The organism is Enterococcus alcedinis (genome assembly GCF_014635985.1).
GTDB classification, from domain to species: Bacteria; Bacillota; Bacilli; order Lactobacillales; family Enterococcaceae; genus Enterococcus_I; species Enterococcus_I alcedinis.
Map to the genome: position 1 here is coordinate 1 of NZ_BMDT01000006.1, position 115,343 is coordinate 115,343.

Annotated in this window: 121 protein-coding genes, 1 tRNA gene and 4 other annotated features (1 of these 126 running past the window's edge); of the genes, 96 read left to right on the top strand and 26 right to left on the bottom strand. The window is 38.1% G+C overall.

Going from position 1 to position 115,343, the window contains the following annotated elements; translation table 11 throughout:
* Window positions 1-100: 100 nt before the first annotated feature.
* Window positions 101-736: a copper homeostasis protein CutC gene (locus tag IEV09_RS07230; protein ID WP_188367617.1), complete on the bottom strand. Its 636-nt coding sequence runs from the start codon at window positions 734-736 to the stop codon at window positions 101-103.
* A 92-nt stretch (window positions 737-828) separates the two neighbouring features.
* Here IEV09_RS07230 and IEV09_RS07235 point away from each other — a divergent pair, with 92 nt between their 5' ends.
* The 4 genes from IEV09_RS07235 to IEV09_RS07250 all read left to right on the top strand — a co-directional run bounded on the left by IEV09_RS07235 (window position 829) and on the right by IEV09_RS07250 (window position 6,764).
* On the top strand, window positions 829-1,668 hold the full coding sequence (locus IEV09_RS07235) for a methyltransferase domain-containing protein (RefSeq protein ID WP_188367618.1): 840 nt from the start codon (window positions 829-831) through the stop codon (window positions 1,666-1,668).
* A gap of 237 nt (window positions 1,669-1,905) precedes the next feature.
* Window positions 1,906-2,409, top strand: a complete 504-nt coding sequence (gene trmL, locus IEV09_RS07240) for a tRNA (uridine(34)/cytosine(34)/5-carboxymethylaminomethyluridine(34)-2'-O)-methyltransferase TrmL (protein ID WP_188367619.1) — start codon at window positions 1,906-1,908, stop codon at window positions 2,407-2,409.
* Between the two features lie 30 nt (window positions 2,410-2,439).
* A complete protein-coding gene (recD2, locus tag IEV09_RS07245) occupies window positions 2,440-4,929 on the top strand; it encodes an SF1B family DNA helicase RecD2 (RefSeq protein ID WP_188367620.1) in 2,490 nt (829 codons plus the stop codon).
* 134 nt (window positions 4,930-5,063) lie between these two features.
* The gene (locus IEV09_RS07250) at window positions 5,064-6,764 is read left to right on the top strand and encodes a methyl-accepting chemotaxis protein (protein WP_188367621.1); all 1,701 of its coding nucleotides are present in this window, start codon (window positions 5,064-5,066) and stop codon (window positions 6,762-6,764) included.
* A 58-nt stretch (window positions 6,765-6,822) separates the two neighbouring features.
* Here the strand turns inward: IEV09_RS07250 and IEV09_RS07255 are convergent, their stop codons facing one another.
* A complete protein-coding gene (locus IEV09_RS07255; RefSeq protein ID WP_188367622.1) occupies window positions 6,823-7,317 on the bottom strand; it encodes a QueT transporter family protein in 495 nt (164 codons plus the stop codon).
* Window positions 7,318-7,438: 121 nt separating this feature from the next.
* A complete protein-coding gene (locus tag IEV09_RS07260; RefSeq protein WP_188367623.1) occupies window positions 7,439-7,657 on the bottom strand; it encodes a hypothetical protein in 219 nt (72 codons plus the stop codon).
* A 464-nt stretch (window positions 7,658-8,121) separates the two neighbouring features.
* On the opposite strand from IEV09_RS07260, the gene IEV09_RS07265 reads away from it, so the two are divergent.
* Window positions 8,122-9,114 (top strand): diacylglycerol/lipid kinase family protein, encoded by a 993-nt coding sequence (locus IEV09_RS07265; protein WP_188367624.1) that lies wholly within the window; start codon window positions 8,122-8,124, stop codon window positions 9,112-9,114.
* A 70-nt stretch (window positions 9,115-9,184) separates the two neighbouring features.
* Here IEV09_RS07265 and cbpA read toward each other — a convergent pair whose 3' ends face one another.
* Window positions 9,185-9,814 carry a cyclic di-AMP binding protein CbpA gene (gene cbpA / locus IEV09_RS07270; protein ID WP_188367625.1) on the bottom strand — a complete coding sequence of 210 codons (630 nt, stop codon included), beginning with the start codon at window positions 9,812-9,814 and terminating at the stop codon, window positions 9,185-9,187.
* Between the two features lie 145 nt (window positions 9,815-9,959).
* On the opposite strand from cbpA, the gene rpmG reads away from it, so the two are divergent.
* The 9 genes from rpmG to rplL all read left to right on the top strand — a co-directional run bounded on the left by rpmG (window position 9,960) and on the right by rplL (window position 15,317).
* Window positions 9,960-10,112 (top strand): 50S ribosomal protein L33, encoded by a 153-nt coding sequence (gene rpmG, locus IEV09_RS07275; RefSeq protein WP_188367626.1) that lies wholly within the window; start codon window positions 9,960-9,962, stop codon window positions 10,110-10,112.
* An 11-nt stretch (window positions 10,113-10,123) separates the two neighbouring features.
* Window positions 10,124-10,294, top strand: a complete 171-nt coding sequence (gene secE, locus IEV09_RS07280; RefSeq protein WP_188367627.1) for a preprotein translocase subunit SecE — start codon at window positions 10,124-10,126, stop codon at window positions 10,292-10,294.
* Window positions 10,295-10,416: 122 nt separating this feature from the next.
* Window positions 10,417-10,962 carry a transcription termination/antitermination protein NusG gene (nusG, locus tag IEV09_RS07285; RefSeq protein ID WP_188367628.1) on the top strand — a complete coding sequence of 182 codons (546 nt, stop codon included), beginning with the start codon at window positions 10,417-10,419 and terminating at the stop codon, window positions 10,960-10,962.
* Window positions 10,963-11,264: 302 nt separating this feature from the next.
* Complete coding sequence (gene sdaAB, locus IEV09_RS07290) at window positions 11,265-11,930, top strand: L-serine ammonia-lyase, iron-sulfur-dependent subunit beta (protein WP_188367629.1); 666 nt, start codon at window positions 11,265-11,267, stop codon at window positions 11,928-11,930.
* Window positions 11,931-11,943: 13 nt separating this feature from the next.
* Window positions 11,944-12,810, top strand: coding sequence for an L-serine ammonia-lyase, iron-sulfur-dependent, subunit alpha (sdaAA, locus tag IEV09_RS07295; RefSeq protein WP_188367630.1), 867 nt, complete (start codon window positions 11,944-11,946; stop codon window positions 12,808-12,810).
* Between the two features lie 137 nt (window positions 12,811-12,947).
* A complete protein-coding gene (gene rplK / locus IEV09_RS07300; RefSeq protein ID WP_188367631.1) occupies window positions 12,948-13,370 on the top strand; it encodes a 50S ribosomal protein L11 in 423 nt (140 codons plus the stop codon).
* 106 nt (window positions 13,371-13,476) lie between these two features.
* Complete coding sequence (gene rplA / locus IEV09_RS07305) at window positions 13,477-14,166, top strand: 50S ribosomal protein L1 (protein ID WP_188367632.1); 690 nt, start codon at window positions 13,477-13,479, stop codon at window positions 14,164-14,166.
* A 52-nt stretch (window positions 14,167-14,218) separates the two neighbouring features.
* Window positions 14,219-14,348: a sequence feature (ribosomal protein L10 leader region), on the top strand.
* Between the two features lie 36 nt (window positions 14,349-14,384).
* Window positions 14,385-14,888, top strand: coding sequence for a 50S ribosomal protein L10 (rplJ, locus tag IEV09_RS07310; protein ID WP_188367633.1), 504 nt, complete (start codon window positions 14,385-14,387; stop codon window positions 14,886-14,888).
* Window positions 14,889-14,951: 63 nt separating this feature from the next.
* A complete protein-coding gene (rplL, locus tag IEV09_RS07315) occupies window positions 14,952-15,317 on the top strand; it encodes a 50S ribosomal protein L7/L12 (RefSeq protein ID WP_188367634.1) in 366 nt (121 codons plus the stop codon).
* Between the two features lie 135 nt (window positions 15,318-15,452).
* Here rplL and IEV09_RS07320 read toward each other — a convergent pair whose 3' ends face one another.
* The 4 genes from IEV09_RS07320 to IEV09_RS07335 form a co-directional block, all read right to left on the bottom strand.
* On the bottom strand, window positions 15,453-16,472 hold the full coding sequence (locus tag IEV09_RS07320) for a branched-chain amino acid aminotransferase (protein WP_188367635.1): 1,020 nt from the start codon (window positions 16,470-16,472) through the stop codon (window positions 15,453-15,455).
* A gap of 149 nt (window positions 16,473-16,621) precedes the next feature.
* Window positions 16,622-17,431, bottom strand: a complete 810-nt coding sequence (locus IEV09_RS07325; RefSeq protein WP_188367636.1) for a TPM domain-containing protein — start codon at window positions 17,429-17,431, stop codon at window positions 16,622-16,624.
* Window positions 17,428-18,504, bottom strand: a complete 1,077-nt coding sequence (locus IEV09_RS07330; protein ID WP_188367637.1) for a TFIIB-type zinc ribbon-containing protein — start codon at window positions 18,502-18,504, stop codon at window positions 17,428-17,430. The genes IEV09_RS07325 and IEV09_RS07330 overlap by 4 nt, the downstream gene beginning before the upstream one ends.
* A 16-nt stretch (window positions 18,505-18,520) precedes the next feature.
* Window positions 18,521-19,762 carry an SPFH domain-containing protein gene (locus IEV09_RS07335; RefSeq protein ID WP_188367638.1) on the bottom strand — a complete coding sequence of 414 codons (1,242 nt, stop codon included), beginning with the start codon at window positions 19,760-19,762 and terminating at the stop codon, window positions 18,521-18,523.
* Window positions 19,763-19,945: 183 nt separating this feature from the next.
* Between IEV09_RS07335 and dnaX the strand changes: the two genes are divergently transcribed.
* From dnaX to IEV09_RS07395, 12 genes are all read left to right on the top strand, one after another.
* Window positions 19,946-21,691 (top strand): DNA polymerase III subunit gamma/tau, encoded by a 1,746-nt coding sequence (gene dnaX / locus IEV09_RS07340; protein WP_188367639.1) that lies wholly within the window; start codon window positions 19,946-19,948, stop codon window positions 21,689-21,691.
* 36 nt (window positions 21,692-21,727) lie between these two features.
* On the top strand, window positions 21,728-22,042 hold the full coding sequence (locus IEV09_RS07345; RefSeq protein WP_188367640.1) for a YbaB/EbfC family nucleoid-associated protein: 315 nt from the start codon (window positions 21,728-21,730) through the stop codon (window positions 22,040-22,042).
* A 22-nt stretch (window positions 22,043-22,064) separates the two neighbouring features.
* Window positions 22,065-22,661, top strand: coding sequence for a recombination mediator RecR (recR, locus tag IEV09_RS07350; protein WP_188367641.1), 597 nt, complete (start codon window positions 22,065-22,067; stop codon window positions 22,659-22,661).
* A 35-nt stretch (window positions 22,662-22,696) separates the two neighbouring features.
* Window positions 22,697-23,344 (top strand): dTMP kinase, encoded by a 648-nt coding sequence (tmk, locus tag IEV09_RS07355; protein ID WP_188367642.1) that lies wholly within the window; start codon window positions 22,697-22,699, stop codon window positions 23,342-23,344.
* A gap of 5 nt (window positions 23,345-23,349) precedes the next feature.
* Window positions 23,350-23,679: a cyclic di-AMP receptor DarA gene (gene darA / locus IEV09_RS07360; RefSeq protein ID WP_188367643.1), complete on the top strand. Its 330-nt coding sequence runs from the start codon at window positions 23,350-23,352 to the stop codon at window positions 23,677-23,679.
* Window positions 23,680-23,694: 15 nt separating this feature from the next.
* The gene (gene holB, locus IEV09_RS07365; protein ID WP_188367644.1) at window positions 23,695-24,630 is read left to right on the top strand and encodes a DNA polymerase III subunit delta'; all 936 of its coding nucleotides are present in this window, start codon (window positions 23,695-23,697) and stop codon (window positions 24,628-24,630) included.
* Window positions 24,631-24,657: 27 nt separating this feature from the next.
* On the top strand, window positions 24,658-25,497 hold the full coding sequence (locus IEV09_RS07370) for a PSP1 domain-containing protein (RefSeq protein ID WP_188367645.1): 840 nt from the start codon (window positions 24,658-24,660) through the stop codon (window positions 25,495-25,497).
* Window positions 25,490-25,840, top strand: a complete 351-nt coding sequence (locus IEV09_RS07375) for a DNA replication initiation control protein YabA (protein WP_188367646.1) — start codon at window positions 25,490-25,492, stop codon at window positions 25,838-25,840. The genes IEV09_RS07370 and IEV09_RS07375 overlap by 8 nt, the downstream gene beginning before the upstream one ends.
* Window positions 25,841-26,256: 416 nt before the next feature.
* On the top strand, window positions 26,257-27,120 hold the full coding sequence (gene rsmI, locus IEV09_RS07380) for a 16S rRNA (cytidine(1402)-2'-O)-methyltransferase (RefSeq protein ID WP_188367647.1): 864 nt from the start codon (window positions 26,257-26,259) through the stop codon (window positions 27,118-27,120).
* Window positions 27,121-27,201: 81 nt separating this feature from the next.
* Window positions 27,202-27,618: a GNAT family N-acetyltransferase gene (locus IEV09_RS07385; protein WP_188367648.1), complete on the top strand. Its 417-nt coding sequence runs from the start codon at window positions 27,202-27,204 to the stop codon at window positions 27,616-27,618.
* A gap of 73 nt (window positions 27,619-27,691) precedes the next feature.
* Window positions 27,692-28,801 carry a DNA polymerase IV gene (gene dinB, locus IEV09_RS07390; RefSeq protein ID WP_188367649.1) on the top strand — a complete coding sequence of 370 codons (1,110 nt, stop codon included), beginning with the start codon at window positions 27,692-27,694 and terminating at the stop codon, window positions 28,799-28,801.
* A gap of 24 nt (window positions 28,802-28,825) precedes the next feature.
* Window positions 28,826-29,389, top strand: coding sequence for a D-glycero-alpha-D-manno-heptose-1,7-bisphosphate 7-phosphatase (locus IEV09_RS07395; RefSeq protein ID WP_188367650.1), 564 nt, complete (start codon window positions 28,826-28,828; stop codon window positions 29,387-29,389).
* A 53-nt stretch (window positions 29,390-29,442) separates the two neighbouring features.
* Here IEV09_RS07395 and nrdG read toward each other — a convergent pair whose 3' ends face one another.
* Both nrdG and nrdD read right to left on the bottom strand, forming a co-directional pair.
* Window positions 29,443-30,039, bottom strand: a complete 597-nt coding sequence (gene nrdG, locus IEV09_RS07400; protein ID WP_188367651.1) for an anaerobic ribonucleoside-triphosphate reductase activating protein — start codon at window positions 30,037-30,039, stop codon at window positions 29,443-29,445.
* A gap of 15 nt (window positions 30,040-30,054) precedes the next feature.
* The gene (gene nrdD, locus IEV09_RS07405; RefSeq protein WP_188367652.1) at window positions 30,055-32,247 is read right to left on the bottom strand and encodes an anaerobic ribonucleoside-triphosphate reductase; all 2,193 of its coding nucleotides are present in this window, start codon (window positions 32,245-32,247) and stop codon (window positions 30,055-30,057) included.
* Window positions 32,248-32,536: 289 nt separating this feature from the next.
* Between nrdD and IEV09_RS07410 the strand changes: the two genes are divergently transcribed.
* Complete coding sequence (locus IEV09_RS07410; protein ID WP_188367653.1) at window positions 32,537-33,625, top strand: M42 family metallopeptidase; 1,089 nt, start codon at window positions 32,537-32,539, stop codon at window positions 33,623-33,625.
* Between the two features lie 58 nt (window positions 33,626-33,683).
* On the opposite strand, the gene IEV09_RS07415 is transcribed toward IEV09_RS07410, so the two are convergent.
* Window positions 33,684-35,081, bottom strand: a complete 1,398-nt coding sequence (locus IEV09_RS07415) for a sigma-70 family RNA polymerase sigma factor (RefSeq protein WP_188367654.1) — start codon at window positions 35,079-35,081, stop codon at window positions 33,684-33,686.
* Window positions 35,082-35,258: 177 nt separating this feature from the next.
* Between IEV09_RS07415 and IEV09_RS07420 the strand changes: the two genes are divergently transcribed.
* The 3 genes from IEV09_RS07420 (at window position 35,259) to IEV09_RS07430 (ending at window position 37,434) form a co-directional block, all read left to right on the top strand.
* Window positions 35,259-35,999 carry an MBL fold metallo-hydrolase gene (locus IEV09_RS07420; RefSeq protein WP_188367655.1) on the top strand — a complete coding sequence of 247 codons (741 nt, stop codon included), beginning with the start codon at window positions 35,259-35,261 and terminating at the stop codon, window positions 35,997-35,999.
* Window positions 36,000-36,011: 12 nt separating this feature from the next.
* Window positions 36,012-37,016: a lipoate--protein ligase gene (gene lplA, locus IEV09_RS07425; protein ID WP_188367656.1), complete on the top strand. Its 1,005-nt coding sequence runs from the start codon at window positions 36,012-36,014 to the stop codon at window positions 37,014-37,016.
* Window positions 37,017-37,290: 274 nt separating this feature from the next.
* A complete protein-coding gene (locus IEV09_RS07430) occupies window positions 37,291-37,434 on the top strand; it encodes a hypothetical protein (protein WP_188367657.1) in 144 nt (47 codons plus the stop codon).
* A 248-nt stretch (window positions 37,435-37,682) separates the two neighbouring features.
* Here IEV09_RS07430 and IEV09_RS07435 read toward each other — a convergent pair whose 3' ends face one another.
* Window positions 37,683-38,381, bottom strand: coding sequence for a MurR/RpiR family transcriptional regulator (locus IEV09_RS07435; RefSeq protein WP_188367658.1), 699 nt, complete (start codon window positions 38,379-38,381; stop codon window positions 37,683-37,685).
* A gap of 42 nt (window positions 38,382-38,423) precedes the next feature.
* On the opposite strand from IEV09_RS07435, the gene IEV09_RS07440 reads away from it, so the two are divergent.
* From IEV09_RS07440 to IEV09_RS07455, 4 genes are all read left to right on the top strand, one after another.
* Complete coding sequence (locus IEV09_RS07440; RefSeq protein ID WP_188367659.1) at window positions 38,424-39,041, top strand: AAA family ATPase; 618 nt, start codon at window positions 38,424-38,426, stop codon at window positions 39,039-39,041.
* Between the two features lie 12 nt (window positions 39,042-39,053).
* A complete protein-coding gene (locus IEV09_RS07445) occupies window positions 39,054-40,349 on the top strand; it encodes a PTS sugar transporter subunit IIC (protein WP_188367660.1) in 1,296 nt (431 codons plus the stop codon).
* 174 nt (window positions 40,350-40,523) lie between these two features.
* Window positions 40,524-41,288 carry an ABC transporter ATP-binding protein gene (locus IEV09_RS07450; RefSeq protein WP_188367661.1) on the top strand — a complete coding sequence of 255 codons (765 nt, stop codon included), beginning with the start codon at window positions 40,524-40,526 and terminating at the stop codon, window positions 41,286-41,288.
* Window positions 41,289-41,292: 4 nt separating this feature from the next.
* Window positions 41,293-43,113, top strand: a complete 1,821-nt coding sequence (locus tag IEV09_RS07455) for an FtsX-like permease family protein (RefSeq protein ID WP_188367662.1) — start codon at window positions 41,293-41,295, stop codon at window positions 43,111-43,113.
* Window positions 43,114-43,167: 54 nt separating this feature from the next.
* On the opposite strand, the gene proS is transcribed toward IEV09_RS07455, so the two are convergent.
* A complete protein-coding gene (proS, locus tag IEV09_RS07460; RefSeq protein ID WP_188367663.1) occupies window positions 43,168-44,604 on the bottom strand; it encodes a proline--tRNA ligase in 1,437 nt (478 codons plus the stop codon).
* 50 nt (window positions 44,605-44,654) lie between these two features.
* Window positions 44,655-44,868: a binding site (T-box leader), on the bottom strand.
* A 98-nt stretch (window positions 44,869-44,966) separates the two neighbouring features.
* Here proS and IEV09_RS07465 point away from each other — a divergent pair.
* Window positions 44,967-45,662 (top strand): O-methyltransferase, encoded by a 696-nt coding sequence (locus IEV09_RS07465; RefSeq protein WP_188367664.1) that lies wholly within the window; start codon window positions 44,967-44,969, stop codon window positions 45,660-45,662.
* A 141-nt stretch (window positions 45,663-45,803) separates the two neighbouring features.
* A tRNA-Arg gene (locus IEV09_RS07470) sits at window positions 45,804-45,877 on the top strand.
* A gap of 83 nt (window positions 45,878-45,960) precedes the next feature.
* Here IEV09_RS07470 and IEV09_RS07475 read toward each other — a convergent pair.
* The 3 genes from IEV09_RS07475 to IEV09_RS07485 form a co-directional block, all read right to left on the bottom strand.
* Window positions 45,961-46,743: a helix-turn-helix transcriptional regulator gene (locus IEV09_RS07475; RefSeq protein WP_188367665.1), complete on the bottom strand. Its 783-nt coding sequence runs from the start codon at window positions 46,741-46,743 to the stop codon at window positions 45,961-45,963.
* 145 nt (window positions 46,744-46,888) lie between these two features.
* Entirely contained in the window at window positions 46,889-47,611 is a 723-nt protein-coding gene (locus tag IEV09_RS07480) for a hypothetical protein (protein ID WP_188367666.1), read from the bottom strand.
* Complete coding sequence (locus IEV09_RS07485; RefSeq protein ID WP_188367667.1) at window positions 47,604-48,086, bottom strand: RNA polymerase sigma factor; 483 nt, start codon at window positions 48,084-48,086, stop codon at window positions 47,604-47,606. Before IEV09_RS07485 ends, IEV09_RS07480 begins: the two co-directional genes overlap by 8 nt.
* 134 nt (window positions 48,087-48,220) lie before the next feature.
* Between IEV09_RS07485 and IEV09_RS07490 the strand changes: the two genes are divergently transcribed.
* The 3 genes from IEV09_RS07490 to IEV09_RS07500 all read left to right on the top strand — a co-directional run bounded on the left by IEV09_RS07490 (window position 48,221) and on the right by IEV09_RS07500 (window position 51,450).
* Complete coding sequence (locus IEV09_RS07490) at window positions 48,221-48,658, top strand: GNAT family N-acetyltransferase (RefSeq protein ID WP_188367668.1); 438 nt, start codon at window positions 48,221-48,223, stop codon at window positions 48,656-48,658.
* Window positions 48,659-49,098: 440 nt separating this feature from the next.
* Window positions 49,099-50,010 (top strand): phosphogluconate dehydrogenase (NAD(+)-dependent, decarboxylating), encoded by a 912-nt coding sequence (gnd, locus tag IEV09_RS07495; protein ID WP_188367669.1) that lies wholly within the window; start codon window positions 49,099-49,101, stop codon window positions 50,008-50,010.
* A 3-nt stretch (window positions 50,011-50,013) separates the two neighbouring features.
* Complete coding sequence (locus IEV09_RS07500) at window positions 50,014-51,450, top strand: gluconokinase (RefSeq protein WP_188367670.1); 1,437 nt, start codon at window positions 50,014-50,016, stop codon at window positions 51,448-51,450.
* A gap of 62 nt (window positions 51,451-51,512) precedes the next feature.
* Here the strand turns inward: IEV09_RS07500 and IEV09_RS07505 are convergent, their stop codons facing one another.
* Window positions 51,513-52,286: an HAD-IIB family hydrolase gene (locus IEV09_RS07505; RefSeq protein ID WP_188367671.1), complete on the bottom strand. Its 774-nt coding sequence runs from the start codon at window positions 52,284-52,286 to the stop codon at window positions 51,513-51,515.
* A 260-nt stretch (window positions 52,287-52,546) separates the two neighbouring features.
* Between IEV09_RS07505 and IEV09_RS07510 the strand changes: the two genes are divergently transcribed.
* The 25 genes from IEV09_RS07510 to recN all read left to right on the top strand — a co-directional run bounded on the left by IEV09_RS07510 (window position 52,547) and on the right by recN (window position 75,102).
* Window positions 52,547-53,029, top strand: coding sequence for a DUF3955 domain-containing protein (locus tag IEV09_RS07510; protein WP_188367672.1), 483 nt, complete (start codon window positions 52,547-52,549; stop codon window positions 53,027-53,029).
* A gap of 378 nt (window positions 53,030-53,407) precedes the next feature.
* Window positions 53,408-54,928, top strand: a complete 1,521-nt coding sequence (locus tag IEV09_RS07515) for a 2-isopropylmalate synthase (RefSeq protein ID WP_188367673.1) — start codon at window positions 53,408-53,410, stop codon at window positions 54,926-54,928.
* Entirely contained in the window at window positions 54,929-55,972 is a 1,044-nt protein-coding gene (gene leuB, locus IEV09_RS07520; RefSeq protein WP_188367674.1) for a 3-isopropylmalate dehydrogenase, read from the top strand.
* A 13-nt stretch (window positions 55,973-55,985) separates the two neighbouring features.
* Window positions 55,986-57,368 carry a 3-isopropylmalate dehydratase large subunit gene (gene leuC, locus IEV09_RS07525; protein WP_188367675.1) on the top strand — a complete coding sequence of 461 codons (1,383 nt, stop codon included), beginning with the start codon at window positions 55,986-55,988 and terminating at the stop codon, window positions 57,366-57,368.
* 1 nt (window position 57,369) lies between these two features.
* Window positions 57,370-57,957, top strand: a complete 588-nt coding sequence (leuD, locus tag IEV09_RS07530; RefSeq protein WP_188367676.1) for a 3-isopropylmalate dehydratase small subunit — start codon at window positions 57,370-57,372, stop codon at window positions 57,955-57,957.
* 96 nt (window positions 57,958-58,053) lie between these two features.
* Window positions 58,054-58,124, top strand: a sequence feature (ribosomal protein L21 leader region).
* A gap of 20 nt (window positions 58,125-58,144) precedes the next feature.
* The gene (rplU, locus tag IEV09_RS07535; protein WP_188367677.1) at window positions 58,145-58,453 is read left to right on the top strand and encodes a 50S ribosomal protein L21; all 309 of its coding nucleotides are present in this window, start codon (window positions 58,145-58,147) and stop codon (window positions 58,451-58,453) included.
* A gap of 21 nt (window positions 58,454-58,474) precedes the next feature.
* Window positions 58,475-58,825, top strand: a complete 351-nt coding sequence (locus IEV09_RS07540) for a ribosomal-processing cysteine protease Prp (RefSeq protein ID WP_188367678.1) — start codon at window positions 58,475-58,477, stop codon at window positions 58,823-58,825.
* Window positions 58,826-58,837: 12 nt separating this feature from the next.
* Window positions 58,838-59,131, top strand: coding sequence for a 50S ribosomal protein L27 (gene rpmA, locus IEV09_RS07545; RefSeq protein WP_188367679.1), 294 nt, complete (start codon window positions 58,838-58,840; stop codon window positions 59,129-59,131).
* A 191-nt stretch (window positions 59,132-59,322) separates the two neighbouring features.
* Window positions 59,323-62,154 carry a sigma-54-dependent transcriptional regulator gene (locus IEV09_RS07550; protein WP_229731679.1) on the top strand — a complete coding sequence of 944 codons (2,832 nt, stop codon included), beginning with the start codon at window positions 59,323-59,325 and terminating at the stop codon, window positions 62,152-62,154.
* 156 nt (window positions 62,155-62,310) lie between these two features.
* Window positions 62,311-62,796, top strand: coding sequence for a mannose/fructose/sorbose PTS transporter subunit IIB (locus tag IEV09_RS07555; protein ID WP_188367680.1), 486 nt, complete (start codon window positions 62,311-62,313; stop codon window positions 62,794-62,796).
* A gap of 29 nt (window positions 62,797-62,825) precedes the next feature.
* Window positions 62,826-63,809, top strand: coding sequence for a mannose/fructose/sorbose PTS transporter subunit IIA (locus IEV09_RS07560; RefSeq protein WP_188367681.1), 984 nt, complete (start codon window positions 62,826-62,828; stop codon window positions 63,807-63,809).
* 25 nt (window positions 63,810-63,834) lie between these two features.
* Complete coding sequence (locus IEV09_RS07565) at window positions 63,835-64,644, top strand: PTS mannose/fructose/sorbose transporter subunit IIC (RefSeq protein ID WP_188367682.1); 810 nt, start codon at window positions 63,835-63,837, stop codon at window positions 64,642-64,644.
* A 25-nt stretch (window positions 64,645-64,669) separates the two neighbouring features.
* The gene (locus IEV09_RS07570) at window positions 64,670-65,581 is read left to right on the top strand and encodes a PTS system mannose/fructose/sorbose family transporter subunit IID (protein ID WP_188367683.1); all 912 of its coding nucleotides are present in this window, start codon (window positions 64,670-64,672) and stop codon (window positions 65,579-65,581) included.
* Between the two features lie 57 nt (window positions 65,582-65,638).
* Window positions 65,639-66,028: a DUF956 family protein gene (locus IEV09_RS07575; protein WP_188367684.1), complete on the top strand. Its 390-nt coding sequence runs from the start codon at window positions 65,639-65,641 to the stop codon at window positions 66,026-66,028.
* 187 nt (window positions 66,029-66,215) lie between these two features.
* Window positions 66,216-66,461: a GlsB/YeaQ/YmgE family stress response membrane protein gene (locus IEV09_RS07580; protein WP_188367685.1), complete on the top strand. Its 246-nt coding sequence runs from the start codon at window positions 66,216-66,218 to the stop codon at window positions 66,459-66,461.
* A gap of 33 nt (window positions 66,462-66,494) precedes the next feature.
* Entirely contained in the window at window positions 66,495-67,559 is a 1,065-nt protein-coding gene (locus IEV09_RS07585; protein ID WP_188367686.1) for a M24 family metallopeptidase, read from the top strand.
* Between the two features lie 122 nt (window positions 67,560-67,681).
* Window positions 67,682-68,110: an Asp23/Gls24 family envelope stress response protein gene (locus IEV09_RS07590; RefSeq protein ID WP_188367687.1), complete on the top strand. Its 429-nt coding sequence runs from the start codon at window positions 67,682-67,684 to the stop codon at window positions 68,108-68,110.
* Window positions 68,103-68,552, top strand: a complete 450-nt coding sequence (gene nusB, locus IEV09_RS07595; protein ID WP_188367688.1) for a transcription antitermination factor NusB — start codon at window positions 68,103-68,105, stop codon at window positions 68,550-68,552. The genes IEV09_RS07590 and nusB overlap by 8 nt, the downstream gene beginning before the upstream one ends.
* 78 nt (window positions 68,553-68,630) lie before the next feature.
* A complete protein-coding gene (locus tag IEV09_RS07600; RefSeq protein WP_188367689.1) occupies window positions 68,631-69,479 on the top strand; it encodes a bifunctional methylenetetrahydrofolate dehydrogenase/methenyltetrahydrofolate cyclohydrolase in 849 nt (282 codons plus the stop codon).
* An 8-nt stretch (window positions 69,480-69,487) separates the two neighbouring features.
* Window positions 69,488-70,843, top strand: coding sequence for an exodeoxyribonuclease VII large subunit (gene xseA, locus IEV09_RS07605; protein ID WP_188367690.1), 1,356 nt, complete (start codon window positions 69,488-69,490; stop codon window positions 70,841-70,843).
* Window positions 70,824-71,045 carry an exodeoxyribonuclease VII small subunit gene (locus tag IEV09_RS07610; protein WP_188367691.1) on the top strand — a complete coding sequence of 74 codons (222 nt, stop codon included), beginning with the start codon at window positions 70,824-70,826 and terminating at the stop codon, window positions 71,043-71,045. Before xseA ends, IEV09_RS07610 begins: the two co-directional genes overlap by 20 nt.
* Entirely contained in the window at window positions 71,042-71,947 is a 906-nt protein-coding gene (locus tag IEV09_RS07615; RefSeq protein ID WP_188367692.1) for a polyprenyl synthetase family protein, read from the top strand. The genes IEV09_RS07610 and IEV09_RS07615 overlap by 4 nt, the downstream gene beginning before the upstream one ends.
* Complete coding sequence (locus IEV09_RS07620; RefSeq protein WP_188367693.1) at window positions 71,944-72,765, top strand: TlyA family RNA methyltransferase; 822 nt, start codon at window positions 71,944-71,946, stop codon at window positions 72,763-72,765. The genes IEV09_RS07615 and IEV09_RS07620 overlap by 4 nt, the downstream gene beginning before the upstream one ends.
* Before the next feature lie 181 nt (window positions 72,766-72,946).
* A complete protein-coding gene (locus IEV09_RS07625; RefSeq protein WP_188367694.1) occupies window positions 72,947-73,399 on the top strand; it encodes an arginine repressor in 453 nt (150 codons plus the stop codon).
* An 11-nt stretch (window positions 73,400-73,410) separates the two neighbouring features.
* Window positions 73,411-75,102: a DNA repair protein RecN gene (gene recN / locus IEV09_RS07630; RefSeq protein WP_188367695.1), complete on the top strand. Its 1,692-nt coding sequence runs from the start codon at window positions 73,411-73,413 to the stop codon at window positions 75,100-75,102.
* Window positions 75,103-75,198: 96 nt separating this feature from the next.
* Here the strand turns inward: recN and IEV09_RS07635 are convergent, their stop codons facing one another.
* Window positions 75,199-75,312: a DUF4044 domain-containing protein gene (locus tag IEV09_RS07635; protein WP_188367696.1), complete on the bottom strand. Its 114-nt coding sequence runs from the start codon at window positions 75,310-75,312 to the stop codon at window positions 75,199-75,201.
* 76 nt (window positions 75,313-75,388) lie between these two features.
* Complete coding sequence (locus IEV09_RS07640; RefSeq protein WP_188367697.1) at window positions 75,389-76,345, bottom strand: magnesium transporter CorA family protein; 957 nt, start codon at window positions 76,343-76,345, stop codon at window positions 75,389-75,391.
* 166 nt (window positions 76,346-76,511) lie between these two features.
* Here IEV09_RS07640 and IEV09_RS07645 point away from each other — a divergent pair, with 166 nt between their 5' ends.
* From IEV09_RS07645 to ileS, 17 genes are all read left to right on the top strand, one after another.
* A complete protein-coding gene (locus IEV09_RS07645) occupies window positions 76,512-76,883 on the top strand; it encodes a DUF3397 domain-containing protein (protein WP_188367698.1) in 372 nt (123 codons plus the stop codon).
* Between the two features lie 144 nt (window positions 76,884-77,027).
* Window positions 77,028-77,459: a division/cell wall cluster transcriptional repressor MraZ gene (gene mraZ / locus IEV09_RS07650; protein ID WP_188367699.1), complete on the top strand. Its 432-nt coding sequence runs from the start codon at window positions 77,028-77,030 to the stop codon at window positions 77,457-77,459.
* A 24-nt stretch (window positions 77,460-77,483) separates the two neighbouring features.
* Window positions 77,484-78,431, top strand: coding sequence for a 16S rRNA (cytosine(1402)-N(4))-methyltransferase RsmH (rsmH, locus tag IEV09_RS07655; protein ID WP_188367700.1), 948 nt, complete (start codon window positions 77,484-77,486; stop codon window positions 78,429-78,431).
* Between the two features lie 28 nt (window positions 78,432-78,459).
* Entirely contained in the window at window positions 78,460-78,870 is a 411-nt protein-coding gene (ftsL, locus tag IEV09_RS07660; protein WP_188367701.1) for a cell division protein FtsL, read from the top strand.
* A gap of 3 nt (window positions 78,871-78,873) precedes the next feature.
* Window positions 78,874-81,084, top strand: a complete 2,211-nt coding sequence (locus IEV09_RS07665) for a penicillin-binding transpeptidase domain-containing protein (RefSeq protein ID WP_188367702.1) — start codon at window positions 78,874-78,876, stop codon at window positions 81,082-81,084.
* Window positions 81,085-81,101: 17 nt separating this feature from the next.
* The gene (gene mraY, locus IEV09_RS07670; RefSeq protein WP_188367703.1) at window positions 81,102-82,067 is read left to right on the top strand and encodes a phospho-N-acetylmuramoyl-pentapeptide-transferase; all 966 of its coding nucleotides are present in this window, start codon (window positions 81,102-81,104) and stop codon (window positions 82,065-82,067) included.
* Window positions 82,068-82,096: 29 nt separating this feature from the next.
* Window positions 82,097-83,473: a UDP-N-acetylmuramoyl-L-alanine--D-glutamate ligase gene (gene murD / locus IEV09_RS07675; protein ID WP_188367704.1), complete on the top strand. Its 1,377-nt coding sequence runs from the start codon at window positions 82,097-82,099 to the stop codon at window positions 83,471-83,473.
* Window positions 83,474-83,479: 6 nt separating this feature from the next.
* Window positions 83,480-84,577, top strand: coding sequence for an undecaprenyldiphospho-muramoylpentapeptide beta-N-acetylglucosaminyltransferase (murG, locus tag IEV09_RS07680; RefSeq protein WP_188367705.1), 1,098 nt, complete (start codon window positions 83,480-83,482; stop codon window positions 84,575-84,577).
* A gap of 112 nt (window positions 84,578-84,689) precedes the next feature.
* The gene (locus tag IEV09_RS07685) at window positions 84,690-85,589 is read left to right on the top strand and encodes a cell division protein FtsQ/DivIB (protein ID WP_229731680.1); all 900 of its coding nucleotides are present in this window, start codon (window positions 84,690-84,692) and stop codon (window positions 85,587-85,589) included.
* A gap of 148 nt (window positions 85,590-85,737) precedes the next feature.
* Window positions 85,738-87,057 (top strand): cell division protein FtsA, encoded by a 1,320-nt coding sequence (gene ftsA, locus IEV09_RS07690; protein WP_188367706.1) that lies wholly within the window; start codon window positions 85,738-85,740, stop codon window positions 87,055-87,057.
* A 20-nt stretch (window positions 87,058-87,077) separates the two neighbouring features.
* Window positions 87,078-88,322, top strand: a complete 1,245-nt coding sequence (gene ftsZ, locus IEV09_RS07695) for a cell division protein FtsZ (RefSeq protein ID WP_188367707.1) — start codon at window positions 87,078-87,080, stop codon at window positions 88,320-88,322.
* A gap of 14 nt (window positions 88,323-88,336) precedes the next feature.
* Window positions 88,337-89,014, top strand: coding sequence for a YggS family pyridoxal phosphate-dependent enzyme (locus IEV09_RS07700; RefSeq protein WP_188367708.1), 678 nt, complete (start codon window positions 88,337-88,339; stop codon window positions 89,012-89,014).
* A gap of 41 nt (window positions 89,015-89,055) precedes the next feature.
* Window positions 89,056-89,676 carry a cell division protein SepF gene (locus IEV09_RS07705; RefSeq protein WP_229731681.1) on the top strand — a complete coding sequence of 207 codons (621 nt, stop codon included), beginning with the start codon at window positions 89,056-89,058 and terminating at the stop codon, window positions 89,674-89,676.
* A gap of 18 nt (window positions 89,677-89,694) precedes the next feature.
* The gene (locus tag IEV09_RS07710) at window positions 89,695-89,973 is read left to right on the top strand and encodes a YggT family protein (protein WP_229731682.1); all 279 of its coding nucleotides are present in this window, start codon (window positions 89,695-89,697) and stop codon (window positions 89,971-89,973) included.
* A gap of 27 nt (window positions 89,974-90,000) precedes the next feature.
* Window positions 90,001-90,783, top strand: coding sequence for a YlmH family RNA-binding protein (locus IEV09_RS07715; RefSeq protein ID WP_188367710.1), 783 nt, complete (start codon window positions 90,001-90,003; stop codon window positions 90,781-90,783).
* A gap of 18 nt (window positions 90,784-90,801) precedes the next feature.
* Complete coding sequence (locus tag IEV09_RS07720; RefSeq protein WP_188367711.1) at window positions 90,802-91,506, top strand: DivIVA domain-containing protein; 705 nt, start codon at window positions 90,802-90,804, stop codon at window positions 91,504-91,506.
* Window positions 91,504-91,718: a binding site (T-box leader), on the top strand. Its footprint overlaps the gene before it by 3 nt.
* Window positions 91,719-91,769: 51 nt before the next feature.
* The gene (gene ileS, locus IEV09_RS07725; protein WP_188367712.1) at window positions 91,770-94,565 is read left to right on the top strand and encodes an isoleucine--tRNA ligase; all 2,796 of its coding nucleotides are present in this window, start codon (window positions 91,770-91,772) and stop codon (window positions 94,563-94,565) included.
* Window positions 94,566-94,762: 197 nt separating this feature from the next.
* On the opposite strand, the gene zwf is transcribed toward ileS, so the two are convergent.
* The 3 genes from zwf to IEV09_RS07740 all read right to left on the bottom strand — a co-directional run bounded on the left by zwf (window position 94,763) and on the right by IEV09_RS07740 (window position 98,342).
* Complete coding sequence (gene zwf, locus IEV09_RS07730) at window positions 94,763-96,280, bottom strand: glucose-6-phosphate dehydrogenase (RefSeq protein ID WP_188367713.1); 1,518 nt, start codon at window positions 96,278-96,280, stop codon at window positions 94,763-94,765.
* 14 nt (window positions 96,281-96,294) lie between these two features.
* Window positions 96,295-96,942, bottom strand: coding sequence for a metal-dependent transcriptional regulator (locus tag IEV09_RS07735; protein ID WP_188367714.1), 648 nt, complete (start codon window positions 96,940-96,942; stop codon window positions 96,295-96,297).
* A 164-nt stretch (window positions 96,943-97,106) separates the two neighbouring features.
* Window positions 97,107-98,342, bottom strand: a complete 1,236-nt coding sequence (locus IEV09_RS07740; protein ID WP_188367715.1) for an aminopeptidase — start codon at window positions 98,340-98,342, stop codon at window positions 97,107-97,109.
* 233 nt (window positions 98,343-98,575) lie between these two features.
* Between IEV09_RS07740 and IEV09_RS07745 the strand changes: the two genes are divergently transcribed.
* Window positions 98,576-99,172 (top strand): TetR/AcrR family transcriptional regulator, encoded by a 597-nt coding sequence (locus IEV09_RS07745; RefSeq protein ID WP_188367716.1) that lies wholly within the window; start codon window positions 98,576-98,578, stop codon window positions 99,170-99,172.
* A gap of 78 nt (window positions 99,173-99,250) precedes the next feature.
* Here IEV09_RS07745 and IEV09_RS07750 read toward each other — a convergent pair whose 3' ends face one another.
* Together IEV09_RS07750 and IEV09_RS07755 are read right to left on the bottom strand one after the other, a co-directional pair.
* Window positions 99,251-99,799: a GNAT family N-acetyltransferase gene (locus tag IEV09_RS07750; RefSeq protein WP_188367717.1), complete on the bottom strand. Its 549-nt coding sequence runs from the start codon at window positions 99,797-99,799 to the stop codon at window positions 99,251-99,253.
* Between the two features lie 67 nt (window positions 99,800-99,866).
* Window positions 99,867-100,313 (bottom strand): flavodoxin, encoded by a 447-nt coding sequence (locus IEV09_RS07755; RefSeq protein ID WP_188367718.1) that lies wholly within the window; start codon window positions 100,311-100,313, stop codon window positions 99,867-99,869.
* A 155-nt stretch (window positions 100,314-100,468) separates the two neighbouring features.
* Between IEV09_RS07755 and map the strand changes: the two genes are divergently transcribed.
* From map to IEV09_RS07810, 11 genes are all read left to right on the top strand, one after another.
* Window positions 100,469-101,233, top strand: coding sequence for a type I methionyl aminopeptidase (gene map, locus IEV09_RS07760; protein ID WP_188367719.1), 765 nt, complete (start codon window positions 100,469-100,471; stop codon window positions 101,231-101,233).
* A gap of 33 nt (window positions 101,234-101,266) precedes the next feature.
* The gene (locus tag IEV09_RS07765; RefSeq protein ID WP_188367720.1) at window positions 101,267-102,169 is read left to right on the top strand and encodes a YihY/virulence factor BrkB family protein; all 903 of its coding nucleotides are present in this window, start codon (window positions 101,267-101,269) and stop codon (window positions 102,167-102,169) included.
* A gap of 19 nt (window positions 102,170-102,188) precedes the next feature.
* The gene (locus tag IEV09_RS07770) at window positions 102,189-103,304 is read left to right on the top strand and encodes a glycosyltransferase family 4 protein (RefSeq protein ID WP_188367721.1); all 1,116 of its coding nucleotides are present in this window, start codon (window positions 102,189-102,191) and stop codon (window positions 103,302-103,304) included.
* A 110-nt stretch (window positions 103,305-103,414) separates the two neighbouring features.
* Window positions 103,415-104,374: an ABC transporter substrate-binding protein gene (locus IEV09_RS07775; protein ID WP_188367722.1), complete on the top strand. Its 960-nt coding sequence runs from the start codon at window positions 103,415-103,417 to the stop codon at window positions 104,372-104,374.
* Entirely contained in the window at window positions 104,358-105,113 is a 756-nt protein-coding gene (locus IEV09_RS07780; RefSeq protein ID WP_188367723.1) for an ABC transporter ATP-binding protein, read from the top strand. Before IEV09_RS07775 ends, IEV09_RS07780 begins: the two co-directional genes overlap by 17 nt.
* Window positions 105,110-105,868 carry an ABC transporter permease gene (locus tag IEV09_RS07785; protein WP_188367724.1) on the top strand — a complete coding sequence of 253 codons (759 nt, stop codon included), beginning with the start codon at window positions 105,110-105,112 and terminating at the stop codon, window positions 105,866-105,868. Before IEV09_RS07780 ends, IEV09_RS07785 begins: the two co-directional genes overlap by 4 nt.
* A 202-nt stretch (window positions 105,869-106,070) precedes the next feature.
* Window positions 106,071-106,742, top strand: a complete 672-nt coding sequence (locus IEV09_RS07790) for a Type 1 glutamine amidotransferase-like domain-containing protein (protein ID WP_188367725.1) — start codon at window positions 106,071-106,073, stop codon at window positions 106,740-106,742.
* A gap of 122 nt (window positions 106,743-106,864) precedes the next feature.
* A complete protein-coding gene (locus tag IEV09_RS07795; protein WP_188367726.1) occupies window positions 106,865-107,314 on the top strand; it encodes a CopY/TcrY family copper transport repressor in 450 nt (149 codons plus the stop codon).
* Between the two features lie 61 nt (window positions 107,315-107,375).
* Window positions 107,376-107,942, top strand: a complete 567-nt coding sequence (locus tag IEV09_RS07800; RefSeq protein WP_188367727.1) for a type II toxin-antitoxin system Phd/YefM family antitoxin — start codon at window positions 107,376-107,378, stop codon at window positions 107,940-107,942.
* 133 nt (window positions 107,943-108,075) lie between these two features.
* The gene (locus IEV09_RS07805; RefSeq protein ID WP_188367728.1) at window positions 108,076-109,251 is read left to right on the top strand and encodes a pyridoxal phosphate-dependent aminotransferase; all 1,176 of its coding nucleotides are present in this window, start codon (window positions 108,076-108,078) and stop codon (window positions 109,249-109,251) included.
* A gap of 189 nt (window positions 109,252-109,440) precedes the next feature.
* Window positions 109,441-110,331 (top strand): phosphate ABC transporter substrate-binding protein, encoded by an 891-nt coding sequence (locus IEV09_RS07810; protein WP_188367729.1) that lies wholly within the window; start codon window positions 109,441-109,443, stop codon window positions 110,329-110,331.
* A 556-nt stretch (window positions 110,332-110,887) separates the two neighbouring features.
* On the opposite strand, the gene IEV09_RS07815 is transcribed toward IEV09_RS07810, so the two are convergent.
* A complete protein-coding gene (locus tag IEV09_RS07815; protein WP_188367730.1) occupies window positions 110,888-112,612 on the bottom strand; it encodes a sensor histidine kinase in 1,725 nt (574 codons plus the stop codon).
* The gene (locus IEV09_RS07820; RefSeq protein WP_188367731.1) at window positions 112,605-113,318 is read right to left on the bottom strand and encodes a response regulator transcription factor; all 714 of its coding nucleotides are present in this window, start codon (window positions 113,316-113,318) and stop codon (window positions 112,605-112,607) included. The genes IEV09_RS07815 and IEV09_RS07820 overlap by 8 nt, the downstream gene beginning before the upstream one ends.
* 127 nt (window positions 113,319-113,445) lie before the next feature.
* On the opposite strand from IEV09_RS07820, the gene IEV09_RS07825 reads away from it, so the two are divergent.
* The 3 genes in view from IEV09_RS07825 to ffh are tightly spaced (at most 16 nt apart) and all read left to right on the top strand, a layout consistent with a single transcriptional unit that may run on beyond the window.
* Entirely contained in the window at window positions 113,446-113,919 is a 474-nt protein-coding gene (locus tag IEV09_RS07825) for a 2-thiouracil desulfurase family protein (protein ID WP_188367732.1), read from the top strand.
* Window positions 113,909-114,247 (top strand): putative DNA-binding protein, encoded by a 339-nt coding sequence (locus IEV09_RS07830; RefSeq protein WP_188367733.1) that lies wholly within the window; start codon window positions 113,909-113,911, stop codon window positions 114,245-114,247. The genes IEV09_RS07825 and IEV09_RS07830 overlap by 11 nt, the downstream gene beginning before the upstream one ends.
* 16 nt (window positions 114,248-114,263) lie before the next feature.
* Window positions 114,264-115,343 carry the 5' portion of a signal recognition particle protein gene (gene ffh / locus IEV09_RS07835; RefSeq protein ID WP_188367734.1) on the top strand. It continues 342 nt past the right edge of the window, so only the first 1,080 of its 1,422 coding nucleotides appear in the window; the start codon lies at window positions 114,264-114,266; the stop codon falls past the right edge of the window.

Consider the following 115,343-nt stretch of genomic DNA (forward strand, 5'->3'; position numbering starts at 1 on the left):
TAAGAGAATGCGTAATCTAAAATATTAGTTTTTGTTTTTAACACTGTCTACTTGACAGGGAGCACTTCAATACAAATCGACGTAAGGCAGGCCTTTTTATTTAGATATCGACAATTCGTGTACCGTGAACTTCTGTGACACCTAGCATCTCAGCGACTTCATCGGCATTTTCAAAGTTTACGCCACCACCAGGTAAGATCATCAAACGACCATTTGCATAAGAAATTAGCTCTCTTAAGTGTTGATAGTTATCGCTAATCGGTGTGCCAGCAGGGCCGCCATGTGTTAAGATACGATCCACACCACGTTCTGCTAACCAATCAATTGCTTCATATTGCATTTCAGTAGGCATTGCATCAAAAGCCATATGGAAAGTGATTTGTAGACCAACAGCTCGATCAATTAAGACCTCAAGCGCTTCTTCGTCTAACCAACCGTCTTCTGTCAAGCAACCGATAACGACACCATCCGTACCAAATTTTTTCGCTTCAACTAAATCGGTTTCCATGATTTTTAATTCATAATCATTATAAACAAAGTTGCCTCCACGAGGACGAATAATCGTCATAATTTGTGCACCGTGATCATGCGCATAACTAATGGCATTTTCAATAACACCAGCACTTGGAGTGGTTCCACCAACGGTTAAGTTGTCGCACAATTCAATTCGTTTAACCCCTTTAGCAATTGCTGCAGGAATATCAGTAAAGTTCTCAGCACAAAATTCTTTTAACATTTAATTCGCTCCCTAACTATTCTTTTTAGTTACTTCCATTTTAGCATAAAAATGTGCTAAAGTAAGAACGAAAGTAAAGGAGAGGTGACGTCGTGTTAAAAAAAATTGATCGCGGAGCGGCATTTATACAAAAAGAATCCCAATTGTTTCGTTGTCCGAAGTGTCATCAGCCACTAGCCGGAAAAGAGAAGTCATTGGTTTGTACGAATGGCCACCGCTTTGATTTATCTAAAAAAGGCACGCCCTATTTTTTAGACCATCAAATTCAAACGGATTATAATCAAGTTATGTTTCAGCATCGTCGGAATTTAATTACAAATGGAATGTATCAACCATTGATTGATCTCTTGGCGCTTGAGTGTGAGCAACAAAGGGTGTTAGATGTTGGGTGTGGCGAAGGGAGCTTCCTAGCTCAATTAGCAACGAAGGTAAATTTAAAACCAAGTATTGGTTTTGATATTTCAAAAGAAGGGATTTATTTAGCTTCTGATTATGCGAATCAATTATTTTGGTGTGTGGCAGATTTAACGAACTTGCCTTTTCAATCGGGTAGCTTCACGACTATTTTAAATATATTTTCACCTTCAAATTACCAAGAGTTCAAACGCGTCTTAACACCGGGTGGTAAAGTGATTAAAGTCGTACCAGGAAGTTTGTATCTTAGTGAATTGCGCCAAGCTTTTTATCCGGAAGATGCAGTAAAGCAGCAGTATTCGAACGAAGCTGTTGTTGACAAGTTTCAAGAAACTTTTACGAAAGTCACAACAAAAACATTGAAATACACTTTTGATATTCCTGAAAGTTGTCGCTTATCCTTATTAGAGATGTCGCCGCTTGAGTGGGGTGTTTCGGATGAAATTAAAGCAAAAGTTCAAAAAGATCCATTAAAAAAGATCACAATTGATTTAGAAATTCTAATTGGTGAATATTAAGTGACAAAATTGAAGTTTATGTGAACATTCTAATATTAATTTATTGAATTCCACAGATTCGAATGGTATATTAAGAACAAGTCATTTTTCATTGGTTTTTATCAGCATCCTGTTCTGATAAAAGTTAGTGATAAATACTTCACTAACGTAATAACTCGCCGTGCTAGACACCGAGTTGCTACGTTTTTTTTTTAATATTTTACACAAATGAAAACTTACAGAAAAAGAGGGACAAAGATGAATCATATTGCTTTATTCGAACCACAAATCCCTGCGAATACGGGAAATATCGCACGTACTTGTGCCGCAACTAACACCCCACTACACTTAATCGAACCTTTTGGTTTTTCGATCGATGATAAGCAATTAAAACGCGCAGGACTCGATTATTGGCACGACGTTGAAATTCATTACCATAAAAATTTGGAAGCATTTTTAGCATTTGTTGGCGAACGTCCACTACATTTAATTTCAAAATTTGCCAATCGTGTCTATAGTGAAGTCAATTATGCAGACGGCGCTGATCATTTTTTTATTTTTGGCAAAGAAACAACCGGTCTTCCTGAATCTTTTATGCGCGAAAATTCAGAAAAATGTTTGCGAATTCCAATGAATGATGAGCATGTTCGTTCGTTGAATTTATCAAATACAGCCTGTATGATTGTTTATGAAGCGTTGCGTCAACAAGGATTTCCACAATTAGAATTGAATCATCATTATGATAATGATAAACTAGATTAATCAAATATCATTTAAAAGGAGCGAACAACAATGTCTGAAAGAACTTATATCGTCGGCAAAGTTGTCGCTATTTTTTTTCAAAACCCGTCGAATTTTTATAAAGTGATTTTAGTGAAAACAACAGAGTCCAATGCCGACTCCATTGAAGATGAGATTGTGATTACTGGTAACTTTGGTGACATTCAAGAAGAGGAATTGTATCGTTTTTTTGGTGAGATTGTTGAGCATCCAAAATATGGTAAACAGTTGAAGGTTGAAACGTATCAAAAAGAACAACCGACTTCTGAAAATGGTCTGATTGCTTTTTTGTCGAGTGATAAATTTCCGGGGATTGGTAAGAAAACAGCTGAAAAAATTGTCGAAACCTTTGGTGAAACGGCGATTGATCGAATTTTGGAAGATCCGACGATTTTAGAAGAAATACCACAACTGAATCAAAAAAAACGTGACATGCTTGTTGAAACAATCCGCTTAAACTACGGAATGGATCAAGTTATTATTGGCTTGAATCGTTATGGTTTTACCAGTCATTTTGCTTTTGCCATCTATAAGCTGTATCAAAATGAAGCGCTAGAAATGATTGAGGAAAATCCTTACCGCTTAGTCGAAGATATTGAAGGAATCGGTTTTACAAAAGCCGATCAAATTGCTGAAAATTTAGGAATTGAAGCAACCTCTCCACGTCGATTACGAGCCGCCTTACTTTATCAAATCTTCGCACTTGCCTTACAAAGTGGTAACACATATATTGAGGCGCAACATCTATTAGAAAGTACGATTCAGTTACTTGAAACGAGTCGACGAGTCGAGATCAAGCTAGAAGCTTTGGCTGACTGTGTGATTGAATTAGTTGAAGAGGGTAAGATTAAACAAGAGGGGACACGTTTGTTTGAAAACAGTCTTTATTTTGCAGAAGTAGGCATTGCGACGCAAATTCATCGTTTATTGGATGAGCAAGAGGCTTATGATTATAAAGATTCGATGTTAGAAAGACACTTGCGAAAAATTGAGAAACGATTGGGTATTCAATACGGTGCCTCGCAAGAAATAGCGATTAAAGAAGCGATATCCTCGCCATTGTTTATCTTAACGGGTGGACCAGGAACAGGTAAAACAACTGTAATCAACGGGATTGTCCAAATGTTTGCCGAAATTCACGATATCGATTTAGAGATGAAACCAAATGCTGAAGAAGCTTTTCCGATCCTACTGGCTGCACCAACGGGACGTGCAGCCAAACGAATGAATGAAACGACAGGCTTGCCGAGTGGGACAATCCATCGTTTATTGGGTTTGAACAACCGAGAAAGAGCGCCAGAAGAAGGAACAAAAGAACTAACAGGTGGTCTGCTAATTGTCGATGAGATGTCAATGGTTGATACGTGGTTAGCGAATACTTTGATTAAGGCGATACCTGAAGGGATGCAAGTCATTTTTGTGGGAGATAAAGATCAACTCCCTTCGGTTGGACCAGGGCAAGTCTTGCATGACTTACTTGGAATCACTGCAATCCCTAAACAAGAATTGACTGAAATCTACCGTCAAGGGGATGGATCGAGTATTATTTCTTTGGCACATGACATTAAGAATGGTCAAATGCCAGCAAACCTAACGCAAAATCAAAAAGATCGTTCTTATTTTGCTTGCGAAGCTCATCAAATTGAGCCGATAATTGCGAACATCGTGACGAAGGCTAAAGATAAAGGATTTACGCCGCAAGATATTCAAGTGTTGGCACCGATGTATCGAGGTGTTGCAGGGATTAACGCCTTAAATCAGATGATGCAAGAAATTTTTAATCCAAATGAAAAAGGACAAAAAAAAGAAGTTCATTTTCACGAAGTCGTTTATCGAATTGGCGACAAAGTCTTACAGTTACAAAATATGCCTGAAAAGAATGTCTTCAACGGTGATATGGGACAAATTGTCGGCATTACTTACGCAAAAGATTCAGAAGACAAAGTGGATGAATTACTGATTCGCTTCGATTTAACTGAAGTCAGTTATACCCGGAATGAATGGCAACAAATTACCTTAGCATATTGTTGTTCGATTCATAAGGCGCAGGGAAGTGAATTCAAGATGGTTATTTTACCGATGGTTCATCAATACCGTCGGATGTTACAACGTAATTTACTTTATACTGCTGTGACGCGTAGTAAAGAACTTCTTATTTTATTAGGTGAACCTAGCGCTTACCAACAAAGCATTCAACAAGAATCACATATTCGTCAAACATCACTAAAAGAACGTATTTTTGAAGTACTGCCATCCGAAGAAAATCAACAGTTGGTTGAAGACAAAGGTAAATCTGTTGAACATTCATCAATAGAAAAAACACCTCTTAAAGTAGAAAAAGCTGTTGAACAAGAAGTGAAGACAGCAAGTACCACATCGGATTCGTTTAACGAAGCACAGACCTCTTACCTGACAGTAGAAATGGTGAAACAACAAGTGGTCGATCCGATGATTGGGATGGAATCAATAACACCTTATGATTTTATGCTTGAAAAAAGATGAACCCATTGTGGTTCATCTTTTTTTTGCTTTGGAAAATAAATGTGAAAAAAGAAGCAAGTGCTATTAAATATTTAGAAAACTAGCCGATTAATCGAAAGGAGTGTTTTTATTTAAAGGTGAAAATGGAGGTTAGTATGAAAAATAATATAGCGAATAAAATCACAGGTATTGTTGTTTTTATTGTCTTTTTAAGTGTGTCGATTTTAGGTGGAGCCAATTATTACTTTGGTTATCGACAAACATTAACATCAGCAGGTGTTGAATTAACAGGGTGTGCGAATATCACAACAGGTATTATTGACGCGAAAAATTTAGAAGCGTTACTTGAAGGTGATCAGGAGATGTTGTCTGCAGTCAATCAAGCGATTGAATGGACAGTGGAACACAAACCTATTTTTTCAACCCATTATATCCTCTCAAATGAAGGGAGGGTTGTTGCTAGTGATAGTCATTTACAAAAAATTGGTGTGGCCGTGGGTGATCAAGTACAGTTGACAGCTGAAGCGTTGGATCATTTATCACAAGGACACATGTATTATACGGATATTTATGAGGTAAATGGGCACGAACGTCAAACAGGATATGCGCCGATTTTTCGCGATCACAATCCTAAGAATGAAATGATAGCAATCAATGCCATTGATTTTGATGGCGCTGTCATTCGAGAACGAACGTGGGAAACCAATCAAGCGAGTTTGATTCTAGCGCTCGTTTTACCGATTCTAGCGGCTATTGTAACTTTTTTATTTATCAAAAAAATCATTCGACCACTTGCCAAAATTCAAGAACATGTTGAAAAACTAGCTCAAGGAAACCTTGTTTTAGAGGATTTACCGGTCGAAACAACAGATGAACTGGGGAATTTGGCGCAAGGGTTTAACCAAATGCGTAGCGAGCTAAAAACAATTATTGGGGAAGTTAATCAAGCAGCTGTTCAAACGACTGAGAATTCTTTGCGAGTGTTAAATCATTCCGAAGAGCTACAAGAAACAACTCATACGATTGCACATTCTCTTACTAAAACAAATGGCTTAATGACGAAGCAAAAAACATTAACGGACGATGCGAATCAGCATTTAGCACAAATATCGGATCATGTGCAAACGATGACAGGAAATATTCGTCGTTCGGCTACAACAGCTACCAAAACAGTCGATTTGGCCAATAAAGGCAATCAGTCTGTTAGTCAATCCATCTCTCACATGAAACGAATTCATCACAAAACAGAAGAAGCAAATGCGATTACGCGCAGTTTAAATCAACATGCGAAAGAGATAGATCAAGTCATGACCTTTATTGGTCGGATATCAACACAAACAAATTTGCTTGCATTGAATGCCTCAATTGAAGCGGCTCGTGCGCAAGAACATGGACGCGGCTTTTTAGTCGTCGCAGAAGAAGTTCGTGAATTGTCAGTACAAACCAAGCAAGCGGCTGAGCAAGTATCGACACTGATTCAGCGATTGCAAATCGAGTCGACACAATCCGTTCAAACAGGAGATGACGTACAATCGATCGTGGCGGAAGGGATTGAACAAATTAATGAAACAAAAGAAGCGTTTGCGTTAATTGATTTAGCAGCACGCGAAGCAGCCGATCAAACAACAGTTATTTCATCTGAAACGGAAGAAATTGAAAAATGGACACTTCAACTGGTGTCTGAGATTAAGACTGTGACCGAATTAGGTAAACAAGTCGTTCAAACAAGTCAGGAGACGGGCACCCAAAGTGAAAAACAAATGCAGACAATGTCCGAATTTGTTCAAGTCTCTCGTAATTTAACACAACTTGCCGATCAATTAAAACAACAAGTCGGAAGGTTCCAAATTCATTAAGCAATTAAAAAAGGTTCTTGACGTAAAATGTCAAGAACCTTTTGTTTGGATTTTAAGATTAAACTTGTTCTTCGATGCGAACCGTTTTATTGATCCAATACATGATTGGAGCGGAAATACTCATAATAATGAATTCGCTTAACGCTGTTGTTCCAAAGGTCATCCAAAATGGCAATTCTGCTGTAATGGTTAACATGATAGCGATTAAGAACATGCTGGCTGTAAAAAAGAGCACGTTTAATGCGAGACGCATTTTGATATTAGGGACTACTTTATGCAGACTTGCTGTAAGTGCTAGAGCAAGCAGTGTTTGTCCCCCACCGAATAAGACATCAAGCGGACCAAATCCAAAGAGTAAATTATAGACAATGACACCTCCTAAAACACCCCATAAAAGCTTGCGATTAAATACGACGAGGTGATTTAAGCTCTCAGATAATCGAAATTGAATGGCTCCTGATGAAAATGGTAAAACTAAACTTAATACGATATACAGTGCCATGACAATGGCGTTGGCTGCCAGTGTTTTGACGCCGCTTCTTTTTTGACTCATTCCTATACCTACTTTCTCCAAGTTTTGATGATGCGGGATGGTTGATGAACCGCATTTTGACACAGCGCTTATTCTAGCTTGTTTACATAGGTGTGTCAAATTTATTTTTTAATTAAAAACCTTACTTATTAAGTGTTTGTTGTTTGAGGACCCATTTTTTACGAGTTGATCCAATGAGGTAGATGACAATTGCAAAGCCATAAAAAAACAAAGTGATGCCTTGAAAGAAAACAAAAATCCAGCGGGTAATCATTGCTAATTCAATTTTTAAAAGGACGAGTAGTGTAAATTCAATGGCTAAAAGAACAATAGAAAAGCCAATTAGATGGTAAAATTTCATTTTTTCACTCCTTATTCTTCGATAGTATAACAAAGTTTTAAGAAAAGTTTAAAAAAAGTGCTTAGGCAGTAGGTAAACAATGTAAGCGTTTGCTTTATTTCGAGAATATGCTATATTATAAGTGTAAGGAGTCATAGGAATTCCCGGTAAGGTAGCCGAAACAGGTGCTACATGAAAAGAATTGTTGTGAATCTCTTAAAAATACACGAAGAGGATGTGGGAATTTGAGTCTCTCCTTACTAATTGAATAAGGATCCGATGAATTACGTCATGACGAAGTGGACATAAGAACCTTCTAGCGTAAAAATGTAGACACGTCTAAGAAACAATTAAACTTGAAACGATTCAAGAGACGTTAAAACTACAAATCATCGGATTCTATTTTTTTTATGCTCTTTTTTATTGCCATCAAATGTTTCATGGTATAATATTAAGAAATAATTAAGAGATGAAGAGGTATCCGTTTGAAATTCCATTATCATTTAATTGTCAATCCCGCCTCTGGTGGGGGTAAAGGACAAAGGCATAGCGACATTATTGTTGAGTTATTAAAGAAACACCAACATACGTATACAATGTATTTTACAGAATATCAAGATCATGAAATTGCATTAATTGATAGACTCAGCCAATCGACTTTGATTCCTTGGAAAGAAGATCAAATCGAAGAAGACAAAGTATTTCCTTTGTTAATTGTAATTGGTGGTGATGGTACTTTACATCAAGTAATCGAACGTTTGGATTATTTAAAAAATGAAGCCCCCGTTGCTTATATTCCATCGGGATCTGGGAATGATTTTGCCCGTGGATTTGGTATCTCGCTTGATCCTGTACAAGCTTTTTGGCAAATAATTAAAGCTGGAAAATCAAAAGAAATTAATATTTTTTCTTATGAAGAGCAAATTTCAGGGACACGTGGTGTTGTTGTGAATAGCTTAGGAATCGGGATTGATGGTGCGATAGTTTATCAAACAGTTCAGGCAGAAAAGAAACAGTTGCTTAACCAGTTTTTCTTATCTTCTATTGTTTATATATTGCCTATCTTCAAAGCGATTTTTAAACAACGTGGCTTTCCCGTATTAATCGAAGCAAATGGGCAAACGTTTAATTTCAAAAAAACTTTTTTATGTACGATGACAAACCACCCTTATTTCGGTGGGGGAATTGCGATTGCTCCAATGGCCAATAGTCAATCAGCTGAACTGGAGTGCGTTGTCGTTGAAAAACGTTCGATGCTTAAGATTTTCCATTTGATCTTTTTGTTACTATTTAAAAAACAAGAAAAATCAAAGGCATTTGTTCATTTTTCAACGTCGAAAGTACGAATTGTTTCAACTACGCAACAATATTGTCAAGTGGATGGGGAAGTCATTGAACAAAACGCTTTTGACTTCACTCTACAACCTAAAATCCAAAATGTTTGGTTTCAAAATGTTTGGTTTAATATGAAGGAATGATTGGGATTCACAAAGTAAATAAAAAGCAGAAGAATGACCACCCTAACGTCATTTTTCTGCCTTTTATTATTTAAACTTTTTCTAATCGAGCGATTCGGAACTGTTTCTTTTCTAATCGATTCACAATTTTATCAATCGTTTGTTGATCCGTTTCTGTCGGGAAAGTCATCAGAATGACTTGTTTTCCAGGGGTGTCTAACGCATTCAAAGCAAATAGGTTCGTCAATGACGAAAGCTTTGTTGCAATTTTGGTGATGCTTGCTAAGTCGTTTTGTCGTCCGTTTGTTTCAACGGTTAATAGGCAATGACCAGAGTCCATACCAAAAGCTTGCCAGTACAAGTCGAGTACTTTTTCATGCATTAAGACACCGATAAATGTTTTATTTTGATTTAAAACAGCAATATAAGGTAAGTCACGTAAATTAAATAAGATATTAAAAGGCGAGGCGTTGTCGTAAATAAACTTTGTCGCATTTTTTAATAAGTAAGTAACGGGTAAAGTCATATCGCCACCTTGTGATTTGTGTCGATATAAGTGCATCTTATAAATATTACCTCTAAATAGTTGATTTGTATCATCTAATATTGGGGCACAACGTTTATCTGATGTTTCTAAAAATTCTAACGCTTTAGCTAACGTTTGAGATTCATTCACAAAAGTCAACGAATCTTTCTTTGTAACGGCAGACGCTAACAGCATGTTTACTCCTCCAAATTTCATCTATTTCTAACTTAATTATAATATCACAAAAATAAGGAAAGTCCTAGTTCGAATTGACAGTTTTTCAAAATCATGCTAAATTTAGCATAATGATTATTTGTAAAGCGACAAAGGAGGCCGTAAAATGGCAGTTAGAAAATCAGCCTTAGCTTGTTCGATCTGTGGTTCCCGCAATTACTCTAAAGCAGTAAATGAAGGAAAAAAGGGAGACCGATTAGAAGTTAATAAATTTTGTAAATATTGTAAAAAACATACGATGCATAAAGAAACCAAGTAGGGGGTTAATCGATGAAATTTATCCGCGGTGTTAAAGAGGAAATGAAAAAAGTAACATGGCCTACAGGCAAACAATTACGTCGAGATGCCATGATTGTAATTCAAACATCCATCATCTTTGCTATTCTTTTTTATGTGATGGATACTGGGGTACAAACGGCATTTAGTTGGATATTGAAATAATAATCCAGGGCTATTACTAGTAAAAAAGAGATTCAAGTGCTATAATATGTTTGAGAAAAAACTTCGAATCCTCGAGGTTTTTTTAGTTTGCGTTGAAGAAAATTAGATTAGGAGCCAAAAAAATGGAATCTTTTGAAAAAAGTTGGTACGTACTACATACGTACTCAGGTTATGAAAACCGTGTAAAAGCAAATATCGAATCACGTGCTCAAAGTATGAGAATGGGCGATTATATCTTTAGAGTGGTTGTTCCAGAAGAAACGACAAAAGAAGTTAAAAATGGGAAAGAAAAAGAAGTAATTAACAAAACATTCCCAGGATACGTTTTAGTTGAAATGACAATGACGGATGAGTCTTGGTATGTTGTCAGAAACACTCCAGGGGTAACAGGATTCGTTGGTTCACACGGCGCAGGAAGTAAGCCTGCACCATTATTACCTGAAGAAATCAATTCCATTCTAAAATCATTAGGTATGAATATCCGTAATGTTGAGTTGACTCTTTCTCTAGGTGAAACAATCAAAATTATCGAAGGTGCTTTTGCTGGTCTAGAAGGACAAGTAACAGAAATCGATGATGAGAAGCATAAATTAAAAGTAAACGTTGAAATGTTTGGTCGTGAAACGAGTACTGAGTTAGATTATGACCAAATTGAACAATTAAGCTAATACCAATAAGAAGTAACGAAAGTCCGTCTATTCTCGTAGCGAGAGTAAATTGGAATAAGAAACGATAGAGTGGGGAAAAGCCCTAGTCTATCGTTTTTTTGTTCTTGATGAATGCTAGACAATCAAGTAATCACGCAGTTGAATTAAGGTATTTACAACTCAAAGGCAGCGTTTTCAAAAATCGATTGAAAAAGAGGCGAGTTTGATTAAAAAGTGCTTATTTTACTTGCGTTGTGAAGGGCTTCGCGTTAAAGTAATGTCGGTTAGATTGACGGATTGATTATAAACAAAGAGGTGTTAAAGTGGAACAATTAAAGTACCGCAGTGTTTTTGATATCATTGGACCGATTATGGTCGGTCCGAGTAGTTCGCACACAGCCGGAGCGGCGCGAATTGGCAAAGTTGTACGCCGAATTTTTGGAATGTTGCCGGACACGGTTGATATTTACTTATATGAATCTTTTGCAAAAACTTATCGTGGACACGGCACGGATATTGCCTTAGTTGGTGGTTTGCTAGGAATGGAGCCTGATGATCCACGTCTAGCAGATTCGCTGAAAATCGCTCATGAATCAGGGATGGAAGTCGGGTTTATTCCGAAAAAAGAAAAAGCCGAACACCCGAATATGGTTCAGTTGAGAGTCAGTAAAGGAGCGCATAAATTAACGGTGACAGGAATTTCAATTGGCGGTGGAAATATTCAGATTTCTGAAGTCAATGGATTCAAGCTCTCGTTATCTCTAGGGACGCCAACGTTTATTATTGTACATCAAGATGTTCCCGGAATGATTGCTAAAGTCACTCAATTGTTTTCAGAAGCGGAAGTTAATATTGGCACGATGACCGTGACCCGAGAATCAAAAGGCGAAAAGGCCATTATGATTATAGAAACAGACGAACGTCAAGATTCATTTTTAGAAAAGATAAAACAAATCGATTCGGTCTATAGTGCTTCATATTTTGGATAAAAGGAGCAATAAAATGTTTTACTCAGTGGAAGATTTAATTAAACAAAGCGCCGATTATGAATCGGTCGCAGAATTAATGATTGCAGTTGAAATTGAAATGACGGGCCGTTCAAAGGAAGAAATTCTCGATTTAATGGAACGGAATCTAAAAGTAATGGAACAATCGGTTGAAGAAGGTGTGGCTGGTGTCACATCTGTCACAGGATTAACAGGTGGCGATGCGAAAAGAATGGATGACTACTTAGCCACGGCTGATTTTTTAAGTGGTGATTTAATTTTACGGGCCGTTCGAAACGCAATTGGTGTCAATGAAGTCAATGCCAAAATGGGACTCGTCTGTGCAACACCAACAGCCGGAAGTGCGGGAGTTGTACCAGGAGTGTTGATGGCTTGTCGTGAAAAACTTCAATTGAATCGTCGTCAACAATTAGATTTCTTGTTTTCGGCGGGTGCATTCGGCTTAGTCATGGCAAACAATGCATCGATTTCAGGAGCGGAAGGCGGCTGTCAAGCTGAAATTGGATCGGCAAGCGCGATGGCGGCAGCAGCACTTGTCTTAGCTAAAGGTGGAACTGCCGAACAAGCGGGGCAAGCGATTGCGATGACGCTCAAGAATATGATGGGCTTGATTTGTGACCCTGTTGCCGGCTTAGTTGAGGTACCCTGTGTCAAACGCAATGCCTTGGGATCATCACAAGCATTTATTTCAGCTGACATGGCGCTAGCAGGTATTCAAAGTGTGATTCCTGTTGATGAAGTGATTGAAACGATGTATCGTGTCGGACGACAAATGCCAAGCATCTTTAGAGAGACAGCGGAAGGTGGCTTAGCCGTTAGCCCAACAGCACAACGTTTAACAAGAGAAATTCTAGAAAAGTAAACAAAGTAGTTGCTATTTCAATGCATTCTGCTATAATGTTTGAGTGTGCGTTTAGTCTATGCACATGAAGGATTCACGTGGGAGGAGAAATTTGTATCTCCAATTAACCACATCACGGACTCAAGGAGGTATGTCTCGTGGCAAAAAAAGTAGAAAAAATCGTTAAATTGCAAATTCCTGCAGGTAAAGCAACACCAGCTCCACCAGTAGGTCCAGCATTAGGTCAAGCAGGCGTTAACATTATGGGATTCACTAAAGAATTCAACGCTCGTACAGCAGACCAAGCAGGCTTAATCATTCCGGTAGTAATTTCTGTATACGAAGACCGTTCATTCACATTCGTAACAAAAACACCACCAGCAGCTGTTCTTTTAAAGAAAGCAGCAAACATTCAAAAAGGTTCTGGCGTTCCTAACAAAGAAAAAGTTGCGACAGTAACTGCTGACCAAGTTAGAGAAATTGCTGAGTTGAAAATGGAAGACCTAAACGCAGCGACTGTTGAAGCCGCAATGCGCATGGTTGAAGGAACTGCTCGAAGCATGGGAATCACTGTAGCTTAATTCTACAAAACCCAATGAAGTAGCTTCTCAGTTAGCACTGTAATGAAAAACACAGCATACGTGGGAGGTTCAACCGTTATAACCACATAAGGAGGAAACACAAAAAATGGCTAAAAAAAGCAAAAAAATGCAAGATGCATTAAAAAAAGTTGACGCGACGAAAGCTTACTCATTAGAAGAAGCTGTAGCGTTAGCGAAAGAAACAAATATCGCAAAATTTGACGCAACTGTTGAAGTTGCTTACCGTCTAAACGTAGACCCTAAAAAAGCGGATCAACAAATCCGTGGAGCGGTAGTATTACCTAACGGAACTGGTAAAACACAATCTGTATTAGTATTCGCTAAAGGCGAAAAAGCAAAAGAAGCTGAAGCTGCTGGCGCTGATTACGTTGGCGAAGGCGACTTAGCTAAAAAAATCTTAGGTGGCTGGTTCGACTTTGACGTCGTAGTAGCAACTCCAGATATGATGGCTGAAGTTGGTAAATTAGGTCGTGTCTTAGGTCCTAAAGGTTTAATGCCTAACCCTAAAACTGGAACAGTAACAATGGACGTTACAAAAGCGATTGAAGAAGTTAAAGCTGGTAAAGTAACTTACCGCGTTGACAAAGCTGGAAACGTTCATGTTCCAATCGGTAAAGTTTCATTTGATGATACAAAATTAATTGAAAACTTCCAAACAATCCATGACGTTTTAGTGAAAGCAAAACCTGCTGCAGCTAAAGGTCAATACATGAAGAATATCACAGTAACGACAACATTCGGACCTGGTGTTCATGTGGATCAAAACTCATTTTAATATTTAAATAAAATAGTTGACTTAGCCATCTTATCCATGGTAAGATGGCTAAGGTTAATAGTTAACTGTACCGAAGACAGTAGGTGACGTAAGTCATAATTCCTACCGAGGACGTTTATTGATGGAAAACATTCAATAGTCCCTCTATGTCTACGGTGGCATAGGGTTTTTTGTTTTTCAAAAGACTCTACCATCAAAATCAGGAGGTGAAATTTATAATGAGTGAAGCAATTATCGCTAAAAAAGCCCAAGAGGTTGAAATAGTAACAGAGAAATTCAAAGCAGCAGCTTCTGTAGTTATTGTAGACTACCGTGGTTTAACTGTTGATGAAGTGACTCGTTTACGTAAACAATTACGTGATGCTGGCGTTGAGATCAAAGTTATCAAAAACTCTATCCTTTCACGTGCAGCGAAAGCAGCAGGTTTAGAAGGTTTAGATGAGGTATTTACAGGTCCTACTGCTATTGCTTTTAGTAACGAAGATGTTGTCGCACCTGCGAAAATCATCGACGAATTTGCACAAGAAGCAAAAGCATTAGAAATTAAAGGCGGAGTAATCGAAGGAAAAGTTTCTTCTTTAGAAGAAATGATCGCTTTGGCAAAATTACCAAGCCGCGAAGGTCTTCTATCAATGCTTTTATCTGTATTACAAGCGCCAGTCCGCAACGTGGCTTACGCTGTCAATGCAGTTATCGAAAGCAAAGACGAAGAAGTAGCTTAATCGCTGCCTAACAAATAAACACAAAAAATAAAAAAACATTCATATTAAATGGAGGAAATAAAAATGGCATTGAACATCGAAAACATTGTTGAAGAGCTAAAAGGCGCAACAATCTTAGAATTAAGTGGCTTAGTAAAAGCTATCGAAGAAGAATTTGGCGTATCTGCAGCAGCTCCTGTAGCAGTAGCAGCAGCGGGTGCATCAGCAGCTGAAGAGCAAACAGAATTCACGGTTGAATTAACATCAGCTGGTGACTCAAAAGTTAAAGTTATCAAAGCAGTTCGTGAAGCAACTGGTCTTGGCTTGAAAGAAGCTAAAGGTTTAGTAGATAGCGCTCCTGCAGCAGTTAAAGAAAACATCTCTAAAGAAGATGCTGAAGCATTAAAAGCAGCTTTAGAAGAAGTTGGCGCAGCTGTAACAATCAAATAATTCCTTTGAATTATTCGAGAGTCGAAATCCTTATTTATAAGGGTTTTGGCTCTTTTTTTATTTAATGACACTGTTTAACGGACAAAAAAAGAACCATTGGCTAAAAATCAAGATTTAGTCAATAGTTCTTTTGGTTTAAAGGACGGATAGAATCCAACCTTCGGGTGCTTTGACATCCCCAAATTGAATGCCCGTTAATTCATCATATAATTTTTTAGTGACGGGACCGACTTCGGTTTCGCTAAAGAAAACATGGAAGTCTTCTTTGTTTTGAATCCCACCAATTGGCGAGATAACGGCAGCCGTACCACAAGCGCCGGCTTCAGTAAAGCGATCGAGTTGATCAATAAATACGTCGCCTTCAATCGCAGTCAAGCCTAGATGGTGCTCGGCTAAATACAGAAGCGAGTATTTTGTGATACTTGGTAAAATTGAAGGCGAAATCGGTGTTACGAATTCATTGTCGGCTGTAATACCAAAGAAGTTGGCTGACCCGACCTCTTCAATTTTTGTATGGGTTTGTGGGTCTAAATAAATACAATCTGAAAAATTCTTAGCATGGGCTTCTTTACCAGGTAGTAAACTTGCCGCATAGTTTCCGCCAACTTTAATCGCACCTGTACCATTTGGAGCAGCGCGATCATAATCAGATACGATGAAGTTTGTCGGTGTCAATCCGCCTTTAAAATAAGGACCAACAGGCATACAAAAAACAGTGAAAATAAATTCTGGTGCAGGTTGCACACCAATCATATCACCGACACCAATCAATAATGGGCGAATATAAAGTGTGCCACCCGTACCATATGGTGGTACGAAGGCTTCATTGGCTTTAACGACCGCTGTCACTGCCTCGATAAATAAATCTTCTGGAACTTCAGGCATATAAAGTCGTTGCGCACTTCGATTTAAACGCTGACTATTTTGATCGGGACGGAATAAGTTGACGCCACCGTCTTTTCGGCGATAAGCTTTTAGTCCTTCAAAACATTGTTGACCGTAATGTAAAGCAGTCGATGCTTCACTAATTGTTAATTGATTTTCTTCGGTAAGTACTCCAGGTTGCCAGTGACCATCTGACCATTTTGCAAGGAAGCGCCAAGGCGTTTTGATATAACTAAAGCCTAGCTCATCCCAATTTATTTTATTTTCCATTCTTTCACAACCTTTTTTGATTTTAACTAGTATAGCATTGTTGAAAAAAATTGTCGATATTTTCTGATAATTTTCCTTTTAAAACATCATTTTTTTACAAAAAACAACCTATTCTCAATGAATAGTCATTAAGGATAGGTTGTGAATCATCAAAAACTACGTCCACCACCGCCGAAGGTGCCACCGCCACTGGAATGGGTGGTACTACCTCCGCCACCGCCACCACCTGAATTTGAAGGTGGTTTTGGAATACGTCTAGTGGTCACAAAAGAATTGACTAGACGATCTTCTTTATCAATTAATTTAAAATTTGATTTCTCAGCAAAAGGGTAGGCGTATGTGCCAGATTTTAGCTGATAGCGCGATTTGATGAAGATAAAAAAGCCACCGGCGCATGCTAAGGCAATGCCTAAAGCGATAAAGATTTCAAAACCCGTTAAGACTTTATAACGTGTAATCTTTCCAGTTTCTCGATCGACACGGTAATGACCACCGGGAACACCTTGGGCAACGTATTTTTGTGCCATGGTTAGATAACTAATTGCAGCTTGGCCATAGCTTTCTTGAACCATATAGTCATAAACGCTATCTAATATTTCATCGATTCGACGATCGTTTAAGTAGTCAATCATATTACCAGAAGTAGAGAGATGTATTTCTCGTTGTGCCATATCTAAAAGTAATACTGCACCGTTATTGTCATTCCCAATTTGATTTCTTAAATAGTTATCGGCAAATGTTTCGGGATCGGTTGTATTGTTAGTAGTCGTAACGACGAAAACTTCTCCTTTAATTTCTTGATTGATTTCGCTAGCGATTTGATTCATCGTAGCGATTTCTTCTGGTGTAAAAAGTCCGACTTCATCATTAACAGTCGGTGATGCTGCTTGAACGGGTAGAGCAGTGAAGAGGAAAACCGCGAGTAACAAAAAAGTGAATAAACTTTTACGAAAACTCATAGGAAGTAACCTCCAATCATCAACAAGATCGCAAGGATGGCAAAGATGCCACCAGAAACGAGTCCAAGTTTTTTATAACTAATCGGTAAGACTCCGCTAACTTTTCCAGTTTGTCCATTCATTGCGTAATAAAAGACGTCATCTGAACCATCGTTACGATAAGTGACAAGCCAAACCGGTAAGAGCATATAGTGATTTTCAATTGAATCAAGAGATAAATCACGATTTTTTTCACGGAAAGTCGTATAGCTATTCACTGAGTTCTTCAGTAGTGTTCCTGCGTAATCTTTGAGTTCGGTCTCAACACCTTGTGCGAGCATTTGATATTCAATATCACGTTTTTCTGCTTGAAAGCCGGCCAAGTACTGATTTTTAAAATCGATGGCATTTTCAAGTGGGAAAGGTTGGACACTTTCAACCATTTTTTGTTGGGTATTTTTTGATAAGGCGTTTTTAACGAGGTCTTTAAAACGAAAATCTCCTTTTCGATGGACGGCAAATTGTTTTGTTTCGGTATACTCAATTTCACCAATCCGCCAAATGCGAATCGATGTACCAGAGCCCGAAATTTCACCTTGACCTTTTGCGTCGACGACCCAGTATGGGAAGTAGACGCCCGTTAGTTTTTCAATTTGGTCTTCATTGTAAAAATCAGTTGGAACGAATTTTTTGCTACCAACCCAATCTAAGAATTTTTCTTTTGCTGCTTCTTTTTCAATCTTAAATGGTAAGACTTTATTTGGTAAAAAGTCACCGCTTAAGCGACCGGATAAGACAACGGGGTTATGACAAAAATAACAATACGTTGCAGCAGTCGTTTCGTCTGTGACAATCTCCGCACCGCAACTTGGACAAAGAAAGAGTTGCATTGTTTCTTCTGGTGGTGGATCTGTCGTGCTTGTTTGCGTCAACGTCTCATTGACTAAAGTGGCGTCTTGTTGTTTTGCTTCGAATTCAGAAACTTCTTCTTCAGTAAAAATGCTAAAACAAAAAGGGCAGTGGAACTTTTGATCGCTGGGATCAAAAGTTAATGCGCCACCACAGTTGGGACATTTATGTGTGATAATCTCCATAAAAAATCCTCCTTTTTTAGTCTAGTGGTACTCCTTGGAAAGGTTGTCCACATTCTGGACAGAATTTTGGAACACCGTTTGCTAGCTCAACGGGTTTACCGCAAGCACTGCATTTTAATTTTACGCTGACCGTAGGTGCTGCTTGTGCTTCTGGCTTTGGTGTGCCGCACTGACTACAAAAGTTACCAGTGTTCTTAGTGCCGCATTGCGGACAAGTCCATTCGTTGCTTTGGGCAGCTGCCTGTTGTTGTGCTTGTTGTTGCATTTGTTGTTGATTATTTTGTGAAGCTTGTTGGAAGAAACCACCGGATGCATTCATACCCATACCGACTCCCATAAATCCAGTCGTAGCACCGGCTGCGTTGCTGCCGGCAGCTTCCATCCCTTTGGCAATCGAACCTTGAACAAAACCTTCACGAATCGAAGGGTCGCCAAGCATGGCACCTTGGTTACGCATGTTAATTAGTTTGGTTGAATCATCGGTATAAGAAATACTTGCAACCGCAACGGAAACAATCTCCATCCCTCGCAATTGTCGCCAGCTGTCATCTAGAACAGTCCCCATATATTTACTTAATTCCATGCTTTTTGATGGGACGTAAGAGATTCGTTCACCGTTAGCAGACATTTGATTAATTGTGGCTTGTAATGCAGTCAAAAATTCTGCTAAATATTGCTCGTTGATATCATTGATATCGACTTGTGTTTTATTTTTAGGTATCGCATTTGTATAAAAAAGAATCGGATCAGTAATTTGAATCGAGTAGTTACCATGTGCACGTAGAAATAACTCCGCATTATAAAAATTATCAAAATAGTTTAAAGGTGAAGAAGTCCCAAAGCGAATGCCTTTAATTTCTTGTAAATTGATATAAAAAACTTGTTGTTTTTGTGGTGTTACGCCACCAAATTTGAAACGGCTAAAGGATTCAGAAATCGCATCTTTTAAAGAACCATTAAACATTGAGGGAGCCAGGTTGTTTTTGACAGTGTAGTAGCCTTCTTCGGCAGTGTAATCGATAATTTTTCCGCCATCAACAAGTAACATCATTGTATTTGGATAGACATGGATGACAGAACCATCGGTAATCACATCATCGGTTCCTTTACGATTGGATCCACGTTTACTGTCTTTTCGAACTTTGACGCCTTTTGTTAAAACCGTGGTATCACCCATATTGTCGGGTTCGATAATTTCTAACCATTGATCTGCTAAACCGCCACCTATTGCACTTGTTGCTGCTTTAATTAATCCCATTTTACTTCCTCCAATCGTATATTCATCATAAATTTTGTTGTAATGTAATTATACCATAAGTCTTTTCAAAAAGAGTATGCGACCAAAGATGGAGAAAAGCGTAATACTTTTGGTAAAATGTAGTTTTTTTACGATTAATTTCGTATAATAATAGATAGCGACTTAAAAATGAGGTGGAAAAAGATGGCTTATCAAGCCTTGTATCGTGTTTGGCGTTCTCAGCGATTTGAAGATATTGTCGGGCAAAAGGCCGTAACACAAACGTTAAAAAATGCGATTGTGCAAAATCAAATCTCCCACGCTTATTTATTTACTGGACCTCGTGGAACGGGTAAAACGAGTGCGGCAAAAATATTTGCTAAAGCGATTAACTGCCCGAACAAAGAAGATGGCGAACCGTGTAATCATTGTGCGATTTGTCAAAGTATCACAGCAGGCACGCAAGAAGATGTAATTGAAATTGATGCGGCGAGCAATAATGGTGTGGAAGAAATTCGTTTTATTCGTGAACGAGCGAACTATGCACCGACGCAAGCGATGTATAAAATTTATATTATTGATGAGGTGCACATGCTTTCAACCGGGGCTTTTAACGCCTTGTTAAAAACACTCGAAGAACCAAAGAAAAATGTCATTTTTATCTTAGCGACGACGGAACCGCATAAAATTCCAGCAACAATCATCTCAAGAACTCAACGTTTTGATTTCAAACGTATACAAACACAAGATATTGTTGAACATTTGGCTCACATTCTAGAAACGAATCAAATCGCCTACGAGCAAGCAGCCCTTGAAGTCATTGCGCAAGCTGCTCAAGGAGGGATGCGTGATGCCTTAAGTATCTTAGATCAGGGGATTTCTTTCAGTGATGGAACAATCACGTTAGCGAATGCTTTAGAGGTCACGGGGAGCTTAACTTTTGAATTAATGGATACCTTAGTGTTACATTGGAATCAAGGGGAAGTAGCCCAAAGTTTACAACAGCTAGATGAGATTTTAGCATCGGGTAAGGAAGCACGTCGTTTATTAGAAAACTTACTCTCTTATTGTCGAGATCTATTGATTTATCAACAAGCTCCGCAATTATTGGAAGAGAAATCGAGTACATTAACGTCGAATTTCAAGACGTTAGCTCAAGCTGTACCATCAGCTAAAATTTATCAATGGATTGAACAATTGAGTCAAACACAAAATGATGTCCGACTCACGACAAATCCTAAGATTTATTTAGAAGTGGCGATGGTCAAATTAAGCAGTGCTTCAGCTAAGCAACTGTCCGAAAACGCAGATAGCGCAGCAGCTGTTGATTCGAACGAGTTACAGCAACTAAAGAGTGCGATTCAACAGTTACAACAAGAACTTAAAACACTAAAAACTACAGGTGTTACGGCAGCTAACCCTGCCGCACAAGAAAACACAGCGACTAAGCGAGCAAAACCTGCGGCATTGACCTTCCGTCTACCTAGGGAGCGAGTGTTTGAAGTTTTAAGAGAGGCAACGAGAACCAATTTAGAGCAGGTTAAGATGGCTTGGGAAGAATTGTTGTCTCATTTATCAGCGACACATAAAGCGATGTTACGCTCAAGTGAACCTAAGGCAGCGAGTCCGAGTGGTTTAGTTATTGCGTTTGATTATGAAATTATTTGTCAACGCGCAGCCAATGATGAAGAGTTGAGTTTAGGTATTCATAATCACTTGAGTAATTTAATTCAAGATTATGCCCCAAAAGTTGTTTTCATCCCCCAAGAAAATTGGGGTGAATTACGTAAAGAATTTTTACAAGGCAATCAAGAGCAAAACGATCAATTAGAAGCAACAGAAACGACCAATGAAGAATTGGCGCAAGTCGAAGACCAACAGCAACAAGCATTGGTTGTTGAAAAAGCACAAGAATTATTCGGCGATTTAGCTACAATTATTGAAGATTAAATTAATATGAAATAAAAGAAATGGAGCGATGCACAAATGATGCGCGGAATGGGAAATATGCAAGGTATGATGAAACAAGTTCAAAAAATGCAAAAAGAAATGGTTAAAGCGCAAGAGGCTTTAAATGAAAAAGAATTTATCGGTGAATCAACAAACGGTTATGTAAAAGCTCACGGAACAGGCGATAAAAAAATCACAGAAATTATTATTGATCCGGCAATCATTGATTCAGAGGATCCAGAAATGTTACAAGATTTAGTCGTAATGGCTGTGAATGATGTCATTTCAAAAATTGAAGTTGAAACGGAAGCGGTCATGGGTAAATATACTAAAGGAATGCCAGGATTTTAAGAGAAAAGTAGGGGAATAAATAGTGCATTATCCAGAACCAATTGCAAGATTAATCGCAAGTTATATGAATTTACCAGGAATTGGTCAAAAGACAGCAACACGTTTAGCTTTTCATACGATTGAAATGAAAGATGAAGTCGTTAATGAATTTGCTAAATCATTATTAAGTGCGAAACGTGATCTAAGTTTTTGTCATATTTGTGGGAACTTAACGGAAGAAGATCCTTGTGCGATTTGTCGTGATAAATCACGCGATCAAAGTACGATTTTAGTCGTTGAGGAAGCTAAAGATGTCATGGCGCTTGAGAAAGTTCGTGAATTCCGAGGATTATATCACGTCTTACATGGAGTGTTATCACCTATGGAAGGAACTGGACCAGAAGATATTAACTTAGCTAGCTTGATTAGCCGTTTGCATAATGAGACAGTTAAAGAAATCATTATTGCAACCAATGCAACGACTGAAGGCGAAGCGACAGCTATGTATTTATCGCGTTTAATCAAACCGGCAGGCATTAAAGTAACACGCTTAGCACATGGTTTATCAGTCGGCAGTGATATCGAATATGCGGATGAGGTCACATTGCTAAAAGCGGTGGAAGGTCGCCGTGAATTATAAGTATGAGCAGGATAGATTAGATGGAGGAAATTAAGGTGAGTGGAATTTTCATAACAATTGAAGGACCAGATGGCGCAGGCAAAACGAGTGTCATTAATGAGTTATACCCTCGATTACAATTGCTAGCAAAAAAAGGGATTATCAAAACAAGAGAACCAGGCGGCATTCGAATTGCCGAAAAAATTCGACAAATTATTTTGGATCCGCGTAACGAGGAAATGGATGAGCGAACAGAAGCTTTATTGTATGCAGCAGCTAGACGTCAACACTTGGTTGAAGTCATTTTACCTGCACTGAATGAAGGCAAAATTATTATTTGTGATCGTTTTGTCGATAGTTCACTCGCATACCAAGGAGCAGGTCGTCGAATTGGGATGACAGAAATTGCTCAAATCAATGAATTCGCTACAGAAGGGACTTCACCGAATTTCACTTTGTATCTAGATGTTGATTCCGATACTGGACTACGTCGAATTCAACAAAATCGTGCGCATCAAATTGATCGCTTAGATTCTGAAGGCTTAGAGTTCCACCAACGTGTCCGTCATGCTTATTTAAAAATTGTCGAAGAAAACCCAGAACGTATCAAACGAATTGATGCACGAATGGGATTACAAGAGGTTGTCGATCAAAGCTTCGCGGCGATCGTTGAAAGGTTTCCAGATTACTTTAAAGGAGAATGATACAGATGAAATTAATTATGGCAGTTATTCAAGACAAAGATAGTAACCGTTTAGCAAATGAGTTTATCGATGCGAATATTCGTGCAACAAAATTATCGTCAACCGGTGGTTTTTTAAAAGCTGGTAATAGTACTTTTATTATTGGGGTAGAAGACAACCGTGTACAAGAAACCTTAGAGTTAATTAAGAAAACGTGTCAATCACGCAAACAATATTTATCAAGTACGATGTCACTAGATATGTCGTTAGATGGACAAGTCCCGTATCCGGTTGAAGTCGAAGTCGGTGGGGCGACCGTTTTTGTCTTACCTGTCGAAGGCTTTCATCAGTATTAATTAGGGGGAGAAAAAATGGAGGAACGCACTTTTTTATCAGCGAACCAAGCCCATGTTTTTTCCTTAATGAAAAAAAATGTTGAGCATGAGCGGATCGCTCATGCTTATCTTTTTGAAGGAGATACAGGGACGGGCAAACATCAGATGAGTCTTTGGTTAGCGAAACGCTTATTTTGTTTAGCAGTTAAAGACAATGAGTGTTGCAATGAGTGTGTCAATTGTAGACGAATTGCAGCGAATGAACACCCGAACGTACAAGTAATTGAACCAGACGGGCAAACGATTAAAGTCGACCAAATTCGTCAGTTGCAAAAAGAATTTTCCAAAAAAGGGTTTGAAAAAGGACGACAAATTTTTATTATTCGTCAAGCAGATACAATGAATATTAGTGCAGCCAACAGCTTACTTAAATTTTTGGAAGAACCAGAAGGGGATATGTTGGCAATTTTAGAAGTTGAAAGTCTGGGAAGAGTCTTACCGACGATTCAGTCCCGTTGCCAAATCATTCACTTTATCCCGTTAAATAAAGCATTACTAACAAAAAAAATTCAAGAAGCAGGAATCTCTGAAAAAACAGCCAATCTCCTTGCAAGTCTAACAAATAGTTACGATAAAGCAGTTGAAATCTCGCAAAATGAATGGTTTAATGGTGCTAAGGATGTTATTGAAAAATGGTTTCTTTATTTAAAGAAGAAGGATCCACAAGCATTTATTTATGTGCAAAAACATCTGCTAAGTATCGCGAAAGAAAAACAGCAACAACAAGATATCTTAGCTATCCTTTTATACTATTTCCAGTTAGAAAGAGATCAAATGTTGCAACATCACGTATCCGGAGGTCGTTTAAATGCCGACATTGAACGGATTTTACAAAGTCAGCAAAAGCTAGCGGCGAATGTATCCTTTCAAGGTGTTGCAGAACAGCTGACCTTACGTATACTTTTTAAGTAAGAGATGCAAGGAAGAGGAGGAAAACCCATGGTTGAAGTAATAGGTGTACGTTACCGTCGTGCAGGACATATATATTATTTTTCTCCAGGTCAGACGAAATTTGCGTATGATGATTACGTATTAGTCGAGTCCCAACAAGCGAAATATATGGCTCAAGTCGCGATTCCCAATAAAGAGATGGCTGCGGAAGATTTACCAGAAGAGTTAAAACCGGTATTACATCTTGCCACAGAAGCAGAAATTTTACAAAATGAACGCAATAAAGCAGATGCAAAAGAAGCACTCGTAATTGCCAAAGAAAAAATTAAACAACACGGTTTGAAAATGAAACTTGTGGATGTCGAATATACGTTTGATCGTGGTAAAATGATTTTTCAATTTACAGCAGACGGAAGAATTGATTTTCGAGAATTAGTCAAAGATTTAGCTGGTGTATTCCGGACACGAATTGAATTACGTCAAATTGGTGTACGTGATGAAGCCAAAATCTTAGGTGGTATTGGACCTTGTGGCCGTCAGTTATGTTGTTCAACGTTTCTCGGTGATTTTGTGCCTGTTTCAATTAAGATGGCAAAAGATCAAGGTTTATCATTAAATCCGACAAAGATTTCAGGATTATGTGGTCGTTTAATGTGTTGTCTAAAATATGAAAACGATGAGTATGAAGCGGCTAAAAGAGAACTACCAGATTATGGTGAAAATGTGATGACGCCTGATGGTCCCGGTCGTGTTGTTGGCTTGAATTTACTCAGTCGTGTATTGAAAATTCGCTTAACGGGTCGAGAAGTTGCGGTTGATTACGATGCCGAAGAAGTTCAAAAGGTTCAAAAAGCAGCTAAAGCAGGTGGCAAACATGTCCATGGATAAGCGTTCTTTATATGACGGACTCGATGCATTTGAAGGTGAGCTACAAGGCTTACTAAAAAAATTGGCAGAGATGAAGACATCGTTACAAGAAGTCGTAGAAAAAAATACGACCCTAGAGCTTGAAAACCAACGCTTACGCGAGCATTTAAGAGAAATTAATCAAACCGCTCAAAGTAGTGGTGGCAAAGTGAAGCAAGAATTATCACAGTCGCGTTTAAATTTAGAGAAAATTTACGAAGAAGGTTTTCATGTTTGTTACGACTTGTATGGTTCAAGACGTGATAATGATGAACCTTGTGCATTTTGTTTAGAAGTGATTTACCGCGAAAGTGGCCTCGCCTAAAAAGGTGTGATAAGTGACGTTTTGACCTGAGAGACTGGAAAGGAAGCCACTCAATCGGCTCTTTCGATTGATGGATTGCTTGAAGTATCCGCAGGTCAGTCATTTCAAACCCGTTCAATCAGGTGCAATAAAATCCGTTTTGCTTCGAGTAATTGGAAGGAAATGTGAACAATCGATGGTTTATTCGATTGGAATATTTACTGAAATTACCGAGAAGCAGGATTTAATAGCCCGTTCAATCAGGTGTGATAAGTGACGTTTTGACCTGAGAGACTGGAAAGTAAGCCATTCAATCGGCTCTTTCGATTGATGGACTGCTTGAAATTATCACAGATCAAATTTTAGCGCCGCCAAAAATTACATACAAAAATAGGGGCGTGGCGGAGGTCATAGCCCCTTTTTAAGAGGTGAAGAAAATGGATGTTCAAATGAGTTTTAAAGGGGTAGAATCGGGGATTTTATACTTGGTCCCAACGCCTATCGGCAACTTAGAAGATATGACGTTTCGAAGTGTCCGAATATTAAAAGAAGTCGCATTAATCGCTAGTGAAGATACAAGAAACACACAGAAATTATTAAACCATTTTGAAATCACGACTCCACAACGCAGTTTTCACGAGCATAATTATAAAGAACGCATTCCTCAATTGATTGAATTGTTGCAATCAGGCTCATCGATTGCTCAAGTCAGTGATGCGGGTATGCCCTCGATTAGTGATCCCGGGCATGAATTGGTAGTGGCCTGTATTGAAGCGAAAGTTAAAGTGGTGGCATTGCCAGGACCGACTGCAGGTTTAACGGCATTAATTGCTTCTGGTTTAAGTCCGCAGCCCCATTACTTCCATGGTTTTTTACCACGCAAGAAAAAAGAACAACAAGAAGTTCTAGCGCAGTTTAAACAAGAAAAAGCGACGGTGATTTACTATGAATCACCGCATCGTATCCAAAAAACCGTCCAAGTCATGATGGACATTTTTGGTGAAACACGTCAAGCGGTTGTTTGTCGTGAATTAACGAAACTCCATGAAGAATACTTACGAGGCACGTTAGCAGAGTTGAATGACTACTTGAAGGAACATACAATCAAAGGGGAATGTTGTCTAATGGTCGCAGGTTCAACAGAGAGCCCAGAAGAAATCATTGATAATCGTAGCTTGAAAGAGCAAGTCGAAGAGCTGATTGCTCAAGGACTAAAACCAAATGATAGTATTAAAGAAGTGGCGAAACGCAATCAATTAAAAAAACAAGTCGTCTACAATGAGTACCACGAGATTGCTTAAAACCAACGACTAGAGGATTTTTGTCTTCTAGTCGATTTTTTGATTTTTAATAAAGATTGGCAGTGAAAGGTGTGTCATAAAATGTTTTTTAAACGAACAAATAAATACCAAGGGGTGGCGGTCTTATCGGAGCAAAGAGAATACATATCCGAACCGGAGAAGATTCGCCAGGCGTTAAAACAAACAGGGAATTATGGTTTTGACCTTTACGATGACCGAGAAAAAATCGGTTTTATTTTGTTACGGCAGTTCTCAGAAAAAGGATTTTTTTTATGGGATTTTATCATTGATCAAAAACATCAAAATAAAGGTTATGGGACAATCTTCTTAGGGGAATTAATGCCCTTTTTAGAGAGTGAATTTGGCGCTCAACTTTTGACGACAACATACATTGAAGGCAATCATCATGCACAGTATTTGTATGAAAAAACAGGGTTTGTTGAAATGGATCGTGTGCAAGTTGATACTGTTTGGGAAGTAAACTTGAAAAAAGAGTGATCATTGTCTAAGGGGCAACCATCACTTGCATGAGAACGTTTGTTTGTATTATAATTAGGGTGAGGTGAGGCGGATGGAGTTAACATTTCCTTTGAAAAATGATTTATCACGTAAAATTATTCATATCGATATGGACGCTTTTTTTGCCTCGGTGGAAGAAAGAGACAATCCAGAACTGGCGACGAAACCATTGGTGATTGCGAGGCATCCGAATGATACAAAGGGGCGTGGTGTCGTAACCACAGCCAACTATTTGGCACGTCAATACGGCATCCATTCAGCGATGAGTGCGCAAAAAGCGTATGAACTTTGTCCGCATGCGGTATTTATTCCGGGAAGTTATGAAAAGTATCGGACGATTTCAGATGCCGTCCGTCAAATATTTTTACGATATACCGACTTAATTGAGCCGGTTTCAATTGATGAAGCCTATCTTGATGTGACGAATAATAAAATCAACAGTAGATCGGCGATTAAAGTCGCCAAGTTGATTCAGCAAGATATTTGGCGTGAATTACATTTAACGTGTTCAGCAGGCGTCAGCTACAATAAATTTTTAGCTAAACTGGCTTCCGATTTTCAAAAACCAAGAGGCTTAACGGTCGTTACACCAGAAGATGCCCATGATTTTTTGATGGTTTTACCGATTGAAGAATTTTATGGCATCGGTAAAAAAACGGTACCGATTATGCATGAATTAGGTATCTTTACAGGAAAAGATTTGTACGAGATGAAAGAGATGGATTTGATTCGTCGTTTTGGCAAACGCGGCTATTCGCTTTACCGCAAAGTGCGAGGCATTCATAATGCACCGGTTGTGACGACACGTGAACGCAAATCAATTGGAAAAGAACATACTTACGGTAGCCCTTTAGTGACGGAAGATGAAGTTCTACGACAATTACGCCAGTTGTCAGAAGAAGTCGAACAAGCACTAGCAAGGCATCAGAAACACGGAAAAACGATTGTGTTGAAAGTTCGTTATGATGACTTTCAAACGATAACTAAACGGGTGACACTGAGAGATTACATTCGTTACAAAGAAGACATTTTTTCGCAGAGTACACTGATTTGGGAAAATTTAGCTAGCTCAGATAAAGGGATTCGTTTATTAGGCATCACGTTGACCAATCTTGATCCAGTGACATTTGAGAACATCGTCTTACCATTATGGGAAAAATAACTAACGAAGGGGTGCGTTTTATTCATGAAAAAAGCGATTTTTTGGGATTTATTAGGGACCTTAGGCGGGGATAGTCGTACGTTGATTAACCAAGAATTTACTTTTTTTGAAGAGGCGATTCCAGCGCTTAAGAAAGCAACGACTCACGGTTATTTGAATATTATTGTAACGAATCAAAGCCATATTGGACACGGTCGCATAACGATTGAAGAATATGAACGGGCCTTAAGTCAGTTACTCCAGCAATTAGCCGATAACGGCGTCCAAATAACCGATGTTTATACTTGTCCACACACAAGGCAAGAAGCGTGTATTTGCAAAAAACCAAAGCCTTTTTTAGTCAAAGAGGCACTAAAAAAATATGAATTAGAGTCATCTCAATGTTATATCATTGGTGATTCTGGCACGAATGATGTCATGTTAGCGCATCAACTTCAACTGAAGAGTATTTTAGTCTTAACCGGAGAAGGGATTCGTAGTTTAACCGATCAAAGAAACGCTTGGTCTGAAACAAGTCCAACCCACATTGCAGAAAACAGTTTGGATGCTATCAACAAAATCATTGGTTTTCAAATCATCGAGCAGTAAAGAATACAAAAAAACCGTTACGAAATCAATTGATTTTGTAACGGTTTTTTAGATTAAATTGATTTTTTTATTTGCTCGAATTGGTGTTCACCATCGACACATTTATCCCAAATCACAGCTTGCTTTGCAGCCAGTGATTTTTTGACATCAATAATGCGTTGATTGCTACTCCCGCGAAATTGTAAGTTTAAGTTCTTTTTCGTGAGTTCAAAGCGACCATCAACTAAAATGTCAATTTTACTTAACAGTTCGAGTTTGTCATCTGTCTCTAAGAGTAATTCTTCGAAGGTATAACCTGACCAACTCCAAATATCTTTTGTCTCACCAAAGGTTGCTTTAACTTGATCAACGACACGTAAACAAACGTCAGTATTTAGGAAAGGTTCACCGCCTAGTAAGGTCAAGCCTTGAACGGAAGGGTGGGCCAGGTCCTCAAGAATTTGTTCCTCAAGTTCTTTGGAATAGGGTATACCGTAGCGAAAATTTTGTATCGCCTTATTAAAGCAGCCTTCGCAAGCGAAAAGACAGCCGCTGACATACAGGCTGTTGCGAACCCCTTCACCATCAACAAAATTAAAAGCTTTATAATCAGCAACATGATTTTGACTGTAGTCTTTGGCCGACCATTCTTTTGGTTTTGGATTTCTCACTTGCAATTCGCTCCTTTATTTCATGTGTTTGACACGGGCTGAAATTTCTTTGTGACGACCGTGAACCATTGGACGCGCTTGTGGATTACCTAGATAGCCACATGTCCGTTTCACGACATCACATGTTTTTGGATCGTTATTGCCACATTGTGGGCATTGGAATCCTCGTTCGGTTGGATTAAAATCCCCTTCGTAACCACATTCATAGCAGTGATCGATTGGTGTGTTGGTACCCAGATAACCCACACGGTCATAAGAATAATCCCAGACAGCTTCTAGGGCTTTTGGATTTTGTTGCAAGACAGGGTATTCACAGTAATGAATGAACCCGCCTGAACAATATTTTGGATAATCTTTTTCAAAGTCGAGCTTCTCAAAAGGTGTCGGATTTTTACGTACATCATAGTGGAAACTATTTGTGTAGTAATCTTTGTCGGTAATATTTTCAACGATGCCAAATTTTTCTGTATCTAAACGACAGAAGCGATCGGTTAAACTTTCACTTGGTGTCGAGTAGACGCTAAAATGATAACCATATTCATCGGACCAATCATCAACGTGAGCTTTTAAAGTTTTTAAAATCGTAAATGTAAATTCTTTGGCGTCGGTATTTTTTTCCCATTCACCACCAAAGAAAGAGGCAGCGACTTCATAAAGTCCGATATAACCTAAAGAAACAGTTGCGCGACGCTTGTTAAAGAGTTGATCGACCTCTTCATTGCGTTTCAAACGTTCGCCAAAGGCACCATACATATATAGAATCGGCGCATTGGCAGGACTGGCTTCTTTACAACGGTTAATGCGATAAATCAATGCGTCTTTGACGATGCTTAAACGTTCTTCTAAGAGACTCCAGAAACGATCGGCATTCCCGTTCGCTTCAAGTGCAACACGTGGTAAGTTCAATGTAACAACACCTAGATTCATGCGTCCAACGTTTACTTCTTGATCATTTTCGTCTTTCCAACCTTGTAAAAATGAACGACAACCCATTGGAACTTTAAAGCTACCGGTTAATTCAACGATTTTATCGTAATTTAGCACGTCTGGATACATCCGTTTTGTGGCACACTCTAAAGCCAATTGCTTAATATCATAGTTTGGATCTGTCGGATTGGCATTGACACCACGTTTCATTGAGAAAATCAATTTAGGGAAAATCGCCGTACGACCTTCTTTACCTAAGCCTTTGATGCGGTTTTGTAAAATCGCTCGTTGAATTTCACGCTCAAACCAGTTGGTTCCTAAACCAAAACCAAGCGAAGTAAAAGGGGTTTGTCCATTTGACGTGAAAAGGGTATTAATTTCATACTCTAAACTTTGCATCGCATCGTAAATGTTTTTACGAGTCTGCTTGTAAGCATAGTCTTCTTGACGTTCCGCGCCATCAATCCACTCTTTGGCATCGGCTAAATGTTTTTCGAAGTTTAATTTGGCAAAAGGTGCTAATAATTCATCGATTCGATCAGCAGAGCAGCCACCATATTGACTCGAGGCAACGTTAGCGATGATTTGTGAAATTTGAGCAGTTGCTGTTTGAATCGATTTTGGTGATTCGACATCCGCGTTCCCAATTTTAAAACCATTATTTAACATACTATTAAAATCAATTAAGCAACAATTTGTCATTGGTGCATAAGGATGATAATCCAAATCATGATAATGGATATCTCCCTTTTGATGGGCATTTGCTACGTGCGGAGGTAACATTTTTAAGCCAATTGACTTCCCAACAATTCCAGCGGTTAAATCACGTTGAGTATTGAAAACGTCACTGTCTTTATTGGCATTTTCGTTAATTATTTGTTGATCTTTGCTCATTAATTTTTCGATTGTAAAATTAATATCGGTGGCTTTGCTACGTTCAAAGTCACGACGAGTCCGGTAATGAATATAGTGTTCTGCTAGAGCATATTCACCGTTTTCTAGTAAAATATGTTCAACAATATTTTGAATTTCATAAATTTTAATATTTTCGGTAAAACGAGTGGCAATTTCTAAATCAACTTTTTCCACAACTTTTAAAATTTGTTCATGATCAAGTGGCGATAAATCACCAGAAATTTGCTGTTTGGCTTTGACAAGTGCATCGTAAATTTTTTGGTCATCAAAATCAACTGAGCGGCCATCACGCTTGATAATTTTCATACTTGCTAGACTTGGATAGAGTGAAATAATTTGCTCACTCTTTCTCTTTGTGTTCATCATTCTTACCAACTCCTTAAATAGTTCTTATTTATCATATGCTAAAATCAAGTGATAATCAACTATATATAGTGTCTTTTTTCAGTCTTTTAAAAAACTAGATACCACATATAGTGTTTATTCATTTGTGTGAAATTATAAAAGTCAATGAAAATAAGGTTTCGTTGTCGTTTTCAATTGCACAAAGTGAATAAAAAAAGCTTGTGATGAATAATTTAAATAAGAATGTCCAAATTGTCAGAAAGTAATGCTATAATAAAGCGTATCCAAAAATAAAGGAGTGTCAAAACGCATGTTAGAAAAAAAAGACGAACAACTATTAATTGACTTAACTTCCGCCCGTGGCGTACCAGGAAATGAGGAAGAAGTTCGCGAAGTATTTAAAACATATGCGAAAGATTTCGCAGAAGATATTTTTTTTGACGGACTAGGTAGTGTCATTGCCAAACATTCTGGAGTCAATGGTGGCGGGCCAAAAATCTTCGTTTCAGGTCATATGGACGAAGTTGGTTTTATGGTTACAAAAATTAGCGAAAAAGGTTTTATCGAATTCCAAACGCTTGGCGGTTGGTGGGGACAAGTCATGTTGGCTCAACAAGTTGAAATTAAAACACAAGCTGGAAAAATTATCCACGGTGTGATTGGATCAAAACCTCCACATGTTTTAACACCAGATGCGCGTACAAAACCATATGATGTGAAAGACATGTTTATCGATATCGGTGCAACAAGCGAAGACGAAGCAAAAGGTTGGGGCATTCGTCCGGGCGATATGATTACGCCATATATTGAATACAAACGTATGAACGATAGTAAATTCTTATTAGCTAAAGCGTGGGATAACCGTGTAGGAACCGCTGTTTCATTACGCGTGTTAGAAAACTTAGCGAAAGAAGGACACGATAACTGCTTATTTGCAGGAAGTAGTGTGATGGAAGAAGTTGGTTTACGTGGGGCGCGTACGAGCACTCATTTAGTTAATCCAGATATTGCGATTGCTTTAGACACAGGGACTGCCGGAGATACACCGGGCATGACACCTAAAGAAGCCGATTCTGTCTTAGGTAAAGGGCCACAAGTTTTAATTTTTGATGCTTCAATGATTCCACACAAAAAATTATTAAACTTTGTCATTGGTGTTGCTGAAGAAATGGAAATCCCATTCCAATACACTGTGATTGCAGGTGGTGGAACCGATGGTGGTGCGATGCATCAAACACGTAATGGTGTCCCATCGATTGCGATTACCGTTCCGGTTCGTTACTTACACTCACATACTTCTGTGATTCATGAAGATGACTATTTAAATACCGTAAAATTAGTAACCGAAGTTGTTCGTCGTCTAGATGATGCCGCGGTGAAAGAGATTTTAAGTTACTAAGAGCGATGATAGATAAAATAAGAGGTACCCATTCTTGGGGTACCTCTTATTTTTATTTTCAGATGACTTGCTTCGAAGATGACAGCCGATTTTGTTTAAAATAACGATAATAGTCGAAACTAAGTACACAGGTAACATAGATCGGGACACTAATTAGTAGAATCAGCAAAAGGTCCCGCATTGCAAATAAGGAAGCAAAATGGACACCTTTAATACACAAGGTTGAAAGCACGTAAGACAAAGGTGCGAAGAATAAGTAACGGATCACGGTTTGTATTTTTTTCGTTTTTCGTGTAACTAGGATGAATAGAAAGAGTATGGCCGATAGTGTCGCTGTGATCAGGAAATAGTATGTCAGAAAGAATCGAGGCAACGTTACGATACCACCATTGTCAATCATTTTTTCACCAAAGAGTAAGACATCGTTTATTTGATTTTCGGAAACATAATAGACGGAAGTGACCGGTTCGTCATTTGGATTTAAAACAATGGTCTTTGTTGCTTGTTTATTCAACAATTGGCTTCCCAAAGTACGCCAAGCGGTGACCGAATAAATCGCCCCCTTTTTATTTTCCACAAGGGATTGATCGATTTGAAAACCCGAAACGTTCTCACTGAAATGTACCAGAATCTCACCATTTTCTTGTTCTGTAATCGATACGATGGTGTCAGAATAGGGAATCGGACGAGGTTTTGTCAGAACGTTGATAATGACAATCGAACAAATAAACGCTAGCATCGTAGCAAATAAAACGGTAGTTAATTTGTTTTTCATGAGTGTTGCTTTTACTTTTTTTAGTCCGTAACTATTGATATCCATAGGAATAGCCTCGCTGATTGTCATTTCGTCTAATTCGTTTTGACAAGACCGACACGTTTGAAGGTGCTCTTCTACGAGTGTTTTGGTTTCTGGACTGACAATCTCTTCTTTATATAACGGTAAAAGATCTTGAATGATCGAACAGTTAGTCTTCATTTTCAATTCTCCATTCCTCTTTGATTTTTTTCGTGCTCGATGGTAGGTCACACAAGCCCAGTTTTCACTTTTTTGGAAAAGAGCCCCAATTTGTTTGAAACTTAGTTCGCTAAAAATCCGAAGTGAAAAGACCTCTTTGTAGGGCTCGTTCAAAGCGTGAATCAATTGATGAATTTTCATAGATGTTTCTTTTTCTTGCATCGAACGTTCGATGTTTAGCGTATCGATTTTTTCGGGCAATTCATCAACGAGGATCATTTTGTTATTTTTGCGTAAATAAGAAAAATAGCTATTTTTGGCAATTTGGCATAACCACACAGGAATGTCACAGGTTCCGTTAAAAGTATCAATTGATTGCATGGCTTTGATAAATGTTTCTGAAGTAATCTCCTCAGCTATTTGCTCGTTGTAGGCTAAACTTTTGACGTATAAATAGACCGCACGGAAATAAGTATGATATATTTCTTCAAAATCATTCACAGCTTCACCTCCCTTTACTTATAAGACGCACATAAGCGAATAATCTGACAAGAATCTTGAATTTTTCTTTTTTTGATGGCTATTTTAAGCATAGCCATATGATAAGATAGAGTCAAACGATTGTTATTTTTTTCATTTTTAGAAAAATATGATACGCTATCTTTGGAGGTGGAATCAATGAAAATCACAACATTAGGTTGCCTAGGAGCATACCCGTATAACGGACAAGGAACGACTAGTTTTTTAATCGAATCAGAAGGTTATCATTTATTGTTAGATGCAGGTAGTGGTACTTTGTTAGAGCTTGAGAAAGTCCTCAATCCACTTGATTTAGATGCAGTGATTATCAGTCATTATCATCATGACCATATCGCTGATTTAGGTGTTTTACAATATTACTGGCAATTGTATCCGAAAACGAAGGAACGACCGCTTTTACCGATTTATGGACATGGGGAAGATCCGATTGCTTTCGAACGTCTCACACTACCGAATGTTTCACAGGGATATGACTATTTACACGAAAAAATCCTTGAAATCGGGCCTTTCTCGATAACTTTTATGAAAACAATCCATCCCGTTATTTGTTATGCGATGCGAATTGTGGAAAAGTCGACAGGAAAAGTTTTTGTTTTTACGGGAGACTCAGGTTATTTAGAAGCTTTCATTGATTTTACAGCGGAGGCGGATTTATTTTTAGCAGACACGTATTTATTTGCGGGAAATGAAAAACATTTTGCCCATTTCACTTCAAAAGAAGCGGGCGAAATTGCGAAAGCCGCACGGGTTAAACAGTTAGTCTTAACTCATTTACCACAACATGGGGATTTAACACAATTACAAAAAGAAGCACAAGAGGCAGCAGGTGCAGCGGTCGTAGTATCGCTAGCAGAAGTAGGAAAAGTATTTACAATATAGGGGGATTTTTAAATGATTTTTGTACCAAATACGATTCATGATCCAAAAATAAACTTAGCCATTGAGACATTTTTACTACAAGAAATGAAAATTGATGAACCAATTTTGCTTTTTTATATTAATGAACCATCGATTATCATTGGTAGAAACCAAAATACGATTGAAGAAATCAATCAAGACTATGTGGAAGAAAAAGGGATTCATGTTGTTCGCCGTTTAAGTGGTGGTGGCGCCGTTTACCACGACTTTGGAAACTTGAATTTTAGTTTCATCATGCCAGATGATGGCAATTCATTCCGTGATTTTGCCAAAGTCACTCAACCGATAATTCAAGCACTACATGAACTAGGTGTGACGGGAGCAGAGTTAAAAGGGCGCAATGATTTAGTGATCGGTGAGAAGAAATTCTCAGGCAATGCGATGTATGCGACAAGTGGTCGAATGTTTGCTCATGGAACGATTATGTTTGATAGTGAGATTGATGAAGTCGTTAATGCGTTAAAAGTTCGTGCCGATAAAATTGCATCAAAAGGCATTAAATCCATTCGTTCACGCGTTACTAACATCAAACCATTTTTAGATGCGAATCACGAAGCGATGGATACCGATGCTTTTGCCCAAGCCATTCTCTTTAAAATCTTTGGTGTGGATTCAATGGACGACATTAAAACATACACGTTAACAGAGGAAGATTGGAAAAAAGTTCATACCATTTCGGAAAAATATTATGCGAATTGGGAATGGAATTATGGCAAATCACCAAAATTCGAATTAGAACGTCGCAAACGATTCCCAATCGGTTCTGTTGAAATGAAATTAAATGTTCAAAAAGGAGTCATTTCTGAAATTAGAATCTATGGCGATTTCTTTGGATTAGGAGAAATCAAAGACGTTGAAGACCAATTAACCGGTGTGAAATATGAAAAAGAAGCATTAAAAGAAGCCATCGAAAAAATCAACATCAGCAAATACTTCGGTAATATCACAGAAGAAGACCTATTAGAATTGATTTATTAATAAAGAGGCTATAAATAAAGTGTCCAACGACGAAGGATTAAGCAAAGAATCGTTTGAAAGTGTTCTTTACTTTCAAAAAGATTATGGCTTAATCTCAAGTCGTTACTTTATTTATGCCGTTTCATAAAAAGAGGTCGTTGCTTTGGAGCGTTTTGTTGCGAGAGATAACGAAGCCGTCGGAAAAATCGTTTTTTGATTTTATCCGAGGGAAGAGTTATTTCCGAGCAACAGCTCCAACAACACCGTTTCATAAAGAGGCTATTTAGAGAGCGTTATGACACGAAAAATAAGACGAATCTGGAAAGAAATGGCACTTTCATTTTTACCGGAAGCAGGCTTATCTCCGAATATCTGCTCCAAAAATGCCGTTTCAGAAAAAGAAGCTATAGCTAAAGTGCTCAACGATGAAGGTTTCTAGTTTAAATCTAAGATGCTACTTTATTTATACTATCTAAAAAAACCAAATAGAGGTGTGGCGAAAGTCGCATCCTCTGTTTGTTTTTTTTGTGTTAATGACGAACTTAAGGTCTTTTTTACTATTAATAAGTTCGTTTTTATAGCTAAACATGTTTTTAAATCACTAAAAATTTTTATTATTCGTGTAAAAACCATACAAAGGATAAAATCCTCGCTATAATAACGAGGAAGAAAACAATCTTTCCTCTTTTAGACGATTCGCTCTTTTAAGGCAGCGTGTAAAAGCACTTCGAATTGATTTAATGCGGTCCCAAAAAATAAGTTTGGTGTAAATTCTTGAATCGTACGGGGTGAATACGTACCGGTGCTAATTGTTAAGCTAGATAAATCACCAATTTTTGATTTTTTTTCACCGACAAAAGCAATGGTTGCCATGTGATGTTTTTTGGCGGTATCTGCGAGTTCAACTAAACGTTGGGTATCACCAGAATTCGAAATGATAAAAAGCAAAATTTCTTCAGAAACATTTTCACGCAAAAATTCTAAATGGCTATTGGCAGTTGCTCGAAAACCATACAAATTCAAGGATTCACTCATGTAATTAGCGATGTTTTGAGAAAATCCAGAAGCTAAAACCATCATCCGTTTGTCTTTGTACTGATTGAGTAGTTGAGAAAAGTGAAGAATTTCTTCTTGAGTCACAAGTGTATCACTGATAGGTGCAAGTGAAACGGTTGCTGGCTGTAAAGAAAAAACGAGTTCACTATAGCCAGAAAAGCCGATTTTTTTGCACATATTTACAATCGTAGCAGTTGAGACGTAGGCATGTTTGGCTACTTCTCGAATACCAATTTTTTTTAACCCTTCTTTGTTTTGATCCATGAAACGAAGGGCACGAGACTCGGAATCGTTTAATTGATATTTTTCAATTAAATTTTCAATATTCATTTTTATGTCACCTCAAAAAATAATAGATAGGAGCATTATACCATGGAAAACGAAAAAATTATTCAAGACCCTTGGGCAAGAACAACAACTAGAAATGGCTTAGTCGGAGATGAAGTCATTTCTGCTTTACAAAAATCAATCCGTCGTGGGTACGAGAAGGCGGCTTGTGAGTTTGCTTATGAAATGTACATCACTTCACCACAATACGAGGAGAAACTATGGCGTCGTTTATTAGCGATCTCAGTAGAAGATATCGGTATGGGTGATCCCCAAGCGGCATTAATGGTTCATACTTTTAACCAAATGCGTAAAGAATTTCAATACAATGAGTCCGATCGTTTAATGTACATTATCCACGCGATTCGTTACTTATGTGCATGTGAGAAAGATCGTTCGTCTGATTTATTAAAAAATATTATGATTAAAAGCTTTGCGATGGGGCATGTACCAGAAATCCCAGATTATGCATTAGACAAGCATACGACTCGCGGAATGAAAATGGGACGCGATTCGCATCATTTCTTACACGAAGCAAGTAAAGTAATCCCTCAAGCAGAAGTGCATAACGATTACAAAGAGCAATACGATGAAATCTTAAAACACTATGATCCGAATAATACAGTCGAAAACGCCTTCCAGTTTAATACTTGGCAAGTGTAGGGGGAAAATAACGTGAAAAAGTCAGCAGGGTTCGTTGATAAATTAAATGCAGTACTCAGTCCTTTAGCAGCAAAACTAGGAAATCAACGTCATTTACAAGCCATTTCTACAGGGATGATGTTTAGTTTACCATTTATCGTTATCGGTTCATTCTTTTTAATTTTTGCTAATCCATCAATTAATATGGAACAATATAATCCAGAAACAGCTGGCGTTTTCTTACGCTTTTTAGCGAATTGGAAAGAATTTGCAGTAGCAAACTATGATATTATTACGGCGCCTTATAACTTAACAATGGGCCTCGTTGGTTTAATTAGTGCCTTTGGAATTGCTTATTCACTAGCAAAAGATTACGGTCTGAATGCTGCAATGAACGGAATGATGTCTGCCGTTACTTTTGCGATGGTGTGTACGCCCGTTTCAGAAGGAAATATTAGTTTAAACTATTTAGGAACAAATGGTTTGTTTGTTGCGATTTTAATTGGTTTGTTATCGGTTGAAGTTTCACGTTTTTTTGAAACGAAAAACATCAAATTTACGATGCCTGATACCGTACCACCAATGGTAACGATGTTTATGAATACGTTGTTACCATTACTAGCAAACATTGTGATCTTCTATGGTCTGAATGTTTTGTTCTTAATCACAACGAAACAAATTTTCCCGGAAGCCGTGATGCAAGTCTTAACACCGGCAACGGATTTAGCAGGTAGCTTAGGTGGTTTCTTACTGATTGTGACTTTAGGAAACGTCCTTTGGTTATTCGGAATTAACGGTTCATCGATTATTTTCCCATTAGTCTTTACGCTAGGAATTGCGCAAACAGGTTACAATGCGGAGCAACTAGCTAGTGGTGAAGCGATGACACACTTAATGAACTTGCAAATGTTCCGTATTTCTGTGATGGGTGGCGCGGGCGCCACAATGGGGCTTGTGATCTTAATGATGCGTAGCAAAGTGAGCGAATACCGTACAATCGGAAAAATTTCATTGATTCCAGGACTTTGTTCAATCAATGAACCAGTAATCTTCGGATTGCCGATTGTTTTTAATCCAATCTTAGCATTCCCATTCTTAGTGGCACCAGTTATCAACTTATTGCTGACTTATTTTGCACAAAAACTTGGAATGATTGGTTTAGGTTTTATTATTGATCCGTCATTCACGCCATTCGTGGCACAAGCTTATTTATCGAGTATGGATTGGAGAAACGTCGTCTTTACGATTTTCTTAATATTTACGAGTGCCGTAATCTATTATCCATTCTTTAAAGTGATGGAGAAAAACCGCTTAGCGGAAGAAAAATAAACAATCAAAAGCTGTTAGAGTCATCGTTGCCAACGATTTCTCTAACAGCTTTTTTTTTACGTTCATCGTTTGCTTTTCTTCAAAGAGTAGAATACGGACTTAAGACTGATTTTTCTAAAAAACAAGTGTGATAGATTAAGTAACTGTAAGTAACAGCTGAGGGAGGAAGAAAGAATGAAACAAGTAGTAGAGGTTAAACAAATTTCAAAAGTTTACGGTAAAAAAAATGAGAAGCAATATGAAGCATTGAAAAATATTGATTTTTCAGTAGCAGAGGGCGAATTTGTTGGTATTATGGGACCTTCTGGATCAGGTAAGACAACGTTGTTAAATATGCTATCAGCACTTGATCAGCCAACAAAGGGAACCGTCTTGATTGGTGGTCAAAGTTTATCAGGCATGAAGGAAAACCAATTAGCTGATTTTCGAGGAAAAAATATTGGTTTTATTTTTCAAGATTTCAACTTATTAGAAAACTTAACGATGTATCAAAACATTGCCTTGCCACTATCATTGCAAGGTGTTCATGCTAAAGAAATTGAAAAAAAGGTGAATGAAATTGCTGGGATTTTAGGCATTAAAGAAATCCTTGAGAAATACCCAACTGAAGTTTCAGGCGGTCAAAAACAACGTGTAGCGGCTGCCAGAGGGTTGATTCACCAACCACAATTACTACTAGGCGATGAGCCAACAGGGGCACTGGATTCCAAAAATGCTAAAAATTTACTAGAAGCGTTACGTCAATTAAATGAAACGCATCAACGGACAATCCTGATGGTGACGCATGATCCAATGAGTGCCAGCTATTGTAATCGTATCTTATTTATTCAAGATGGTGAAATTTATCGTGAAATGACCCGTGAAGGTAGTCAACGTGATTTTTATCAAGAAATTTTGACAACTTTGTCTCATGCAGACTTTGAAGAAAGTCGGGTGTAGCCTTGTGACAGTTAAACTAGCTTTAATGAATATTAAGAAAAGATCGATGGATTATATGGTTTTACTGGCAGGACTCGTGATGTCAGTCGCTACTTTTTATTTATTTCAAACGTTGTCGTTGAATCGTGGTTTCCTGGAAGAGATGGTTCCTAGTCTATCGATGATTGGCTTTATTTTCCAATTAGGAGCTGTTTTGCTTGGAATGATTACGATTGTGTATTTATTTTATGCTAATTCTTTTTTACTAGCGATGCGGCAAAAAGAATACGGCATGTACTTAATGCTCGGTGCTAAAAAACAAAAGATCCGCCAAATGATGAGTATTGAACTTTTCGCTTTAGGTAGTTTGTCACTTGTTTTAGGCGTTGTTGTCGGGATGTTGTTTGGTCAAGTTGCAACAGGATCGTTATTGTCTAAGATGGGCTTAACGAGCAACTCATATCAAGCTTTTTCACCACTGGCATTACTCGTAACCGTTGTGTTTTTTGCATTACTTTTTTTATTAGCTGCTATTTTTAACGGCTTAAAATTTACCCGCATGCCTTTATTATCCCTGCTAAAAGAAACGGAGTCCGGCGAAAAACACCAAAAGAAATCACGTTTTACGTTCTTGTTAACCATTTTTTCTTTAGTTTTATTAGCGATCGGTTATGCGTCACTTTGGAACTTAAAAACAATCGGTATTACGGGACTTGTGATCGCGTTGTTTACGATTACGTTTGGAACATTTTTCTTTTTTAAAGCCTTGTTTCCTTTTGTCGTCAATCTTTTGAAAAACAATAAACGTTTTTCGAATAAACAATTACGGATGTTTACCCTTTCGCAATTAAGTTTTAAAGCAAGTGCTTTAAGCCGCGTTTTAGGAATGGTAGCGATGCTCTTTGCCTTGTCGCTAGGTGCCATCACGGTTGGAAATGCCTTTAATAGTTACAAGGAGTCATTGTTGCAACAATTTCCATACGATGTTTTAGTATATAATCCGAAAGCAGAGACACTAAAAGAAATCGATCAATTAACAATTGAGAAAAAACAAATGTATCAAATGAAACAAGTCGATAATCAACTTTATTTTCTAGAAAGTGAACTGAAAGCTGCACCATTAATGCTTCAAGACGGGTTTGGATTTGAAGGTGAAATCAAACCTTATACCGACATCAAAGCGGGTGATCGTTATTCATTTGATACAAATAGTGATTTAGAATTCCAAATTGTCATGGCTTTTCAACGCCTAAGTAATCCATACGCAGATTATTTAGCCAATTCGATTTATCATGTCGTTGATCAAGCAACTTTTGATCAAATAAAAGCAGAGACCGAGCTCATTCATACGTATAAAATCAAAAATTTTACGGATTCGATTGCAACACTAGAAGCGATTGACCAGATTGAAAATGGTGGGACTGCTGAAGCAGGGATGTTAGGGAGTAAAGTTAGTGCGTATGTGATGGTTGACCAATTTGTCAGCGGGTTCGTCTTTATGGGCATGTTGCTAGGGATTGCCTTTTTAGCAATGTTAGCAAGTTGTTTGATGTTTAAAGTCCTATCAGGCGCTTATCAAGATATCGCACGTTATCAAATGCTCCATAAAATTGGCGTTCAGAAAAAAGCGTTGGAGCGTTCCATTGCGCAAGAAATCTTTACTGTCTTTTTAATACCGGGTATTGTGGGCACGATTCATGTTTTATTTGGTCTTAAAATGTTTGAACTATTGATCCCAGAACCTTATGCCTATATCTTAATTCCGTTTGTTTCATTTGCGATACTGTACTTTATTTATTACGTAGTGACAGTCATACTGTATCGAAAAATTGTTTTGCCAAAATAAGATTAAAAAGAATCAGACTTGACGTTGTTGTCAAATCTGATTCTTTTTTTATTATTAATAAGCGCGCGCAATCCATAAAGTATGTTTTGCAGGTTCGCCAGTAATTAAATCGGTTGCTTTCTCCATAGGAACGTCAAATGGAATGTTGCGAGTCGTAAAGCCTGTTTCTTCTTTAATCTTCGCTTCAGTTTCATCCGTACCATCCCAACCAATTAAAACAAAACCAGTTGGCTTGTCTTCTTTTTTACACGTTTCGATGTGTGCTTTTAGCTCATCAAGTGTATTGATATGGAAGTGCTCGTTTTCTTTATTACGTGCTTTTGCAGTTGCTAATAAACGAGGTGTCATTTCAGCTAAATGTGTTTGAATCGTAGCAATTAAATCGTCAAATGCCACTTTCTCTTTATCCGCTAAATCGCGAACTTTCAACATCGCATGACCATTTTCTAAGTCACGTGGTCCACATTCGATACGTACACAAGCGCCTTTTAATTCCCACTCGTTAAATTTATAACCAGGTGAATTATCAGAATCATCCAAGCGAACACGAATGCCTAATTTTTTCAATTCAGCATAAATTTCATCCAGTTTTTCCATAATCGCTGGATTTTTCTTCCAAGGACCAACCGGCATTAAAACAACTTGGTGAGCCGCAACAGTCGGTGGTAAAACAAGACCGTGCTCGTCACCATGTGTCATGATTAATGAACCAATCAAGCGTGTTGAAACACCCCAAGAAGTCGTGTGGGCATGGACGTGTTTATTTTCTTTATTTAAGTATGTAATATCGAACGCTTCGGCAAATTTTGTTCCCATGTAATGCGATGTTCCTGCTTGAACAGCTTTTCCATCTTGCATCATCGCTTCGATTGAATACGTATCAACCGCGCCAGCAAAACGCTCAGAAGGGGTTTTTTCACCTTTATAAACAGGGATTGCTAAGAACTCTTCGCATAAGCGTGTGTATTCGTCTAATACGTTTAATGTACGGCGACGTGCATCTTCTTCATCAATATGTGCCGTATGTCCTTCTTGCCATAAGAATTCAGACGTACGTAAGAATGGTAACGTCTTTTTCTCCCAACGGAAAACGTTCGCCCATTGGTTAATTTCGTATGGTAAGTCACGGTATGAATTGATCCAGTCAGAAAAGGCAGCACCAATCATTGTTTCAGATGTTGGACGTAGCGCTAAAGGTTCTTCTAGTTTCTCATCGCCAACTTCCGTTACCCATGGTAATTCAGGGGCAAAACCTTCGATATGATCGGCTTCTTTCATAAAGAAATGTTTTGGAATCAGCATTGGGAAATATGCATTACGAATATCTTCGCTACGTAAATATTTGTTGAATTCCTCTTGAATATGCTCCCAAATTTCAAAACCATCGGGACGGAAAATCATTGAGCCACGGACAGGGGAATAAGACATTAATTCAGCTTTTTGAACGGTTTGTAAATACCATTCAGTAAAATCGTTTTTTTGTTCAACCATTGATTGAATCCTCCTTAATAAAAATAAAAAAAGCACTCCATCCTTCTTAACGAAAGGACGAAATACTTGAATTTCGCGGTACCACCTTGATTGAGTCAGATTATTCTGACACCACTTGAATAAAGGATAAGGGCTTTAACCCGATTGTTTTCACAACCTTGTTCATTGGTAGGTTCATAAAAAATAGGGGTGTCCGTCTTACAGCCAAGGAAGGACTCTCTGAGTACATACTTTTTATTACTATTCCTCTCTCTATACTAATCAGAATTTCAGAAAAAAGCAAGGCAAAGTTTTTTAGATTGCAAGAATCGTCGGAACTTCGTATAATAACAAACAGTGAGCAAAGAACTGGAGGAATAGAGATGCGAAACGAAATGATGCATCGTCCCGTAGTAAAACCTGAACTTGTGTCCTACTTACGGGAAGAACAAAAACAAGTACCTGGCGAATTAGGCCAAATTCAAAAAGAAGCAAATGAACGTGGCGTACCAATTATTCCACATGAAACGGTTGTTTTTATGCAATTTTTATTAGGTCAAATCCAACCTAAAAATATTTTAGAAATCGGAACAGCCATTGGTTTTTCATCAAGCTTGATGGCACAATACGCTGGCGAAGGGGCACATGTAACGACAGTCGATCGTTTTGATGTGATGATTCGTAATGCCAAAGAAACCTACAAGCGTTTAGGAAACGAAGAACAAATTACCTTACTAGAAGGGCAAGCGGCAGATATTTTCCCGACTTTGACAGGACCTTATGATTTTATCTTTATGGATAGCGCAAAATCAAAATACATTGAATTTTTACCTGAATGTTTACGCCTATTAAGAAAAGGTGGGGTATTAATGGTTGATGATATTTTCCAAGCGGGAACGGTATTAGACCCCATTGAAGAAATCCCACGCAGTCAACGAACAATTCACCGCAAACTGAAACGTTTCCTAAAAGTAATTAATACTCATCCAGACTTAACAACGAGTCTTGTCCCATTGGGCGATGGTGTGGCGTTAATTACGAAAGAAGCCGATGAAGTAATTATCGTCGAAGAAGACTAATTGTTTTGGGTAACTTTTTCAAAAGAGAGAGTTACCCAAAAATAATAAAATAACAAAGTGAAAAATTTGTTGCTTTAGCCTTTAAACTGTGATAAACTCATTTTTGTTGGTAATTTACTTACCACCGTAATAATTGAATATGTACCAGTAGCTCAGCCGGATAGAGCATTCGCCTTCTAAGCGAACGGTCGGGGGTTCGAATCCCTCCTGGTACGTCTTAAACCCTTTGAAATCAACATTTTAAAGGTTTTTTTATTTTGTTTGTGCCAAATTTTTATGAACGTATAATATTTGAAGGCTATTTAATCGCAAGTAATTCAATGTAACCTCTGCTACCAATCGGCTCAAGCTGTATACGCGGCGATTCTGGATTCCATTTGTAGCCGATGATAGAAGGGGCATACTTAGCAATCGCCGCCTGTACTTGTTCAATTGCCTCGCCGTAATCTGCTTCAGGAAAAGGTTCGCCTTGAAACGTTAGATACTTCGAAACAGGAAATTCAATCACATCAAAGCCATCAGGAATGATTCCACTATAATTAATAGGGACTTTAACTCCTTGTACATATTCTGATGTTCCTGGTGCAATAAAGGCCGTAGGTAACCATAGACAGACCGGTTCTCCGCTAATTGATTGAATACTAGTTAGACGCCCCAAGACATCACAACCGACTTCTTCGCAATAAGCAAAATAATCTGATGCCCGAATCCCTCTTTTAATGATAACTTTTCGAGCAGGTTTGTCGACAGCTTGGACAAATACACTTTTGACATTTTTCATTTGTTTCTTCTTTCGCTCGCTTTGATACGTTGCTTGGTAGGGGATGAATAAATAAAGCGGAATGGGTGTATCAGAGTATTGCTTTGGATCACAGCCAAGCTCTCGGAAAAAAGCCCGTTGGTAACCATCGACACTGCCAAATCCAAGTTTCATTGCAACATCAAGAACTTTACAAGATTCATCTCGTAACATTAGTACCGATTTTGACAGTCGAAATCGACGGATATAATCAGCTGGAGTCATGTTTAGCACTTGTGAAAATAACCGATAAGCATACCACGGTGAAAAGAGCGAGACCATTGATAAGTCTGAAAGAGTGATACTTTTATTATTTTAGAATTATATTTAATGAAATACTGGCCATTAAACCTTCGTTTGCTAGAGTGGGTTATTGAGAATGAAGGTAAGCAAAGCACACGTATAGACTATCAAGACCTCTAAATAGCTACTTAAATATTAGGTAGATTGCTATCCCATTAGGTACGTCTTTAAATTGCTCTTCTCGTTTGGTAGACATATATCCCTTACCATCGTCTCTTAAAATAAGCAGATCATAAGGAGTATCCTTTTGTATCTTGTAGCTGTTTTTTGAATAAAAACTCTGTAAGTTAGGTAATTCGGGTATACCATGGGAATAGGCAATTCCACTATTCTCAGCAATACCATAATCCTTGAGATCAAGTACTTGACTACCAGAAGCTCCGTTAAATTCTAAATAATAAGAAAGTGTCTGACTTTCTCGATCTAACAGTTGATTATTTAATCCTAAAGCGAGTGAGCCAACGATTTCATGATTTTCAGAGGGTGAGCCTGGGGAAGAAATTGGTCCAATTTGTATTTCATCGATTTTTTTTCCATTTTGATAATGCTCTAACCAAAGTTCGACGCGATTACCGTAATAGTTATATTGATAAGCAGTTGAGCTATTAAATATCAATTTGTTAAAAACGGAATCATTCGAAACTAATCGCAAATGATTATCCGGCACACCGGCAATTTTGTCACCTGTAAAAGGTCCAAGGTTAAAGTAATTCAAAAATAGTGTTCCCGTTATTAAAAGGAATAAGAAGGTAACAATCAATGGCGAGAAAATATTTAGTAGTCGTTTTTTTCTTTTGGATTGTTTGATTAGTTTGAGTAGGTCTTGATCTTGTGGATTGTCATTCATGATTTTGTGCTCCTTTTTCGATTTCTTTTTTTAGTGCTTTTCTGGCACGATAAAGTTCGGTCTTCAAACTTGCTTCCGGTCGATTCAAACGAAAAGCCATTTCTGCAAGTGATAACTTCTCATCGTATTTCATGAGCAATAAAAGGCGTTGCTCGAAAGTCAGATATTCCCAAGCCTGATAAAGTTCGTCATAGTTTTCAGTTGTTATTGGTAATAAGGTTTGACCGAAAGCTTCAATAATTTCACTGCGACGCTTTGTCGTCCGGTAAAGGTCAAGATATTGATTTAGACCAATCCGAAACATCCACGGTTGCATAGCGTCAGGTTCGATGACGTCTTCAATTTCTAAGACCTTAATCAAGGTATCTTGTGTGATATCTTGGGCATCGGTTGGTGTGGCGCCACACTTGATTAAGTAACCAATTAAGCGCTTTGTAAGAATGAGTAAATAAGATTCGTCGTAGCGAAGTTTCAAGGGAAATCCTCCTTTCAATAAGATAACGAGTGAGAAGCGAAAAAGTGAACAAAATAAATAAAAAAAGTTATAATTGATGCAAGCGTACCATAAAATAGCATGAAAATCTTTATTAATAGAAGGAGAGTGGTATTATGATTCGTCAATTAAAAACAATGAATGATCAGCAGTTAAAAGAAATTTTAGCGATTTGGTTAGCGAGTAATATAGAGACGCATGATTATATTGCGCCAGTGTACTGGGAGCAGAATTTTACTGAGGTCGAAAAGGCATTACCCGCAGCAGATATTTATGTATATGAGGATAATCATAAAATTTTGGCTTTTATCGGAGTGGTAGAAGGCTATATTGCAGGATTATTTGTTGCTCACGTTTGTCGAGGACAAGGGATTGGTTCGCAGTTACTGGAACGAGTAAAAAAAGAGCATGCTATCTTGAGATTAAGTGTTTTTTCAAAAAACGAGCGAGCAATCGCTTTTTACCAATCTCATGGTTTTGTCTTGCAACAAGAACAAGTCGATCCAGAAACAAATGAGAATGAATGGTCGATGATTTGGCAAAAGGATGTCTAAATGAATGGAAAGAAACACGAGTATTTCTCGTGTTTTTTATTATTTTCAGAAAAAAACAAACTGAATGCAGAAATCATTTCATTGTTTTCTCATTTTCCTTTCATTAATTAAAAAACAAATCAATTATTGAGTAAAAAATACCTTAAAATAAAAAGTAAGATAATTAAATTTATGTAATTTTTACTAAAAAAGGTCAAACGTTTGTCGGGTATGACTTTGTTCGATTCAGCAAAAAAGAATCAAGTTAAGATAACTGAAAAGGTTTAAAAAACCTAAAATGACGCGATTTTTCGCTTAAATTAGAATTGTAAAATACCATTGATTCGACTATTGACGCTCAAAAATCACTATGCTAGATTTAGGACGTTAAACGCCAGAACGTTTTGTAAAATAACAAATCGTACAAGAGTGTGAAGAGAAATCAAGGGGGATATATCATCGTGGAAATTCATCTAATTGGATTAGGGAAAATGGGATTCAATATTGCTGCAAACTTGCTAGAAGGGGGACATTCGGTCAAAGCTTTTGATACGAATATCGATTTAGCAACAAAATTGCAAGAAAAGGGCGGCGTCTTTTTTCATTCAGTCAATGAGTTATTGACGAGTCCGATGGCAAACGCTGAGCCAAGAATCGTTTGGTTAATGTTACCGGCAGGAGATATTACAAATACGGTGATGAATGAGTGTTTGGCGTTACTAAATCCAGAAGATATTTTAATTGATGGTGGAAATTCTAAATATACAGAAAGCAAAATTAATAATCAAAAATTCACTGAAAAAGGCATTCATTTCTTTGATGTTGGGACTTCAGGTGGTGTATCAGGTGCTCGTAATGGGGCGTGTATGATGATTGGTGGAAATAAAGCGATTTTCCAAACGATTGAGCCGATTTTTGAAAGTCTATGTGTTGAAAATGGTTATTTGTTCTGCGGAGAAGCGGGCAGTGGGCATTATTTAAAAATGATCCATAATGGGATTGAATATGGTATGATGCAAGCAATAGGTGAAGGATTTAATATTTTACACCATTCAGAGTATGACTATGATTTAGAAGGTGTCGCAAAAGTTTTCAACAACGGTTCAGTTATTCGTAGTTGGTTAATGGAATTGACCGAAAACTTACTTTCTGAAGATGCCGCATTGACGGATATCGAAGGTGTTGTGGCGTCATCAGGTGAAGGCAAGTGGACGGTAGAAGAAATTTTACGTCTTGAATTATCTGCACCAGTCATTACTCAGTCGTTGTTAACGAGATATTCAAGTAAAGATGAAGAAAAATATGGTGAAAAAGTCATTGCATCATTAAGAAATCAATTCGGTGGGCATGCAATGACGAAAAAAGGGGAGTAATAAATGCATTCGATTCTTGGAATTGATATTGGAACAACCGCGATTAAATTCAATTTGTTTTCAAAAGAAGATTATTTGATTTTGTGTTCAAAGAAGTATTCGGTACCAATGAAAGAGTCGAATGAAACCTCGAGTACGCAAGCACCGCAAATCATTTTACAGCTGGTGCTGGATGGTATTCAAGCCATTGCAAAAGAGTATCGGATTGATGCGCTTGTTTTTAGTACCGCGATGCATAGCCTTATTCCCGTTCGTAAAGGGCAAATCGGTGAAATGTATCTATGGTCGGATAAACGTGCGCAAAAAACAATGGCTCATTTTAAACAAAGCGAACCAATGAAGGCGAAACATTTTTATGAAGCAACAGGGACTCCGATTCATGCGATGTCCCCTTTTGCAAAGTTGCTGTATTTTAAAGAAAAAGAACCCGATTTTTTCGCGTCGGTTGATCAGTGGATTGATATTAAAGCATATTTGATGCATTATTTTACCGGTGAATATGTCGTCGATTACTCGATTGCCTCGGCAACAGGCTTGTTCAATACGGAGACATTCTCGTGGGATGCTGAGATTTTATCCTTTGTATCAGTCAAAGAAGAGCAATTACCGCAAGCCGTCGATACGGATACGGTCTTTGCAATAACATCAAGGGCAAGTGAAGCCTGCAATTTATCCTCGGCTACCAAAGTCTATATCGGTGCGAGTGATGGGACGTTAGCAAGCTATGCAAGTTGGATGGGGACCGGTCAAAAAATTAGTTTAACAATCGGCACAAGTGGAGCGATTCGTTATTTATCTGCTGAGCGGAAAATTTCAGAGTCACAAAGCACCTTTTGCTACTATCTAGCAAAGAATCAATGGGTCATTGGCGGTGCCACAAATAATGGTGGCAAAACGTTGGAGTGGGCGAGTCAATTGTTTTATGAGAATCAAACGGACATTTTTACCGAAATTCCAACAAGTTTTAAAAACAGTCCAATTGGTGCGAAACAACTGGTTTTTCTACCATATATTAATGGAGAGCGAGCACCACTATGGGATGCAAATGTGACAGGGAAATTTGACGGTGTGACACTGGTCCATCGTCGGGATGATTTTATTCGAGCAATTTGCGAGGGAATTTTATTTAATCTCAAGTATATTCATTGTCAATTAGGGATTCAAGAAAAGGCAGGAATTGCATTGTCGGGTGGATTTTTTACAATTCCAACAATGGCGATTGAAGCGGCCGCTATTTTTGAGAGTGATTGTGTTCAAAGTGATTATACGGAGCCTTCTTTTGGAGCGGTGGCATTAGTCGCGAAGCAAACGATTGAACGAAAAACAAACGAACTTGAAAAAATTGCGGTTGATTCGCTCAAAAAAGTAGCGTATCAAAAGAGTTTTGAACAGTTTCGATACGAGCTAGATAAAACTTTTAATCAGTCATTGAATAAATGACGCATTCAACAGACCACTTTGCATACTGAAGTGGTCTGTTTGAATTGTTCTGACAGCAATATCTATTTATTAAGAAAGTCCAAAAGGTCGATTAAATCTGTTTCTACGGAATCAATCGTGAAATCAGCTACAACTGCTAGATTCGGATTGTCACCTACGGCAATCCCATAACGAACCAACTCTAACATATCACGATCATTGTTTCCGTCACCAACAGCAACGCATTCACTTGGCAGGATGCTGTGGTGTTCTAAAACTTTTAAGATACCCGTAGTCTTTTTTATTTCGACTTCCAAAAGACTAATAATGCTTGGGTGCCAACGCGATAAAAATAAGTCGGGAAACGCCTCTTTTAAAGCAGCATCCATCTTGTGATCACAAAAAGCACACATTAAATAAATCGGATCGTTATGCATTGACGTCATGATGTCCAGTGTACGGGCTTGAAGATTCATCGCCTCTCTTAATCCAAGGTCGATGTGCGCATCAAAGCGACCGTTTGTTAATAGTTCTGTTGTATAAAAAGAACTTGGTAGATGATTTTTATCGCAAAAATCATTAAATAAGTGTATATTATTTTGAGAAAGTGCGATGGAGTGGAAAATCCCCATTGTATTTGTCACTAGCGCGCCATTCGCGCTGATAATATAGTTGACGAGTTGTTTATCCATTAAGTATCGACAATGATTGAATGGTCGTCCAGTTGCTAAGATAATTAAAACATGGTGATTTTTCAGTTGGGTTAACATGGTTTGGATATTATTTGAAATGGTCGATTGATTTTCTAATAATAATGTCCCGTCATAGTCGAAAATAATGGCTTTTATGTTCTTCATACAAAACTCCTAATTTTTTCTATAATTGTATCATAGCAAAAATCATTTTTCGCTCTCGAATTTATCGATGTTTTGAGATGAAAAGTTGCTCGTATTCATTTCTTTTTTTCGATAAATAGTGGCTGAATAACCATGAAAACCTTGTTAAATCAAGTATGCAAGGAGTCCTTGCGTACAAAAAACGACACAGTAAGAGACGCTTGCTTGTTTTTTTGAGTGCATCAATCTAAAGTAAAAGTTGTCAGAAGGAGGAACAATCAATGGAATTCAATGAACAGTTAAAGGTACTTCGTAAAGAGCGAAGCTTGACTCAAGAACAATTAGCGAATGAGCTGAATGTCTCAAGACAAGCAATTTCAAATTGGGAAAATAATAAAAATTTGCCTGACTTAGAAATGGTCGTTACGATTGCCCAACTTTTTGATCTTTCTTTAGACGAATTGATTTTAGGAGGAAAAGAAATGACGAATATGGCGGAGAAATTAATTAATGATGGTAGTGAGACACGTCGGGCAAAAATGAATCTGATTTCGATTAGTATCGGAGCGGTTCTATTTTTAATGGGTGTTGCTTGTTTACTTATTAAAAGTGTATCGGTCGAGTATATTGATGCGCAAGGATTTTTACATGAGAATTTTTTCTTAATACCGATTGCTTTGTTATTGATGTTTAGTGGTATCTTAGTTTTTGCCATTACGGGTTTTAAGAGTTTACGATTCTGGTGGGTAAATAAATACAGATAAAACAAATGAGAAAGCACTTGTAGAAAAAGAGTCTACAGGTGCTTTTTTAATTCTTTAAGTGAGAAGTTTGATTAATTATTAAAAATAAATGATAATTAGTGAATATTCAGAAAATTTAAACAAAAGTATTGACTTCCCTTCTTTATTTCGGTATCTTCTTACTTAAGAAAACTTTGGTTAGGTGATGAAAATGAGAAAAGAAAAGGTTACTGTTAACGTCCAAGTTGAACAATCATTTTTATTATTATTATTTTAGAGAACTCTTTTTTCTGGTTAAAAAAAGGGTTCTCTGTTCGCATTGCATAAAGAAAATTTCTTTATGGGATGCTTTTTTTATACTTATTTACGAAAAAGGTTATTTAAAAAGGAGCGAAAAAAATGCGTAAAATTCAATTTTTTGATACGACATTAAGAGATGGTGAACAAACACCTGGAGTTAATTTCAATACAAGAGAGAAAGTCCAAATTGCCTTACAGTTAGAGCAGTGGGGAGTCGATGCGATTGAGGCTGGTTTTCCAATTGCCTCACCTGGCGATTTTGAAGCCGTACAAGAAATTGCACGTGTCTTAAAAAAGACAACGACGGTTGGGTTAGCCCGTTGTCAAAAAGGGGATATTGATCGGACCTATGAAGCCTTAAAAGATGCCGTTGATCCACAAATTCACGTCTTCTTAGCGACAAGTGATATTCATATGCGCGATAAATTAAAAATGAGTCGCGAAGAAGTGCTGGCTTCTATTAAAAAGCACGTTCAATATGCACGAAAGTTCTTTAAAAAAGTCCAGTTTTCACCTGAGGATGCCTCGCGAACACAACGTGACTTCTTACTAGAGGCCGTTCAAACAGCGATTGATGCCGGAGCAACGATTATTAATGTTCCAGATACTGTCGGCTATTCGAATCCAACAGAGTACGGCGCTATTTTTGCTTATTTAATTCAGAACATTAAAAGTGAAAGTGAAATTACTTTTTCTTCTCACTGTCATGATGATTTGGGCATGGCAACAGCTAACGCACTGGCTGCAATTGAAAATGGCGCAAATCGTGTGGAAGGCGCAGTCAACGGCATCGGTGAACGTGCGGGAAATACGGCGTTAGAAGAAGTGGCAGTCGCGCTCCATATTCGTAATGACTTTTATCAAGCGACGTCAAACATTGTTTTAAATGAAACAAAACGTACGAGTGATTTGGTTTCACGCCTATCAGGAATCAATGTTCCGCGAAATAAAGCGGTGATTGGCGGCAATGCTTATGCGCATGAATCAGGAATTCACCAAGATGGCGTCTTAAAAAACCCTGAAACATACGAAATTATTACGCCACAATTAGTCGGTGTTCAAACCAATTCCTTACCATTGGGTAAACTTTCAGGCCGTCACGCTTTTGCGACGAAAATGGATAGTCTGGGTTATCAATTTGAAAAAGAACGTTTGGATCAACTATTTAAGAGTTTCAAACAATTAGCAGATAAGAAAAAACAAGTCAACGATGCCGATTTAATGGCTTTAGTTATCGATGATATTCATCAAGAAAATGAAGAACACAAGTTAGCAGCGCTTCAATTACAATTTGTTTCAAATGGAATGCAAGGTGCGATTGTTTCAATTGATAATCAAGCCAAAGAAACATTGACCGCCTCTGAAACGGGTGCCGGGAGTATTCAAGCAATTTATAACGCGATCGATCAAATCTTTGAACAAAAACCAATCTTAACAAGTTATGAAATTAGTGCCATTACAAGTGGTGAAGACGCACAGGCTGAAGTTTATGTCACTTTAGAAGATGACAAGGGGCAACGCAAAACAAACGGTGTCGGGATTGATTTTGACGTCTTACAAGCGTCAGCCAAAGCGTATATTCAAGCAAGCAGTCAAATGAGAGCGCAGGGGGTTATTTAGTTGGAGAAGAAAATTGTTGTTTTAGCCGGAGATGGCATTGGGCCAGAAATTATGTCTAGTAGTATAGAAGTCTTAAAAGTCGCAACAAAAGCGAGTGAACTAACATTTAACTTTGAGGAGCACTACTTTGGTGGAGCTGGAATCGATCATCAAAACAATCCACTACCGGAAGAAACATTAGCTGCTTGTCAGAGTGCAGATGCGATTTTATTAGGAGCGATTGGTGGGCCGAAATGGGATGGGGCAGCTAAAACACCTGAGCAAGGGTTACTGGCTTTGCGTAAAGCGTTGAAACTATTTGCCAATATTCGTCCAATCACGGTACCAGAAGTGTTGCTCGATCGTTCGCCGATTAAAGAATCGATTGTACGTGGCACGGATTTTGTGATTGTAAGGGAATTGACAAGTGGGATTTACTTTGGGGAACCACGCTTTTTAGGCGAAACAGAAGCTTATGATACGTGCTACTACAATGTCGATGAAATTAAACGAATTGTTAGACAGGCGTTTACGATTGCGCAAGGACGTAAAAAACAAGTACTGTCGGTTGATAAGGCGAATGTCTTGGCTTCAAGTAAACTCTGGCGCAAAGTGGCAGAAGAGGTTGCTCTAGAGTTTCCAGATTGTACGTTAACCCATCAATACGTGGATTCAGCAGCGATGAAAATCATTCAAAACCCTCGAGACTTTGATGTTATCGTCACAGAAAATTTATTTGGCGATGTCTTAAGCGATGAAGCATCTGTTTTACCTGGAACGCTAGGTGTCTTACCGAGTGCGAGTTATGGTGAAACAGGGATTGCCTTATACGAACCGATTCACGGATCGGCACCAGATATTGCGGGACAAAATATTGCTAATCCAGTTTCAATGATTTTATCGGCAAGTCTCATGTTGCGTCAGTCTTTTGGTTTAGATGCGATTGCCGATCAAATTGAAGTGGCATGTTTTGCAACAATGGAAGCCGGAATTTTAACGAGTGACTTAGGCGGAACAACGTCAACGAGCGCGTTTACACAAGAAGTCATCAAACGAATAAAATAAGGAGTGAATCGAGATGGGAAAAACATTATTTGATAAAGTATGGGATCGTCACGTTGTATCGGGTCATGGGGACGACGTGCAGTTAATTTATATTGATTTACAAATGATCCACGAGGTGACCTCACCGCAAGCGTTTGAAGGCTTAAGAGAAGCAGGACGTACCGTTCGTCGCCCGGATAAAACCTTTGCGACAATGGACCACAATGTGCCAACGAAAGATATTTTTACGATTACCGATTTGGTATCGAAAAAACAAATGGATACCCTTCGTACAAACTGTGAAGAGTTTAATATTACTTTATGTGACAACGGATCAGAACGCCAAGGGATTGTGCATATGGTCGGACCAGAAGTTGGGTTAACACAACCTGGAAAAACCATTGTTTGTGGGGATTCCCATACAGCAACACATGGAGCATTTGGTGCGATTGCTTTTGGGATTGGGACGAGTGAAGTCGAGCACGTGTTTGCGACACAAACACTGTGGCAAAAGAAACCAAAACGCTTAGGAGTGAAAGTTACAGGAGAATTGAAACCGGGTGTTTATGCCAAAGACATTATTCTAGCGCTGATTGCGACTTATGGTGTGGACTTTGGTGTCGGGTATGCGGTTGAATTTTATGGTGATACGATTCAAAGTTTAACGATGGAAGAACGCATGACGATTTGTAACATGTCAATTGAAGGTGGCGCAAAAATTGGAATAATGGCACCGGATGAAAAAACATTTGAATACGTGAAAGGTCGCGAATACGCACCGGAAGATTTCGAGGCAGCCGTAGCCGATTGGAAGACGCTTTATACGGATTCTGAATCAGACTTTGATAAAGTTGTGACGCTTGATGCGAATCAATTAGCACCTTATATTACTTGGGGAACGAATCCAGAGATGGGTGTTTCGATTGAGATGCCATTCCCAGAAATTAAAGACCACAACGATCAACAAGCTTACGAATACATGGATCTAACACCAGGGCAACAAGCATCGGATATTCCAATTGAATACGTCTTTATCGGTTCGTGTACAAACGGTCGTCTATCCGATTTAGAAGAAGCCGCTCGTTTTGTAAAAGGGCAAAAAGTCAAAGAGGGCGTCACGGCAATTGTCGTTCCAGGGTCTCGACCTGTTCGCCATGCTGCGGAAAAAATTGGATTAGACCAAATCTTTATCGATGCTGGATTTGAATGGCGTGAACCAGGTTGTTCGATGTGTCTAGGGATGAACCCAGATAAAGTCCCAGAATTTATTCACTGTGCCTCAACGTCCAATCGAAACTTCGTTGGTCGTCAAGGGAAAAACTCACGCACGCATCTTTGCTCACCAGCGATGGCGGCAACGGCTGCGATTCATGGGAAATTTATGGATGTCCGCGAAATTGTGAAGGAGGGAATGTAACATGGAACCATTTACTGTCTACGAAGGGAAAACCGTTCCTTTTATGAATGATAATATTGATACCGACCAAATTATTCCAAAAACATACTTGAAACGAATTGAAAAAACAGGATTTGGGGAATTTCTATTTGATGATTGGCGTTATTTACGTGATCGCAGTTTAAATCCTGAATTTATTTTGAATGAACCACAATACGCGGAAGCAACCATCTTAGTAACGGGGGACAACTTCGGTTCTGGTTCTTCTCGTGAACATGCGGCTTGGGCTTTGATGGATTATGGGTTTAAAGTGATTATTGCCGAAAGCTACAGTGATATCTTCTATATGAATGGTGTGAAAAATGGTCTGTTACCGATTCGTTTGCCAAAAGCAGAAGTTCTAGCATTGTCCAAATGCCTAGCGGATGACCCAATTGAAATTAATTTAGTTGAGCAAACGGTCCGTACACCAACAAATACTTTTTCTTTTGAAATCGACGAAATTTGGAAACATCGCTTAGTTCATGGACTCGATGAAATTGGGGAAACCTTGCTAGAAGAAGAAAAAATCACGAATTATGAGCAAAATATTCCAAGTTATTGGGGATGAAAAGTGCAATCATGAAAAAAAGATGTATTTTTCAATGAAATTTGATTGACTCGGATGATTCTTTTTGCTAGAATTGGATTGTTGTAATTGTGAGCACCACAACTACAACCGCACAGACTAAGTATTAAGCACGAAAGTCACTTAGGATGGCGAGTCTAAGTCTAAATATAAGGAGGTGCTTCAGAGCATGTACGCAATTATCAAAACTGGTGGTAAACAAGTTAAGGTTGAATTAGGTCAAGCGATTTACGTTGAGAAATTAAACGTAGAAGCGGGCGAAAAAGTGACTTTTGATGAAGTTATTTTAGTAGGTGGCGAAACAACTAAAGTAGGTGCGCCAACATTGGCAGGTGCAACTGTTGAGGGAACTGTTGAAAAACACGGTAAACAAAAGAAAGTTGTAACTTACAAATACAAACCTAAAAAAGGTTCACACCGTAAACAAGGTCACCGTCAACCGTATACAAAAGTAATTATTGATGCAATCAATGCATAATAAGAAAAGTAAGGAAAAGCTATGATTAAAGGGATATTTAAACGCAATGACTCAGGAAGAATCAAGTCATTTGAACTGACTGGTCATGCGGATGCAGGAGAATATGGCAGTGATATCGTTTGTGCTGCAGTTTCTGCTTTAGCAATCAATACCGTTAACGGCATTGAAGCTTTAGCTGGAGTGAAGCCATTGATTGAAGCGAATGAAGAAGAAGGTGGACAACTTTATGTTGAAATCCCAAGTCATCATTCATTGACTCAAGAACAAACGAATATTACGCAAATTTTATTAGAAAATTTGTTGCTAGGACTCCAATCTGTTCAAACAGAGAATAGCGATTCACTCGAAGTACAAACACTAACGAAACAGTAGGAGGTGCATCTCATGTTGATGAAAATGAATTTACAATTCTTCGCTACGAAAAAAGGTGGAGGTTCTACATCTAACGGTCGTGACTCACAATCAAAACGTTTAGGAGCTAAACGCGCTGATGGTCAGAAAGTTACTGGAGGATCAATCCTTTACCGCCAACGTGGTACGAAAATTTACCCAGGCGCTAACGTAGGAATTGGTGGAGACGATACATTATTTGCTAAAATTGATGGCGTAGTACGTTTTGAACGTAAAGGCCGCGATAAAAAACAAGTATCAGTTTACCCTGTAGCAGCACAAGCTTAATAAGCTATGACTCGAAATCCTTGATAGGGTTTCGGGTTTTTTATTTGGTCTGAAAAAGGAATACTCACATCGAGTCTCATTTATCCAGAATTCGATATTACCCTTAAAATAGCAATATTTTTCATTTATCGTTATAATAAGATGGTAGAATAATTGAAACGTTTGTCGAATAATTGGAGAGGAGTGTTGGGTTGAATACAAGAAAAGGACTCATCTATGCGTACGTTGTTGAACAATGTCGTTTAAACAACAATCGCTCGCTTACGACAAAAGAAATTTCAGAGACATTAGACTTACAACGCTCAAACGTTAGTAAGGATTTAAATACGCTCGTACGTGAAGGCAAGTTAGCTAAAACAACAGGGCGTCCAGTTAAATATTTTCTAGAAGAAGAGATGCTAGGACGAACGCAAGCGGAGAAACCTGAACTAGAAATCGTTCAAACAGAAGAAAAAGAGACACTGAAATCAGACAAAATGTTTGGGATGAATGATCAAAGTGATATTTTTGATGACTTAATTGGGAGTCGCAATAGTTTGAAAAATGCAGTCGAGCAAGCAAGAGCCGCTATTTTATATCCACCAAAAGGTCTCAATTGTTTGATTACCGGGCCTACGGGATCGGGGAAAACCTATTTCGCTCATCTAATGTTTCAATATGCTAAAGAAAATCAAGTCATTCAAGAAGAAAAAGAACTGGTTGTTTTTAACTGTGCGGATTATGCTCACAATCCACAATTATTGATGAGCCATTTATTTGGTCATGTTGAAGGCGCGTTTACTGGTGCGGATCAAGAAAAAGAAGGGTTAATGGATCAAGCGAATGGCGGTATTTTGTTTTTAGATGAGATTCATCGACTACCGCCAGAAGGGCAAGAAATGATTTTTTATTTTATGGATCATGGGGTCTTTAATCGTCTAGGAGAAATTGGGAAAAATCATCAAGCAGAAGTTCGAATTATTGGAGCGACAACTGAAACTACGAGTTCAGCGTTACTTGATACGTTTTTGCGCCGAATTCCGATTCATATCCAATTGCCTTCATTTGAACAAAGGACACCACAAGAAAAAATTGCTTTTATTCAATTAATGGTGTCGCAAGAGGCGAGCCGAATTAAACGCCGAATTTCATTAACAGAAGAAGTCATCAAGGCGTTAATTGGTAGTGTGACGTTTGGTAATATTGGGCAATTAAAATCGAGTGTTCAACTTGTCTGTGCCCGTGGATTTTTAAATCATATGCATCGCGAGCAAATTGATCTTTCAGTCAATGATTTACCTGAGGGGATTCGCTCGGGGTTAGATACATTAACTAGTCGTCGAGAATTGTCGATGGGCTTAGCGAATTATTTACCTAAGCGACTAGTGGTGGACTCGAATCAAGAACCATTGAATCGTTATGCTGATCAATATGAATTACCTTATAATCTGTACGATATTATCGGTGATAAAGCAGCTTTACTGAAATCTGATGGTATTGACCAGGAAGCAATTAACCACTTTATCTCAACGGATATTAATGTTCATTTACAATCCTTTTATCGTGATCATGGTTTTTCATTTTCAACCGTTAGTAAATTAGGTGAGTTTGTGGATGAAAAAGTCATAGAGGTCACTAATTTGATTTATCGACATGTCGAAACGTATATTTCGCCTGAAAATCGACAAAATTTTATTTATGGTATGAGTTTACACATTGGTGCTTTTTTGAAAAAACTAGCTATTGGTGAAACACGTGCGATTAACTATAATATTCAAATGATGGTCGCCGATTATCCTGTTGAATTTAAGTTAGCGCAAGAGATTCATCAAATGATTTCGGATTTTTTTAATATTGCTTTACCGGATGATGAAACGTATTATTTAGCAGCCTTATTGATATCGTTACGCTATAATCCAACAGAAGGAGAAGTGGGTGTTGTCGTAGCCGCTCATGGAAATAGCACGGCTTCGAGTATGGCGGCTGTAGCACGTCAATTATTAGGCATCAATCAGCCGTTAGCAGTAGATATGCCGCTAGATATGTCACCTAAAATTGCTTACGAAAAAATTAAAACAATGATTACACAAGCCAATCGAGGAAGTGGTGTTTTATTATTAGTTGATATGGGATCGTTAGCGAATTTTAACGAGAAGTTAAGTCAAGAAACGGGGATTCAATTACGTACGCTAGACATGGTTACGACGCCAATTGTCTTAGAAGCTGCCCGTAAAGCTGAGACACTGGGAATGACACTCGATGTACTTGTCGATTCATTAAAAGAATTTACAGGATACAGTACACTGCAAGAAACATTAAATGAAGAAGTTGTAGTTAGTGAAAAATCAGGGAGCCGTTTAGCAATTTTAGCGATTTGTGCGTCCGGAGAAGGAACAGCTCAACATCTGAAACAAATGATCAAGCAGGCATTGATTGAAAATAAAATTGATTCGATTGAAGTGTTGACGGAATCAGTGGTGGATATTCGCCGACGTCTACCGGAGATCCAAGCATCCTATCAATTATTAGCTGTGACTGGTATTTTGGATCCAAAGATTGAGGTACCGTTCTTTTCTTTGGAACGATTATTAGAATCTGATCTAGGTGAATTACTCGGAGATTTATTGCTGGGTGAAGATATTTTAGACGAGGACCCGAAGCTTAGTTACCAAGAACAACGTCAAGCTTGTTTAACGTATCTAGAAGAAGCCGTGACCTTTTTAAATCCAATCAAGGTACTGGATCCGTTGTGGGATTTAGTTGAACAATTATGTGCCGAATGGTACCCAGATAAAAGAGAAGAAAAAGTTCGAATTAATTTTGTCTTACATTTAGCCAACATGATGGAGCGAATATTGTTAGGCGAGCCATTGGTAGGGACGGCCATTGAGGAACAAGTAGTCAAAAATCATCCGAAAGCCCAATTTTTAGCGAATACACTAACATCGATTGAGGAAAGTTTCCGCTTAAAAGTCCCTGTTACTGAGCGATATTATCTTTTGATGATGTTAGATAATGTTTTGAAAAACCAAGTTATACACTAGAAGAAGTGAATCTTCTTTTAGTGTATAACTTTTTTGCCGTTTTATCGCTGAAAACACCCTAGTGTATCGAATAATGTTGGCACGGAACTTGCTTTATATTAAGTATAGGCTCTCAGAGGAGGAGGACAGTGTATTATAGAGAGGGGGGAGAGGGAATTGAATATTCAGCTAGCGCGTATAGATGATCGGTTAATTCACGGACAAGTCGCAACGGCTTGGACGAAAGAAACAGGAATTCATCGAATTATTGTCGTGAGTGATGAAGTAGCAAAAGATCCTCTTCGTAAGTTTATGTTGCAAGAAGCAGCTCCTCCGGGGGTTAAGGCAAATGTGGTCACTGTCGGAAAATTATTATCTATTTATCAAAGCGCATTATTTCAAGAAGAAAAGATTATGCTTTTATTTACGAATCCACAGGACGTTGTTGTATTAATTCAAGGAGGCGTGAAGATCACTGCAGTCAACATAGGCGGTATGCATTTCATGACAGGGAAAAAAATGATCACAAATTTTGTTTCCGTGAATGATGCAGATGTAATGGCTTTTCGCTATTTAAATCATCGAGGGGTGATTTTAGAAGTACGAAAAGTGCCATCGGATCGAAAGGTTTTTTTAATGGATCTATTAAAAAAATACAAGTAAAAAAATGAATAAAATTAGGAGGTAAGATAATGGTAGGAATTATCATCGCAAGTCATGGAGAATTTGCAAATGGTTTAATGCAATCAGGCGCAATGATTTTTGGAGAACAACAAAATGTTGCCGCTTGTATATTACAACCCAGCGAAGGTCCAGACGATATTAAAGCAAAAATGCAAGCAGCGATTGATTCCTTTGATGATCAATCAGAAATTTTATTTCTAGTTGATTTATGGGGAGGGACACCGTTCAATCAAGCGAACAGTTTATTTGAAGCAAACAAAGAAAAATGGGCCATTGTTTCGGGTATGAATTTACCGATGTTAATTGAAGCATATGCCGCTCGTCTTTCAATGGATAAAGCGCATGATGTCGCAGCAGCAATTATCGGAACAGCAAAAGAAGGAGTTAAGGTGAAACCAGAAGAGTTAGAGCCTGAAGCACCCGTAGCAGCGGCAGCAGAAGTTGTTGAGCATCAAGGTGGGATTCCAGAAGGAACGGTTCTTGGAAATGGCGAAATCGATATTGTTTTAGCGCGTGTCGATTCTCGTTTATTACACGGACAAGTTGCAACTGCGTGGACAAAATCAACGCTTCCAACACGTATTATTGTTGTTTCTGATGCTGTATCAAAAGATAACATGCGTAGAAAATTAATTGAGCAAGCAGCGCCTCCAGGAGTGAAAGCTAACGTTATTCCAATCAGTAAAATGATTGAAATTTCAAAAGACCCTCGCTTTGGTGCAACAAAAGCGTTGTTACTATTTGAAAATCCGCAAGACGTGTTAAGAGTCGTTGAAGGTGGCGTTAACATTAAAGAAGTAAACGTGGGTTCATTAGCTCACTCAACCGGTAAAGTGGTTGTAAATAAAGTATTATCTATGGGTAATGAAGAAGTAGAAGCTTTTGAAAAATTAAAAGCAAAAGGCATCGCATTCGATGTCCGTAAAGTACCGAATGATTCCAAAGATAATATGGATGAATTAATTAAAAAAGCAAAAAGAGAATTAGCATAATTATAAGAAAACGAGGAGGTTTACTATGTCTGACTTAAATATTATTCAAATCATTTTAGTCGTATTCGTTGCGTTTTTAGCAGGGATGGAAGGAATTTTAGACGAATTTCAATTTCACCAACCGTTAGTTGCGTGTACATTAATTGGACTTGTTACAGGGAACTTGGAAGTCGGTATTATTTTAGGTGGTTCACTACAGATGATCGCACTTGGTTGGGCGAACATCGGTGCAGCCGTTGCACCTGATGCTGCACTTGCTTCAGTTGCAGCAGCAATTATTTTAGTTTTAGGTGGTCAAGGTGAAGCAGGGATTCCTGCAGCGATCGCAATTGCGATTCCTTTAGCAGTTGCAGGTTTATTCTTAACAATGGTAGTTCGTACATTAGCAGTACCAATTGTTCACATGATGGATAAAGCAGCAGAAGAAGGAAATTTCCGTAAAATCGAAATGTTACAAGTTTTAGCGATCTGTATGCAAGGGGTTCGTATTGCAATTCCAGCAGGAGCGTTACTATTTATTCCTGCTCAAACAGTTCAAGCAGCATTAGAGTCAATGCCGGCATGGTTAACAGATGGCATGGCAATTGGTGGGGGAATGGTTGTAGCGGTTGGTTACGCATTAGTTATCAACATGATGGCTTCTAAAGAAGTTTGGCCGTTCTTCGTATTAGGATTCGTTATTGCAGCGATCTCACAATTAACATTAATTGCGATCGGTGCACTAGGTGTTGCTTTAGCACTAATTTACTTAAACTTATCAAAAATGGGTGGTTCTTCTACAGGTGGCGGTTCGTCCACAGGTGATCCACTTGGCGATATTTTAAATGACTACTAAAAATGAAAAAGGAGGCAATCAGACAATGGAAGAGAAAATTCAATTAAGTAAAAAAGATCGGCTAGCCGTTGCATGGCGCTCAACATTTATTCAAGGTTCTTGGAACTATGAGCGTATGCAAAATGGTGGTTTCGCCTTTTCAATGATTCCTGCAATTAAAAAATTATACAAGAGCAAAGAGGACCGTTCAGCAGCCTTGAAACGTCACTTAGAGTTCTTTAATACGCATCCTTATATTGCGTCACCAATTATCGGGGTAACATTAGCATTAGAAGAAGAGCGTGCAAATGGCGCACCAGTTGATGACGTTGCAATCCAAGGGGTAAAAGTTGGGATGATGGGACCGTTAGCCGGTGTCGGAGATCCAGTCTTCTGGTTTACCGTTCGTCCAATGTTAGGTGCTTTAGGCGCATCCCTTGCTTTAGGAGGAAATATTTTAGGTCCAATCATCTTCTTCGTAGCATGGAACATTATTCGTTGGGGCTTTATGTGGTATACACAAGAATTTGGTTACAAAGCAGGTTCTGCGATTACCGATGACTTGTCTGGTGGATTACTACAAGACGTCACAAAAGGTGCTTCGATTCTAGGGATGTTCGTACTTGCAGCCCTCGTTCAGCGTTGGGTAAACATTTCCTTTGTACCAAAAGTTTCAGAAATTCAACTATCTCCTGGTGCGTACATCGAGTGGGATAAAGTTGAAATGTCAGGAACAGGATTACAAACATTGTTTAGCGAAATTGCTTCTGGCAAAGCGTTATCAAGTGTTAAAATTACAACATTACAAGATAACTTGGATCAATTGATTCCTGGTCTAGCAGGTTTACTATTAACGTTACTTTGCATGTGGTTATTGAAGAAAAAATTCTCACCAATCGTGATTATTTTAGGTCTATTCGTTGTAGGTATTTTAGGTCACGTAGTGGGTATTTTATAAGACTCGAATCGATTCATGGTATACTAGTGAAAAGAACGTTAAGGGGGTGGACAGTCAATGGTTGAATCGTTAAATACAAAAGTTACCTTAGTGATTGATGGGACTTCTTTTTTAGGCTTGACAGATTATGGCAAGATCATGATTGGCGATTGTGGGTTTGAATTTTATAACCATCGTGATGCACGTAAGTTTATTCAAATTCCATGGGAAGAAGTCGATTATGTCGTTGCATCTGTGATGTTTAAAGGGAAATGGATTCCAAGATACGGCATTCAAACGAAGAAAAATGGCACCTACATCTTTTCTTCAAAAGAGCCTAAAAAAGTCTTAAGGGAAATTCGCCAATATGTTGATCCAGATAAAATGGTTCACTCACTAAGTTTTTTCCAAGTTGTCCAACGAGGAGTCTCCTCGATGTTTAAAAAGAAAAAACAAACATTGAAATAAGTAAAAGGCAGTTGTCGAATACGGCAACTGCCTTTTTTCTTATCTTTTGTAGGAGAGATTCGCTAAAACACTACTTGTTTTCGTTTAAAAAACAACGTAAAAAACAGAAAGATTTTGGAATTCAAGCACAAATCAAGGCGTCTATGATACACTAGAAAAAGTAAATGAAACGACGGGAGGAAATGAAATGAGTTGGTTGTGGACAATGATTGCTGGAGCGATTATCGGCATGATTGCAGGAATGGTAACCGGTGAAAAGCGAGGATGCATTTTTAATATTATTGCAGGAATAATTGGTTCGTCAATTGGCGAACGATTATTTTCATCATGGGGAGGGCCAAAACTTGGAGGTATGTATCTTTTACCTTCTGTTGTCGGTGCAATTATTTTTGTAGCGATTGTTTCATTTTTCTTCGGTCGCAAAAGTCAATAAAAAGAGTCATAAACAGAAAGAGGGAATCGATAAATGTTACGAGTTGAAAAATTACGTGTTGCAATGAAAGAAGAAGGATTAGCGGCTTTTTTAGTGACAAGCCCTTATAATTTACGCTATTTAACGAACTTTACGGGATCTGCTGGTTTGGCAGTGATTACTTTGAACAAGGCTTATTTCATTACGGATTTCCGTTACACCGAGCAAGCAGCTGAACAAGCACAAGGTTTTGAAATTATTAAACATCAAGGATCGATTTTTGCTGAAGTAGCAGCCATTTGTCAAAAAGAAGAGCTAGCAATGCTCGCTTTTGAAGAAAATCATTTAACGTTTGCAGAGTATGAAGCATTAGAAGATGTCGTTGTTGAAAGTGGTTTAGTACCTGTTAGCGGTATGATTGAAACGCTACGCGAAGTAAAAGATGAAAAAGAAATTGCTTTGATTCAAAAAGCTTGTGCCATTGCAGATCAAGGATTTGCTTATATTATTGAGCGTATTAAACCAGGAATGTCAGAAATTGAAGTGGCGAATGAACTTGACTTTTATATGCGTTCATTAGGGGCGACAAGTGTTTCTTTTGATACAATCGTTGCTAGTGGTGTGCGTTCTGCGATGCCACATGGTGTAGCAAGTGCAAAAATCATTGAGCAAGGCGATATGATTACGCTTGATTTTGGTTGTTATTATGAAGGTTACGTATCGGATATGACACGGACGTTTGCGATTGGCGATCCAGGTGAAAAGCTAAGAGAAATTCATCAAATCGTATTAGATGCTCAATTAAAAGTGAATGCAGCGGCAAAGCCAGGGATGACAGGGATTGAATTAGATGCTGTTGCTCGTGATTATATTGCTTCGCATGGATACGGTGAGGCATTCGGACACTCGACGGGTCACGGAATTGGTTTAGAAGTGCATGAAGGTCCAAATGTTTCATTCAGAGCTGAAAAAGCGTTTGTTGAAGGCAATATTATTACGAACGAACCAGGTATTTATTTACCAGGGATTGGTGGCGTTCGAATTGAAGATGATCTACTAATTACGGCAACAGGTAATAAAGTTTTAACGCATTCACCAAAAGAGCTAATAATTTTATAATAATTGGGTTAACACAAGCGGTTTTGACTATAATAATCGGGCCAGCTATTGTATAATAAAGAGTAACAACTAGTTATGTAGCCAGATACATGACGCTAACTAGGAGATGGAGGAATGCGAAAATGGTAAATGAAACGAACTTAGTGTTAGAATCAAATCACGAACTAGGTGAGATTGTCATTGCACCAGAAGTGATTGAAGTAATTATTGGGATTGCGGCTTCGAAAGTTGAAGGCGTCTATCGTATGCAATCAACGTTTACCAATAATGTAACAGAATTATTAGGCCGTTCGGTTCACGGTAAAGGGGTATCTTTAACGATGAACGAGGAATCGGGTATCGATGTGGATCTCTATGTCTATTTTAAATACGGTGTATCCGTTCCGAAAGTTGCAATGGAAATTCAAAGACGCGTTAAGCAACAAGTTTTGTTTATGACAGATATTGAATTAAATGAAGTAAACGTTCATGTAATTGCTCTTGTTCCTGAAAAAACAGAGCAGTTAGATTTACAAGAATTATTTGAAAATGAAGAGGCTGAAAATGAGTAAAGAATTATCAAGACGTGATATTAGACAAATGGCAATCCAAGCCTTGTTTCCCCTTGATTTTAATCAAGAATTAACAAAAAAGGATGCTATTTTACATGCAATCGAATTGGAACATGAAGAGTTAATGGATGAAGAGCAAGAGCACTTTGTTCCGAAGTACCTTGACTTACTTGTAACAGGCGTTTGCGAAAACAAAGAAGAGATGGATACAATTATCCAAAATCATTTACGTTCAGGATGGACATTAAAGCGTCTATCAAAAATGAATGTGACGATTTTACGTTTAGCGTTGTTTGAAATGCTTTACGTGGATAACGTGCCAAACAAAGTAGTTTTAAATGAAGCTATCGAATTAACGAAGATTTTCAGTGACGATCAGTCGAGAAAGTTCGTGAATGGCATCTTATCTAATGTTAATAACGAAATAGAAGCTAGCAAATAAGCTAGCTTCTTTATATTTGCATAGGAAATGTGGTAAAATGGTCGGGTAATGAATAAAATTTAAAGGGGCTATTAAAAAATGGGCATTAAAATTGATGGAAAAGCATTAGCAGATAAGATTCAAGCGGACATGAAATTAGAAGTGGAACAATTAGTTAGTCAAGGTGTGCAACCAGGTCTAGTTGTTTTATTAGTCGGCGAAAATCCAGCAAGCCAAACATATGTGAAAAATAAAGAGCTAGCAGCAACGCGTTTAGGCATGCACTCTGAAGTTTCGCTTTACGAGGCATCCATTACGGAAGCAGACCTTTTAGCAGAAATTCAAAGATATAACGAAGATCCAAAATTTCATGGCATTCTAGTTCAATTACCATTACCAGAACACATTGACTCAGAAAAAGTCTTATTAGCAATCGATCCTAAAAAAGATGTCGATGGTTTCCATCCGATGAATTTAGGGAAATTATTCATGGGGGCACCCGAAATGATTCCTTGTACGCCATATGGTATTATGAAGATGTTTGAAGCGTACGATATTGACTTAGAAGGCAAAAACGCTGTTGTCATTGGCCGTAGTAATATTGTTGGAAAACCAATGGCGCACTTACTATTAGAAAAAAACGCAACAGTTACAGTGACGCATTCTCGTACAAAAGATTTACCGGCTGTTGCAAAACAAGCAGATATCTTAGTTGTTGCAATCGGCCGTGGCCATTTTGTGACAAAAGAATTTGTTAAAGAAGGTGCAGTAGTCATTGACGTGGGAATGAATCGTGACGAAAATGGCAAACTAATTGGCGATGTTAAGTATGATGAGGTCGAACCTTTAGCGAGCTATATCACACCTGTACCAAAAGGCGTAGGGCCAATGACCATTACAATGTTAATGGCTCAAACGATTGAGGCAGCAAAACGTAAAGAAAGATAGGTGAAAAAATGGCCCAGGATTATTTAACGGTTAGCGCATTAACGATGTACTTAAAACGAAAATTTGAAGTCGATCCACACTTGCAACAAGTTTTTTTAACAGGTGAAATCTCAAACTTTCGGATGCGTCCGGGTCATCAATACTTTAACTTAAAAGATGAAAAATCAAAAATTTCTGCAGTCATGTTCAAAGGTGCTTTTGCCAAACTGAACTTTAAACCCGAAGAAGGAATGAAAGTGCTCGTTGTTGGCCGTGTTTCACTTTTTGAAGGTAGTGGAAGTTATCAAATTTATATTGATCGCATGGAACCCGATGGTGTCGGTGCTTTATACCAAGCCTACGAACAATTAAAACAAAAATTACATGCAGAAGGATTATTTCATGCACCTAAAAAGTCATTACCTAAATATCCTAAAAAGATTGCGGTGTTGACGAGTCCGAGTGGTGCAGTGATTCGTGATATCATCACGACAATCAAGCGACGTTATCCAATTGCTGACATTGTTTTATATCCAACCGTAGTGCAAGGGAAAAACTCTGCGCCTGATATCGTTCGAAATATTCAACGAGTGGAAAAAGCTGGTGATTTTGATACGATGATTATCGGTCGTGGTGGTGGTTCGATTGAAGATCTATGGCCGTTTAACGAAGAAATCGTCGCACGTAGCATTTTTGAGGCACGTACACCGATTATTTCTTCCGTAGGACATGAGACAGACGTAACAATTGCTGATTTTGTAGCAGATATGCGTGCAGCGACACCAACGGCCGCAGCAGAATTAGCGGTCCCTGTGTTAACAGAAGAACTCATGCGAATTGAGGAGAAACAAGCACGCTTAAAACAAACGATTGTCAATCAAATTGAACGAAAAAAACAGCAGCATCAACGGATTATTCGTTCCTATTTATTTCAACAACCAGAACGTCTCTATGAAAGCCAAGCGTTGAAAGTCGATCAGTTAAAGCAACGATTGACGCAACAAATGCAAAATGATATCTATGAGAAATCTAAGCAGAGTCAGTTGTTATCCCATCGCTTAGCACAAGTCGCACCTGTGTATCGAGTCCAGCAAGAGACTGTTCAACTCGCTTATCTGACAGAAAGTTTAAAGCGCCAAATGGTCGCCCTTTTTGATGGGAAAAGTCAACAATTTTCTCAACAAGTACAAGCATTGAACTTATTAAGCCCGCTAAATATTATGGGAAGAGGCTATAATTATACGATTGATGAAAATGGCCAATTTATCTCTTCGGTTAAACAACTTCAAGTTGGTGAACAGGTGACGGTAAATTACCATGACGGACAGGCGAAAATGAAAGTAATTGAAGTGGGGGAAAAACAAAATGACGAAACCGACATTTGAAGAATCATTACAAGAATTAGAAGAAATTGTTCAGCGTTTAGAAAAAGGTGAAGTAGCACTAGAAGAGGCATTAACCATTTTTCAACGGGGAATGGCATTAAGTAAGCAATGTGAAAGCACTCTAAAAAATGCTGAGCAAACCTTAACAAAAATGATGACGGATGAAGATGAGCTTGTTGTATTCGAAGGGGAAAACGCATGAGTGAAGCGTTAAACCAATTTAAGCAGCCGCTTTTAATCCAATTAGAAACAGAAATGAAGCGTTATATTGAACAACATGTTCAAGAAAAAAGTTTAAGAGAAAGTATGATTTATTCCTTAGAAGCTGGTGGGAAACGTATTCGCCCTTTATTGTTGTTTGTAACGATGGCGTCCTTTAAAAAAGAAGTTGATTTTGGCGCCGTTCAAGTTGCATCGGCTTTAGAAATGATTCATACATATTCATTAATCCACGATGATTTACCGGCAATGGATGACGATGATCTCAGACGCGGGAAGCCGACAAATCATAAAGTTTATGGCGAAGCATTAGCGATTTTAGCCGGAGATGGGTTACTGACGATGGCTTTTCAATTGTTAAGTCAAAGTCAGTTAGCTAATGATAAGAAGTTGTTACTTATTCAGTTGTTAGCAGAAACGGCAGGAAGTAGTGGAATGGTTGCTGGGCAAGTCGCGGATATTTTAGGCGAGGGGCAATCGCTATCTGTTGAAGAATTAATAGCGATTCATCAACGTAAAACCGGCGAACTGATTCGTTTTGCAGTTCTTGCTGGTGGTATTTTGGCGGATCAATCACAGCAAACAATTGCTGATTTAGCACAACTCTCGACACATCTAGGACTAGCATTTCAAATTCGCGACGATATTTTAGATGTTATTAGCGATCAGTCAGTTCTCGGCAAAGCGACACAAAAAGATGAATTAGCTGAGAAAAATACGTATCCTGGTTTGCTTGGTTTAGCAGGTGCGAAAGCAGCCTTAGCGTCAGAGATGAATCAAAGTCGTGCCATTATTCGAACATTAGAAAAAGAGCAACTGGACGTGACTTTGTTTGAAGAGTTATTAGAACTGTTTAGTTTAGAAGAAAAAGGTGTAAAGAAATGAAAAAAGAAAGAGTCGATGTTTTAGCAGTTCAGCAAGGATTATTCGATACACGCGAACAAGCAAAAAGAGGCGTAATGGCAGGACTTGTTTATACCGCAGAACATCATGAACGTTTAGATAAACCAGGTGAAAAAATTCCTTTTGAAACAGAATTAGAAATCAAAGGTCAAAAATTACCTTACGTTTCTCGAGGTGGTCTGAAGTTAGTCAAGGCAATTGAAGTCTTTGGATTGGATTTCAAGGATAAAATCGTCTTAGATATTGGTGCATCAACAGGTGGTTTCACAGATGTAGCACTACAAAATGGTGGAAAACTAAGTTATGCCTTAGATGTTGGCTATAATCAACTGGCTTGGAAATTACGACAAGATGAGCGTGTGGTTGTCATGGAGCGAACAAATTTCCGTTATAGTCAACCGGTAGATTTTCATGAAGGTCTGCCAGAAATGGCAACCATTGATGTTTCTTTTATTTCCTTAAAATTAATTCTTCCGGCATTGCATCCAATCCTAGTTGAAAAAGGTGAAGTGATGGCTTTGATTAAGCCTCAGTTCGAAGCGGGACGTGAAGCGGTAGGTAAAAATGGAATTGTTCGTGAAGCGAAAACGCACGAAGCGGTCATCGAAGAAATAATTCGTTTTGCACTAAAAGAAAAATTCAATGTTAGAAACTTGAGTTATTCACCAATTACAGGTGGTGAAGGAAACATCGAATTCTTATTACACTTAGAAAAAAATCCAGAAGTTGGAACGCAATCAGAAGTGATTGATATTAAAGCAACGGTAGCTGATGCGCACCAAAAATTTCATGCGAAATAATAAAGATAAAGCGAAAGCAGTTTTATTTTGAACGAATTTCTAGTGTTTGTAGAACAAAAGACATTCGTGTAAAAAATAGAGTCGTGACAGTAGTCACAACTCTATTTTTTTTGGCTTGGTTCTTTTAATATGATGAAAAATACGCTATGATAGGTAAGACTTTAACGAGGAGGACAATCGGATGAAAAAGAAGGAACGCCAGCGCTTGTTGACACGTTTTTTAAGTGAATATGAAATCCAAAAACAAGAAGAATTTGTTGAATACTTAAGTGCACAAGGAATCGAAGTCACACAAGCAACAATTTCACGTGATATTAAAGAATTAAAATTAATTAAGATACCTTCAAGCCAGGGAGGCTATCGTTATAGTCTACCTAACGAATCAAAAGAAGATGTACTTGAAAAACTAAAAAAACTTTTAAGCACAGGCCTAGTATCGGTGGATCAAATGGAAAAATATATTGTTCTACGCACACTGCCTGGCAATGCCTCAGCAATTGGCAATTTAATTGATAAGTATTATCAAAGAGATTTATTTGCTAGTTTAAATGATGATGCAAAAGTATTGATGATTACTTGGACAGAAGAAAAAGCAGTTGAACTTTCGGAGATTTTCCGTAGCTATCAACGTTAGGAGTGAGCTCATTGTTATTAGAGATGACGATTAAGAACTTTGCTATTATTCCACAGTTAAATATTCGATTTCAACAAGGGATGACCGCTTTGACGGGTGAAACGGGTGCGGGTAAATCAATTATTATTGATGCGATGGGCTTATTGGCGGGTGGCCGTGGTTCAAGCGATTATATACGACACGGAGAAGATAAGTGTTTATTAGAAGGACTGTTTGAATGGCCAAACCATCCCGAATTTCCTCTTTTAATGGAAGAATTAGGCATTGATACAACGGAAAGTTTTTTGATTTTACAACGAGATATGTCACGTTCAGGTAAAAATATTTGTCGTGTCAATGGTCGGATTGTGACACTTGTAAATTTACGTCGTATAGGGATGTACTTAGTTGATATTCAAGGTCAAAACGAGCATCAAGAGCTTTTGCAACCAGAAAAACATTTATCATTGATGGATAGTTTTGGTTCGAAAGAATTTAAACAAAAATTAGAAACGTATCAAAAAGTATTTGTAGAATATCAACAACTCGCTCGTGAATTACAAAAAGTCCAGCAAAATGAGCAATCATATGTGCAACGCATTGATATGCTCCGTTTTCAATCGGAAGAAATTGAACAGGCAGCGTTGCAGGATAATGAAGAAGAGGCGTTAGTTGAAGAGCGAGACAAATTAATGAATTTTCAAAAAATTGTCGACGCATTTGGTAAAACTTATGCTATTTTGTCAGAGGAGTCAACGAGCATTGTCGATGGTGTTGGTTTAGCCTTGAATGAAATGCAAGAAATCGAACAGTTGGATGCTGATTATCAAAAAATTAGCGAAAATTTACAAAGTGCATACTATATGTTGCAAGATGCGGCAAGTGAAGTATCGAAGCAATTGGATTATTTAGAATTAGATGAAGAACGATTAGAAGAAATTGTTGCACGCCTAGAACTGATTCGCCAATTAAAACGAAAATATGGCGAGTCAGTACAAAAAGTGTTGGCTTATTACGAATCGATTGTTGCCGAATTAAATCAAATGGACCATTCAGAAAATCAGTTGGAAGCATTGAATAAACAACTGATTGAAAAAGAAGAAAAATTATGGACCTTAGCAAATGAGATACATGCGCAACGTCGTGTAATGGCTGATACGTTGGAAAAAGAAATTATGCAAGAATTAAAAGATTTGTATATGGAGAATGCACGTTTTGAGATTCGCTTTAAAGAAGCGCCGTATGAGCTTGGAATAAATGGAATTGATCAAGTTGCCTTTTATTTAAGTAGTAACTTAGGTGAAGATTTAAAACCGTTAGTAAAAGTCGCTTCAGGAGGGGAATTGTCTCGAATCTTACTGGCCCTTAAGACCATTTTTTCAAAAGGTCAAGGGATGACGAGTATCGTGTTTGATGAAGTTGATACAGGAGTGAGTGGACGAGTCGCCCAAGCAATTGCTGAAAAAATTGCTAAAATTGCTAAAAATTCACAAGTCTTATGTATTACTCATCTACCGCAAGTTGCAGCACAAGCCGACTATCAATATTTTATTAGCAAAGAGGTCGTTGATGAGCGCACGCAGACAAAGATTACACAACTAAATCAAGCGGAACGTATCGAAGAAATTGCACGAATGTTAGCGGGACAAGAAATTACGAACTTGACACTTGAACATGCTAAGGAATTATTAGCGTTAGCTCAACAAGCGACAAAAAAAGAATAGCCTTAACCGTTTAGTCTACATTGATCTCTTGAGATAAAAATAAGAGCTGTGACAGATTGTAAAAACCTGTCACAGCTCTCTTTCGTTACGTATGGATTAAAAAGCTGATAGTGCACTTAAAGCAGCGGTTCCGACCATGATGATTAGCATAATCCAAACAACCACTTTTGTGATTTTTGAAAAAGTGCTAGCTTTTTTCTTTTCGTTCATCGAACTCATCCTTTATCTGATTGATACGATTAGTTTACAACTGAATGCACGATAACTCAAGTAGCTAGCGAATAATTTATAAAAGATTTTTCTTTTTTAAGTAACGAATTGCAATCCAACAAAGCAATAAAGTAATCACAGAAATGAAGAAAAATGCCGATTCGTTTTTAGAAAAAGGTAGAGAAACATTCATTCCAAAGATCCCACCGATTATTGTTGGGATGGTGAGAACGATCGTTAATGAAGTTAAAATTTTCATTACGTTATTTAAATTGTTGGAAACAACGGCTGAGAAAATATCCGTCATATGTTGCGTGAGCTGTAGTTGAATATGAATGGATGTTCTTGCTTGTCGGACTTCTACTAATACGTCATGTAAATTGTTTTGATACGCATGGTTTTTAGTAAAGACTGAGGTTTTTGAAAGAGTCATTAAGGTATCGTAATTTCCTTGTGAGGCAGACTCAAAAAGAACTAAACTTTTTTGGAAATTCATTAGTTGGTAAAGTTGTTTGTTTTCGGTAGAGACTTGAATTTGTTTTTCAAGACTTTCTAAGTGGCGTTTCATTTTTTTTAAGCAATCGTTATATGAAATCACAAGACGCCAAAGTACTTGTAAAAAAAGGTTAATTTCAATACTCATATCATTTACAGGCAAACTTTGCTCATGAATAAAATCGAAAAAAAGTGGGGGACGATTTGAAACGGTTAAAATTTTTTGATCAGTTGTAATAATTAAGGATAAGGGATAGGTCTTAAATTGAATATAACCATTTTCATCGACCACTTCATGTGGGAATTGTAATAAAATCAAGATGGCTTTATGAAACACCGCTTGTTCGAGCCCTTCTTCACGAGAGTTTTCGGAGTCATCTAAAATAGCGGTTAGGTAATCTTTTGGTAATTGATATTCTCTGGATAGTTGTTGAATTTGTTCCTCAGATGGTTTTTCAATGTGCGTCCAGACCGTATCAGCATCTTTTTTATCTTGTAAAACGAGTTGACGATTGTTAATTTTAAAATTGGAAATCATAATTGAACCTCCTCTATATAGTAAGAATTTCTGTTTGTTACGTAATAAATGAATAAATCGTTGATTTGACTCCATTATAGTACACATCTGTAAAAAGAATGAAATATATGTGTAAGAAATATAAAGTATAGTAGCATTGTCTACATTTGAAAGGACTGATTGTGTGATGTCAATTACACTAAAGCTTGTTTTTTGGTATTTATTTCCGATTATTAGTTTCTTTGCTGCGAAAGTTGTGACGTCTGTTTTATCCTTACGAAAGCGTTATGCGATTAAAGCGCTCGATTTAACCGTACCATTAATTTTTTATTCCATTCATCAAGTTTCTATTTTGACTTTCAATGAATCGATTTTTCCTTATTTTTTAATTACGATTTGTTTACTTGGAATCGGTTTGGCTTTTTTTCAAGCGTATTTCTATGAAGAGATTGTTTATAAACGCTATTTTAAAATGTATTGGCGCTCAGTTTTTTTGTTTTCGGTGGTCACACATTTCGTGCTAGTGATACTTAGTCTCGTTTTGTTGCTTTCTAAGTGAACGGTTAAAGTCTTCTTAAAAACTTTTAAAAGAAAGAATTTATAGTTTTATAAAAAAAGAGTCTGTTATTATTGATAAAATGTGGTAGAAAGTGGGGGGATGTGGTAGACTGTGAATATCAGGTGATAAATGGGGGAGATATCGATGTTCATGGGTGAATTTCAACATACAATCGATGCCAAAGGCCGTCTCATTATGCCATCAAAACTTCGTGAGAAACTCGGCGAAAAATTTGTGGTGACAAGAGGACTAGATGGCTGTTTATTTGGATACCCATTATCTGAATGGGCGCAGCTTGAGGCAAAGCTAAGTGAGATGCCGCTTGCTAAAAAAGATGCCCGTACATTTGTTCGTTTTTTTTATTCAGCTGCTACAGAATGCGAGTTGGATAAACAAGGACGAATTAATATACCCGCTTCCCTGAGAACCCATGGAAATTTAATTAAAAATTGTGTGATTGTTGGTGTTTCTAACCGAATTGAAATTTGGGATGAAGAGCGTTGGCAAGCATTTACATTAGAAGCAGAAGAAAATTTTGATGAGATTGCAGAATCAATGATTGATTTTGGTCTATAAAGAGTCAATAGAAAGAGGAAAACAATGGCAGAATTTCAACATTATACAGTCATGAAAAAAGAAACAGTCGATGGCTTAAATATCCGACCAGATGGTATTTATGTGGACTGTACTTTAGGTGGCGCTGGCCATAGTGAGTACCTATTACAACAATTAAATGAAAAAGGTCATCTCTATGCCTTTGATCAAGATATTCGTGCAATCGAGCATGCGAAAATTCGTTTAGCATCTTTTGTCGAAAAAGGCCAAGTGACCTTTATTAAAAGTAATTTCCGCCATTTAAAAGAAGAACTGAATGCATTAGGTGTCGATCAAGTCGATGGGATTTTATATGATCTAGGTGTGTCATCACCACAATTAGACGAGGCAGAGCGTGGCTTTAGTTACCACCAAGACGCACCACTTGATATGCGAATGGATCAAGAGGCGCCATTGTCAGCCTTTAATATTGTGAACGAATATGAATATGCCCAACTTGTTAAGATTTTCTTTCGCTATGGAGAGGAAAAATTTTCAAAACAAGTGGCACGTGAAATCGAACGAGTTCGTCAGCTAAAACCGATTGAAACAACCGGTGAGTTAGTTGAGATTATCAAAGATGCTATTCCAGCATTTGCGCGCAGAAAAGGTGGTCATCCGGCAAAACGGATTTTCCAAGCAATTCGTATCGCAGTAAATGATGAACTCAGTGTCGTGGAAGATACTTTGGAGCAAGCCATCCCACTTTTAAGACCTAACGGACGTATTAGTGTGATTACCTTCCATTCTTTAGAAGATCGGATTGTTAAGACGATTTTTAAAGAGTATAGTACGGCGCCAGATTTACCACCAGGCTTACCGATGATACCAGAAGAGTTTCAACCTGTCTTAAAATTAATTACACGAAAGCCCCTTGTGCCAAGTGAAGAAGAATTAGAAGAAAATAATCGTTCGCGTAGTGCGAAGTTACGAATTGTCGAAAAAGTAAAATAATGAATGTGCACCGAGAGGAGAGAACAAGTTGGCAGAATTAAAAATGGAAGATTATTCCTATGGAGTAGAAGATGAATTAAATAGTGAGACTCATTTTTATTCTGAAGCTTTTCATGAGCCAGAACGACCAGATGTGGTCGTTGTTCCTCTTTCTCCAAAGCATCGATTAAAAAGAATCAGTCGCTTGGAAAGATTGATTGCGGGCGTATTACTTGTTGCCGTAATTGGTTTAAGTTTATTAATGATTCACTTACGTACGTCCATTACTCAAATGGAACATGAGATTTCAATTATTGAAGGGCAAACAGCCGTTAATAAGTCTGAGATTTTACGCTTAGAACAATCGAAAGCAGAATTGTCGAAAAGTGAACGTATCCGTGAAATTGCTGAAAAGCAAGGACTATCTATCCAAAGTGGTAATTTGAGGAAAGTGAAATAACTTATGATAAAAAAAATGAAGCAGTACTTTAAGAAGAATAAATTATCACCGATGAACAATCGCAAAAAAGTAGGAATTATTCTTTTTACTACGACTATTGGATTGTTTTTTTTATTTGTTTCTCGTTTAACGTATATTGTCGTGGTCGGTGATATCTCCGGTACATCTTTAGAAAGTAAAACGCAAGCGTTATATGAAGGAAGTAAAACGGTAAAAGCCAAGCGAGGAACTATTTATGATCGTAATGGCGTTGTGATTGCAGAAGATGCAACGTCTTATTCGGCTTACATCGTTTTAACTGATAGTTATGTATCGGGTGATAAAAAACTTTACGCTCAAGAAAAAGACTTTGAAACATTGGCAGCCATTTTAAAAGATGTTTTAGGGGATCGAATTGACCCGAAAAAAATCGTAGAAATACTCAAAAATGGTAAGAAAAATTCGAAATGGCAAGTCGATATCCAAAATGCAAAATCACTCACATTACAACAAAAAGAAGAAATTGAAGCAGCGATGGAGAGTAAAGGTGTTGCAGGGATTGAATTTAATGAACACCCATCACGCATTTATCCCAATGGTGTTTTTGCGTCCCATTTAATTGGTTATGCTGATATTAAAGAGCGAGAAGGCAAAGAATCGTTAGAAGGTGTTTTAGGAATTGAAGCAGCTTATAATGATTTACTTGCAGGTAAAGACGGTGAGATTGTTTTCCAAAAAGATAATTTCCAAAATCCATTACCTGGAACCGTTGCAGAGTCGATTCCGGCGCAAGATGGGCAAGACATTGTGACAACGATTGATAGCCGTCTACAAAGTTACTTAGAGACACTGATGGAAGAAGCTTTTGAAGAGGCAGAACCAGAATATATTACAGCTGTTTTAACAAAATCAAAGACCAATGAAATCGTCGCAATGTCACAATACCCTTCATTTAATCCAGAAACCAAAGAAGGCATGGATGAAGAAAAAGGCTTTATGTGGCAAAATCTCTTTGTCGAAGAAACTTATGAGCCGGGATCAACCATTAAAATTTTAACGGTTGCAAGTGCGATCGAGCAAGGGATTTTCAACCCGAATGAAACGTTTATGTCAGGTGAGATGAACTTAATTGATGCGAAAATTAGAGACTGGGATATTGCAACTGGATCAAGAGGAATGATGACGATGCGTCAAGCCCTTTCTTGGTCAAGTAACGTCGGAATGGTTAAATTAGAACAACGAATGACAGATCGTTGGCAACAGTATTTAACTGAATTTGGTTTTGGTAAACCAACAGGATCAGGATTGTTTAATGAAAAACAAGGCCTAATGCCAGAAGATAACATTGTAACAAAAGCCAACACGGCGTATGGACAAGGGATTGCTGTGACACAATTACAAATGCTCCAAGCGTTTACGGCGATTTCAAATGATGGAACGATAATTAAACCTTCTTATATTAAGAAATTCATCGATCCATTAACGGGTGAAGAAAAGTTAGTCGAACCAGAAGTCGTGGGGCAAGTATATGCGCCTGAAACGGCTCAACAAGTGCGTCAATACATGCGAGATGTTGTTGAAGATGAGCAATATGGAACGGCTTATGATATGTATAAAGTCGATGATTATAAAATTGCAGCAAAAACAGGGACAGCTCAAATTGCAGAAAATGGTCGCTATTTAGAAGGCGAGAATGATAATATTTACTCAGTCGTTACAATGTTGCCGGCTGAAGACCCTGAGTATACACTTTATGTGACGATGAAGAAACCAAAAGAATACAAAAATACAATCATACCAACCATTGCGAATTCAATTTTACAACGAGCGATGGACTTTAAAGAAGTTGATATGGTGGATACAAGTGCGATTCAAACCGAAAAAGTCACCGTTGATGATTATCGAAATTTGGAGACAGAACAAGCGATCGCAGCGATTGAAGCCAAAGGTTTAGTACCAGTTGTAATCGGCGAAGGAGACAAAGTTGATGCACAGTCAACACAAGCCAATTCGTATGTTCTCCCAGGAGAAACGATCTTACTATTAACGACTGGGGAATCACGTATGATGCCCGAGACGACAGGTTGGTCAAAAGCGAATTTATTAAAATTGGCTAATTTATTAGGCATGGAAGTGACCTTTAGTGGTGAAGGCTACAGTGTTGAACAAAGTATCGAGCCACAAAGCCCAATTAAAGGGAAAAATTTACACTTTAAATTAGAAAAAGAAAATTAGCTTAGGAGCGAAAATAGATGAAGTTGACAGAAATGATTTTGCCAATTGCAAGTGCATTTGGAATGACTGTTTCGACAATGCCAATGTTTATTGGTTATTTCCAAATGAAAAAATACGGACAAGAGATTAGAGAAGAAGGTCCCAATTGGCATCAAGTCAAATCAGGGACGCCGACGATGGGAGGCGCTGTCTTTTTAGCCTCAATCCTTCTAACAGCGATTTGGGTTGCTGCATGGCAAGGTCAATTAAGCTCTTCGTTATTTATTTCATTGTTCATTTTAGTCCTTTATGGCGCATTGGGTTTTGTTGATGATTTTATTAAGATCTTTAAAAAACGCAATATGGGGTTAACCTCATTACAAAAGTTAATTGGACAAATTATTGGAGGGGTTGTCTTTTACATTGTTTTAGTAATGGAAGGCACGAATAATACATTGAATCTATTTGGTTTTGATTTGCCGTTGTCTTATCTCTACGGTGCCTTTATTGTTGTTTGGCTTGTTGGTTTCTCAAATGCAGTCAATTTAACGGATGGTATTGATGGCCTCGTGTCTGGGCTTGGAACAATCTCGTTTGGTACGTATGCCATCATTGCTTGGCATCAACAACAATATGATATCTTAATTATTTGTTTAAGCGTTGTCGGCGCATTGATTGGCTTCTTTGGTTATAATCATAAACCAGCCAAAATTTTTATGGGTGATGTCGGATCATTGGCTTTAGGTGGATTACTTGCGACGATTTCTGTCTTGTTACACCAAGAGTGGACGCTACTATTAATAGGGATCATTTATATTTTTGAAACACTCAGCGTCATGATTCAAGTGACTTCATTTAAGTTAACAGGAAAAAGAGTCTTTAAAATGTCACCAGTCCACCATCATTTTGAAATGAGTGGTTGGTCTGAATGGAAAATTGATGGTGTGTTCTGGGGAATATCGTTGCTATTTTCAGCCATTACTTTATTGATATACTTTATGTAACTTAACCTTTACCCGTGGAGATGGACAAGATGAAAAAAATACAAAAATATCAAAATACAAAAATTCTAGTTCTCGGACTAGCTAGAAGCGGATTCAGTGCGGCCAAATTATTACATGATTTGGGCGCACTTGTTACCGTTAATGATGGAAAACCATTTGAAGAAAATCGTGAAGCACAAGACCTATTAGAGCTAGGAATTAAAGTGGTTACTGGGAGTCATCCGATTGAATTGCTGGATGAAGATTTTACACTCATGGTTAAAAATCCAGGGATACCCTATTCGCATCCGCTCGTTCAAGGTGCGTTAATCAAAGGACTACCGGTGATTACTGAGATTGAACTGGCTTATGAAATTTCAGAAGCGCCAATTATTGGAATTACTGGTACCAATGGAAAAACGACAACCACGACGATGATTGAACAAATATTAAACCAAGGCATGTCTCGTGGCAAAGCTTATTTATCTGGTAACATTGGCTATCCAGCAAGTTCAGTCGCAAGAGACGTGGCGAAAGACGATTGCTTGGTGATGGAACTATCGAGTTTTCAATTGATGGGTGTGATTGATTTCCGACCAGAGATTGCTGTTATTACAAACTTATATGAGGCACATTTGGATTACCATGGCGCGCGTGAGGAATATGTTGCAGCAAAATGGGCAATCCAAAAGCATATGACTGCATCGGACTGGCTCGTATTAAATTGGGATCAAGCTGAAATTCGTGCGTTAGCTGAAACGACACAAGCGCAAGTTATCCCGTTTTCAACGAAAGCAAAAGTTGATGGTGCCTATGCGTTAAATGGAAAGTTATACTATCAAACAGAAGAAATTATGGCGATAAATGATTTAGGTGTTCCTGGAGCACATAACATTGAAAATGCACTCGCAGCGATTGCGGTAGCCAAGTTAAAAGGCATTTCAACGTCTGTGATTCGTGAAGCGTTACAACATTTTACAGGTGTTGCCCATCGGACACAATATGTCGGGCAAATTCATCAAGTCAAATTTTATAATGATTCAAAAGCAACCAATATTTTAGCAACACAAATGGCACTAAGTGGTTTTGAACCAGGAAAAGTCATTTTATTAGCGGGTGGTTTAGATCGTGGAAATGGCTTCGAGGAACTCGTCCCTTCGTTAAAAGAAGTCAAAGCAGTTGTGTTATTCGGTGAGACAAAAAACAAGCTACGTCAAGCGGCACAACAAGCGGGTGTTTCAATCATTGAAGAGGCCATCGACGTTGCAAGCGCAGTACCACTAGCGTATCAATTGAGTCAAGCCGAGGATGTCATCTTATTGTCCCCAGCCAATGCAAGTTGGGATCAATACCTGAATTTTGAAATTCGTGGAGAGGCATTTATTCAAGCCTTTCAAGCGTTAGATGAAAAAGTTGGAAAGGAGTAAATAAACATGAAAATTGTTTTAACGGGTGGAGGCACCGGAGGACATATTTATCCGGCCTTAGCTTTTATTAATTATGTGAAAGAAATCGATCCAACAGCCGAATTCCTATATATAGGTGCCCAGCGAGGACTTGAAAATAAAATTTTACCTCAAACGGATATTCCTTTTGTTGCATTAGAAATTCAAGGATTTAAGCGCAAATTAACACTAGATAATTTAAAAACAATTCAACTCTTTATGAAGAGTGTGAAACAAGCGAAGAAATTATTAAAAGAATTTCAACCAGATGTTGTAATTGGAACGGGTGGTTATGTTTCAGGAGCGGTCATGTATGCAGCAGCAAAACTAAAGATACCGACGATTATCCATGAACAAAATAGTGTGCCTGGAGTAACAAATAAGTTCCTAGCACGCTATGTTGATCGGATTGGGATATCCTTTGAAGATTCTGCGAGTTATTTCCCAGCCAGTAAAACACGATTGGTGGGTAATCCGCGTGCTCAAGAAGTCAGAGGGATTGAAAAATCGTCAATCTTGGAGAAGTATCACTTAGATCCGAAGAAAAAAACAGTGCTTATCTTCGCAGGAAGCCAAGGGGCTAAAAAGATTAATGATGCGATTATTAAAGCTTTGCCTACTTTTGCAAAAAAAGATTATCAAATATTGTATTCAACGGGTGAAAGGTATTACGAAGAGTTAGAAGAGTCGATAGGGATGACGAAAGATGCCTTTGTTAATATTAGTATTCAACCTTACATTAATCAGATGGCGGAAGTCATGGCGAATTGCGATTTGCTGATTGGGCGAGCAGGAGCTTCTTCAATTGCAGAATTGACGAGTCTGGGACTGCCAGCCATTTTAATTCCAAGTCCTTATGTAACAAATGATCACCAAACGAAGAATGCACAGAGTTTGGTGGAAGTGGGTGCCGTAGCGATGATCACGGATGCAGAATTGACAGAAACAAACTTAGTTGCTAAAGTAGATGAGATTATGAACCAACCTGCGTTACATGAGCAAATGGCTCAAGCGTCCAAAACGCAAGGAATCCCTGATGCAGCTAGCCGTTTGTATGCGCTAGTTGAAGAAATTGTTAAGGGATAGTTAAGAGGAGGATAAGGCCATTAGTGATCGGAAAAATGAAAATGACAATGAGCAACTAACTCCTTGGCAAAAAGAACATTTACTGTATTTGGAGTCTGAAAAACAAAAAAAAGTGCTCGAAGAACCAATCACTGAAGATGAAGTGATTGAAGAGAGTGAAGATGACGCACCTGTGAAAGAAGTAGTTGACTCGCTTGATACAACAGAGGAAGAAGAATCAGACGACGACAATGTATTATCTTTTTCTAAAAAGTTACCCCATTTGCAAGCCTATCGTGATAAAAAATTACGCAAGCGTTTATTGTTACTTGTATTGATTTTTGTAGTCCCGTTATTTGGTTCGGTATACTATATCTCGCCACTTAGTAACCTTTCGAAAGTTGAGGTAGGTAAAGTCAGTCGAGTGACACCAAAAAGCATCCTAGCTTCTGCAGATTTAAAGGTGGGGGAGCGTTTATGGCCTCAATTTTTTAAACGCCAAGAAATTGCAGCAAAAGTCACACAAGCCAATCCAAGGATTAAAAAGACCACGATTTCACTTGAAAATTGGAATCAATTAGTCATTCAGATTAAAGAGTATGAAGAAGTAGCCTACTTGGTCAAAGGCAATCACTATTTGCCAATTTTGGAGAATGGAAGCATAGTGCAAGAGCCAATTAAGAAAATCGAAAATCATCATATTATTTTAGAAGGTTTTTCAAAAGAAACAATGATTTTAGATACCTTAAAAGCATACGCGCAACTGCCAGTAGAAATTCAAGATAGTATTTCACAAATTAAATTGTCGCCTTCGAAAAAAAATGATGAACTTCTCACGTTGTTTATGAATGATGGCAATCAAGTTTTTGTGAACATCTCGGATTTTTCAAAACAAATGAAATATTATTTACAAGTGGCGAAAGAAATGAAGGAAAAGGGAATTATCGACATGGAAGTTGGTATTTATACTTATCCTTATGCTGAAAAAGAAGAAGAAATGACTGAAAACAGTCAAACTGATGAAAGTTTTTAAGATTTTAGCGATATTTTTGATGAACGTCTTCCTTATACCAATAGAAATATGGTAAAATTAATGACAGTGAACAAAAGAATGATCGTATGAAAATATAACCACAACTTGTTCGATAGATAAGTAAATGAAGTAGGAGGGAATCCCATCCATGGCAAAAACAGGAATGTATGTTGGCCTAGATATTGGTACAACGTCTGTTAAGGTAATCGTAGCAGAATATATTGACAGCCAAATGAATATTATTGGCGTTGGAAATGCGAAATCAGAAGGAATTAATCGTGGAATTGTTGTCGATATTGATAAAACGGTTCAAGCAATTCAAAGAGCGGTAGGGCAAGCAGAAGAAAAAGCAGGTATTAAGATTCGTCAGGTGAGTGTTGGTGTACCAGCAAACTTATTAGAAGTTGAAAACTGCCAAGGAATGATTGCCGTTAGCGGTGATTCAAAAGAAATTACAAATGAAGATGTAAAAAATGTTGCTTCAGCAGCACTTGTACGCTCTGTACCACCAGAAAGACAAATTATTGCGATTCAACCACAAGAGTTTACAGTTGATGGATTTGAAGGCATTAAAGACCCACGTGGAATGATCGGTGTTCGTTTAGAAATGTTCGGACTACTATTCACAGGTCCGAAAACAATCGTTCATAATATCCGCCGTTGTGTAGAAAAAGCTGGTTTAGCAATTACCGAGATGGTGATTACACCTTTAGCATTAACAGAAACAATTTTATCTGACGGTGAAAAAGACTTCGGTACAATTGTGATTGAAGTTGGTGGTGGACAAACAACCACTTCAGTAATGCATGATAAGCAACTGAAATTTACGCATGTGAATCAAGAAGGTGGCGAATTTGTCACAAAAGACATTTCAACTGTCTTAAACACTTCTTTTAATAATGCAGAAGCACTAAAAATTAACTATGGTGATGCTTACCCAGAAAGAACATCTGCAAGTGAAGAGTTCCCTGTCGATGTGATTGGTAAATCAGAACCCGTTAAAATCGATGAACGTTATTTATCTGAAATCATCGAAGCACGTATGGAACAAATCTTCAATAAGTCAAAAGAAGTACTCGATGAGATTGATGCGCTTGACTTACCAGGTGGTATCGTATTAACTGGTGGGGCAGCAAGTATGCCTGGTATTGTAGACTTAGCACAAGAAATTTTTGGTGTAAATGTCAAATTATACGTACCAAATCATATGGGGTTACGTAATCCCGTTTTTACAAATGTCATCAGTATCGTTGATTACTCTGCAAACTTGAATGAGGTTTACCAATTAGCAAAAGTTGCTGTAACAGGCGAATACACTCAAGTTGAACCCGTAGCAACTTACCAAGAGCCAGTATATGACACAACTTATGAAACTCCAGAAGAGTCAGAAGTTTCGGTCGAAGAAACAAGCAATGCAAGCGTTGTTGATAAAGTAAAAGGCTTCTTTTCATCTATTTTTGAGAATTAATTTTAGGAGGAACTTAAACGATGGAATTTTCAATTGATAATAATATCCATGAAGGCGCAGTAATTAAAGTTATTGGTGTCGGCGGTGGTGGCGGAAACGCTGTAAACCGTATGATCGAAGAAAACGTTAAAGGCGTTGAATTTATTGCAGTCAACACAGACGTTCAAGCATTAAGAAACTCAAAAGCAGAAACAGTTATTCAATTAGGCCCTAAATATACGCGTGGTCTAGGTGCTGGTTCACAACCAGAAGTGGGTCAAAAAGCCGCTGAAGAAAGTGAACAATTCATCCGTGAAGCGTTAGAAGGTGCTGACATGGTCTTCATCACTGCAGGTATGGGTGGCGGAACTGGAACGGGAGCTGCTCCAATCGTTGCTGGAATCGCTAAAGATATCGGCGCATTGTCTGTTGGTGTTGTGACACGTCCATTCACTTTTGAGGGACCAAAACGTGGTCGCTTTGCAGCTGAAGGAATTGCAAAATTAAAAGAGAATGTTGATACATTACTAATCATTTCAAATAACCGTCTATTAGAAATCGTAGACAAGAAAACGCCAATGTTAGAAGCTTTCCGTGAAGCGGATAACGTATTACGCCAAGGTGTTCAAGGGATTTCTGATTTAATTACTGCTCCAGGTTACGTAAACTTAGACTTTGCGGATGTGAAGACAGTGATGGAGAACCAAGGAACAGCTTTAATGGGAATTGGTGTTGCTAGCGGTGAAGACCGTGTTATCGAAGCAACGAAAAAAGCGATTGCGTCACCATTACTAGAAACATCAATCGAAGGTGCAGAACAAGTCTTACTAAACATTACTGGTGGCTTAGACATGACATTGTTCGAAGCACAAGACGCTTCAGATATCGTTTCAAATGCAGCAAGTGGCGATGTCAATATCATTTTAGGTACATCGATTAATGAAGAGTTAGGCGATGAAATTCGTGTAACTGTTATTGCAACAGGGATTGACCCTTCAAAAAAAAAGGACGTTAGAGGCAGTCGTCCAGCGAGAGCATCACAACAAGTGAATGCACCCGCACAACGACCTGTCTTAGACTTAGATCAAGCCCAACCTGCTCATGAAAGCGAAGATAATGCTTTTGGAGATTGGGATATTCGTAGAGATCAAACTGTTCGCCCTAAAGTTGAGGAAACTCATTTTGATTCGATTGAAAAAAAAGATTTCGAAACATTCAATCGTGAAGAAGTTAAACCAAATGACGACGAATTAAACACACCACCATTCTTTCGTCGTAGAAGATAAGGAGGCCAGAGCATATGATTTCTGATAACTTGCGAAAAGTAAGGCAAGAGATACAGAATTCCTGTGCTCTTGTTTCTCGTAAAGTAGAAGAAGTGACGCTTGTCGCAGTGACTAAAAGCGTCGATAGCGCTAAAATGAAGGAATTATACGAAGAAGATCAAACCGTTTTCGCTGAGAATCGTGTCGATGTTTTACTGCAAAAGCAAGCTGAACTAGCTGATTACCCAGCAATTGAATGGCATTTTATCGGTCATTTACAACGTCGGAAAGTCAAAGATATAATTAATAAGATTGACTACTTTCATGCATTAGAAAGCTTAAAGCTTGCCGGAGAAATCCAAAAAAGAGCACAAAAAGCGATTCGTTGCTTTGTAGAAGTTAATGTCTCAGGCGAAGCGAGTAAGCTAGGAATTCGTCCAGAAGAAGTGTTGTCTTTTATTCAGTCATTAGCTAGCTATGATAAAATTGAAGTTGTTGGCTTGATGATGATGGCCCCTTATGACTCAACAGTTGAAGAGCAAAGAAGTTATTTTACTCAATTAAAACAATTACAAGAAGCAGTTTCCGTACAGAAGTATTCCCATGCCCCATGCACAGAATTAAGTATGGGTATGTCAAATGATTATCCAGTAGCAATTGAAGTTGGAGCGACCTATGTTCGAGTGGGGAGCGCACTATTTGAAGATGAGTGAAGGAGGAAAATGATATGTCTCTAAAAGATTTTTTTGGCAATATGGGCAGTTTCTTCGGACTAGAAGAGGGCGAAGATGATCAAGAGGTTGCTGTTAGGCAACCGTCTCCGTCTCAGCCTAAACCTCAACCCAAACAGCCGGCTACACGGAGCTTTCAACAAGTTCCACCAACACAACAACAAAGTAGAGTGCAAAGTCCAGCACAAGGGCAAAAAGTCGCTGCAAGAGAGTCGCAACGGGCACCGAGAATGGAACCACAGTCACGAACACAAAGTAATGCATCACAACGAAAACCGCAAAAAGCTGAAAAGAAGGTTGTTACGATGCCTTCTGACAGAAAAGGCACCCGTACGCGTGGAGCAACGAATGATTCATCAGGGACAATTATGATCTTAGAGCCTCGGGTCTATTCAGAAGCGATGAAAATCGCAAAACATGTTATGAGTGGCAATTCTGTCTTGGTTAACTTTCATTTAATGGAGGAATATCAAGCGAGACGCGTGGTTGATTTCTTAACCGGAACGGTTTATGCAGAAGACGGGGATATAAAACGTGTTTCCGATGAAATGTTTTTATGCACACCGAAAACAGTTGAAATCGAAGGCGCAGCTAAATCTCTCGTTCAACACGATATGTTTGATCTTAGCGAAATGTCGCTATAGAAGGAGGAAGGAACACATTTGTTCGTTTTTTGGTTAGTTCAATTAATTAGTAAAGCAATTTATTTATACACGGTATTACTTGTTATTTATGCACTATTATCGTGGTTTCCAGGAGGCTATCAATCAAGTTTTGGGCGTTTTTTAGCTAAAATTTGTGAGCCGTATTTAGGTCTATTCGATCATTTGAATTTATCGTTCGGACCGGTAAACTTTAATATCGCCTTTGCCATTATTGTCTTACAATTAGCGTCACAGGCATTGGTTTTAATCTTAAATAGAATTGCTTTCATGTTCTAAATAAAATAAATAGGGGAGAGAGATTCGGTGGATGCCAATATCTATCAACATTTTCGAAGTGATGAGCACTCTTTTATTGATCTGGTAGGCGATTGGTTAGAACAAGTTTCTTTTCAATATGCCCCCTACTTAACTGAATTTTTAGATCCAAGACAAGCATATATTTTAGAAACCTTAGTTCGTCAAGAGACGGATTTGAAATTTCGTTTCTTTGGTGGCTACGGTACCGCGGAACGTGTTCGTTGTATGATCTATCCAGAATACTACGAACCGGAGCAAGAGGAGTTTGAAATTGTGTTATTTGAAATCAATTACCCTAAAAAATTCACAACATTGAGTCATGGGAAAATTTTAGGGACATTAATTGGTTCAGGTATGAAACGAGAAATGTTTGGGGATATCATTTCCGACGGGGAAAATTGGCAAGTGTTTGTGGCAAAAGAAGTCGCTTCTTATTTACAAATGCAAGTCAATAAAATCGGAAGTGTCACTGTTCGTTTGGATTTGAAAAATTACACAGAAATACTCACGCCAAAAGATGGCTGGTCACAAGAAAAAACAACCGTCTCTTCTTTACGATTAGATACAGTAATCGCAACGATTTTTAATATTTCTAGACAACGTTCAAAACAATTAATTGAATCAGGAAAGATTAAGATTAACTGGATTGAGACACAAAGACCAGACTTTATGTTAGACTTACTAGACATTGTTTCCATTCGCGGTTTCGGCCGCCTTCAAATCCAAGAAATTGAAGGGAAAACAAAGAAAGAAAAAATTCGTTTAGCATTAGGTGTCTTGCGAAAATAAATTACGAGGTGAAAAAATATGGCTTTAACTCCATTAGATATTCAAAATAAAACGTTTCAAACAAAAATGCGTGGTTACGAAAAAGATGAGGTTGATGATTTCTTAGATCTGATTGTTCGCGACTATGAAGATTCTGTTCAAAAAAATCGTGAACTAGAAAAAGCATTGAAGCATGCAGAAGAAAAACTCGAGTATTTTAATGAGTTGAAAGATGCTCTAAACCAATCGATTATCGTCGCCCAAGACACAGCAGACAAGGTTAAGACAAGTGCAAGCAAAGAATCAGAAGTAATCGTAACATCAGCACAAAATAAAGCCGATGAAATGATTGCCAAAGCTGAAAAACGTGCGGACGCTTTAACGTTAGCTGCGGAAGAAAAAGCGAAAGAAGTTTTAACAGAAGCGACTGAGAATGCTCGTCAATTAGCTGTTGAAACGAACGATTTGAAGAAAAAGACAAGAGTATTCCATAATAGCTTGTTATTAATGTTAGAAACACAATTAAACCAAGTTAAATCACCAGAGTGGGATGAAATTTTAGCACCATTTTCAAGTTATGTTCAAGACAGCCATCAAGTGATTCGTGAAGTTTTAGCGAAAGAACTTGACAATGAAAATGAATCTGAAGTAAACTCTAGTCAAGCAGTTGTAAATGAAACAGATTATACTGTTTTAGAAGCCGATGGCAAAGTCGTTCGTGTTTCTGATAACGAAAATAACTAATAAACTTTAAATAGAACAGAAAAATGAATTGTATTTTTTTAGCGAGTTGACGATAGTGAGAGGTCAATAAACCCTGCAATCCATTAGATCCTCTATTTTGTTTGATTTTGAAAGTCAGTAGAAATCAACGATTAATCTCGTTAACGATTCTAAAGGAAAATGAGTCATCATTTTCAAACTTTGGGTGGTACCGCGATACGTTCGTCCCTATTTTAGGGGAGGAGCGTTTTTTTGTGCTTAAAATGAAAGGAAGAGATCAATAAATGAAAATGAAAGAAACGTTACACTTAGGGAAAACAGCTTTTCCAATGCGTGCGAACTTACCAAATCGTGAAATCGAATGGCAAAAAGATTGGGAAGAAAAAGATATTTATGGCTTACGTCAAAAATTAAACGAAGGCAAACCAACCTTTGTTTTACATGATGGACCACCGTTTGCCAATGGAAATATTCACTTAGGTCACTCACTAAATAAAATTAGTAAAGATATTATTGTTCGTTCAAAATCAATGTCGGGCTTCCGTGCGCCTTACGTTCCTGGTTGGGATACACATGGATTACCAATTGAGCAAGTGTTAACAAACAAAGGCGTTAAGCGTAAAGAAATGACGATGGCAGAATACCGCCAAGCGTGTCATGATTATGCGATGACACAAGTCGATACACAACGCGAGGATTTCAAACGTCTAGGTGTTTCAGGCGATTGGGAGAACCCGTATATTACTTTAACACCGGATTATGAAGCAGCTGAAATTCGTGTTTTTGGTAAAATGGCAGAAAAAGGTTATATTTATAAAGGATTAAAACCAATTTATTGGTCACCATCAAGTGAATCTTCACTGGCTGAAGCAGAAATTGAATATAAAGATGTTAAATCGGCATCGATTTATGTTGCCTTCCAAGTAAAAGATGGTAAAGGGTTATTAGACGAGGATACTGCTTTTGTTATCTGGACAACTACCCCTTGGACGTTACCAGCAAACATGGGAATTACAGTGAATGCGGATTATGCTTATGTGCAAATTTTAGCTGACGGTCGTAAATTTATTGTTGCAAAAGACTTACTAAAACAAGTTTCTGAAGCGATTGGTTGGGAAACAATTGAAGTTTTACAAGAATTCTCAGGCGATCAGTTAGAAATGATGACGGCTCAACATCCGTTTTATGATCGTACATCATTATTAATGCTAGGTGATCACGTAACGCTAGAAGCCGGAACAGGACTGGTACATACGGCTCCTGGACACGGGGAGGATGACTACATTGTTAGTCGTCGCTATGGTTTAGAAGTTCTTTCACCAGTTGATGGGCGTGGGGTCTTTACAGATGAAGCACCGATGTTTGAAGGGGTCTTCTATGATAAAGCCAATCCAATGATTACTGAATTATTAACTGAAAAAAATGCGTTACTAAAATTAGATTTCTTTACACATAGCTACCCACATGACTGGCGTACGAAGAAACCAGTAATTTTCCGTGCAACACCACAATGGTTTGCATCGATTGATAAATTCCGCCAAAACATGTTAGATGAAGTTGAAAAAGTCGATTGGTTATTGCCTTGGGGTAAAACACGTATTTACAATATGGTCCGTGACCGTGGCGATTGGGTTATTTCACGTCAAAGAGCTTGGGGTGTACCGTTGCCAATTTTCTATGCAGAAAATGGTGAGCCAATCATCACACCAGAAACAATTGAACATGTAGCGAATTTATTCGAGGAACATGGTTCAAATATTTGGTTCCAAAAAGAAGCAAAAGAATTGTTACCAGCTGGCTTTACACATCCAGATTCTCCAAACGGTGAATTCACGAAAGAAACAGACATTATGGACGTTTGGTTTGATTCAGGTTCTTCCCATGAAGCCGTTTTACGCCAACGTGATGACTTAACTTTCCCAGCCGATATGTACTTAGAAGGTTCAGATCAATACCGTGGTTGGTTTAACTCAAGCTTAACAACAAGTGTCGCAATTAACGGCGTAGCTCCTTATAAATCCGTCTTATCTCAAGGCTTTGTTTTAGATGGGGAAGGCCGTAAAATGAGTAAATCACTTGGAAACACGATGTTACCAGATAAAGTGATTAAACAAATGGGTGCAGATATCTTACGTCTATGGGTAAGTAGTGTCGATTACGAAGCCGATGTTCGTGTATCGATGGATATTTTAAACCAAGTATCTGAATCTTATCGTAAAATCCGTAACACAATGCGTTTCTTAATTGCAAATACGGAAGACTTTAATCCAACAACCGATCGTGTGGCTTACGATGATTTACGTTCAGTCGATAAATACATGACGGTTCGTTTAAATCAAACAATTAAAGAAATTCGTGAAGAAGGTTATGAGAAGTATAACTTCTTACAAATTTACCGTACGGTTATGAACTTCTTAACCGTTGACTTATCGTCATTCTACTTAGATTTTGCGAAAGATGTTGTTTACATCGAAGCCAAAGATGACCAGCAACGTCGTTCAATGCAAACCGTCTTTTATGATGTGGCAAAAGAGTTAACAAAATTATTAACACCAATTTTACCGCATACTTCAGAAGAAATTTGGTCATTCTTAAAAGAAGAAGAAGCTTACGTACAATTAGCTGAATTCCCAGAATACCAAGAATTCCCGAATCAAGCGGAATTGTTAGATACGTGGTCAGCATTTATGGACTTTAGAGATGATGTCTTAAAAGCACTAGAAGAAGCACGTAATGCGAAGCTTATTGGTAAATCATTAGAAGCGAAATTAACCATCTATCCAACAGAACCAGTAGCTAGCTTATTAACAGCAGTGAATGCCAACTTGCCTCAATTATTAATCGTTTCACCTGATTTCTTTGAAGTTAAAGCAGTCGGTACTGAAGCACCTGAAACAGCAATGACATTCAGCAATGTTTCAATCTTAGTTGAAAAAGCAGAAGGCGATGTTTGTGATCGTTGTCGTCAAGTCAAAAATGACGTCGGAAGCGACACGCAATTACCGACGCTTTGCGGACACTGTGCGTCAATCGTAACAAGTGAATTCCCAGAAGCCGTTGCAGAAGGATTCGAAGCATAATAAAGAGTCAGTTTAAACCAATTTTCGCTGTTAGATTAATATCTGATGGTGAAAGTTGGTTTTCTTTGGTTATGGATAAGAATAACTGAAATCAAAGCTATCTTAAACAATCTTCCGCTCTGTGAATCTAAGTATTGTGTGAATCGCATCCATAAAAAAAGCAAGTTGAGAATAGTCTCAACTTGCTTTTTTAAATATTATAGTAAGTTACGTTCGCGGTACCACTCATCTGGATGCCAGATCCATTTGAAGCCATCTTTTTCAAGTAGTTCAAAAGCAGCTTCTGGACCCATTGTTCCAGCTGGATAGGTTTCACAGCCTTCTTCACTTTGATCCCAAGTTTGACGAATCACGTCAACAATGCGCCAAGATTGTGCGACTTCTTTCCAGTGAGTAAAGTTTGTCCCATCGCCTTTTAAAGCGTCAAGTAATAATTTTTCATAGGCTTCAGGTGTGTTTTCAATCGCTTCAGCACTATTGCGGTAAGCAAGTTGTGTTGGCAGCATATTGAATGAAGGACCGACTTCTTTGCCGTTTAATGACAATGAGAAGCCTTCTGTTGGCTGAATATAGATGGTTAAGACGTTTGGCTCTAAAGCAGGTTGTTCGCACTCTGCACCAACTTCTGCTTTAAATAGGTTCACTGGCACTTGTTTGAAGACAACATTGATACGCGTGCCTTTTTCAGTCAATCGTTTACCAGTGCGCACGTAGAACGGCACACCTGACCAACGGAAGTTATCAATCGTAAACTTACCTGCCACAAAAGTTTCAGTTTTAGAATCCTCAGCAACACCAGGTTCTTCTAAGTAACCAAGGTATTGATTATCGGCTAAGCGACCAGCAGTATACTGTCCACGAATAAAGTTTTCTTTGACTTCTTCGGGCGTATATACGCGTACCGCTTCAAGTGCTTTGATTTTTTCAGCGCGAATCTCTTGTTCAGAAAAGGCAACAGGGGGTTCCATCACAAGAAGTGAAAGGACTTGTAAGATATGATTTTGAACCATGTCTTTTAATGCCCCACTCTTGTCGTAGTAACCGCCACGATCTTCAACGCCTAAATTTTCAGCAATCGAAATTTGCACGTTATCGATGTAACGATTATTCCACATGGATTCAAAAATATTATTGGCAAAACGAATGGCTGAAATATTTTGAATCATTTCTTTCCCTAAGTAGTGGTCAATGCGATAAATTTCATTTTCAGCGAAGACACTTGTAATTTCTTCATTTAATTTTGCAGCGGTTTCGTAATCTGTTCCAAAAGGTTTTTCGATGATTACGCGGTGGTAGCCATCAGATGTTAACATCTTTTGTGATTCCAAGTGAGAGACAATCGTTCCAAAGAAAGCAGGTGACATCGCTAAGTAATACAAACGGTTGCCATCCAGTGTGTATTTCGCATCCAGTGTATCAGCTAAGTCTTTTAATTTGTCATAATGCTCTGTATCATTGACATCATGTGCTTGGTAATAAAAGTGGGAAGAAAAGGCTTGCGCTTCTTCCTCAGTAGGATTTAAGTAAGCAATGGTTTCTTGGACGATTTCGCGGTATGTTTCATCTGACCAAGGGCGTCTTGCTGTTCCGATAACCGCAAAAGACTCCACTAGGCTTCCTGTTCGGTATAAACGAAACAAGGAAGGATATAATTTTCTTTGGGCCAAATCCCCTGTGGCGCCAAAAATCGTAAATAAGACTTTGTTTTCTTTCATTGTTATCACTCCTCTTATAATATATCAACAAAAATTGAGTTGGCTGCCTTGTAGCTAACTACGACTTTTTTTGTTTCATTGCTAAGTGTAATTGGACCTTCATAAGGTGAGATGCTTGAAATCTCATATTCTTCATCAAGGTGAAGATCAATCATCACAAGGTAGTCAAGTAATTCTCGTTCATCAAGTACACGAGCGATTCGAATTTTTGAGTGAACAGGATAAAAGGAGAGTAGCTCTCGCTTTTTTTCACGAACCAAATGATTCTCCTTAGGAATCATGCCACCGTGTGGGCAGTACTGTGGTGAGTGGAGGTATTGATCGAGGCGACTTGCTAAAGTACTAGAAGTAATGTGCTCCAAAACTTCTGCTTCTTCGTGAACATCATTCCAAGAATAACCAAGGTGTTCTACTAGAAAAACTTCCCATAATCGATGTTTTCGAATTAATGCACTCGCTAAGGTCAATCCTGTCTCAGTCAATTGTACCCCTTGATAAGGGACATGGTGAATAAAGTCTTCTTTAACCAATTTCGTAATCATTTCACTAACAGAGGCGGGTGAAACATTTAAACCAGCAACAATTTGTTTATTGCTAATCTGTTTTTCTTCGCCACCAAGCTCTAAGATTAATTTTAAATAGTCCTCACGATTTGGTGTCATTTTATCTTCATTCCTTCCATATGAAGTTGATTCTATCAAAAAATCCCTCGCTTTACTACCTAAAAGAAAGAGAAGGTCTAAATAATCGAAAAGACTGTGACAAATTTTCCCCACAACCATAAAATAAGTGGGAAGTAATCATTGTCACAGTCTCAAAATACGTTTTAAGCCCAGTTTCCGTTACGGAATACTGGAACTTTTGTCCCATCTTCACGAATACCGTCAATATTCATTTCACTTGATCCAATCATAAAGTCTACATGTGTATGGCTACGATTGATACCCGCTGCAATCAACTCTTCTTCGGACATTTCTGTTCCACCTTGCAAACTAAAAGCATAGGCAGATCCGAAAGCTAAGTGATTTGAGGCATTTTCATCAAATAAAGTATTGAAGAACGTGATACCCGATTGTGAAATAGGTGAAGGATCTGGAACAAGAGCCACTTCGCCTAGACGTCTAGCGCCTTCATCGGTATCAAGTAAGTTGGCTAAAACTTCTTGGCCTTCTTCGGCAGAGAAATCAACAACTTTTCCATCTTTAAAGGTAAATTTCATCCCTGAGATGATGCTACCGGCATAACTTAGTGGTTTTGTACTCGAAACATAGCCATCCACACGATTCGCATCAGGAGCGGAGAAGACTTCTTCTGTCGGCATGTTCGCGTTGAAAATTTCGCCGCGTGTATTCACGCTATCGCCGCCGTCCCAATGGTGATTTTTAGGTAATCCAACGACTAAATCCGTTCCAGGAGCCGTATAGTGAAGGGCAACAAATTGCTCCTCATTTAATGAAGCTGCTTTTGATTGCAATAAGTCATTGTGTGCTTGCCAAGCAGCTACAGGATCTTCTGCGTAGATACGAGTCGTTTTGAAGATTTGATCCCATAAAGCATCTTTTGCTTCTTCATCTGAGAGTTCTGGGAAAACTTTATTTGCCCATTCTTGTCCTGCTGCAGCGACAACGGTCCAAGATAATTTGTTAGCCTGTGTTGCTTTACGGACATTCATCATCGCTTGTCCTGCTGCTTTTTGATAAGTCGCCACTCTTTGTGGATCGACACCTGCTAAAGCACCTGGATCAGAAGAAGCAACGCTGATGCGACTTGCGCCTAGTTCAACCCAAGCATCGCCTTCGTCAATTTGGTATTGAGGGATTGTTTCAAGACGATCTTGATCCGCATGTAGGTAGAATTCTTTTTGGATCGCATCATCACTCCATTTAACGATGACTTGTGCTGCACCTAATTCATAGGCTTTTTTTGTAATTAAGCGAGCGAGATCACGTTGATCCACACTAATATTTAAAACAACTGTTTGCGATTTTTGCACGTTCACACCAATCGCGACAATTAATTGAGCATACTTTTCTAGATTTTCATTAAAATTTGCTAATACCATTTATTATTCCTCCTTAATTAAATCACTATCGTTTCTAATTATAGCACTTATTTTCTTTTAACAAAATATAACTTGTCATTTATTTGAGCAAAAAAACAAGTGAAATTTATTTTTTTCATAATAAAGTCAATTGCCAAGGCGCTAGATTATTCTTTTTTGAAAAAAAATGATAAGATAAAACGAGAGGTTGGGTAAAAGCGCGTAGCAGACTGTACAGAAGGAGAATGAGGAAAATGGCACGTAAAAAAACGATAACAAGAGACCAAATTTTAGTTGCTGCTCATCAGGTGATTTCGGACAGAGGTTTTTCTCATTTTACTGCTCGAAATATCGCTACTCAAATGAACTGTTCCACACAACCAATTTACTTAGAATTTAAAAACATGGATGATTTAAAAGAAGCACTTTTTCATTTGATGGCTGAGAAAACTTCGGAAACCTTTTTAGAGGCGGCAAAAGAAGCGCCTTATTTAATAAAATTAGGTGTCGCATTCGTCTCTTTTGCAAGAGAGAATCGTCAGTTGTATCAATCGTTGTATTTAGAAGAAGAACTAGGTGCAAAAGCCATGCAACAAGCTTTTCAGGAGTGTTTCAACGGCTTGCTAATTAAAGAAGAAGCGGGGATTGAGCGCTCAGACGAAGAAATGAAAGAACAATTTATGATGTTTTGGATTTATATTTCGGGTTTAGCCTCCATGGAGAGTGAGAAAATCCTAACTTATTCCAATGAAGAATTAGAAACAATGTTGACGGCTTTTTTACTATCGATGAAAAAAGAGAAAAGCGAGATGCAACCTTTATTTACTTTAGGGAATTTATTTAGAAATTAATACATAAGAACCTCAAAGCGTTGTGCTTACACCTATTAATGGATGCAAGCACAACGCTTTGAGGTTCTTGATTGTTGTTTATCGACTAATGGTTTTTGGTAATTCTTCTCTTAAAATACCGTATTTAACGGAATCATAATATTTACCATGTAAATATCGAACTTTTCTGATAACGCCTTCTTTTTGCATGCCAGTTTTTTCACCTAGTTTTTGCATGCCTTCATTTCCAGACCAAGTAGTAAATCCAATATGGGGGAGATAGTCGAAGTGGTTAAATAATGTTTTTAACCATAGAGATAAGGCGGTCGTTCCAATTCCTTTGCCCCAAAATTTGAAGTCATAGATTAAGATCCCAACTTCTAACCATTGTTTTAAATCGGCATCTGACCAGTAAGCAGAAACTAAGCCGACGATAGTATCATTGACCATTATGACTTGATTCATAGGAGAATCGAGCAAGGACATGCCGTAACCAGATGAAAATTCTTCCCATGTTTTTATGGGGTCTTTAAAGTATGGACCATTAAATTTCATCCACTCCAAATCAGCTTTTGGACCGTAGCTGATCGCCCAAATATCTGGTAAGTCTTCTTTAACGATTGTTTTTAAAGTGACGTTATTGTACATATTACTCTCCTTGTATAAAGGTGATATGATTGATTTTTTATGAAAAGAAGTATCGAAAATTTGGAATTTAATTGGCAGCAGCTTCGGCCAATTCTTTGGCGAATTTTTCTAAGTTTTGAATATCTTCTTCTTCGGCATTTAAATCCACTTGAACTTTTGTTGCTCCTTTTGTTGCCCCGGTGGCTAAAAAGACTTCTTCAAAATCATCGATCGATTTACAGAAATAATCATAGAATGTATCACCTGATCCGCAAACACCAAAAATTTTACCCGTCAAGTCAATTTCTTTTAAATCTTCATAGAAGTCAACAATCTCATCAGGTAAACTTCCCTCATCGTATGTATAAGTTGCAACAACACAAATATCGGCATCTTCAAAATCAGAGGCATCGACTTGCGTACATTCTTCCATTTCAACTTCTAATCCTAAGTTTTCTAACGCTTCAGCGACAATATCGGCAATTTCTTCCGTATTACCAGTCATGCTAGCGTAAACAATTTTTGCTAAGGTCATAATATCCTCCTATTAATGTGTAATAATGAATTTATACGTTATTATAGCAAAAGAAATCACAAATTGGAACTACCACTCAATCAATGAGAGCATTTGGAAAAAAAGGCGAAACTATGGTAAAATAGACAAGATTTATAAGGAGAGGATTAAGAAGAATGATTACATTAAAATCAAAACGTGAAATTGAAATGATGGCAGAGTCGGGTGCGCTTTTAGCAAGCGTTCATAAAGAGCTACGCCAGTTTATTAAACCAGGAATTACGAGTTGGGATATTGAAGTTTTTGTCCGTAATTATATTGAAAGCCACGGAGCAATTGCAGCTCAAGTAGGCTATGAAGGTTATAAATATGCGACTTGCTGTAGTATTAACGATGAAATCTGTCATGGTTTTCCCCGTAAGAAGGTCTTGAAAAATGGCGATTTAATTAAAGTCGATATGTGTGTCAATTTAAATGGTGCCATTTCAGACTCTTGTTGGGCATATGTTGTTGGCGAATCAACAGAAGAAATTGATCGTTTAATGGCGGTAACAAAAAAGGCGTTGTATCTAGGAATTGAACAAGCACAAGTTGGCAATCGTATTGGTGATATTGGTCATGCGATTCAATCGTATGCTGAACAAGAAGGCTACGGTGTGGTCCGTGATTTTATTGGACACGGCATTGGCCCGACGATTCATGAAAGTCCAGCAGTGCCTCACTATGGTGTGGCGGGTAAAGGGTTACGTCTAAAAGAAGGCATGGTTATCACAATTGAACCGATGATCAATACTGGGACTTGGAAAATGAAGATGGATCCAAATGGTTGGACTGCCTACACATTAGATGGCGGTTTAAGTTGTCAATATGAACACAGTATTGCGATTACTAAAGAAGGCCCAATTTTATTAACATCCCAAGGCGATGAAGGAACGTATTAAGCCAAAAACGAAGTAGACAAGGGGACAAGTAGCATGCGTGATTTTTTGAAAAAGGATGCAGTTCAGCAATTTATAGAAACGACAAAGACGAAAGTCAAAGATTCAGAAATGACGCAATCATCCATTGTGATTGCTTATTATTTATTACTTTCTCTTTTTCCATTATTAATTGCTGTTGGAAACGTCTTACCTTACTTACGGATTGATCCAAATACGATTCTACCTTACTTACAAGAGGTCATCCCACCTTCGATCTATGCTTTCTTAAGTCCAGCCATTTTAGACTTACTAACACAAGGCTCAGGTGGGGCCTTGTCTCTTTCTGCTTTATTAACGATTTGGTCTGCTAGTGCGAGTATGAATGCCTTGCAGATTGCGTTTACGAAAGCTTATGGTGTACCTAAACGCGGTAATTTTATTATTATGCGGATTGTGTCACTTTTGACAATGTTTGCTTTGATGCTAGGAATTATCGGAATGACGTTAATTTTAGGTTCAGGTAAACTAATACTAGATAAATTACAGCCTATTTTTCTATTTTCTGATCAAATCATTACGACCTTTCAAACGGTCAAATGGCCATTAACAATTACGATTTTACTGACGCTTATGTTGGTTATTTATGGTATTATTCCGAATGTAAAGTTAAGGGCGCGTTCAATCTTACCTGGCGCAATCTTTGCCACGATTGGTTGGATGGGGTTGTCACAAGCCTTTGGAATTTACGCCAAATTTTTTGCGACTCGTATTAGTGGTTATCAAATCATCGGAAGTTTTGTCGTATTGATGGTTTGGCTTAATTTTGCAGCGATGATTTTAGTCTTAGGAGGCATTATTAACGCGATTATCGAGGAATCGATTAGCGGGAAAGTAGAAGAGCGAGGTCATGCAAGAAATTTGTTGCCGGACAAATTCAAAAAGAAATGGAAAAATTAATACGAAAGCGAGAAATTAAATGGGATTTACGTTTCAATTTATTATACGATTATTCCTGACAATGTTAATGTCGGTAATTTTAACGCCGCTAATTAAGTTACTCGCTTTTAAAATTGGTGCTACCGATGCACCAAGCGAGAGACGCATCAATCAAAAGACGATGCCGACAGCGGGTGGTTTAGCGATTTTTATCTCTTTTTCCGTTATTGTGTTATTTGAAAGTTGGTCAACACCGGATTTTTCACGGATTGTTTGGATACTAATTAGTGCCGCAGTTGTCGTTATAACCGGCTTAATTGATGACATCAAGGAATTAAATCCTAAGCAAAAAACATTGGGAGTAGTGATTGCTTCCTGTATGGTTTATTATTTAGCCGAGATTGGATTCCATACACTAAGTATTCCATTTTTGGGAACTTTTGAGTTAGGATGGTTGAGTTTACCAATGACTATTATTTGGATCTTAGCGATTACGAATGCAGTCAATTTGATTGATGGTTTAGATGGTTTAGCTGCGGGAGTTTCGATGATTGCACTTGCAACAATCGGTTTAGTCAGTTATTTCTTTTTACCAGGGTATGGTGTCTTTCTAGCGATTATTATTTTTTCACTGATCGCCGCGATTGCTGGTTTTTTCCCGTATAACTTTCATCCCGCAACAATCTATTTAGGCGACACGGGAGCCTTGTTCTTAGGATTCATGATTGCAATCTTTTCTTTACAAGGTTTAAAGAATGCGACCTTTATCTCGGTCTTAACGCCAATGTTTATTTTGGGTGTTCCAATTACCGATACTGTTTATGCGATGATTCGCCGTGTGTTTAATAAACAACCAATTTCAGCACCGGATAAAATGCATTTACACCATCGTTTATTGTCCTTAGGTTTTACCCATCGGGGCGCTGTACTCACGATTTATGCGATGGCATTAGTCTTTTCTTTTATTGCCTTATTAATGAATCATGCGAGTACGTCTGCAACGATTTTATTAATTATTGCGACAATTGTTGGTTTAGAGTTGTTCATTGAATTGATTGGTCTTGTTGGTGAAAATCATCAACCGTTATTAAAGACGTTAAAATTTATTGGGAATCGTCGATATCGACAAGAAGTATTAAATAAGCGTAAAAAATAAAAACGTCATTCGATTGTTTTTATTTTTTTAGAAAAAATTGAATGGATTTTCAGAAAAAGTCAGAAAAATCATGCTAAAATAAGACTATCGATTTGAAAGGAAGTTATGAAATGAAAAAAATTATGATGAGTTTTGCAACTGTTTTATTATTAACGTTAACTGCTTGTGGAGCAGCAGAATCAAACGAAGGATCAACAGACACAAAGACGAGCGAGAATGAAGAGTTAACAACGCTAAAAATTGGTGTGATGCCATCAATGGACAATATGCCGTTAATTGTGGCTCACGAGCAAGGTTTTGATAAAAAACATGGTGTCGATTTAGACATTCAAGCTTTTAAATCAGGTAAAGATCGCGATGCTGCTTTTCAAGCGGGAGCGGTTGATAGTATTAATGCTGATTTAGTCGGCGTTGCAGCTTATTTACAAGGTGGAATGGATGTTAAAATCATGAGTGCCACACAAGGGCAATTTGATTTGATTTCAACAGCAGATGTGAAAGAAATAGCTGATCTAAAAGGCAAAGAAATCGTAGTATTAAAAAATCAAGGCCCGGAATTTGCAGCAGAAGAATTTTTGAAACAAGCGAATTTAACAGGTGAAGATGTGAAAATGATTGATGTTCCACAAGTACCGAGTCGCGTGGAATTATTAAGCAATAACCAAGCAGGTGCGGCTATTTTACCGGAACCATTCGTCACAATCACAGCGACACAAGGGATGAACAACTTAGGTTCAACGCTTGATTTAGGGATTAATTTATTTGCACTCGTGGCAACACAAGAAGTAATTGATGAAAAAGCGGTCGCATTTAAAGGAATGTATGATGCATACAACGATGCGGTTCAATGGATGAAAGAAAATGAGCAAGACGCGTACATTCAATTGTTTATTGATGAGATTGGTTTTCCTGAAACATTAAAAGATCAAATTGTCGTTCCAGAATACAAAGAAGCTTTCCAAACAACCGAGCAAGATATTACGAGAGCATTTGATTGGGCGCAAGAAAAGGGCATCCTTGAAAAGGAAATCCCAGCGAAAGATGTATTAAGCGATGTCTATTTCAAATAACCATTATCAAGTCACGAACGTCTCATATCAACTGAATGAACAGACGATTTTATCGAACCTTTCATTTGAATTAGAACCACGGAAAATTTATAGTTTAATTGGCCCTTCTGGTGCTGGTAAAACGACGTTACTCTCCTTGTTAGGTGGCTTGAAAAAGCCAACTTCAGGGACGATCGAAACGAAAAAGGGTACAGTTGAGGAACAAAAAGTCGCCTTTGTACCTCAAGACTATGGATTATTACCTTGGCAAACAGTACAAAAGGCAGTGGTCAAAGGTGCAAGTTTAAGTCAAAAAGGAAAATTATCGGCGTTGGATTTAGCTGAAATTGATGAATTATTAAAACAAATGGCTTTGTGGGAACACCGTAAAAAATATCCTCGTCAATTAAGTGGGGGGCAACAGCAAAGAGTAGCGATTGCACGCAGCTTTGCGACTCATGCGGATTTATTATTAATGGATGAACCTTTTTCAGCACTCGATGCTTTTACGAGAGAAAAGGCACAACAGCTATTTTTAAGTCGGTGGCAAAAGTTGAAACCACTAACGGTTTTTGTGACGCACGATATTGAAGAAGCCATTTTATTGTCTGATCAAATCATCGTTTTATCAGCCAATCCAGGGGAAATCAGTCAAATCGTCGATTCACCTTTTGAAGATAAAATGAATTTGCACGAGAATCGTCAGTCGATGGCATTGTTTGAGTTAACCAATGCCTTGAGAGGAGCGATTAGCGGATGAAAAAAGATGAATTGAAAAGACTCATTGGTGGCATCCTGGCAGTCGTTTTATTTTTAGGTATTTGGTGGATAGGTTATTATGTTATTCAAAAACCGTTGCTACCTTCACCTTTTGAAGTGCTACAGCGCATCCCTGGCTTATTTGAGAAAGAGTTGCTGATGCATATACGTGTAAGTAGTTACCGTATCTTTTTAGGTATGTTTTATTCCTTAATTGGTGGTTTTTTCTTAGGTTTGTTAATGGGAAGTTTCCCTAAGTGGAAGTATTTCTTTGATCCTTTAATTTATTTAACGTACCCAATACCTAAAATGGCACTCTTACCGATTGTCATGCTACTTGGTGGTTTAGGTGATGGATCAAAAGTTGCGATGATTGTCCTAATTGTCTTGCCTCAAGTCACGATTTCAGTGCGTGATAGTGTGCGACAAATTCCGAATAATTATTATGATGTTTATCGACTATTGCAAGCGTCAAAACTACAGCAATTTGCGTTGATTACATTCCCAGCGACATTACCTGGAATCATTAGTGGCGCACGAGTTTCCCTAGGGACGGCAATTTCGATTTTATTCTTTACGGAGAATTATGGGACAGAATATGGCATGGGTTACTTCATTATGGATTCCTGGACACGAATGGATTATGGTGCGATGTATGCCGGGATTATCATTTTAAGTAGTTTTGGTTTGTTGTTATTTTTATTATTGGATCTGTTTTCTTGGTGGGTTTGTAAATGGCAACGCGTCACTGATTAAATAGATAGAAAGCAATAAAGGGGCCGTGACATCAGTCACGACCCCTTTGCTGCTATACGAACACGGGGGATAAAAGTCTGCTCTTTTTTCGAATGGATCTTCAATTCCTCAGAGCAAAGCGACTTTTGTCATCCCTCGGTTTTGTTTACCGATGAATCAAAAAGAAGCAGCAATGATTTTAGTAAAAAGGATGGTTGAGTAGATGGGGAAAAGATATTACTTAAGTTGGTTTGACCAAGTATTTCCTGAAAGAATTGCCCAAATCTTAAAAGAAGATTTAAGAGACTTGAAGCGACTCGTTATGATTAGTGGACAACCAAGTGCGGATCAAAGTGAGCAAGCTCAATTGATTGTCGAGCAATGGTTTGGTTCAGCAAATATCTCTTTTGAAAACAATCATCTGATTGATGAACGCATTTCAAAAGAAAAAGCCAAGCAGTTAATTGAAGAGGCTAGTGTCATCTTGTTATGTGGTGGCTACCCAATCGAACAAAACAAATTCTTGGTTGAATATGGACTAGGGAAAGTGATTAAAAAGAGTCAAAAACCAATTATTGGCGTTAGTGCAGGGGCAATTAACTTGTCTTCACAATGGCTTTATTTTAGCGAAACAGGCAATCAAACAGGAGAACCTGAACTTGTTCAAGGACTCGGGATGGACGAATGGTTCTTTTTTTCAATGGCTAACTGCGATATTGAAAATGATTTATTAATGAGTCAATTACGACCCATATCAGATCAGTTGCCGATTTATATTGCCGTGAATGAATGCATGCTGCGAATCGACGAAGAGCATTTGACCGTTGTCGGTGACGTCTATCGATTGGATAAGCAACAGCGAACAAAATTAAAGGCGTCAGATGTTGTCCTATAAAAGTAACAATCGAAGAAAATGGATAAGAAAAATAAGAGTAATAAAAAAATGAAGCTATTTTTTTGACAAAAGTTGATTACGAGTGTAAATTTAACTTATGAATGAACAAGGAGCCGGTAGTTATGAATACAGAAGATGCGATCAAAATTAGTGAAGCGGAATGGGAAGTCATGCGTGTGATTTGGACGTTGGGGGAATCGGATGCCGCAACCATTAATGATGTTTTGAAAGAAAAAATGCAATGGAAATTTGCCACAGTCAAAACCTTACTTGGAAGACTCGTAAAAAAAGAAGCATTAAAGACCCGTCAAGTAGGGAAAAAATATTTGTATTCGGCATTAATTAGTGAAGAAAAATCGATTCATGAAGCGACACAAGAGTTGTTCTCGAGAATATGTGCGACACGAATGGCCGAAAACTTAACCCAAATGATTGAAGAAGTCGAATTGACACCAACCGACGTTGCGCAATTAATCCAAACGTTACAAAAGAAGCAAACGGTCGAAAAAATCACGTGTAATTGTATCCCTGGACAATGTCAATGCGACCACAATCAAGTGAAATTTGCTTAGAAGTCAACGAATCACGCTGGATTTATGCTATAATGAATAGGCAAATGAAGGAGTGAAGAAAGTGACGTTAAAAAAATTAGAAGTGCCTACAACCTCGATTACCGAAGTAAAAAAATCACCAATGGATGTCTTCCAACAAGCACGAGATGCTGAAACGGGAGTCTATGTCTTTAACCGTGAGAAGATTGCTGGAGTTATGTTAACACAAGAGCAATACGAAACGTTGCTACAAGAACTAGCTGACAAACGTCAACAAACGAACCCTTCCTCTGAGGAGGTTGTGCGTCCGAAAGTCGCTGTAGCAATTGAAGAGCCAGAAGAAACTCCGATTGAAGGATTGGAAGAACTTTACCATGAGATGCGTCATGCAATTGCAGCAGGCAGTTTAATGTCAGCCAAAATTTTGGATGAGCGCATGGTCGCACTAGGATTTATTACTAAAAAGAGTGGTTTTGGTGGTGTCTCAACAATGATTGAGGAATTAAAAGAAACAGGTAAAATTATCTATCACTTACGCCGTAAAGCCGATAACAAGAGTATTGTAGCTGAAATTATTGGTGAACCAGATAACCAAAGTCAATTATTTGATAAGTTAATTGTTAAAAGAATGCATTTAAGAGAAGAATAACGAACAAAGAGTCGATAAATGACATCAATTGTCAGTTGTCTGAACTCTTTTTTTGTTTAAAATTGAAAAAATTCGCAATAGTCTGTCTATTTGTGGTAAGATAACAACAATTAACTTTTTGGAGGACTCATAGATGAATAAATTACAACAACGTTTTAATCCGCAAGTCAATCAAATTGCGGTTTCCCTAATTCGTCAATTTGATGAACGCGTTTCAAGTATCCCAAATATTTTGAGACTAACATTAGGTGAGCCCGATTTTAATACACCAGAAGCAGTTAAAGCGGCAGGGATTGAAGCTATCGAGCAAAATTTCAGCCACTATACAGGGATGGCAGGTTTACCTGAAGTAAGGGAAGCAGCCTGTGCCTTTATTAAGAAAAAATACCAACTTGAGTATGACTGGCAAACCGAAGCAATCGTTACAGTTGGTGGTACGGAAGCAATCTCGGCGGCGTTATTGAGTATCTTAGAGCCAGGTGATAAAGTCTTGTTGCCATCGCCAGTTTACCCAGGTTATGCGCCGGTCATTACGCTAGCGAATGCTGAAATGGTTAATATGGACACAAGTCATGATGGCTTTGTCTTAACACCAGAATTATTAGAATCGACGCTAACAGGACACGGTGAAGCTGTTAAAGCAGTTGTTTTAAATTATCCAAGTAATCCAACTGGCGTAACGTATTCACGTGAAGAAGTCAAAGCGTTAGCAGATGTTTTAAAAAAATACAATGTTTTTGTGATTAGCGATGAGATATACAGTGAATTGATTTATGATGGTACGCATACATCGATTGCTGAATTTATTCCAGAACAAACGATCTTAATTAATGGATTATCAAAATCACATGCGATGACTGGTTGGCGGATTGGTTTTATTTTCGCTCCTCAAGAATTAACGAAAGAAATCATCAAAGTCCACCAATACTTGGTGACCGCAGCGAGTACGATTTCTCAAAAAGCTGCATATGTTGCTTTAACGACAAGCATTGATGAAGGACAAAAAGTAAAACAAGAATACAAAGTTCGTCGTGATTTTGTTTATAACAAAATGACTGAAATGGGCTTTGAAGTGGCAAAGCCATCGGGAGCCTTCTATATATTTGCTAAAATACCAGCAAATAAAGAGCAAGACTCCATGGCATTTTGTGTCGATGTTGCAGAAAAAGTTCAACTCGCAGTCATTCCGGGAATTGCTTTTGGCCAAGCAGGTGAAGGTTACATCCGTATTAGTTATGCCGCAAGTTCTGAACAACTAGAAGAAGCAATGAAGCGTTTAGCAAATTATATGGAATCAACAATAGCGTAAATCAAATAAAAAGAGGACTGATTGAGTAAAAATCAAGCCTCTTTTTATTTGATTGATTGTAAAGCGCTTTCTATCTGAATCTTTACATTATCTTTACACTCTGCGTGTGAATCTTAACACTGAATCTAACGAATGTTTACAGACGATTGATAAACTAGGTTTGTAGTTAAGAAGGAGGAAGAAATTCACATGAAAAAAATAGGTTTGTTTTTATTCGCAATTGCAGCATTAGCAGCAGGGTGCGCAAGTAATGGAAAGACAGAAGGTAGTCAAGGAAGTTCAGATACATCAAATAAAACCAATGAGCAAGTAAAAATTGTTGCGGTTGGATCAACGGCATTACAACCATTGGTCGATAGTGCAGCCATCAAGTTTCAAGCAGACAATCCAAACTATGAAATTTCCGTTCAAGGTGGCGGAAGTGGAACAGGTTTGAGTCAAGTCTCTACAGGTAGCGTAACTATTGGGAATTCAGATGTCTTTGCTGAAGAAAAAGAGGGAATTGTAGCAACAGAATTGGTCGATCATTTAATAGCGGTCGTTGGAATGGCTCCCGTTGTTCATAAAGAAGTCGGCGTAACGAATTTAACACAAGCACAATTAATTGATATCTTTACAGGGAAAGTAACGAACTGGAAAGAAGTTGGCGGTGCGGATCAAGAAATCTTAGTCGTAAACCGCGCTTCTGGTAGTGGAACACGCGCAACTTTTGAACAATTTGGTTTAAATGGCGAAGTCGGTATCCAATCACAAGAACAAGATTCTTCAGGAACAGTTAAGAAAATTGTCGCTGAAACTCCAGGTGCTATTAGTTACCTAGCCCTATCTTACTTAGATGACTCACTACAAGTCTTATCACTAGACGGCGTAGAACCATCAATTGAAGCGATTCAAACAAATGATTGGAAAATCTGGTCTTACCAACACGCATACACAAAAGGTGAACCGACACCAGAAGTTCAAGTCTTCTTAGATTATTTATTATCAGATGATGTGCAAAAAGAGATTGTCAATGACTTAGGTTACATCGCAATCACCGATATGAAAGTCGAAAGAGCCGCAGACGGCACCGTGAAATAAAGGTTATTCTTGGTGTAAATTATTACGACAAGAATATTTATAGAAAACAGATAAACAGGGAATCCGCCATCATGAAGCAGATTCCCTGTTTATCTGTTTTTATTTAACTAGCTAATTGCAAATCACTGGTATCGTAAAGTGTTATTTGTCCATCGAAATCATCTATAACAGATTTAATTCCGAAACGTAATCCGGACGCATTTTTTCGTATTTTTCAGTTTCCGTGTTAAAAATCCATTCCAATCCGTTGGGTGTTGTCATAAAAACCTCCGTGTTATATATTTTTTTGTTATAAAAAATAAGTGAGTTAGGTCTCATTTCTGACTTTACGCTGATAAGATCGATAGGATTTGAACACACATGAGTATTCTCGAAAAAGCCCTTAATGGTGACTAGCTATAGTTCCCGCACGCCTTAAAAGATGCTTATAACCTAAAAGAATAGCATGGTGATATCGTTAAATAACTGGATTGTTAATTGAAGTTTATAAAGTTGAACAATCAAAAGGAATCGTGACGACAGAAGTTCACGATTCCTTTTGATGATTGATTTAATTTTATGATAATAAAGGGAGTTCGACGGTAAATGTTGTGCCAACACCCAAGTGACTATCGAGTGTAATCGTTCCACCTAATGTTTCAACAGAATCTTTGACAATCGCAAGTCCAATACCCGAGCCACCAGTATTGCGTGTTCTTGCTTTATCGACACGGTAAAAGCGCTCATAGATTCGTTCGATATCTTCTGGACTAATCCCAATCCCAAAATCTTGAATGGTGAGGTGGAGCCCTTGATTAGCACTAAAATCAATGAAGATTTTGCCACCGGTTAACGAATAATATAAAGCATTTTCGAGTAAGTTTTTACATATAGGATAAAAGAGAGCCATTTTCGTTGTAAAATCAAAGTCATCGGGGCCATTAATTTCTAAGCTGATTTGCTTTTCGTTGATGATTGTTTGATAGCCATTACTTAGTTGCAAGAAAAATTGATGTACATTGATAGTTTCTGTAGCATAAGTAATTTCATCACCTTTAGATAATTGAATGATTTCTTGTGTTAGCTTTTCTAAACGATACGCTTCTTTTTGCATGATTTCTAAAAAAGTCGTTAATGTTTCTGGATCGTCTTTAGCACCGTCAAGTAGGGTTTCGGTAAAGCCAATAAATGAAGTGATCGGTGTCTTTAGCTCATGAGAAACATTTCCTACAAAGTCTTTTTGCATTTTTTCTAATTGATGAATGCGGGTAAAGTCATACGAAACACCGAGAATTTGTTGCGTTTCATTAAAGTAACTGAGTGAAATATCCAGGCGTTTATTTTGCTGATGAGTGATAATCTCTTGGTGGATGAAGGGCACAGACTCTGATAATCGATAGACCATTTGAATCAATTCTGATTCGGAGATAATCGATTCAAAGGCTGCTTTTTCAGGGAGCTCATAAAAGTAGGCTAATTGTTCCTTCATCGCTTGATTCATAAAGCGAATTCGATGATTCTCATCCAGTAAAAAGACACCTATCGTTAATTCTTCTAGTAAAAAATAAAATTGTTTTTCAGTTGCTTGATAAGTTTGGTAACGTTGGCTAACACCCTCGCTTAATTGATTGACGCTTTGATAGAGTTCGTTCCATTGTGAGGAATTGGAGATAATGGTTTCAGCATGGGCGGGTTCTTTAATCATTCGTTTTAAAACAGGTAAGATTGTTTCAATTGGGTGATTTCGTTGACGAATAATTTTGAATAATGCAAAAGTGAATAAGCAGCATAAAATGAAGTACACTAGAAAAATTGCTTGTTTCATTTGAGCTGATTCCGGCCAAAAGGAATCCGTTGCTTCTGCAATGCGTAAAATACCAATTAATTCTTTGCCTTGTTTTACTGGAATCGCAATATAAAGCAACTCTTTTTTTAAGGTATCACTCGGACGCAACGAACGGCCGAGTGTTTGATTTTTAAGAACAGCTTTGATTTCAGGACGGTCAGAACGTTGTCCATGCAGACTACTATCATACGTATCAAAAAGAATGTTTCCCGTAGCATCCAGTCCAGTTAAGCGTTCACCGGGATCCACGGGGTGCTCATGAATCATCGTTTCAAGTTCATCCATTTTATGATTGGATAATTGTAAAAATAATTCCCCTTTTTCTTCTAAATAGCGAGATTGTTGAGAAAGAACTTGTTGATCATAAAATTTCCCCATAAAAAACCAGCCAATTGAAAAAACAAGTAAGAGCAAGATGAACCAACCGAAGTAGAGTGTTCGGTTTTTCTTATCCATTTGTTGGATCCTGGAATTTATAACCAAATCCACGAATGGTTAGTAGATATTGTGGTTTTTTTGGATTTGGTTCGATTTTCTCGCGTAAATGACTGATATGAACATCGACAATCCGTGTCTGACCATCAAAATCAAAATTCCAAATTTGGTTGAGTAACGTATCTCGATCAACCACATGATTTTTTCGACGCATAAAATAAATCAGTAATTCAAATTCTTTTGGTGTTAACACAATCGGAGTACCAGCAATCTCTACTTGATAAGTAGCTAAGTTCGCTTGAATTTCCCCAACGATTAATAAGTTCGAACCATCAGATAAAACGGATTCTTCTTGACGTCGCGGTTCCATTCGACGGAAGATGGCTTTCATCCGAGCAATAACTTCGCGTGGACTAAAGGGTTTGGCTAAATAATCATCCGCCCCAATTTCTAAACCTAAAATTCGGTCAATTGGATCATCTTTAGCAGTTAAAATTAAAATAGGTGTTTCAATTTTTTCTTGACGGAGGCGTTTCATAATTTCAATCCCATCAAGAGAAGGTAACATTACATCTAAAATAATGAAGTCAAAAGACTCGCTTAATCCCAACTGTAAACCATCAAGGCCATCTGTCGCAGAAGCAACCTGATAACCTTCCTTTTCTAAATTGAAAGTTAATAAGGTGACAATTGAAGGTTCATCATCCACAACTAAAACTTTTTTCATTGGAAGCTCCTTTAAAATTTATTTATCCTGTCACGTTATTTTATCATGAATTCCGCTTAAGCACTATGGTAGTAGCCAATTAAATGGTATAATGAAAAGCGATTGTTAAGAAAACGAGGTGGAAAAAATGATTGGTGTGAGTGCTTGTTTAGGTGGTTGCCCTGTACGCTATGATGGACGTGATCAACGTGTTGCTGAAATTGAACAACTCGTCAAACAACAAGAGGCCATCATGATTTGTCCAGAAGTTTTAGGAGGGTTGCCAATCCCACGTGATCCGGCTGAAATTGTTGGAGGCGATGGATTTTCTGTTTGGCATGGAGATGGAAAAGTCTTGACCAATCAAGGTGTAGATGTGACAGATGCCTTCAAAAAAGGCGCAATGACTGCACTAAAAAAACTCCAAGAAAAAGGAATTGATACACTAATTTTAAAAGAGAAGAGCCCTTCATGTGGCAGTCAATGGATTTATGACGGTACCTTTTCAGGAACAAAAGTCAAAGGGGTGGGAGTCGCGACAGCGTACTTTCTAGACCACGGAATCAAAGTCTACTCCGAAACCCAATGGTTACAAAGGGAGGGGAAAGTCAGTGGAAGTTGAGAAAACCAATCGAATGAACGCACTTTTTGAGTGTTATGCGACCTTGTTAACACAAAAACAAATGAATTATATGGAATTATATTATGCAGATGATTATTCATTAGGCGAGATTGCAGAAGAGTATCAAATTAGTCGCCAAGCGGTTTATGATAACATTAAGCGAACCGAGAAGATTTTAGAAGATTATGAACGTAAATTACATGTTTATTCTGATTACGTTTTACGTGATCAAATTTTGAAACGTTTTGAAGAGTATTTAGTCGGTCACTATCCAAAAGATACTTTTTTAGCAAATATTTTAACAGAGTTACAAGAAATTGATGAATAAAGGAATGAGTAAATAAATGGCATTTGAGAATTTAACCGATCGTTTACAAAAAGCGATGGGACGCTTACGTCGCAAAGGGAAAGTAACAGAAGCTGACATTAAAGAAATGATGCGTGAGATTCGTTTGGCTCTTTTAGAAGCCGACGTTAACTTACAAGTCGTTAAAGAATTTACTAAAAATGTTCGTGAACGAGCAATTGGTGTCGAAGTTTTAGATAGTCTTTCACCGGCACAACAAATCGTTAAAATTGTTGATGAAGAATTAACTCGGACATTAGGTTCTGAAACAGTAGGGATTCAAAAATCACCAAAAATCCCAACAGTCATTATGATGGTTGGTTTGCAAGGGGCCGGTAAAACAACGTTTGCTGGGAAATTAGCGAATCATTTAATCAAAACAGAAAAAGCACGCCCATTGATGATTGCAGGAGACATCTATCGTCCAGCTGCGATTGATCAATTAAAAGTTTTAGGTAGCCAATTAGACGTTCCTGTTTTTGATATGGGGACAGAAGTTAGTCCAGTTGAGATTGTCCGTCAAGGAATGGCTTTGGCGAAAGAAAAAAATAATGATTATGTCTTAATTGATACGGCCGGACGTTTACACATTGATGAATTATTAATGGATGAGCTGGCGCAAATCAAAGCAATTGCTGAGCCAAATGAAATCTTACTCGTAGTGGATGCGATGACCGGACAAGATGCGGTGAACGTGGCCGATAGCTTTAACCAACAATTAGGCATTACCGGTGTTGTGATTACGAAATTAGATGGGGATACTCGTGGGGGAGCCGCTCTGTCGATTCGTTCTGTTACGGGCGCACCGATTAAATTTACGGGGGTTGGGGAAAAATTAACCGACCTTGAAGTCTTCCATCCTGATCGTATGTCAAGCCGTATTTTAGGTATGGGTGACATGCTGACCTTGATTGAAAAAGCACAACAAGACTTTGACGAGAAAAAAGCCGAAGAGTTAGCAACGAAAATGCGTGAAAATACGTTTGATTTCAATGACTTTATTGAGCAATTGGATCAAGTAATGGACATGGGTCCGTTAGAAGATTTACTAAAAATGATTCCGGGTATGAGCCAAGCA

Excerpts from the sequence above, each read along its gene's own strand:
- IEV09_RS07230 (WP_188367617.1), bottom strand. The coding sequence starts at position 736 with ATGTTAAAAGAATTTTGTGCTGAGAACTTTACTGATATTCCTGCAGCA.
- trmL (WP_188367619.1), top strand. The coding sequence starts at position 1,906 with ATGAATCATATTGCTTTATTCGAACCACAAATCCCTGCGAATACGGGA.
- recD2 (WP_188367620.1), top strand. The coding sequence starts at position 2,440 with ATGTCTGAAAGAACTTATATCGTCGGCAAAGTTGTCGCTATTTTTTTT.
- IEV09_RS07250 (WP_188367621.1), top strand. The coding sequence starts at position 5,064 with ATGAAAAATAATATAGCGAATAAAATCACAGGTATTGTTGTTTTTATT.
- IEV09_RS07255 (WP_188367622.1), bottom strand. The coding sequence starts at position 7,317 with ATGAGTCAAAAAAGAAGCGGCGTCAAAACACTGGCAGCCAACGCCATT.
- IEV09_RS07260 (WP_188367623.1), bottom strand. The coding sequence starts at position 7,657 with ATGAAATTTTACCATCTAATTGGCTTTTCTATTGTTCTTTTAGCCATT.
- cbpA (WP_188367625.1), bottom strand. The coding sequence starts at position 9,814 with ATGCTGTTAGCGTCTGCCGTTACAAAGAAAGATTCGTTGACTTTTGTG.
- rpmG (WP_188367626.1), top strand. The coding sequence starts at position 9,960 with ATGGCAGTTAGAAAATCAGCCTTAGCTTGTTCGATCTGTGGTTCCCGC.
- secE (WP_188367627.1), top strand. The coding sequence starts at position 10,124 with ATGAAATTTATCCGCGGTGTTAAAGAGGAAATGAAAAAAGTAACATGG.
- nusG (WP_188367628.1), top strand. The coding sequence starts at position 10,417 with ATGGAATCTTTTGAAAAAAGTTGGTACGTACTACATACGTACTCAGGT.
- sdaAA (WP_188367630.1), top strand. The coding sequence starts at position 11,944 with ATGTTTTACTCAGTGGAAGATTTAATTAAACAAAGCGCCGATTATGAA.
- rplA (WP_188367632.1), top strand. The coding sequence starts at position 13,477 with ATGGCTAAAAAAAGCAAAAAAATGCAAGATGCATTAAAAAAAGTTGAC.
- rplJ (WP_188367633.1), top strand. The coding sequence starts at position 14,385 with ATGAGTGAAGCAATTATCGCTAAAAAAGCCCAAGAGGTTGAAATAGTA.
- rplL (WP_188367634.1), top strand. The coding sequence starts at position 14,952 with ATGGCATTGAACATCGAAAACATTGTTGAAGAGCTAAAAGGCGCAACA.
- IEV09_RS07320 (WP_188367635.1), bottom strand. The coding sequence starts at position 16,472 with ATGGAAAATAAAATAAATTGGGATGAGCTAGGCTTTAGTTATATCAAA.
- IEV09_RS07325 (WP_188367636.1), bottom strand. The coding sequence starts at position 17,431 with ATGAGTTTTCGTAAAAGTTTATTCACTTTTTTGTTACTCGCGGTTTTC.
- IEV09_RS07330 (WP_188367637.1), bottom strand. The coding sequence starts at position 18,504 with ATGGAGATTATCACACATAAATGTCCCAACTGTGGTGGCGCATTAACT.
- IEV09_RS07335 (WP_188367638.1), bottom strand. The coding sequence starts at position 19,762 with ATGGGATTAATTAAAGCAGCAACAAGTGCAATAGGTGGCGGTTTAGCA.
- dnaX (WP_188367639.1), top strand. The coding sequence starts at position 19,946 with ATGGCTTATCAAGCCTTGTATCGTGTTTGGCGTTCTCAGCGATTTGAA.
- IEV09_RS07345 (WP_188367640.1), top strand. The coding sequence starts at position 21,728 with ATGATGCGCGGAATGGGAAATATGCAAGGTATGATGAAACAAGTTCAA.
- darA (WP_188367643.1), top strand. The coding sequence starts at position 23,350 with ATGAAATTAATTATGGCAGTTATTCAAGACAAAGATAGTAACCGTTTA.
- holB (WP_188367644.1), top strand. The coding sequence starts at position 23,695 with ATGGAGGAACGCACTTTTTTATCAGCGAACCAAGCCCATGTTTTTTCC.
- IEV09_RS07370 (WP_188367645.1), top strand. The coding sequence starts at position 24,658 with ATGGTTGAAGTAATAGGTGTACGTTACCGTCGTGCAGGACATATATAT.
- IEV09_RS07375 (WP_188367646.1), top strand. The coding sequence starts at position 25,490 with ATGGATAAGCGTTCTTTATATGACGGACTCGATGCATTTGAAGGTGAG.
- rsmI (WP_188367647.1), top strand. The coding sequence starts at position 26,257 with ATGGATGTTCAAATGAGTTTTAAAGGGGTAGAATCGGGGATTTTATAC.
- IEV09_RS07385 (WP_188367648.1), top strand. The coding sequence starts at position 27,202 with ATGTTTTTTAAACGAACAAATAAATACCAAGGGGTGGCGGTCTTATCG.
- dinB (WP_188367649.1), top strand. The coding sequence starts at position 27,692 with ATGGAGTTAACATTTCCTTTGAAAAATGATTTATCACGTAAAATTATT.
- IEV09_RS07395 (WP_188367650.1), top strand. The coding sequence starts at position 28,826 with ATGAAAAAAGCGATTTTTTGGGATTTATTAGGGACCTTAGGCGGGGAT.
- nrdD (WP_188367652.1), bottom strand. The coding sequence starts at position 32,247 with ATGATGAACACAAAGAGAAAGAGTGAGCAAATTATTTCACTCTATCCA.
- IEV09_RS07410 (WP_188367653.1), top strand. The coding sequence starts at position 32,537 with ATGTTAGAAAAAAAAGACGAACAACTATTAATTGACTTAACTTCCGCC.
- IEV09_RS07420 (WP_188367655.1), top strand. The coding sequence starts at position 35,259 with ATGAAAATCACAACATTAGGTTGCCTAGGAGCATACCCGTATAACGGA.
- lplA (WP_188367656.1), top strand. The coding sequence starts at position 36,012 with ATGATTTTTGTACCAAATACGATTCATGATCCAAAAATAAACTTAGCC.
- IEV09_RS07430 (WP_188367657.1), top strand. The coding sequence starts at position 37,291 with ATGACACGAAAAATAAGACGAATCTGGAAAGAAATGGCACTTTCATTT.
- IEV09_RS07435 (WP_188367658.1), bottom strand. The coding sequence starts at position 38,381 with ATGAATATTGAAAATTTAATTGAAAAATATCAATTAAACGATTCCGAG.
- IEV09_RS07440 (WP_188367659.1), top strand. The coding sequence starts at position 38,424 with ATGGAAAACGAAAAAATTATTCAAGACCCTTGGGCAAGAACAACAACT.
- IEV09_RS07450 (WP_188367661.1), top strand. The coding sequence starts at position 40,524 with ATGAAACAAGTAGTAGAGGTTAAACAAATTTCAAAAGTTTACGGTAAA.
- proS (WP_188367663.1), bottom strand. The coding sequence starts at position 44,604 with ATGGTTGAACAAAAAAACGATTTTACTGAATGGTATTTACAAACCGTT.
- IEV09_RS07465 (WP_188367664.1), top strand. The coding sequence starts at position 44,967 with ATGCGAAACGAAATGATGCATCGTCCCGTAGTAAAACCTGAACTTGTG.
- IEV09_RS07475 (WP_188367665.1), bottom strand. The coding sequence starts at position 46,743 with ATGGTCTCGCTCTTTTCACCGTGGTATGCTTATCGGTTATTTTCACAA.
- IEV09_RS07480 (WP_188367666.1), bottom strand. The coding sequence starts at position 47,611 with ATGAATGACAATCCACAAGATCAAGACCTACTCAAACTAATCAAACAA.
- IEV09_RS07490 (WP_188367668.1), top strand. The coding sequence starts at position 48,221 with ATGATTCGTCAATTAAAAACAATGAATGATCAGCAGTTAAAAGAAATT.
- IEV09_RS07500 (WP_188367670.1), top strand. The coding sequence starts at position 50,014 with ATGCATTCGATTCTTGGAATTGATATTGGAACAACCGCGATTAAATTC.
- IEV09_RS07505 (WP_188367671.1), bottom strand. The coding sequence starts at position 52,286 with ATGAAGAACATAAAAGCCATTATTTTCGACTATGACGGGACATTATTA.
- IEV09_RS07510 (WP_188367672.1), top strand. The coding sequence starts at position 52,547 with ATGGAATTCAATGAACAGTTAAAGGTACTTCGTAAAGAGCGAAGCTTG.
- IEV09_RS07515 (WP_188367673.1), top strand. The coding sequence starts at position 53,408 with ATGCGTAAAATTCAATTTTTTGATACGACATTAAGAGATGGTGAACAA.
- leuC (WP_188367675.1), top strand. The coding sequence starts at position 55,986 with ATGGGAAAAACATTATTTGATAAAGTATGGGATCGTCACGTTGTATCG.
- leuD (WP_188367676.1), top strand. The coding sequence starts at position 57,370 with ATGGAACCATTTACTGTCTACGAAGGGAAAACCGTTCCTTTTATGAAT.
- rplU (WP_188367677.1), top strand. The coding sequence starts at position 58,145 with ATGTACGCAATTATCAAAACTGGTGGTAAACAAGTTAAGGTTGAATTA.
- IEV09_RS07540 (WP_188367678.1), top strand. The coding sequence starts at position 58,475 with ATGATTAAAGGGATATTTAAACGCAATGACTCAGGAAGAATCAAGTCA.
- rpmA (WP_188367679.1), top strand. The coding sequence starts at position 58,838 with ATGTTGATGAAAATGAATTTACAATTCTTCGCTACGAAAAAAGGTGGA.
- IEV09_RS07560 (WP_188367681.1), top strand. The coding sequence starts at position 62,826 with ATGGTAGGAATTATCATCGCAAGTCATGGAGAATTTGCAAATGGTTTA.
- IEV09_RS07565 (WP_188367682.1), top strand. The coding sequence starts at position 63,835 with ATGTCTGACTTAAATATTATTCAAATCATTTTAGTCGTATTCGTTGCG.
- IEV09_RS07570 (WP_188367683.1), top strand. The coding sequence starts at position 64,670 with ATGGAAGAGAAAATTCAATTAAGTAAAAAAGATCGGCTAGCCGTTGCA.
- IEV09_RS07575 (WP_188367684.1), top strand. The coding sequence starts at position 65,639 with ATGGTTGAATCGTTAAATACAAAAGTTACCTTAGTGATTGATGGGACT.
- IEV09_RS07580 (WP_188367685.1), top strand. The coding sequence starts at position 66,216 with ATGAGTTGGTTGTGGACAATGATTGCTGGAGCGATTATCGGCATGATT.
- IEV09_RS07585 (WP_188367686.1), top strand. The coding sequence starts at position 66,495 with ATGTTACGAGTTGAAAAATTACGTGTTGCAATGAAAGAAGAAGGATTA.
- IEV09_RS07590 (WP_188367687.1), top strand. The coding sequence starts at position 67,682 with ATGGTAAATGAAACGAACTTAGTGTTAGAATCAAATCACGAACTAGGT.
- nusB (WP_188367688.1), top strand. The coding sequence starts at position 68,103 with ATGAGTAAAGAATTATCAAGACGTGATATTAGACAAATGGCAATCCAA.
- IEV09_RS07600 (WP_188367689.1), top strand. The coding sequence starts at position 68,631 with ATGGGCATTAAAATTGATGGAAAAGCATTAGCAGATAAGATTCAAGCG.
- xseA (WP_188367690.1), top strand. The coding sequence starts at position 69,488 with ATGGCCCAGGATTATTTAACGGTTAGCGCATTAACGATGTACTTAAAA.
- IEV09_RS07610 (WP_188367691.1), top strand. The coding sequence starts at position 70,824 with ATGACGAAACCGACATTTGAAGAATCATTACAAGAATTAGAAGAAATT.
- IEV09_RS07615 (WP_188367692.1), top strand. The coding sequence starts at position 71,042 with ATGAGTGAAGCGTTAAACCAATTTAAGCAGCCGCTTTTAATCCAATTA.
- IEV09_RS07620 (WP_188367693.1), top strand. The coding sequence starts at position 71,944 with ATGAAAAAAGAAAGAGTCGATGTTTTAGCAGTTCAGCAAGGATTATTC.
- IEV09_RS07625 (WP_188367694.1), top strand. The coding sequence starts at position 72,947 with ATGAAAAAGAAGGAACGCCAGCGCTTGTTGACACGTTTTTTAAGTGAA.
- IEV09_RS07635 (WP_188367696.1), bottom strand. The coding sequence starts at position 75,312 with ATGAACGAAAAGAAAAAAGCTAGCACTTTTTCAAAAATCACAAAAGTG.
- IEV09_RS07640 (WP_188367697.1), bottom strand. The coding sequence starts at position 76,345 with ATGATTTCCAATTTTAAAATTAACAATCGTCAACTCGTTTTACAAGAT.
- IEV09_RS07645 (WP_188367698.1), top strand. The coding sequence starts at position 76,512 with ATGTCAATTACACTAAAGCTTGTTTTTTGGTATTTATTTCCGATTATT.
- mraZ (WP_188367699.1), top strand. The coding sequence starts at position 77,028 with ATGTTCATGGGTGAATTTCAACATACAATCGATGCCAAAGGCCGTCTC.
- rsmH (WP_188367700.1), top strand. The coding sequence starts at position 77,484 with ATGGCAGAATTTCAACATTATACAGTCATGAAAAAAGAAACAGTCGAT.
- IEV09_RS07665 (WP_188367702.1), top strand. The coding sequence starts at position 78,874 with ATGATAAAAAAAATGAAGCAGTACTTTAAGAAGAATAAATTATCACCG.
- mraY (WP_188367703.1), top strand. The coding sequence starts at position 81,102 with ATGAAGTTGACAGAAATGATTTTGCCAATTGCAAGTGCATTTGGAATG.
- murD (WP_188367704.1), top strand. The coding sequence starts at position 82,097 with ATGAAAAAAATACAAAAATATCAAAATACAAAAATTCTAGTTCTCGGA.
- murG (WP_188367705.1), top strand. The coding sequence starts at position 83,480 with ATGAAAATTGTTTTAACGGGTGGAGGCACCGGAGGACATATTTATCCG.
- ftsA (WP_188367706.1), top strand. The coding sequence starts at position 85,738 with ATGGCAAAAACAGGAATGTATGTTGGCCTAGATATTGGTACAACGTCT.
- ftsZ (WP_188367707.1), top strand. The coding sequence starts at position 87,078 with ATGGAATTTTCAATTGATAATAATATCCATGAAGGCGCAGTAATTAAA.
- IEV09_RS07700 (WP_188367708.1), top strand. The coding sequence starts at position 88,337 with ATGATTTCTGATAACTTGCGAAAAGTAAGGCAAGAGATACAGAATTCC.
- IEV09_RS07705 (WP_229731681.1), top strand. The coding sequence starts at position 89,056 with ATGGGCAGTTTCTTCGGACTAGAAGAGGGCGAAGATGATCAAGAGGTT.
- IEV09_RS07720 (WP_188367711.1), top strand. The coding sequence starts at position 90,802 with ATGGCTTTAACTCCATTAGATATTCAAAATAAAACGTTTCAAACAAAA.
- ileS (WP_188367712.1), top strand. The coding sequence starts at position 91,770 with ATGAAAATGAAAGAAACGTTACACTTAGGGAAAACAGCTTTTCCAATG.
- zwf (WP_188367713.1), bottom strand. The coding sequence starts at position 96,280 with ATGAAAGAAAACAAAGTCTTATTTACGATTTTTGGCGCCACAGGGGAT.
- IEV09_RS07735 (WP_188367714.1), bottom strand. The coding sequence starts at position 96,942 with ATGACACCAAATCGTGAGGACTATTTAAAATTAATCTTAGAGCTTGGT.
- IEV09_RS07740 (WP_188367715.1), bottom strand. The coding sequence starts at position 98,342 with ATGGTATTAGCAAATTTTAATGAAAATCTAGAAAAGTATGCTCAATTA.
- IEV09_RS07745 (WP_188367716.1), top strand. The coding sequence starts at position 98,576 with ATGGCACGTAAAAAAACGATAACAAGAGACCAAATTTTAGTTGCTGCT.
- IEV09_RS07750 (WP_188367717.1), bottom strand. The coding sequence starts at position 99,799 with ATGTACAATAACGTCACTTTAAAAACAATCGTTAAAGAAGACTTACCA.
- IEV09_RS07755 (WP_188367718.1), bottom strand. The coding sequence starts at position 100,313 with ATGACCTTAGCAAAAATTGTTTACGCTAGCATGACTGGTAATACGGAA.
- map (WP_188367719.1), top strand. The coding sequence starts at position 100,469 with ATGATTACATTAAAATCAAAACGTGAAATTGAAATGATGGCAGAGTCG.
- IEV09_RS07765 (WP_188367720.1), top strand. The coding sequence starts at position 101,267 with ATGCGTGATTTTTTGAAAAAGGATGCAGTTCAGCAATTTATAGAAACG.
- IEV09_RS07770 (WP_188367721.1), top strand. The coding sequence starts at position 102,189 with ATGGGATTTACGTTTCAATTTATTATACGATTATTCCTGACAATGTTA.
- IEV09_RS07775 (WP_188367722.1), top strand. The coding sequence starts at position 103,415 with ATGAAAAAAATTATGATGAGTTTTGCAACTGTTTTATTATTAACGTTA.
- IEV09_RS07780 (WP_188367723.1), top strand. The coding sequence starts at position 104,358 with ATGTCTATTTCAAATAACCATTATCAAGTCACGAACGTCTCATATCAA.
- IEV09_RS07785 (WP_188367724.1), top strand. The coding sequence starts at position 105,110 with ATGAAAAAAGATGAATTGAAAAGACTCATTGGTGGCATCCTGGCAGTC.
- IEV09_RS07790 (WP_188367725.1), top strand. The coding sequence starts at position 106,071 with ATGGGGAAAAGATATTACTTAAGTTGGTTTGACCAAGTATTTCCTGAA.
- IEV09_RS07795 (WP_188367726.1), top strand. The coding sequence starts at position 106,865 with ATGAATACAGAAGATGCGATCAAAATTAGTGAAGCGGAATGGGAAGTC.
- IEV09_RS07805 (WP_188367728.1), top strand. The coding sequence starts at position 108,076 with ATGAATAAATTACAACAACGTTTTAATCCGCAAGTCAATCAAATTGCG.
- IEV09_RS07810 (WP_188367729.1), top strand. The coding sequence starts at position 109,441 with ATGAAAAAAATAGGTTTGTTTTTATTCGCAATTGCAGCATTAGCAGCA.
- IEV09_RS07815 (WP_188367730.1), bottom strand. The coding sequence starts at position 112,612 with ATGGATAAGAAAAACCGAACACTCTACTTCGGTTGGTTCATCTTGCTC.
- IEV09_RS07820 (WP_188367731.1), bottom strand. The coding sequence starts at position 113,318 with ATGAAAAAAGTTTTAGTTGTGGATGATGAACCTTCAATTGTCACCTTA.
- IEV09_RS07825 (WP_188367732.1), top strand. The coding sequence starts at position 113,446 with ATGATTGGTGTGAGTGCTTGTTTAGGTGGTTGCCCTGTACGCTATGAT.